Origin of the sequence: Pseudomonas chlororaphis subsp. piscium (genome assembly GCF_003850345.1) — a bacterium.
GTDB classification, from domain to species: domain Bacteria; phylum Pseudomonadota; class Gammaproteobacteria; order Pseudomonadales; family Pseudomonadaceae; genus Aquipseudomonas; species Aquipseudomonas piscium.
In genome coordinates this window covers 3,998,592-4,113,934 of sequence record NZ_CP027707.1, presented here as the reverse complement: position 1 = coordinate 4,113,934, position 115,343 = coordinate 3,998,592, and the positions used below count along the sequence as shown (strand labels likewise).

57 protein-coding genes and 4 pseudogenes (2 of these 61 cut by a window edge) are annotated in these 115,343 nt (G+C 64.3%); 35 read left to right on the top strand and 26 right to left on the bottom strand.

All coding sequences use genetic code 11. The annotated features are described in order from the left end of the window. From C4K38_RS18705 to tssA, 16 genes and pseudogenes are all read right to left on the bottom strand, one after another. Positions 1-53, bottom strand: partial view of a hypothetical protein gene (locus C4K38_RS18705; RefSeq protein ID WP_124345300.1) — the beginning only. The gene continues 595 nt to the left of window position 1, outside the view; the window shows 53 of its 648 coding nt (coding positions 1-53); its start codon is at positions 51-53; the stop codon falls past the left edge of the window. A 559-nt stretch (positions 54-612) separates the two neighbouring features. After that, positions 613-1,036 (bottom strand): annotated as a pseudogene (locus C4K38_RS32930) (DUF4150 domain-containing protein); the annotation flags it as partial. Beyond that, positions 1,036-2,076: a hypothetical protein gene (locus C4K38_RS18695; RefSeq protein WP_124345299.1), complete on the bottom strand. Its 1,041-nt coding sequence runs from the start codon at positions 2,074-2,076 to the stop codon at positions 1,036-1,038. The pseudogene C4K38_RS32930 and the gene C4K38_RS18695, both read right to left, overlap by 1 nt. After that, positions 2,073-3,185: a DUF2169 family type VI secretion system accessory protein gene (locus C4K38_RS18690; protein ID WP_053279684.1), complete on the bottom strand. Its 1,113-nt coding sequence runs from the start codon at positions 3,183-3,185 to the stop codon at positions 2,073-2,075. The genes C4K38_RS18695 and C4K38_RS18690 overlap by 4 nt, the downstream gene beginning before the upstream one ends. A gap of 15 nt (positions 3,186-3,200) precedes the next feature. Beyond that, positions 3,201-3,650, bottom strand: a complete 450-nt coding sequence (locus tag C4K38_RS18685; protein WP_053279683.1) for a DUF6484 domain-containing protein — start codon at positions 3,648-3,650, stop codon at positions 3,201-3,203. Positions 3,651-3,666: 16 nt separating this feature from the next. After that, on the bottom strand, positions 3,667-5,892 hold the full coding sequence (locus tag C4K38_RS18680; protein WP_053279682.1) for a type VI secretion system Vgr family protein: 2,226 nt from the start codon (positions 5,890-5,892) through the stop codon (positions 3,667-3,669). A gap of 30 nt (positions 5,893-5,922) precedes the next feature. After that, positions 5,923-8,646, bottom strand: a complete 2,724-nt coding sequence (gene tssH / locus C4K38_RS18675) for a type VI secretion system ATPase TssH (protein ID WP_053279681.1) — start codon at positions 8,644-8,646, stop codon at positions 5,923-5,925. Continuing rightward, positions 8,639-9,673, bottom strand: coding sequence for a type VI secretion system baseplate subunit TssG (tssG, locus tag C4K38_RS18670; protein ID WP_053279680.1), 1,035 nt, complete (start codon positions 9,671-9,673; stop codon positions 8,639-8,641). The genes tssH and tssG overlap by 8 nt, the downstream gene beginning before the upstream one ends. Further along, the gene (gene tssF / locus C4K38_RS18665; RefSeq protein WP_053279679.1) at positions 9,655-11,514 is read right to left on the bottom strand and encodes a type VI secretion system baseplate subunit TssF; all 1,860 of its coding nucleotides are present in this window, start codon (positions 11,512-11,514) and stop codon (positions 9,655-9,657) included. The genes tssG and tssF overlap by 19 nt, the downstream gene beginning before the upstream one ends. Beyond that, positions 11,511-12,026, bottom strand: a complete 516-nt coding sequence (gene tssE, locus C4K38_RS18660) for a type VI secretion system baseplate subunit TssE (protein ID WP_053279678.1) — start codon at positions 12,024-12,026, stop codon at positions 11,511-11,513. The genes tssF and tssE overlap by 4 nt, the downstream gene beginning before the upstream one ends. A 150-nt stretch (positions 12,027-12,176) precedes the next feature. Beyond that, positions 12,177-12,617, bottom strand: coding sequence for a hypothetical protein (locus C4K38_RS18655; protein WP_025810255.1), 441 nt, complete (start codon positions 12,615-12,617; stop codon positions 12,177-12,179). After that, positions 12,614-13,045 carry a type VI secretion system amidase effector protein Tae4 gene (locus C4K38_RS18650; RefSeq protein ID WP_025810257.1) on the bottom strand — a complete coding sequence of 144 codons (432 nt, stop codon included), beginning with the start codon at positions 13,043-13,045 and terminating at the stop codon, positions 12,614-12,616. Before C4K38_RS18650 ends, C4K38_RS18655 begins: the two co-directional genes overlap by 4 nt. 74 nt (positions 13,046-13,119) lie before the next feature. Continuing rightward, positions 13,120-13,608: an Hcp family type VI secretion system effector gene (locus C4K38_RS18645; RefSeq protein ID WP_009044340.1), complete on the bottom strand. Its 489-nt coding sequence runs from the start codon at positions 13,606-13,608 to the stop codon at positions 13,120-13,122. A gap of 97 nt (positions 13,609-13,705) precedes the next feature. Beyond that, entirely contained in the window at positions 13,706-15,202 is a 1,497-nt protein-coding gene (tssC, locus tag C4K38_RS18640; protein ID WP_025810259.1) for a type VI secretion system contractile sheath large subunit, read from the bottom strand. A 15-nt stretch (positions 15,203-15,217) separates the two neighbouring features. After that, complete coding sequence (tssB, locus tag C4K38_RS18635) at positions 15,218-15,733, bottom strand: type VI secretion system contractile sheath small subunit (protein WP_009049566.1); 516 nt, start codon at positions 15,731-15,733, stop codon at positions 15,218-15,220. A 55-nt stretch (positions 15,734-15,788) separates the two neighbouring features. After that, positions 15,789-16,814: a type VI secretion system protein TssA gene (gene tssA / locus C4K38_RS18630; protein ID WP_053279677.1), complete on the bottom strand. Its 1,026-nt coding sequence runs from the start codon at positions 16,812-16,814 to the stop codon at positions 15,789-15,791. A gap of 381 nt (positions 16,815-17,195) precedes the next feature. Here tssA and tagH point away from each other — a divergent pair, with 381 nt between their 5' ends. From tagH to tagQ, 12 genes are all read left to right on the top strand, one after another. Further along, the gene (gene tagH / locus C4K38_RS18625) at positions 17,196-18,593 is read left to right on the top strand and encodes a type VI secretion system-associated FHA domain protein TagH (RefSeq protein WP_053279676.1); all 1,398 of its coding nucleotides are present in this window, start codon (positions 17,196-17,198) and stop codon (positions 18,591-18,593) included. 110 nt (positions 18,594-18,703) lie between these two features. Then, on the top strand, positions 18,704-19,171 hold the full coding sequence (tssJ, locus tag C4K38_RS18620) for a type VI secretion system lipoprotein TssJ (protein WP_053279675.1): 468 nt from the start codon (positions 18,704-18,706) through the stop codon (positions 19,169-19,171). 20 nt (positions 19,172-19,191) lie between these two features. Then, a complete protein-coding gene (tssK, locus tag C4K38_RS18615; RefSeq protein ID WP_053279674.1) occupies positions 19,192-20,526 on the top strand; it encodes a type VI secretion system baseplate subunit TssK in 1,335 nt (444 codons plus the stop codon). Between the two features lie 6 nt (positions 20,527-20,532). Then, complete coding sequence (locus C4K38_RS18610; protein ID WP_053279673.1) at positions 20,533-21,900, top strand: DotU family type VI secretion system protein; 1,368 nt, start codon at positions 20,533-20,535, stop codon at positions 21,898-21,900. Beyond that, positions 21,897-25,409 carry a type VI secretion system membrane subunit TssM gene (gene tssM / locus C4K38_RS18605; RefSeq protein WP_053279672.1) on the top strand — a complete coding sequence of 1,171 codons (3,513 nt, stop codon included), beginning with the start codon at positions 21,897-21,899 and terminating at the stop codon, positions 25,407-25,409. Before C4K38_RS18610 ends, tssM begins: the two co-directional genes overlap by 4 nt. Beyond that, the gene (gene tagF / locus C4K38_RS18600) at positions 25,406-26,098 is read left to right on the top strand and encodes a type VI secretion system-associated protein TagF (RefSeq protein WP_053279671.1); all 693 of its coding nucleotides are present in this window, start codon (positions 25,406-25,408) and stop codon (positions 26,096-26,098) included. The genes tssM and tagF overlap by 4 nt, the downstream gene beginning before the upstream one ends. A 60-nt stretch (positions 26,099-26,158) precedes the next feature. Further along, positions 26,159-26,884: a PP2C family protein-serine/threonine phosphatase gene (locus C4K38_RS18595; protein ID WP_053279670.1), complete on the top strand. Its 726-nt coding sequence runs from the start codon at positions 26,159-26,161 to the stop codon at positions 26,882-26,884. Positions 26,885-26,918: 34 nt separating this feature from the next. Further along, positions 26,919-29,963, top strand: a complete 3,045-nt coding sequence (locus C4K38_RS18590) for a serine/threonine-protein kinase (RefSeq protein WP_172833196.1) — start codon at positions 26,919-26,921, stop codon at positions 29,961-29,963. Further along, positions 29,963-30,679, top strand: a complete 717-nt coding sequence (locus C4K38_RS18585; protein ID WP_053279669.1) for an ABC transporter ATP-binding protein — start codon at positions 29,963-29,965, stop codon at positions 30,677-30,679. The genes C4K38_RS18590 and C4K38_RS18585 overlap by 1 nt, the downstream gene beginning before the upstream one ends. After that, positions 30,679-31,866 (top strand): ABC transporter permease, encoded by a 1,188-nt coding sequence (locus tag C4K38_RS18580; RefSeq protein ID WP_053279668.1) that lies wholly within the window; start codon positions 30,679-30,681, stop codon positions 31,864-31,866. The genes C4K38_RS18585 and C4K38_RS18580 overlap by 1 nt, the downstream gene beginning before the upstream one ends. A 91-nt stretch (positions 31,867-31,957) precedes the next feature. Further along, positions 31,958-33,622, top strand: a complete 1,665-nt coding sequence (locus C4K38_RS18575; RefSeq protein ID WP_053279667.1) for a formylglycine-generating enzyme family protein — start codon at positions 31,958-31,960, stop codon at positions 33,620-33,622. A 144-nt stretch (positions 33,623-33,766) separates the two neighbouring features. Beyond that, positions 33,767-34,708: a type VI secretion system-associated lipoprotein TagQ gene (gene tagQ / locus C4K38_RS18570; protein ID WP_053279699.1), complete on the top strand. Its 942-nt coding sequence runs from the start codon at positions 33,767-33,769 to the stop codon at positions 34,706-34,708. Between the two features lie 95 nt (positions 34,709-34,803). On the opposite strand, the gene C4K38_RS18565 is transcribed toward tagQ, so the two are convergent. Next, entirely contained in the window at positions 34,804-36,237 is a 1,434-nt protein-coding gene (locus C4K38_RS18565; protein WP_053279666.1) for an aminotransferase-like domain-containing protein, read from the bottom strand. A gap of 159 nt (positions 36,238-36,396) precedes the next feature. Here C4K38_RS18565 and C4K38_RS18560 point away from each other — a divergent pair, with 159 nt between their 5' ends. The 9 genes and pseudogenes from C4K38_RS18560 (at position 36,397) to C4K38_RS18520 (ending at position 45,940) form a co-directional block, all read left to right on the top strand. Continuing rightward, a complete protein-coding gene (locus C4K38_RS18560; protein WP_124345339.1) occupies positions 36,397-37,290 on the top strand; it encodes a DMT family transporter in 894 nt (297 codons plus the stop codon). Positions 37,291-37,293: 3 nt separating this feature from the next. Continuing rightward, a pseudogene (locus tag C4K38_RS18555) lies at positions 37,294-37,557 on the top strand (M67 family metallopeptidase); the annotation flags it as partial. Continuing rightward, a pseudogene (locus C4K38_RS18550) lies at positions 37,554-37,943 on the top strand (substrate binding domain-containing protein); the annotation flags it as partial. The pseudogenes C4K38_RS18555 and C4K38_RS18550, both read left to right, overlap by 4 nt. 440 nt (positions 37,944-38,383) lie before the next feature. After that, complete coding sequence (locus tag C4K38_RS18545) at positions 38,384-39,811, top strand: 4-hydroxyphenylacetate 3-hydroxylase N-terminal domain-containing protein (protein ID WP_053279664.1); 1,428 nt, start codon at positions 38,384-38,386, stop codon at positions 39,809-39,811. Between the two features lie 111 nt (positions 39,812-39,922). Then, on the top strand, positions 39,923-41,143 hold the full coding sequence (locus C4K38_RS18540) for a M24 family metallopeptidase (protein WP_053279663.1): 1,221 nt from the start codon (positions 39,923-39,925) through the stop codon (positions 41,141-41,143). 20 nt (positions 41,144-41,163) lie between these two features. Further along, positions 41,164-42,195, top strand: a complete 1,032-nt coding sequence (locus C4K38_RS18535) for a pyridoxal-phosphate dependent enzyme (protein ID WP_053279662.1) — start codon at positions 41,164-41,166, stop codon at positions 42,193-42,195. Positions 42,196-42,250: 55 nt separating this feature from the next. Continuing rightward, positions 42,251-42,757, top strand: a complete 507-nt coding sequence (locus C4K38_RS18530; RefSeq protein WP_053279661.1) for a flavin reductase — start codon at positions 42,251-42,253, stop codon at positions 42,755-42,757. Positions 42,758-42,819: 62 nt separating this feature from the next. Next, a complete protein-coding gene (asnB, locus tag C4K38_RS18525; RefSeq protein WP_053279660.1) occupies positions 42,820-44,676 on the top strand; it encodes an asparagine synthase (glutamine-hydrolyzing) in 1,857 nt (618 codons plus the stop codon). A gap of 82 nt (positions 44,677-44,758) precedes the next feature. Further along, entirely contained in the window at positions 44,759-45,940 is a 1,182-nt protein-coding gene (locus tag C4K38_RS18520; protein WP_053279659.1) for an MFS transporter, read from the top strand. A gap of 149 nt (positions 45,941-46,089) precedes the next feature. Here C4K38_RS18520 and C4K38_RS32735 read toward each other — a convergent pair whose 3' ends face one another. Further along, the gene (locus C4K38_RS32735) at positions 46,090-46,218 is read right to left on the bottom strand and encodes a hypothetical protein (protein ID WP_269458472.1); all 129 of its coding nucleotides are present in this window, start codon (positions 46,216-46,218) and stop codon (positions 46,090-46,092) included. 27 nt (positions 46,219-46,245) lie between these two features. Between C4K38_RS32735 and C4K38_RS18515 the strand changes: the two genes are divergently transcribed. The 4 genes from C4K38_RS18515 (at position 46,246) to C4K38_RS18500 (ending at position 52,179) form a co-directional block, all read left to right on the top strand. Beyond that, positions 46,246-48,021 carry a type I secretion system permease/ATPase gene (locus C4K38_RS18515; RefSeq protein ID WP_053279658.1) on the top strand — a complete coding sequence of 592 codons (1,776 nt, stop codon included), beginning with the start codon at positions 46,246-46,248 and terminating at the stop codon, positions 48,019-48,021. After that, positions 48,014-49,327 carry an HlyD family type I secretion periplasmic adaptor subunit gene (locus C4K38_RS18510; RefSeq protein ID WP_053279657.1) on the top strand — a complete coding sequence of 438 codons (1,314 nt, stop codon included), beginning with the start codon at positions 48,014-48,016 and terminating at the stop codon, positions 49,325-49,327. The genes C4K38_RS18515 and C4K38_RS18510 overlap by 8 nt, the downstream gene beginning before the upstream one ends. 38 nt (positions 49,328-49,365) lie before the next feature. Beyond that, on the top strand, positions 49,366-50,727 hold the full coding sequence (locus tag C4K38_RS18505) for a TolC family outer membrane protein (protein ID WP_053279656.1): 1,362 nt from the start codon (positions 49,366-49,368) through the stop codon (positions 50,725-50,727). Positions 50,728-51,462: 735 nt separating this feature from the next. Further along, positions 51,463-52,179 carry a response regulator transcription factor gene (locus C4K38_RS18500; protein WP_053279655.1) on the top strand — a complete coding sequence of 239 codons (717 nt, stop codon included), beginning with the start codon at positions 51,463-51,465 and terminating at the stop codon, positions 52,177-52,179. 244 nt (positions 52,180-52,423) lie between these two features. Here the strand turns inward: C4K38_RS18500 and C4K38_RS18495 are convergent, their stop codons facing one another. From C4K38_RS18495 to C4K38_RS18480, 4 genes and pseudogenes are all read right to left on the bottom strand, one after another. After that, positions 52,424-60,763, bottom strand: a complete 8,340-nt coding sequence (locus tag C4K38_RS18495) for a T1SS-143 repeat domain-containing protein (protein WP_081001536.1) — start codon at positions 60,761-60,763, stop codon at positions 52,424-52,426. Positions 60,764-61,074: 311 nt separating this feature from the next. Then, the gene (locus tag C4K38_RS18490; RefSeq protein WP_053279654.1) at positions 61,075-65,667 is read right to left on the bottom strand and encodes a T1SS-143 repeat domain-containing protein; all 4,593 of its coding nucleotides are present in this window, start codon (positions 65,665-65,667) and stop codon (positions 61,075-61,077) included. 307 nt (positions 65,668-65,974) lie between these two features. Then, the gene (locus C4K38_RS18485; protein ID WP_053279653.1) at positions 65,975-68,761 is read right to left on the bottom strand and encodes a DUF5801 repeats-in-toxin domain-containing protein; all 2,787 of its coding nucleotides are present in this window, start codon (positions 68,759-68,761) and stop codon (positions 65,975-65,977) included. 334 nt (positions 68,762-69,095) lie between these two features. Continuing rightward, positions 69,096-69,519 (bottom strand): annotated as a pseudogene (locus tag C4K38_RS18480) (VOC family protein). 151 nt (positions 69,520-69,670) lie between these two features. Between C4K38_RS18480 and C4K38_RS18475 the strand changes: the two are divergent. The 3 genes from C4K38_RS18475 to C4K38_RS18465 all read left to right on the top strand — a co-directional run bounded on the left by C4K38_RS18475 (position 69,671) and on the right by C4K38_RS18465 (position 72,758). Next, a complete protein-coding gene (locus C4K38_RS18475; protein WP_053279652.1) occupies positions 69,671-70,696 on the top strand; it encodes a fimbrial protein in 1,026 nt (341 codons plus the stop codon). Between the two features lie 267 nt (positions 70,697-70,963). Next, on the top strand, positions 70,964-71,737 hold the full coding sequence (locus C4K38_RS18470; protein WP_462687214.1) for a fimbrial biogenesis chaperone: 774 nt from the start codon (positions 70,964-70,966) through the stop codon (positions 71,735-71,737). A gap of 19 nt (positions 71,738-71,756) precedes the next feature. After that, positions 71,757-72,758, top strand: a complete 1,002-nt coding sequence (locus C4K38_RS18465) for a fimbrial protein (protein ID WP_053279696.1) — start codon at positions 71,757-71,759, stop codon at positions 72,756-72,758. A 162-nt stretch (positions 72,759-72,920) separates the two neighbouring features. Here the strand turns inward: C4K38_RS18465 and adeC are convergent, their stop codons facing one another. Together adeC and C4K38_RS18455 are read right to left on the bottom strand one after the other, a co-directional pair. Continuing rightward, on the bottom strand, positions 72,921-74,354 hold the full coding sequence (adeC, locus tag C4K38_RS18460; RefSeq protein WP_053279651.1) for an AdeC/AdeK/OprM family multidrug efflux complex outer membrane factor: 1,434 nt from the start codon (positions 74,352-74,354) through the stop codon (positions 72,921-72,923). A 70-nt stretch (positions 74,355-74,424) separates the two neighbouring features. Further along, positions 74,425-75,231, bottom strand: coding sequence for a helix-turn-helix transcriptional regulator (locus C4K38_RS18455; RefSeq protein WP_053279650.1), 807 nt, complete (start codon positions 75,229-75,231; stop codon positions 74,425-74,427). Positions 75,232-75,926: 695 nt separating this feature from the next. On the opposite strand from C4K38_RS18455, the gene C4K38_RS18450 reads away from it, so the two are divergent. The 6 genes from C4K38_RS18450 to C4K38_RS18425 all read left to right on the top strand — a co-directional run bounded on the left by C4K38_RS18450 (position 75,927) and on the right by C4K38_RS18425 (position 111,821). Further along, the gene (locus C4K38_RS18450; protein WP_053279649.1) at positions 75,927-82,346 is read left to right on the top strand and encodes a non-ribosomal peptide synthetase; all 6,420 of its coding nucleotides are present in this window, start codon (positions 75,927-75,929) and stop codon (positions 82,344-82,346) included. A gap of 347 nt (positions 82,347-82,693) precedes the next feature. After that, on the top strand, positions 82,694-95,779 hold the full coding sequence (locus C4K38_RS18445; protein ID WP_053279648.1) for a non-ribosomal peptide synthetase: 13,086 nt from the start codon (positions 82,694-82,696) through the stop codon (positions 95,777-95,779). After that, positions 95,776-107,370, top strand: coding sequence for a non-ribosomal peptide synthetase (locus C4K38_RS18440; protein ID WP_053279647.1), 11,595 nt, complete (start codon positions 95,776-95,778; stop codon positions 107,368-107,370). The genes C4K38_RS18445 and C4K38_RS18440 overlap by 4 nt, the downstream gene beginning before the upstream one ends. Positions 107,371-107,550: 180 nt before the next feature. Further along, on the top strand, positions 107,551-108,699 hold the full coding sequence (gene macA, locus C4K38_RS18435; RefSeq protein WP_053279646.1) for a macrolide transporter subunit MacA: 1,149 nt from the start codon (positions 107,551-107,553) through the stop codon (positions 108,697-108,699). 2 nt (positions 108,700-108,701) lie between these two features. Next, the gene (locus C4K38_RS18430; RefSeq protein WP_053279645.1) at positions 108,702-110,672 is read left to right on the top strand and encodes a MacB family efflux pump subunit; all 1,971 of its coding nucleotides are present in this window, start codon (positions 108,702-108,704) and stop codon (positions 110,670-110,672) included. Positions 110,673-110,828: 156 nt separating this feature from the next. After that, positions 110,829-111,821, top strand: a complete 993-nt coding sequence (locus C4K38_RS18425; protein ID WP_053279644.1) for an acyltransferase family protein — start codon at positions 110,829-110,831, stop codon at positions 111,819-111,821. A gap of 130 nt (positions 111,822-111,951) precedes the next feature. On the opposite strand, the gene C4K38_RS18420 is transcribed toward C4K38_RS18425, so the two are convergent. Together C4K38_RS18420 and C4K38_RS18415 are read right to left on the bottom strand one after the other, a co-directional pair. Next, a complete protein-coding gene (locus C4K38_RS18420) occupies positions 111,952-112,686 on the bottom strand; it encodes a helix-turn-helix transcriptional regulator (RefSeq protein WP_053279695.1) in 735 nt (244 codons plus the stop codon). Positions 112,687-113,071: 385 nt separating this feature from the next. Beyond that, on the bottom strand, positions 113,072-114,811 hold the full coding sequence (locus C4K38_RS18415; protein ID WP_053279643.1) for a dipeptidase: 1,740 nt from the start codon (positions 114,809-114,811) through the stop codon (positions 113,072-113,074). A 377-nt stretch (positions 114,812-115,188) separates the two neighbouring features. Here C4K38_RS18415 and C4K38_RS18410 point away from each other — a divergent pair, with 377 nt between their 5' ends. Further along, positions 115,189-115,343: the beginning of a GlxA family transcriptional regulator gene (locus C4K38_RS18410; RefSeq protein ID WP_053279642.1), read on the top strand. Its footprint extends 862 nt past the window's final position; the window shows 155 of its 1,017 coding nt (coding positions 1-155); its start codon is at positions 115,189-115,191; the stop codon falls past the right edge of the window.

Genomic DNA, 115,343 nt, shown 5'->3' with positions numbered 1-115,343 from the left:
GCGGGCACGTTGATGAGGTCAGTCGGGATGTATTCTGGTAGTTTATAAGTCATTTTTCACACCTCAGTCTCTCCAAGGACTCGTTGTCCTGATGATTTTCACATACCTTGATTTTGTGACAATTTGGTGCCCCATTCTTTCCACAGTTAACCCATCTAATTAGGCGTGCACAGTCCGCACAGCAGGGACGAGATACATTAATCAACAACACCCCCTCGGGATTGCTTCCGGATTTTTTAAACCATGCCTCAATTATTTTGGCTTCTGCGTGCCCCTGCACCGGACGAGGGGGTTTGTCGTTGTATACGAAAGGTTCCCCATCCCCACATCGCCTGACATTACTGGCTTGACCTCGTTTTATTCCTTTCGCATAGTTTGCATATTTTCCACCCCATTTTGCTTTTCTCGACGCAATAACTTTGCTAGCACTTACTCCACTGTGCCCTTTATTGCTTTCCTGAATGTCAGCAACAGCCAAGGTGGAAGGCTTGCCTGGACCATCTCCTACATGTATTAAGTTTATGGACTTTGGAAGGTTGTTATGCTCATCTGACATGTTTTTTTGAAGTTCTTTGCAGTTCGGATCGTTTTTGGGTACTACCATGCCGTCCGAATACGACGTGGGCGGAGTATTACCAGGATTCGAACCATGATTGTGTGTGGTCAGATCCATGTTCCGCACAACATTTTTTCCTTCGAACTTCACATCCATCGACCAGGAAGTAAAGTAAACCCTTCCCTTAATTTTGTTAGTGATGACCCCCTTCTTCGGCGCATTGCCAGCCTCATCCCCGTAACTGGTCTTGAAGTAACTCTTGTCCTTAAGCATCACCTCTTTTCCGGTAATTTTTACTGTACGCGTGCCATTGGTGGTGTCCTTCGCCATACCCGTATTGGGGTAGGGAATGGGCACCCCTGTCGGAGTCGGCGGCGCCTGAGGCGGGGTAAAGCAGACATCGGGGAAACAGGCGATGGATTTCCCTGCCGCCGCCTTGCAGGAGACTTCCATATTGTTGGCGTAGACCTCATTCGCCATCACGCAACCCTCACAGTCTGATAACTGAGCAGCGCGGCGGCGCGTTGCCCGGCGTCGTTGCCGAGGTGGCAGAAGATATTCGGGCCTTCGCCATAGCCCTTGCGGCTGGCGGCCAGGGCCACGGCGAGCATGGCCGGGCCGATGGCGGCGCCGACTTCGCCGATGCAGTCGGCGGGGTGCCAGAGGTGGAAGAATTCCTTGCGCACCCGCAGGGTGCGGCTCAGGGCCAGGGAGGCTTCCTTGAAGTAGTACTGCTCGCCGGAGATGTCGGTGAGCCGATAATCCATCAGCTCCAGCCCGCAGCCGGCTTCGCTCAGGGCTGCGCGCACGGCCTGGGTCAGACCTTCGGCGCGCAGAGGAATGTCTTCGGCCTCCACCGTAGCCTTCTCCACGCCGAACCCCAGGCCGATGCAGGCCAATTGCGGCTCTTCGCTGGCAACAGGGGCGGCCAGCACCACGGCGGCGGCGCCTTCGCCGGGGATAAAGCCGTTGGAGTTCTGGCTGGTGAGCAGGCGTTCGCGCTCTTCGAAGGCGGCCAGGGTCGGGCCGCTGAGGAAGGAGTCGACGCCGGCGATCAGCACGTGGCGATGGCCTTGCTCATAAATCAGTTTGCGCGCATTGAGCAGGGCGACTGCGCCGCTGACCCGGCCACGGGCAATGACATTGGAGCTGCCATGAAAACGCACGCCCAGTTCACGCTCAATGTCGTGCAGCAGGCTGAGGTCCAGGCCGTCGAGACGGCCGGGGCGGTCGGCCTCCGCCACCCCGAGCAGCAGCGGGGTTTTCTCCGGGTCGAGGCCCGACGTGTTTTGCATCGCCTCGGCGATGGCGCGGGCGGCCATTTTGATCAGCTTGCTGCGCCCGCGCCAGGGCTGTTCCAGGGGCACGCTGGCAGCGATCAGCCATTCGCCGCCGCGGTCGATAAAGCGGGTCTCCTGGAAGTTATCGATAGCGCAACGGATCGCCGCGCAGCTCGCGGGGGCGCTGAGGCCGACGGCGCTGACCATGCCGGAGCCGATGATGCAGAGTGCGGCCATCAGTGGGGCTCCTCGGGCGCGTGTTTGGCTTTAACCAGTGCCGACAGCGATGGGTAGTAATCCTTGCCCAGTTCGCGGGCGCGCCACCAGCCCGTGGACATGCTGCCCACCAGCACCTGGGCGATTTCGAACAGGTTGCGCTTGAGCGGGCGACTGGTGCGCCAGGTGATCTCGACGCGTTGCGTGTCGGTGTCGATCAGCAGGGTGTCGATCACCGCCTGCACGGTTTCATGGCCGCCTTTTTTCAGAAAGAAGGTCACCGGCACCTCCATTTCGGGGATGCGAAAGCCCGCGCGCTCCTGGGGCGTGAGGTTGAGCAACAGCACATCCTCGCCACCGCGCAGGTAGTGGGTCTGCTGATCGCCGGGGGCCGCCTGAAAGTAGCGGTGGTCGAAATCCGCCGGCAGAAAGGGAAAACAGTCGGCCAGCCAGGCATCGTCGTAGGTGCCGGCGAAGCGGGCGCGTTGCGGCCAGCCACGGCCGATGGGGCCGAGGGCCATGGGGCGGAAGTCGCCGGAGGGACTGTCGATCGGTTTGCCCAACTCCTCGGTGCTCGGCATCGGCATGCCGACGATGTCGGCACTGTCGGCGCTGCGCGGGTACCAGCCGCACCCGATCGGATTGTCCAGGTAGCAGTGACGCAATTGGGGGTCGTTGGCGATCGGATGGCTGCCGCCAAACGCCCGGGCGTAGGAGATGTCCTGCTCGGTAAACGGCTGCGGCAAGCCGGGAGAAACGCCCAACAGCCCCGATTGCCATTGCCGTGGACCGAGGACGGAAAAAGCCTTGCTCATCCGCCCGACGCGAATGCCCGCGGTCAGCTGCGTCACGGGGCGCCCGCCTGGCGCGTAGGCCTTGCCGCGTATCAAGACATCGCAGCATGGCTTGACCGGGGCGAAGTCCATTTCCTGCAGCGGGGCGCTGAGGCCGGGCTCGCCGAGGAAGGTGTCGGCCATCAGTAGCGGTTGCTGGGTCTCGGCGAGGCTGGCCGCGCGGCCGTCCAGGGGCAGGTTGAACGTGCCTTTGGCCACCACCACCAGGGATTCGCGGCCATCGGGCGCCAGGCCCTGGGTATAGGCCGCAAGCAGTTTGCTGGCGTTGAGCAGTTCCATGTGCCGGATACCCGTCTAGTTGATCTGCACCGAACCGCCCTTGATGCGGTTGACCCCGCTGGAGCGGCTGGACAGGTAGGCGCCCTGGATGATCACCTTGCCCGCGCGGGTCAGGGTGATGCTGGCCTTGCCGCAACGCAGCACGATTTCCCGCTCGGCGGTGAACTCCAGGCGTTCGCCATCCAGGTGGGCAATGGCGGGGACGGTCGTTTCAGGGAGACGCTGAATGCGGCCGATCACCAGCGGCAGGCTCGGGTCGCCGGCTTCGAACATCAGTGCGACCTGGGCGCCGATGTCGTCGCGACTGAGCTCGGTGGTGGTGCGGGCGGCGATGCCGGTTTCGCTGGGGCAGCCGGGAAATGCCACCACCGGCGCGCCGGCCTGGGGAACGTCCAGCAGAATGCCGATGACCACGCCATCCAAGCGCGCGGGGATTTTGACGGGGAGGTGCTGTTTGACGCTCATGGTCTGTGCTCCATGCTCAGTTCTGCAGAATCTTCTGGCCTTTGACCACAACGTTCCTGTTGGCCTTGATGTTGATGGCGCCGGAGCCGTCGATGGTGATGTCCTTGCCGCGAATCATGATGGTGCCGTCCTTCTTCATGGTGATGCTGGCCGCGCCCGTGGTCAGGGTGATGGAGTCGCCGGCGGTGAGGGAGAAGTTCTTGCCGACGTCCAGGCTGTCGTTCTGCTGGATGTTGGTGGTGCGGTTCTGGTTAACGTCGCGGGATTCGTTCTGGCCGATCTGGGTACTCTGGTTGCCGTTGATCTCGATACCTTCGTTGCCCTTGACCGATTCGTTGCGGTTGCCGGTGATGTCGATGGTCTCGTTGCCGCCCACGTCTTCGGTGCGGTTGCTGACGATGGTGATGGTTTCGTTGGCACCGACCTTTTCCGTGCGATCCGCGCCTATGGTGATGCGCTCGTTGTTGCCCACGTCCTCGGTGCGATTGGCGCCGATGGTGATTTTCTCGTCGCTGCCGACATCCTCGGTACGGTTCACGCCGATGGAGATGGTCTCGTTATTGCCGACCTTTTCCTTGCGATCCACCCCGATGGTGATGGTTTCGTTGTTATCGACGGTTTCGGTGCGGTCGTGTTTGACGTGCACGGTCTCGTCGTTGTCGATGGTCTTGCTGCGGTCGTGGCCGACCCAGTGGGTCTCGTCGTTTTCGACCTCGATGTCCTGGTTCTTCTCGGCGTGGATGAACAACTGCTCCGCGCCTTTCTTGTCTTCCATGCGGATTTCATTGAAGTTGGCCGGCGAGCCCTCCTTGCTCGAGCGGCTTTTCACCCCGCTCTGGGTGGCATTGGCCGGCAGCTCGTAGGGCACGGTCTGTTCGGCGTTATAGACGCGGCCGGTGATGATCGGGCGATCAGGGTCGCCTTCGAGGAAACCGACTATCACTTCCTGGCCGATCCGCGGGATCTGCACCGACCCCCAGTTCTTGCCGGCCCAGGCCTGTGACACGCGCATCCAGCAGGAGCTGTTTTCGTTGGATTGGTCGTGGCGATCCCAATAGAAATGCACCTTGACCCGGCCATACTGGTCGGTCCAGATCTCCTCGCCAGCGGGGCCTACCACCCTGGCGGTCTGCGGCCCGCGGACAATGGGCAGGGGGGTCAGGGGCAGGGGGCGGAAGGCCTGGCTGGCGTCCATGCAGTCCAGCTCGCTGATGAACTGCTCGGCCAGGTCCAGTTGCCCGCTTTCATACAGCTCCTGGCGGATCTGGTAGCGTGCGACCACCACCAGGTATTCGCGATTCTGGTCGGCGCGCTCGTAGCCGGTCAGCTTGAACAGATGCCCGCAGCCCAGGCCACGCGCACGACCGCGCAACTGCACGCGCTCGAACTGGCTGTGAATGGCCTGGATACGGGTGCGTGCGTAATGCTCGCCATCCTTGCTCTGTACGTATTCGCCCGGGTAGTCGTAGAGCGGATGGTCGCCGTTGCTGTGGCTGCGCGACACGCTGGAGCGCACTTCGAGGCTGGCGCCGGGGCGCTGGAAGTCGTAGTCGTTCAACGCCAGCGAGCCAGGCTGGACTTCCCGCGCCAGTTGCCAGTCGTAGAAGTGGTCGCGCTCGCGCATCTGCTGATCGGGCGGGTAGAAGGGCACCGAGGCGTAGTTGGCCACCGTCGAGTGGGCGCCGTAGGCGTCGGCCAGCACCAGGATATGACGCGCTTTCTCATGGCGGAAGTAGTAGTAGATGCCTTCCTGCTCCATCAGCCGGCTGATGAAGTCGAAGCTGGTCTCGCGGTATTGCACGCAGTATTCCCACTCGCGGTAGCTGCCGCTCAGGCTGTCTTCGAAATCGGAGAAACCGAGGTCGCGGAACACCTGCTTGATGATGTCCGGCACTGTCTTGTTCTGGAAAATCCGGCAGTCCGAAGTCCGTGTGAGCAGCCAGAACCAGGGCCGCAGGCTGACCCGATAGCCGGCGAACTGGCCGTGGCCGGTCAGTTGCCGGCAGCCGCAGGCAATGCCGTGAAAGTAGCGTTTGCCGCCGTCGTGCAGCTCCAGGGTCAGGCCCATCGGTTTGCCCAGCAACTGGTCGAACTTGATCGCCCGGTCTTCGGAGGTGAGGTCCAGTTCGTAATGGAACAACCGCCCCAGCTCCTCGCTGCCTTCCATGCCCTGCAACAGCAGGACCTCGCCGCCGAGGGGGCTGTCGACCTGCACCAGGCGGGTGCTTTGCGTGATTGCCATAAACGGCTTCCTCTGGCTCGCGTTCGGGCGTCAGTCGGTCGTCTCGGAACTCTGCGGGTCGAATAGGTAATGCAGCGCATTGTCCCGCTGGCTGATGCGCACGCCCGCCAGCGGCTTGCCCTCGAGCATGCGGGTGAGAAATTCCCGGCTCATGTCCGGCAACAGGGTATTGGTCAGGATGGCGTCGATCATCCGTCCGCCGCTCTCGATCTCGGTGCAGCGCGAGACGATCAGGTCGACCACGCTGTCGTCGTAGGCGAAGGGCACCTTGTGTCCGCTTTCCACGCGCTTCTTGATCCGTTCCAGTTGCAGGCGGGTGATGGCCTTGAGCATCTCGTCGCTCAGCGGGTAGTAGGGGACGGTCACCAGGCGCCCGAGCAGGGCCGGCGGGAAGACCTCGAGCAATGGCTCGCGCAAAGCCTTGGCGATGGCATCGGGATCGGGCAGCCGTTGCGGGTTGCGGCACAGGCTGGCGATCATTTCGGTGCCGGCATTGGTGGTGAGCAGGATCAGGCAGTTCTTGAAATCGATCAGGCGGCCTTCGCCGTCCTCCATTACCCCCTTGTCGAACACCTGGAAGAAGATCTCGTGCACGTCCGGGTGGGCCTTTTCCACCTCGTCCAGTAACACCACGCTGTAGGGTTTGCGCCGCACCGCCTCGGTCAGCACGCCGCCTTCGCCGTAGCCGACATAGCCGGGCGGGGCACCCTTGAGGGTGGAGACGGTGTGCGCCTCCTGGAACTCGCTCATGTTGATGGTGATGATGTTCTGCTCGCCGCCGTACAGGGCCTCGGCCAGGGCCAGGGCGGTTTCGGTCTTGCCCACGCCCGAGGTGCCGGCGAGGAGGAATACGCCAATCGGTTTGCTGGGGTTGTCCAGCCCGGCGCGGGAGGTCTGGATGCGCTTGGCGATCATCGCCAGGGCATGGTCCTGGCCGATGATGCGTTTTTTCATGTGCTCGTCGAGCCTGAGCACAGTGTCGATTTCGTTGCGCGCCATGCGCCCGACCGGGATGCCGGTCCAGTCGGCGACCACCGCGGCGACCGCCTGGTAATCCACGGTGGGCAGAATCAACGGGCTTTCGCCCTGCAAGGTCGCCAGGCGGCTCTGCAGGTCATGGAGCTTGTCGCGCAATGCGGTGCGTTCGGCTGCATCCAGGCGCGGCGATGGCGCATCGGCTTCGCTAGCGCTGTCATCCAGCGGTTCGGCGGCGGCGCGCAGGGTGGCGCGGGTCGCCAGCAGTTCATCGACCAGGGCTTTCTCTTCGCTCCAGCGACTCTCCAGGGTCGCCAGGCGTTGGCGTTCCTCGCCGAGGGCCGCCTCGACATCCTGTTGGCGGGTACCGATGGCAATGCCAATCGCCAGCTCGCGGCCGATGATCACCTGTTCGGTGCTCAGCGCCTCGATGCGTCGGCGGCTGTCGTCCACCTCCGCCGGTACCGCATGCAGGCTGATGGCGACCCGCGCGCAGGCGGTGTCGAGCAGGCTCACCGACTTGTCCGGCAGCTGCCGGGCCGGAATATAACGGTGCGACAGCTTGACCGCGGCCTCCAGCGCCTCGTCGAGGATCTGCACCTTGTGGTGCTGCTCCATGGTCGAGGCGACGCCGCGCATCATCAGGATCGCCTTGGCCTCGGACGGCTCGTCGACCTGCACCACCTGGAAGCGCCGGGTCAGGGCGGGGTCCTTCTCGATGTGCTTTTTGTATTCGGCCCAGGTGGTTGCCGCCACCGTGCGCAGGGTGCCACGGGCCAAGGCCGGCTTGAGCAGGTTGGCGGCATCGCCGGTACCGGCCGCGCCGCCGGCGCCGACCAGGGTATGGGCCTCGTCGATAAACAGGATGATCGGCCTGGGCGAGGCCTGCACATCCTCGATGACCTGGCGCAGGCGCTGTTCAAACTCGCCCTTCATGCTCGCGCCGGCTTGCAACAGGCCGACGTCCAGGCTGCGCAGTTCGACGTCCTTGAGGCTCGGCGGCACGTCGCCGGCGACGATACGCAGGGCGAAGCCCTCGACCACCGCGGTCTTGCCGACCCCGGCCTCGCCGGTGAGGATGGGGTTGTTCTGCCGGCGGCGCATCAGGATGTCGACCAGTTGGCGAATCTCCTCGTCGCGCCCGACTATGGGGTCGAGCTTGCCGCTGCGGGCCTGTTCGGTGAGGTCCACAGTAAAGCGCTTGAGCGCCTCCTGCTTGCCCAGCGCGCTGGGCGCCATGGCGCCGCTCGCTTCGCCCGGCGTGGCGGCAGCGTTGAAACCGTCGCTGGCGGCCAGGCCGTTTTCCGGCGAGTCGCCGAGGTATTCGTCGAAGCGCTCGATCAGGTGCTCCACCTTGATCTTGTCGAACTCGCGGGAGATGGCCGAGAGCGCGTGGCGCAGGCTCGGTGTCTTGAGCATGCCGACGACCAGGTAGGCGCTGCGCACCTGGCTCTCGCCGAACAGCAGACTGCCATAGACCCAGCCGCGCTCCGCGGCTTCCTCGACCTGCAAGGACAGGTCGGTGATCGAGGTCGAGCCGCGCGGCAGGCGGTCCAGGGCGTCGGTGATATCCCTGGACAGGCGCGCCGGGTCGAGGCTGAACTGGCGGACCAGGCGGTGCAAGTCGCTGTCCTGCAATTGCAGGAGCTGATGCAGCCAATGCACCAGTTCCACATAGGGGTTGCCGCGCAGTTTGCAGAACACGGTGGCGGCTTCGATGGCCTTGTAGGCCGGGCTGTTCAACTTGCCGAACAGCGCGACGCGGCTGATCTCACTCATGATCGCAACTCCTTGAAGGGGGGGTATGGCTGGCGTATTCGCGGGCCAGCAGCAGGTCGCCGGCATCTGTCGACGGGCTGCCGAGCCAGGTGTCGAAGCCCAGGCGGGTCTGGCCGTCAAGATCGATGCGCGGCACTTCCTGGTGCCGCAGCAGCAGATTGACTTCCCAATCCAGCTCCTCGCCCTGGTACTCGGCGACCCAGGCGGCCAGTTCGCCGAAGCTTTCCTGGCCGGGCAGCAGGCGTCGGTATTGCTCCAGGCTCAAAGGCCCCAGGCGGATGCGGAATTTATGCTGGCGATCCCAGACGTGGGTGCCCAGGCTCAGGTCGCTGCCGAGCGAGCAGAGCGCCACGCCCAGCTGGCTGCGCTGCGGCAACTCCAGCCACTGGCCGATGTATTCCTCGATGCTCACCGGCACGCCGAAGTAGTCTTCCAGGATGGCGCGCAAGCCGTCCGGGTAGCGGGTCTGCGCCGCCAGGTGGCCGGTGAAGTGGTAACGCGCCGAGTCGGCGATCGGGCCCTGGCCGAGCAGGCTGGTCATGCCCCGTCCGGACAGCGCGGCCAGGCGCATCGACCAGTAGTCGTGGTCGGGGCGGTCATGGCTGACGGTTGGCCGGGCCTCGGCCCAGGCGCGGTAGAACAGGCACAGCAAGCGGTGATTGAACACGTCGAGAAAGCGCGTGAAGGTGGCGTCGTCGTTGTTGCGCTGACGATCGCGGGCGTATTCGGTCAGGTGTAGCGGCAGCGGGCCGTTGGGCCCGGTCATGCCGAAGAAGAACTGCTCGATGCGCGGCGCGGCGCCCTCGGGGTCGGTCTCGATGCTGGCCAGGGTCGAGGGGGCGAAGCCGCAGTCGGGTTTCTGCCCCAGGCGCAGCGGGTCGTCGTGCAAGCGCAGGGAATGGCCGATGCGCGGCCGGTCGCTGGCCTCGCACTCGATGCGCCGCAGCGCCTGGAAGAAGTCGTAGGCCCAGGGCTCGTCGGCCATCCGGGCGATGCTGTGCAGCGGTTTCAGAGGTTCGGTCGACATCCGGGGTGCGCCTGCCATCGCATGATTTCGCCGCGCTCGGTGGTGCGCAGTACGGTTTCGGTGAAGCTGTTGATCGACACGTAACGGGCCAGGAAGCGCTCGAACACCGCGCCCAGCAGGTACACGCCGGTGCCGCGGAAGGCGTTTTCGTCGAACTCCAGGCTGATCTCCAGGCCACGGCCAAAAACGATCGGTCCCGGCATCGGCAACCTGCGGGTGCAGGGCGTGCTGCGCACCTGGCGCAGGCCCTCGATCTGCAACTGCAGCGCCGCATCGCCGGGATCGCCGTACAGGCGCAGCAACTCCCGTAGCGCCGCGGCACCCTGGCCCTGTTCGCTCAGCGACAGGTAGTTCAGCGATAGCTGGCTGATCAGCCGCCAGGCGCTGGCATCGTGGGCGCGGCTCGGCCGCGGCCGGCTTGGCCCGGCCAGGCAGCGCACGGCCAGCACCGGGGCGCTGTCTTCCAGGGTGAAATCGCTTTTGCCGGTACCCACCGGCATCAGCAGCGGCAGGTCGCGGTTGGTGCACAGGGCGCTGAGACCGAGCTGGCGCAAGTCGTGGCGGTAGGGCGCCTGGTTGACATCCACCAGCGAGACGAAGGTTTCGCTGCCGATATAGGTCGAGCGTGGCCCGCGGCGTCGTTGCTGGCTGGACAAGCGCCGCTGTTCGCGGCGGACGATGTAGTAGGCCTGCTCGCGGCCATAACGCAGCGGATCGCGGATCGCATAGAACGGCTGGAACGGCTGCTCGGGGCCGCTGCCATGGCCGGTGACCTGGGTCAGGGAATGAATCTCGAAATCCAGCGGCCGGGTGCGGTCGGCGATCACCTGGTGCTCATGCACCCGCTCGCTCAGGTGAATGCGATCGGTGCGGCGTGGAAACAGGTTCACCGCCGGGGTGCAGAAGGGCGCGAATTGGGCCGCCGACACCGTGCCTTCCAGGGTGCTGTCGAGACGATCGAACAGCACCACCAACTCCAGTTCCTGGCCGCTGCAGCGCTGCACACCGGCGCTCAGCCCGGTGAAGTCGACGAACAGGAAGCGGTTGGGCAGGGCGAAATACTCCTGCAGCAGGCGATACCCCTGGAAGGCCCGGGGCACCACCGGCAGCACCGCGTCCTGATCGTCGAAGCCGCGCGCTTTGAGGCTCTCCAGAGGCAGGCGCTCGGCCCAGTCGCCGTCGAGGCTCTTGATAAACACAGCGCAGGCGTTGCCGAGCAGTTGCTCGTACAGACGGAAAGGTTGCTCGTCGGCGCCGTTGAGGTAGAGCGGCAGGCTGTCCAGCGCCAGGGCGTTGAACGGCAACCCGGCGCCGCAGCGCAGGCGCAGGCGCAGCCCGGCCTTGGCCTTGGGTTCGCTGGCGGCCAGCCGGCCGAGGGTCGCCGCCGGGTTGCCGAAGTATTCGGCATGGCTGATCTGCAACGGCCACAGCGTCACCGCATGGGCGCTACGGTATTCGCAGGCGGTCTGCTCGCCATGGCCCAGTTGGCCGCGCAGGGCGGCGTGGCGTTCGACCCTGAAGCCGCTGGTCAGTGAGCCCTCGTTGGGGTCGGCGACCAGCTGTACCACCACCACCGAAGGGGTTGGCGCCAGGTAATGGGGGTAGGCGACTTCCAGCAGATTGTGGGTAAAGGTCGGGTATTCGGCGTCCAGCTTCAGGTGGACCCGCGCGCTCAGGTAGGCGAAGCCCTCCAGCAGACGCTCGACATAGGGGTCGGCGCATTCGATGTCGGACAGGGTCAGGCGGCTGGCAATCTTGGGGAATTCCTGGGCGAACTCGGCGGCGCTCTCGCGGATATGCTGCAGCTCCTGGTTGTAATACTCGAGCATGCGCGGGTTCATCGGCGTCTCCTGACGGGCTCGGCCGGCGTCACCTTGACGTGTCCGGTTTCCAGGTCGAGGGCGGTGCTGAGCAGCAAGCGCAGGGGCACCGGCTCGGCCCACAGATCGCCCTCGATCTCGAAGCTCAGGGCGTTGTGGCTCATGTCATTGCCGTCGAGTTGTGCGCGCACCTTCAGCGAGCCTTTGAGGATGCGCGGTTCGAACGCGGCGATGGTGTCGCTGAACAAGGCTTCGATGGCCTGTACATCGACACTCGAGGCGGTGTGTCCGGCCAGGGGCGGCAGGCCGAAATTCAGCACCGAGCTGCCCGCTGGCATCTGCGCGGCCTGCTCCGGATCGAACAGCACGCAGGTATTGAACAGCCAGGCCAGATCGCGCAGCACCGAAGCTTTGAGCTGGTTCATCGACATGACGCGGCGCTCGGCGGCTTCTTTCGGGTTGTGCGGATCGTCGTCGGTCAGGCGATCGAGCAACGAGGGTTGCAGACGTTCTTGCAGGGTCAGTTCGGCCATCTTCAGTTATTCCTGTCGGCGCAGCCGAGGCTGCGCAGCTGATCCCGCAGGGCCCAGAGGGCGCCGCCCAACTTACCTGCACGCACCGGCTGCTCGGCGTTCATCGCGGTCTCCTTATTCGCAGGCTTCGAACCGAGCCCTTGCGTGCGTTCAAACGTCGGGTTCGAACAAGCCGATAAACACTTTCTCATCCCACTGGAATGGCGGGCAGGCGGCCACCCGGCTCACCGCCGACGAGGCTTCCAGACCCTTCCCGGTGCTGCGTATCGCCTGGATCTCGGTGCGGCAATCCCGACTGGGCGAGGGCATGGGCTCGCTGCTTTCCACCAGGATCACCTGGCGTGCACCCACCTGCTTGGTGCGCAGCGCGCCGCTGGCATCCCGATGGAACTGGCAAGGCCATTTCAGGCTCAGGTCGATGCCAGGTTGCTCCGGAACCAGCAAGCGACAGTTGCCATTGCGCTCTTCCAGCAGCAGATCCTGGGCAAGGAAGCGCGCCTGGGTGGGGTTATCGACCGGGTTCTGCGCACAGGCCGGAAAGATCAGGCACGACAAGCCCGCGGCGACAAGGCGAAGCAGGTGTCGACTCATGACAGCTCCCAGAACCACACCTGGGCGGAATGGTTGGCCGGGTCGTCGTAGGTCTTGGTGAAACCGCGGCTCCACAGGTCGATATGGTCGCCGGCCGCGCGAGTCTCGCCACTGCGGGTAAAGCAATCCTTGAAAAAAATGATGCCGCTCTTCTCCGTGAGCTGCAGCTTGGCCTTGGCGGCGTCGGTGAAGATGCTCGGCCGGCCCAGATGCTGTCGCCACAGCCAGTTCGCTAGCGACTCGGCACCGCGGGCGTGGCCGTGGCTGCAGCGCGGTTCGGAATAGGTGTGGGCATCCACCTGGATGCTTCGCTCGGCGTTGAGCGTAATGCTCATGCGGATCGCGCATTGATTTTCCCAACCGCCATCGCAAGGCTGGCTTTCAGTCGGATAGTTGTTCCACAGATTGATGAATGCGGGTCTGGCCATTATCGAACCTCCTGTTGCGCCCTGGCCTTACTACAAGACGAGCACCCTGCGCCGTGGCAGCAGGGTGGCTGTCGTCACACCTTGACGTTCTGGCGGATATTCCAGCCGTACTTGACCGGGCCGCCGTCCTTGGAGCCGTCCTGTTTCTGCGGCTGGTAGTCGACCAGCACCTGGCCGAAATTCAGCGCGATGTTTTCGGTCAGGCGATCCGCGCCGCCGCTGCCGCCGGTGCCGATCGAGGACACCAGGACCTCCTTTAGGGTGATGGTCAGGTACTCGACCGGATCGTCGCCGCCGGCCTTGCGCACCGTCAGCTTGGCCTCGTCGTAATGCTTGCCGCTGGAGCAGGCCATCATCAGGTTGGGGGAGGATTTGTCCACCCACTTGGTCAACGTCAGGTCATGGATATTGACCTTGCCGGCACCGCCGCCACCGCCCACATGCATGTTGCCGGACTGGGCCATGGCCCAGCTCCAGGAGAGCACGTCGATCTCCTCCTTGTGGTTCTTGTCCTGGGACTCGCCCTTGACGTCGCCGATCTTGATAAACATATCAACAGCCATCATGCCTCCTTGAGTGGTCTACACCACTGTGCTCCAGCGATTGGCCACGCTGTGTTGCAGTGCACCCGCCACCACGGCGGGTGCCACCTGGGATGGATCAAACCGCCTTGGCGGATGGAAGCTTGGATACCAGCCGTAGCGATACCGTGAGCCCTTCGAGCTGGTAGTGCGGGCGCAGGTAGAACTTCGAGCTGTAGTAACCGGGATTGCCCTCGATTTCCTCGACCACCACCTCCGCCGCGGCCAAGGGATGCTGCGCCTTGGTGGTTTCGGTGGAGTGGGCCGGGTCGCCGTCCACGTAATTGAGAATCCAGTTCTGCAGCCAGCGCTGCATGTCGTCCTTTTCCTTGAACGAGCCGATCTTGTCGCGAACGATGCACTTCAGGTAATGGGCGAAGCGGCAGGTGGCGAACAGGTAGGGTAGGCGTGCCGCCAGGTTGGCGTTGGCGGTGGCGTCGGGGTCGTCATACTCGGCCGGTTTCTGCAGCGATTGCGCGCCGATGAAGGCGGCGAGGTCGGTGTTCTTCTTGTGCAGCAGCGGCATGAAACCGTTCTTTGCCAGCTCCGCCTCGCGCCGGTCGGCGATGGCGATTTCGGTCGGGCACTTCATGTCCACGCCACCGTCGTCGGTGGGGAAGGTGTGCGTCGGCAGGTTCGGCACCTCGCCGCCGGACTCCACGCCGCGAATCCGCGAGCACCAGCCATAGAGCTTGAACGAGCGGTTGATGTTCACCGCCATGGCATAGGCCGAGTTGGCCCAGGTGTACTTGGAGCTGTCGGCGCCGGTGGCTTCCTCTTCGAAGGCGAAGGCATCCACCGGGTCGGTCTTGGCGCCGTAGGGCAGGCGGGCGAGGAAACGCGGCATGGTCAGGCCGATGTAGCGCGAATCCTCGGAATCGCGCAGCGAACGCCAGGCAGCGTATTCCGGCGTGGTGAAGATCTTGGTCAGGTCGCGCGGGTTGGACAGCTCCTGCCAGGAGCCCATGCCCATCACCGTCGGCGAGGCAGCACTAATGAAAGGCGCATGCATCGCCGCGCAGACCTTGGCCATCTCGCCGAGCAGCTCGACGTCCGGCGACGACTGGTCGAAGTAGTAATCGCCCACCAGGCAGCCGAACGGCTCGCCGCCGAACTGGCCGTATTCCTCTTCGTACATTTTCTTGAAGATCGGGCTCTGGTCCCAGGCGGTGCCCTTGAACTTCTTCAGGGTCTTGTGCAGGTCGCCCTTGGCGATGCTCATCACGCGGATCTTCAGCTGATCGTCGGTTTCGGTGTTGTTGACCAGGTAGTGCAGGCCGCGCCAGGCGCTTTCCAGTTGCTGGAAATCGGCGTGATGCATGATCAGGTTGACCTGCGCGGTGAGCTTGGCATCGATCGCGGCGATGATCGATTCGATGGATTTGATCGCGTCGTTGGAGATCAGCTCGGTCTTGCTCAGGGCCTGTTCGGCCAGGGTGCGCACGGCGCTTTCCACCGCCTCGCGGGCGTGCTCGGTCTTGGGTTTGAACTCTTGCAGGAGCAGGGCGGCGAAGTCGCTCGGTTGTCCGGTCGCGGCGCCTTCCTGGGCCTGCTGGTCTTTCATCAATTCGGCCATGGTCTGCGTCCTCTGTCAGGCTTGCGGCTCGGGTTCGGTCGGTTTCGGCGCACTGGCCAAGGCCTGCAACAGCGCCGGGTCCTTGATCGCCTTCATGATCATGTCCTCGGCGCCGGTCTTGCCGTCCATGTAGGTCAGCAGATTGGCCAGCTGGGTGCGGGCTTCGAGCAGTTGGTTGAGGGCATCGACCTTGCGCGCCACCGCGGCCGGGCTGAAGTCGTCCATGCTCTCGAACGTGATGTCCAGGCTCAGGTTGCCTTCACCGGTCAGGGCATTGGGCACGTTGAACGCCACCCGCGGTTTCATCGCCTTGAGCCGCGAGTCGAAGTTGTCGACATCGATCTCCAGGAACTTGCGGTCGGCCACCGCCGGCAGCGGCTCGGCGGGCTTGCCGACAAGGTCGGCCATCACCCCCATGACGAAGGGCAACTGCACCTTCTTCTCCGCACCGTAAAGCTCTACGTCGTACTCGATCTGCACCCGGGGAGCACGGTTACGGGCGATGAATTTCTGGCTGCTGGTGTTAGCCATTTTTCCTCCTGCGCTGCCTATGCGGCTGTGTTGGATTGGCGTCGGTTAAGCGTTTTCACTCGGACTGTTCACCTTCAGGCCCGCGCAATTTTTCGAACTGGGAAAAGCCATCCGGAATCAGGTTGCTCACGATGGTGGCGAAATCCGCGCTGACCAGGCTCTTGGCGCGGCTCAAGAGCACGGGCACCGGGCTTGAGGGCTCGTGCCTGGTGTAGTAACCGAGGATGCGGTCGAGGCTGCGCAGCACATCGTCACGGTTGCCGATCTCGCCCGCGAGGCGTGGCGGGGCGGCGGGGGCCGTGGACATGGCGGCATCGATACCCGCGCCGGCCTCCGCGACTGGGCTGGAACCCCCCGGCTGAGGGGCGTGCTCTGCGATGATTTGCACGGCATGCCGAAGCAGTTGCTTGATCGTGCCCAGGTCCGCGCCGCGGTTGGAGCCGACCCGTTCGTTGACCTCACTCTCTATGGTCAACAGCGTGCCATGGGCATCGTTCAGGGCGGCGCGGCAGGCCTCGAGCTGCTCGCCCGCGCAGTCCTGAAAGGCCGCGCCGAGCTGGTCCGAGCTGAGGCTTTCACTGGCGAAGCGCTGCAGGCCCGCGGCATTCAGCGCGGCCCGCAGGCCGACGCTGCCAAAGGCCCGCGAGCTGAGCAGCGGCATGCCCCAGAGCAGGTGGATGACTGGCTCGGCGTTGAGGCCGGCGAGGGCGTTGATCCGGAAAGTGGGGTCATTGTCATCCTCTGCATCCAGCCTGGGATGCAGATCGTCCCAATACTGCGCGAGCAGCTGCTGGATCAGCTGCAACCCTTGCACCAGGCCGGGCAAGCCTTGCAGGGCAATGGCGCTTTGCAGGAAGTAGTTGGCGATGCGCAGGTCTTTGCTGCGCTTGAACAGCTCGACGCAGAGGTCGCGCACCTGGCGCCATTCCGGCGGTGTGGCGGGTAGCACGGCATCGCCCATCTGCCGTTCGGGTTGGCCTTGCGCCGCGCGTTCAAGCTCGAGAAATGCGGCGTCGTACTCAAGGTCGCCGCCACAGGGGGAGTCAGGGGAAATGGTTTCCAACAAGCGCTGTACATCCATCACGGACGTGATCTCCATATCGGCCCGGCAATCGGCGCCCGGTCAGGGCGAGCGCACGAAAAAGTCCCTTTCCTGCGGATGCGTGTTCTATCCAGAGCACTTTCTGGTCATTTCTGAATTCAATAATTGAACTGAAGTTTTAGCCCAGTTCAATTGTTGTCAAGAAACTCTCCGACCAATGGGATGAATCCAGTGATGTTTGAAGATAGGTGGTCGGCGGTGGTTTTTTTAGTTTCTTTTGTTATAGGGATTATTTGAAAAAAGAGAATATAAGCGCAGGAACTTTGACGACACCGAAAACTTTTAGGGGGCTATACTCGGTTTGCACTCGCTGGCATACCCGAGTTGTTGTTATTGAGCAATACCGTACAAGGAGTTCTAATGCCGCTGCGTTTGACAATCACCAGTTATCACAAGCTGACTCCCGGCCAACGCGCGGAGTTCGAGCTTGATCGCGGTGAGCTGAAAATCGGCCGCAACCCCGAGAACGACTGGATACTTCCAGACCCGGAGCGCCTGGTGTCCGGCCAGCATTGCGTCATTCAGCTGCGTGACGGCACCTACTACCTGACCGATACCAGCACCAACGGCGTGCATCTGGTGAATGCCGGCGTGCGCATGCATCGCGGCAACAGCGAGCCCTTACGGGACGGCGAACTGCTGCGCGTCGGCGAGTACGACATTCTGGTGCAGATCAACGGCGCCCCACAGATCATCAATGGCACCCCCGGGATGAACGATCCCTTTACCGGCTTCGATGCGCTGATGCAGCGCCAGGCGCCTGGCGAGATTCCCGGCGCGGCTACGGCGCCCCCCGGCAGGGTACAGATCCAGGCGGGCGGTTCGCCCCTGGACACCAAGCCCGACCTGTTCGATTTTCTCGCGTCCCCGGCGGTGCCCCCACCGGCCCTGGCCGACCACGTGCCGCCCGAACGCCATGACTTTCGCCCGCCTGAGCCGCAGCGGCCCAGCGCCCCCCAGGCCAGCGAAACCGGTACGGCAGCAGCGATTCCGGCGGATTGGGACCCCTTCGCCGAACTGGGCGCGGGCCCGGCGCCGGTGGCGCCGCCCATTGCGCAAGCCCCTCCGCAACCATTGCCAGCGGCACAGGAGAGCATGGCCGGCAGCGCACCCGACCCGGCCGTGCCACGGGCCGCGGTTGCGGCTCCAGCACCTGCCACCGGGAGCAGCGACGAGGTGCTGGAAGCCTTTCTCAGGGGCGCGGGGCTCGAGCAATTGCGCATCGACAGGGGCGAAACCCGCGCTCAAATGGAGGCCGTTGGCCGCAGCTACCGGCATATGGTCGAGGGGTTGATCGAGGTGCTGCGCGCCCGGGCCAGCCTCAAGGGTGAGTTCCGCATGGCCCAGACCATGATCCGCCCGGTGGAGAACAACCCCCTCAAATTCGCCCCCAATGTCGATGAGGCGCTGCTGTTATTACTGCGTTCCGGCAACCAGGCCTTCATGCCGGCCGACCAGGCGATCAAGGAAAGCTTCGACGACCTGAAAGCGCATCAACTGGCCGTCATGGCGGGCGTGCAAGCCTCGATCAAACACCTGCTCAAGCGTTTTCAGCCAGCGGTGCTGGAAGCACGTCTAAGTCAGCCTTCGGGGATTGGCGCTTTGCTACCGGGCAGGCGTCAAGCGCAATACTGGGAGTTGTTCACGGAACTCTATGCAAACATTTCCAGAGAGGCTGAAGATGATTTCGAGGATTTGTTCGGGCGCGAATTCAGTCGTGCTTATGAAGAACAAAGTTCCAAGTTATGCAAAGGCTAAGTGCCATCACTTAGTTGGATAAAGGCTAATGGCTATTAAATAGTGAGTTGATCTTGTTTGGCTATCGGTAGTTTCGATTTGGAATAATAAATGTCAGTGAGGACGACGAAATGCCAAAGTTCTTGTTGTTCGCAACAGTACTACTGCTGACTGCCTGCACTTCGAGTCCGCCGCCCCTTACTCCTACTGTCGTTGTCATGCATATCCAGGCTGCTGCCGATCTGAATCTTTCGGCGGGCGGCCAGGCGACGCCTGTGCGGGTGCGCTTGTATGAATTGAAGAGCGGTGCGGTCTTCAGTCGCGCCGACTATTTCTCCCTGGTGAATGCCACCAGCGCGACCTTGTCCACGGACCTGGTGGCGCAGGACGAATTGCTGATCCAGCCGGGTCAACAACTGACCCTGGAGCGCAAGCTCGACGAGCAGAGCCGTTTGCTCGGCCTGGTGGTGTCCTACCGCGAACTGGACAGCGCCGTGTGGCGCCAGATGGTCAGTATCCCGAGCAATGAAACCACGCCATTGACGGTTTCCCTGACGGCCAGGGCGATCAACGCGGCAGCCACGAAACCCGCGAATTAATTCTGTCGAGGAAGCCGTCCATGTCCTGGAATAACCGTGTGGTGTGGTCCGAAGGAATGTTTCTGCGGCCGCAGCATCTCCAGCAGCATGATCGCTACATGGAAGCCCTGATCGATGGCCGTTGCCGCCCGTTGAGCGCGGGGGGCTGGGGGTTCTCCGAGCTGCGCATCGACGAGTCCCTGCTCAGCCAGGGCAAGGTGGCGATTGTCAGCGCGCGTGGGGTGCTACCCGATGGCACGCCTTTCGACATTCCCGGCGACGATCTGCCGCCGCCGCCACTGAACGTGAACGACAACCTGCGCGATGCGCAGGTCTTTCTGGGCTTGCCGCTCAAGCGTGCCGGCAGCCGCGACACCGTGGGGGAGGGCGAGGCACCGGGCGGCGCGCGTTATATCAGCCAGGTGCGGGAAGTGCGCGATGACAACGCCGCCTTCGAGAGCCGGGCGTCACTGGCGATCGGCGGCAAAGCCCTGCGCCTGCTGACCGAGCGCGACGGCCTCGGCGAATATGCCTGCCTCGGTGTGATCCGGATCCTGGAAAAACGCGCGGACAACGCCGTGCAAGTCGACGAGGACTATATTCCGCCGCTGCTCGATGTGGCCGCCTCCAGCGTGCTGGCGGCCTTTCGCCAAGAGTTGCAAGGGCTGTTGCACCAGCGCGGCGAGGCCCTGGCAGGCAGGGTGGTGGCCTCGGGGGCCGGCGGCGCTTCGGAGATCGCCGACTTTCTACTGCTGCAACTGGTCAATCGCGCCGAGCCCTTGCTCAGCCACCTGGCCCGGTTGAGCCCCTTGCATCCGCAGGACTTCTACCGCGAAGCGGTCTGCCTGGCAGGGGAGTTCGCCACCTTTTCCGCGGCCGGGCGTCGCCCCAGCGACTACCCGGCCTATGCCCACGACGACCTGGCGAGCAGCTTCGCCCCGGTGATGCATGACCTGCGGCAAGCCTTGTCGATGGTCATCGATACCCGCGCCACGCCGATTCCCATCGTCGAGAAGTCCTACGGCGTGCATGTGGCGATGCTGGCCGACAAGAGCCTGCTGGAAATGGCCAGCTTCATCCTGGTGGTACGGGCCGACGTGCCGGCCGAGACCCTGCGCACCCATTTCCCCCAGCAGGCCAAGATCGGCTCGGTGGAACACATCCGCGACCTGGTCAATCTGCAGTTGCCAGGCATCGCCTTGCTGTCCATGCCCGTGGCGCCGCGGCAGATTCCCTATCACGCAGGTTCGAGCTATTTCGAACTGGACCGTGGCAGCGAGCACTGGAAGCAGTTGACCCATTCAGGTGGTTTCGCCTTTCACATCGCCGGCCAGTTCCCGGGCCTGAACCTGGCCTTCTGGGCCATCCGAGGATAGTTCGCCATGCACCCGATCGATGATCCCTTCGGCAGCTCTGGCATAGGCGGCACTTCAGGCGGCGCCTCGCCGGGCGGCAACGACCATACCCTGATCATGCCGCGGCCCGGCGGGCGCCCCGTCGATGCCTCCGCGCCAAGGAAGGATGGCGCCAGCGCCGCCGATCCGCACATTGCGATGCCGGGCGCGCCGGTGGCGAGCAGCCTGGCCCAGGGCCTCAACCCGCTGGAACGGGCGGCCGGCCCGATATTGGCGTTGCTGACCCGCTTGCGCAGCACCCTGGCGCACCCACAACCGGCCAGCCTGCGCGCCCAGTTGCTGGCTTACCTGCGCCAGTTCGAGGAGCAGGCGCGCGCCGCCGGCGTCGCCCAGGACGAGGTGATGCTCAGCCGTTATGTGCTCTGTACCGCGCTGGACGAGGCGGTCCTCAGCACTCCCTGGGGCAGTACCAGCGACTGGGGCAAGCAGAGCCTGCTGATCACCCTGCACAACGAAGCCTGGGGCGGCGAAAAAGTCTTCCAGCTGCTCGAGCACTGTCTGCAGAACCCCCAGCAGCGCCTGCACATTCTCGAGCTGCTGTACCTCTGTATCTGCCTGGGCTTCGAGGGCCGTTACCGGGTCATGAATGACGGCCGCAGCCAACTGGAGGCCTTGCGCGAACGCACCAGCGCGACCATTCGCAGCGTGCGCGGCGAATTCGAGCGCGAGCTGTCGCCGCATTGGCGGGGGCTCAGCGTGGCGCGCGATCGCTTGTCGCAATTCCTGCCGCCCTGGGTCGGCGTGGCCATCTGCCTGGCCCTGCTGTTGCTGCTGCTGTTCGGCTTGCGCCTGAAGCTGGCGGCCGACGCCGAGCCGGTGTTTCGCAATATCCACGCCCTGGGCGAGATCCCGGTGCAAACCATCGACCGTCCGCCGCAGCAGCCCAGGCTGATCGAACGCCCACGCCTGGCGCGCTTCCTCGCCGAAGACATCAAGGCCCAGCGCGTTGCCGTGGAGGATGCGCTGGATCGCTCGGTGGTGACCATCCGTGGCGACGAGTTGTTCGCCTCGGGCAGCGCGAGCATTTCCGAACAGTTGCAGCCCTTGCTGCTACGGGTCGCCGATGCCTTGCGCCAGATCAAGGGCACGGTGCAGGTCACCGGGCACAGCGATAACCGCCCGATCGCCACCTTGCGCTACCCCTCGAACTGGAAGCTGTCGCAGGACCGGGCGCAGCAAGTGATGGAGATCCTCGCCGCCCGCAGCGGGCAACCCGAGCGTTTCACCGCCGAAGGGCGCAGCGACGCCGAACCTGTGGCCTCGAATGACAGCCCCGCCGGGCGCGCCAAGAACAGGCGCGTGGAGATTACGGTACTCGCGGAGGGTAACCAGTGAAGACCTTTTTCAATTTCCTGGTGCGCTGGGTGGTGCCGCTGCTCGGCCTGCTGGCCCTGAGCCTGGTGATCTGGTTCCTCGGCCCGCTGATCGTCGTCGCCGGCCATGAACCCTTGGCGTCGGCGGCCGTACGCTGGGCGCTGATCGCTCTGTTGTTCCTGGCCTGGATAGGTGTGCGCGTATTGCGCATCGTCCAGGCCCGGCGCAACGCCGCCAAGGTCATGCAGGGCCTGGCCGCGGTGGCGCCGGATGCGGCCAGCGTCGCCACCGCCGAAGAGCTGGCGGCCCTCAAGCAACGCATGGACGAAGCGCTGCAATTGCTCAAGCGCAGCAAGCTTGGCGGTAACGAGCGGCGGACCCTGTACGAACTGCCCTGGTACGTGATCATCGGCCCGCCGGGCTCGGGCAAGACCACCGCGCTGGTCAACTCCGGGCTGCACTTTCCGTTGGCCGAACAGATGGGCGGCGGGGCGATCCGCGGCGTCGGCGGTACGCGCAACTGCGACTGGTGGTTCACCGACGAAGCGGTGCTGCTGGACACCGCCGGGCGCTACACCACCCAGGACAGCCATGCGGCGGTGGACAAGGCGGCCTGGCTGGGCTTTCTCGACCTGCTGAAGAACCAGCGCAAGCGCCGGCCGATCGATGGCGTCTTCGTCGCCATCAGCCTGTCCGACCTGCTGTTGGGCAGCGAGGCCGAGCGCAGCGCCCATGCCCGTGCCATCCGCACGCGGGTGCAGGAGTTGTACAGCCAGCTCGGTGTGCGTTTCCCGATCTACGTGATGCTCACCAAGTTCGACCTGGTGCCGGGGTTCATGGAGTTCTTCGACGCGCTGAGCAAGGAAGAACGGGCCCAGGTCTGGGGCGTCACCTTCGCCCTGGACGATGGCAAGAGCCCCCAAGGCCCGCTGGCCCGTTTCGACGAGGAATTCACCGCCCTCGAGGCGCGTCTTACCGAACGTTTGGTGGAACGCCTGCAACAGGAGCGCGACCCCAGCCGACGCGATCTGATCTACGGCTTCATCCAGCAGTTCGCGGCGTTGCGTCACAACCTGTCGTCCTTCCTCGAGGGGGTGTTCAAGCCCAATCCCTATGAAGAGCGTGCGCTGTTGCGCGGGCTTTACTTCACCAGCGGCACCCAGGAAGGCAGCCCCATCGACCGCCTGATCGGCAGCATGGCGCAAAGCATGAACCTGGATCGCCAGCACCTGGCGCGCCAGACCGGAACAGGTCGCAGCTACTTCATCACCCGCCTGTTCCGCGATGTCGCTTTCGGCGAGCGCGGCCTGGTCGGCAGTAACCCCAAGGTCGAGCGCCGGCATCGCTGGATCAACCGTGGGGTACTCGCCGCCAGTGCCGTGGTATTGCTTGCGGTGACGGCCATCTGGGTCACCAGCTACCGCGCCAATCAGGCTTATATCGCCGAGGTGGATTCTCGCCTGGCGCCACTCAAGGGGCAGGTCGAATCCCTCAGCCCGGCGCAGCGCGAGGTAATCGCCGTGCTGCCGCTGTTCAACGCCATTCGCCATGTCGCCGACAATTCGCTGTCCTGGGCCGAAGGCTATGGCCTGTACCAGGGCGACATGCTCGCCGCTGAAGCCGCCAGTGTGTACCGCAAGCTGCTGATCGCGGTGCTGGCGCCGCGTCTGCTGACACGCATCGAGGAACAGTTGCGCAGCGGCGGCAACACGGAGTTTCTCTACGAAGGTCTCAAGGCCTACCTGATGCTGGCCAGCGCCGAGCACTATGACGCCGATGCCATCAAAACCTGGATCAACCTCGACTGGGACCACAGCCTGCCGCGCGACCTGGCCCCGGAACAGCGGCTGGCCCTGGCGGAGCATCTCAATGCGCTGTTCGCCCACAAGCCGCCACCGGCAAGGCTGGATGAAGCACTGCTCGCCGACCTGCGTCGGCAGTTGCAGCAGATGTCCGTGGCGCAGCGGGTCTACAACCGGGTGAAACGCCAGAAACTGCCCGAGGGCATCGCGGATTTCCGCCTCAGCGAAGCGGCCGGGCGCGATGCCGCCCTGGTGTTCACGCGCAAGAGCGGCAAGCCGCTGAACGATCCGTTGTCCGGTTTCTATACCTACCGCGGCTACCGTCAGGCGTTCATGGTCGCCAGCCTCAGCCAGTCCGGCGCCCTGGCCGAGGAACAATGGGTACTCGGCCGGCCACTGAACGACAACCAGGATGTCGCCAGCCTGGCCCTGGAGGTGCGTGCCCTGTACTTCCAGGATTTCCTCAACCAATGGGAAACCCTGCTCGGCGATCTCGACTTCGTCGCGATCAACAGCATCGCCCAGGCCGCCGATGTGCTGCGGGTGCTCTCCGGGCCAAACTCGCCACTGAAGAAACTGCTCGATGCGGTGGCCAGGGAAACCAACCTGCAACAAGAGGATCGCCTGCTGGCCGAGAAGCTCAAGGCCGCCGACGGCACAGTGGACAAACTCAAGCAGCAGCTTGGCTCGCTGGTCGGCCAGGCGGCCGAGGAAGATTCGCCGGCAGCCTCGCAGGTCGATCCCATCAGCGCGCGTTTCGCCGAGCTCAATAGCCTGGTGGCCACCCAGGGGGATGGGCCAGCGCCGATCGACGATCTGCTGGCCCAGCTCAATGAACTCTATGTGCAGGCCAGCGCCATGAGCGGCGCCAGCGGCGAGGCCTTGCTGGGCGAGGCGAAGAACCAGGCGGTGGCCACGGCATCGCGGGTCAAGCTTGGCGCCGAACGCCAGCCGCCACTGGTACAGAAGCTGGTCAACTCGGTGGTCAGCGCCACCACCGGCAGCATGATGGGCAGCATCCGCACCCAGTTGAACGCGGCCTGGGTCAGCGAGGTGGTGAATGTCTACCGCCAGTCCCTGGCCGGCCGTTACCCCTTGGTCAACTCCAGTTCGCGGGAGGCCACCCTGGAGGACTTCGGCAACTTCTTCGGCGTGGGCGGGGTGATGGACAACTACTTTCGCAAGTACCTGCAACCCTACGTCAACACCTCGACCAGCAACTGGCGCTGGCAGCCGGGCGCCGCGGAAAAGCTCGGCATAGGCCCGGGCGTGCTGCAAACCTTCCAACGCGCCGCGGCCATTCGCGATGCCTACTTCCGCTCTGGAGGCACTCAGCCGACGGTGCGCTTCGAACTCAAGCCCGTGGCCATGGACGCCTCCATCAGCCAGTTCCTGCTCGATCTGGACGGCCAGCAGCTCAGCTACGACCATGGCCCCAGCCGGCCGATGGCGATGCAATGGCCCAGCCCCAACAGCCTGGGGGTGGTGCGCCTGTCCGTTACGCCGCCCACCAGCACCGGGCGTTCGGGGCTGACCCTGGAGGGGCCCTGGGCCTGGTTTCGCTTGCTGGAACAGTCCGACCTGACCCAGGGCAACGCCCCGGACCGCTTCACCCTGCGCATGCGCGTCGACACTGCGAGTATCTCCTGCGAACTGCGCGCCAGCAGCGCGTTCAACCCGTTCAAGGGCCGGCTGGTGTCCGGCTTCAGCTTGCCGGAGCGCTTGTGAGCAGCCCGGGTTTCTACGGCAAGCTGGCCGGCCGCGGGGATTTCATCCACCGCGGCCTGTCGCCGACCTTTATCGAGCGCTGGGACGCCTGGCTCTCCGCCGGCATGGCCACCAGCCAGGCGCAACTGGGGGCGGATTGGCTGGATGCCTACCTGGTCAGCCCGCTGTGGCGCTTTGCCGTGGCGCCGGGCCTGCTCGGCAGTGAGGCGGCGGTGGGGGTGATGATGCCCAGCGTCGACCGGGTCGGGCGCTACTTCCCGCTGACCATCGCGCTGCTGCTGGAGGCCGAGACCGATCTGGGCGCGCTGGTGGCCGGCCCGGATGACTGGTTCGAGGCCGCCGAGGCCCTGTTGCTCTCGACCCTGGAGCCTGAGGCCGACGTCGAAGCCTTCGAGGCCGCGGTGCCGGCCCTCGGTAGCCCGGTCTGTAGCGCGCCGGCGCTGGGCAGGCAGGCGCTGGAAGGGCAGATGCGCTTCGTCGCCACTACGGCGGCGGCGCGCGGGGCGGTGCTGATGCAGCACGCCTGCGAGGGCGCGAGCCTCTGGTGGGGCAAGGGTTCCGGACGGGTCGCCGCGGGCCTGCTGCGCTGCCAGGGGTTGCCGGCGGCGCAGGATTTCAGCGGTTTTCTGCTGGGCGAGGGCGGCTGCGCGTCGCTTGCGCACACCCTGCAGTTCGATTTCGGGAGCTGATTTTGGGAACTGATTTCAAGAACTGATTTTGGGAATTTGGGCCATTTCGGGAGCCAGGGCATGTCGTCAGCCGTAACGCGTTACGAATCCGCCAGCCACAGCCATGTCGGCATGGTGCGTCAGGTCAACGAGGACGCCTGCCTGGATGCCGTGCAAGCCGGCCTCTGGGTGGTGGCCGACGGCATGGGTGGGTATGCGGCGGGCGATTTCGTCAGCAGCCTGATCGTCGATACGCTGCGCGCCATCCCGCCCGAGCCCTCCTTGCCGGCCTATGTCCAGGCGTTGCGGGCGGGGCTGGAGCAGGCCAACGCGGCGGTTCGCCAGGAAACCGCACAGCGCGGCGTTGGCATCATGGGCAGCACCCTGGTGCTGCTGGCCGCCCGAGGCGACAGCGCCACCTGCCTGTGGGCCGGCGACAGCCGCCTGTATCGCCTGCGCGAGGGCCAGCTGGAGGTCATCAGCCATGACCACAGTTATGTCCAGGAGTTGCTGGACAGCAGGCTGCTCAGCGAGGACGAGGCGCGGGAGCACCCCATGGCCAACATCGTCACCCGCGCCGTGGGCACCCAGGACTGGCTGGAACTCTCGGCCGTGGACCTGGAGGTGCGTCCCGGCGACAGCTTCCTGCTGTGCAGCGACGGGCTGACCAAGACCGTCGAGGACCATGAACTGCGCGAGGTGCTGGGCAACGCGAGCCCCTATGAGGTGGTCCGTAGCCTGGTGCACCTGGGGCTGACCCGGGGCGCTCCCGACAACATCACGGCGGTAGTCGTCAATGCCCATTGAAAACTCATCGGCTGAAGAACGCTCGGGCCTGGACATGGAGATTCCTGGCTATGGGATCGAGCGCGAGCTGGGCGAGGGCGCCATGGCCACCGTCTACCTGGCGACCCAGCGCTCGCTGGAGCGCAAGGTGGCGCTCAAGGTCATGGCCGCCGCGCTGGCCGCCGACCGCAGCTTCTGCGAGCGCTTCCTGCGCGAGGGCAAGACCCTGGCGCGGCTCTCCCACCCGCACACAGTGACCATCTACGATATCGGCAATGTCGGCCACTTCTATTACATGGCCATGGAGTACCTGCCCAACGGCACCCTGAAGGAGCGGATCGCCGAGGGGCTCAGCCCGCAGCAGGGCCTGGTCTACCTGCGCCAGATCGCCCTGGCCCTGGGTTATGCCCATGCCCAGGGGCTGGTGCACCGGGACGTCAAGCCGGCCAATATCCTGTTCCGCGCCAACGGTTCGGCGGTGCTCTCGGACTTCGGCATCGCCAAGTCCCTGGAGGACCACACCCAGTTCACCCAGGCCGGTTTCGCCGTGGGCACGCCCAGCTATATGAGCCCCGAACAGGCTCGCGGCCAGCAGATCGACGGTCGCACCGATCTCTATGCCCTGGGGGTGGTGCTCTACGAGATACTCACCGGCAAGCTGCCCTATACCGGCAACGACTCGCTGTCCACGGCCCTGGCCCACTTGACCGAGCCGCTACCCGAACTGCCCATCACCCACGGCCGTTACCAGGGGATTCTGCGCAAGCTGCTGGCCAAGGATCCGGCCGAGCGCTTTGCCGATGCCGATGCCCTGATCGCCGCGCTGGACCATCTGTCGCCCGCCGGGCCGGTCGATACCGAGGCGACGCAGATCCGCCCGCTGCCGTTGCCGCCCGCCGCGACGGCCGCCGGCCAATCCGGGACAACCGACCTGGGCGGGCTGACGCCGGTTTCCCTCGACATGCCGCCGCTCGCCGCGCCGGAGCCCAAGCCCGAACCGGCCGCAAGCCTCGGCGTCAAGTCGCCGGCGGGGTCGCGCAGGCCGTCGTTGGCGCTGCTCGGTGTGGCCGTGGCCGGCGCACTGGCCCTGGCTGGCGGGGGCTACTGGTGGCTGCGCTCGGCGCCGCCGACGGAGTCGCAAAACGGCCAGGTCGAGGCCAAAAAAACGCCGGCTGGCGCGGTGCGGGACTCGCCCGCCAAGGCGGCCAGCGCAGCGCAACCGCCGCTGGCGACCAACGCCGATGGCGGCGACCGTCCGCTGTTGATGCCTGGCAAGAAAACCCTGTTCCAACGGGTGTTGAGCAAGCCCGGCGCACAGGTGTCCGGCCAGCCCGGGGCGGCGGCCAGCGGTGCGGCGCTGCCGGCGTTCTCGGTGCTGTATGTCTATCAGCGCAAGACAGTGGCGGGTGGCAGCTGGCTGGAGGTCGGCGCCGCCAGCGATGGCCAGCGCGATGGCTGGTTGCCGGCCGAGCAGGTCAGCGACTGGAAACAGAGCCTGGTGCTGAAGTTCACCGAGCGCTCCGGTCGTTCGCCGGTCATGTTCCTGCGCGAGGCGAGCAGCCTCGAACGGTTTCTGGCGGACACGGCCCAGGCCCGTACAGCACTGCTCAAGGCCCAGAACGAAGGCAGTGTGGACCCGCAGATCGTCGCGCTGGAGCCTGCGGCCAGCGCTATTCCCCAGGACCAGTTCTACCTGCTGCCGATTTTCGAGGCCCGGGAGAGCTTCGATGCCAACGGCCAGCCGGTGCAACTGCTCAACGTGGCCTCCATCGACCCCGGCGACACGGCCCCGGGCAAGGCCGAGGGGGCGGCCAAGGCCAGTGGCGACGCCTTCCGCACGGCGATAGTGCTGGTGGTCGATACCTCGGTATCGATGCAGCCCTACATCGACCGGGTACGCAAGGTGGTGCAGGCATTGCACCAGCAGATCGCCAGCCGTGGCGACCTGGACAGCGTCAGCTTCGGCCTGGTGGGGTTTCGCAGTAATGTCGAGAAGACCCCGGGCCTGGAATATGTGGCGCGCCCCCTGGTGAGCCTGGAGGAGGGCCGCGATCCGCAGCGTTTCCTCGAGCTGGCTGGCCAGGTCAAGGCCGCCCAGGTGTCAAGCCATGCCTTCAATGAGGATGCCTTCGCCGGTGTGATGGAGGCGGTCGAAGGCATGGACTGGAGTCCCTATGCCGGGCGGCTGATCCTGCTGGTCACCGACGCTGGCGCCCTGCGCAAGAACGATCCGCTGGGGCGAACCCAGATGAACGAAGCCGAGGTGCGCGAAGCCGCTCTCAGCAAACAGATCAAGATCTATGCGCTGCACTTGCGCACCGAGGCAGGCCGGAAAAACCATGACTTCGCCGAGCAGCAGTACCGCAGCCTGACGGCCGACGCCAACCCGCAGATCGGCGATCTCTACATTCCGGTGGCTGGCGGCGATGTCGGTCGCTTCGGCGACACCGTCACCGAGATCGGCTCGGCATTCGCCGAACAGGTGCATCAGGCGCGCAACAACCAGATGCCGAACCTGGCGCCGCCACAGGGGGCGCCGAGCATTGCGAGCAAGGCCACGGCCATCGGCTACGCCATGCAGATGGACTTTCTCGGCCGCCGGTCAGCCGTCCGTGCACCGCAGCTGATCACCGCCTGGACCTCCGACCACGACCTGACCAACCCCTCGCTGCCGGCCTTCCAGGTCTGCGTGCTGCTGACCAAGCTGCAGCTCAACGACCTGCAGCAGTCGCTGAAACTGATCGTCGACGCGGCCCGCCGTACCCAGACCTCGCCCAAGGATTTCTTCCAGGAGATTGCCAGCGCCAGCGCCCACATGAGCCGCGATCCGACGCGGTTGAAGCAGGGCGGCAACCTGGTCGAAGACGGCATCCTCGGCGAGTACCTGGAGGGCCTGCCGTATCGCAGCAAATCGCTGACCATGACCCAGGACCTCTGGCTGTCCCTGAGCGTGGCCGAGCAGCAGGACTTCATCGACGAGCTGGAGTCGAAGATCCGCCTGTACGAGACCTTCCACAACGACATTGCCAACTGGGTCCGCTTCGGCGAGGCCCAGCCGGGCGATGCGCTGTATCGCGTGCCCCTGGCGACGCTGCCCTGATGCTCAAGCTCAGGGATATCCGCAAGACCCGCGGCGAGGGGCCACAGCGCTACAGCCTGGTGGTGCCCCAGCTCGACCTGCGGCCGGGCCAGCGCCTGGCCCTGGTGGGCCCCAGCGGCAGCGGCAAGAGCACCCTGCTGGACCTGCTGGCCCTGGTGCTGTCCCCGGACCCGGGCGGGGTCTTCGAATGCAGCGCCGACGGCCCTACGCTGGATGTCGCCGGGCTCTGGCGCAGTGGCCGCCAGGATGTGCTGGCCGGGCTGCGCAGCCGGGTCATGGGCTATGTGCTGCAGACGGGCGGGTTGCTGGGTTTTCTCGATGTGCAGCGCAACATCGGCTTGTCGCGCTCGCTGCTCGGCCTGCCGGCCGATGCCACGGTCAGGCGCCTGGCCGAGCAGCTGGAAATCGCCGACCAACTGCACAAGCTGCCGGCGGCACTGTCCGTGGGCCAGCGCCAGCGGGTCAGCATCGCCCGGGCCCTGGCCCATGGGCCGAGCATCGTGCTGGCGGACGAGCCCACCGCCTCGCTGGACCCGCTGAACGCCGAACGGGTCATGCAACTGCTGGTGGCCCAGGCCGAGGAGCGCGGCGTGTGCATCCTGGTTGCCACCCATGACGAGGCGCTGGCCCGGCGCGCCGGGCTGCAGCTGCATCCCTTGCAGGTGCAGCGCGGCGCGGATGGCGGGGTCACGTCGACGCTGGCGGGAGGTGGCTGATGCGGCTTGCCCTGATGGCCCTGCTGGCCTGGCACGACTACCGCGCCGAGGTGCGCCTGTCGGCTTGCGCGGTCCTGGCCCTGGTCGCCGTGCTCGCGCCCTTGCTGGTGTTGTTCGGCCTCAAGTTCGGCCTAGTCAGCACCCTGACCGAACGCCTGGAGCGCGACCCCGCGGTGCGGGAAGTGGTGCCCATGGGCGGCGGGCGCTTCAGCGCCCAGGCCATCGCTGAACTGGCCAGTCGTCCCGAAGTGGCCTTCGTCGTGCCGCGTACTCGACAGATCGCCGCGACCGCCGACCTTTACCCGGACTCGGCCGCTCAGGCCCTGACGGTAGAGATGATCCCCACCGCCGCGGGTGACCCGCTGGTGGCGCCCGCGCTGCTGCCCCAGGCGCCGGACCAGGTACTGCTCAGCCAGCGGGCGGCGGAGAAACTCGGCGTCCAGGGCGGCGACGTGCTGAGCGCCGCGTTCGGCCGTCAGGTAGCCGGGCGCCAGGAATACCAGCGCACCCGCCTGCGGGTGCAGGGGGTCTTGCCACTCGCGGCCTTCCAGCGCGATGCGCTGTTCGCGCCCCTGGCCCTGCTGGAAGCCGCCGAAGACTACCGCGACGGCCTGGCCTGGCCTGGGCATGAGCCACAAGTGAACACGGCGCGGGTGTATCCGGGGTTCCGTCTCTACGCCACGGACCTGGACGGCGTGGAGCGCCTGCGCCGGTATTTCGCCAAGCGCGGGCTTGAGGTCGCGACCCAGGCCGACGCCATCGCCCAGGTGCGCTCCCTCAGCCGCAACCTGACCCTGGTGTTCTGGATCATCGCCAGCCTGGCGCTGGCCGGGGCCTTCGCGGCGATGACCGCCAGCGCCCTGGCCGCCGTCGAGCGCAAGCGCAGGGCCTTGTCGGTGTTGCGCCTGCTGGGTTTTTCCACCGCCGCCCTGGTCGCCTTCGTGGTGCTGCAGGCGCTGTACACCGGGGTGTTCGGCCTGCTGCTGGCCTGGGGCTTGTACGGTATGGCCGAAACCGGGTTGAACCGGCTGTTCGCACCGGCGGCGGGGGAGTTCGCCTGCCGGTTGCTGCCGAGCCACTACCTACTGGCCCTGCTGCTGACGTTGCTCTGCTGCCTGCTGGCGGCGGCCTCCGGTGGTTGGCGCGCGGCGCGGATCGAAGCATCGGAAGGACTGCGCGATGTGTAGCTGGCTGAGGGTTCTGGTCCGGCTGAGGGTTTTAGTTTGGCTGAAGGCTCTCGTCTGGCTGAAGGCTCCAGTCTGGCTGAAGGCTCTCGTCATGCTGGCGCTGGCCGGCACAGTACAGGCGGAGAGCGCCCCTGCGGATAATCCGAAACCGCTGCCCGATGACCTCAGCCTGCCGCTGCCCTGCGACGGTGAATTGGTGTTCCGCCACGTCTATGTCCTCGCCAAGGGCAGCCTGGACGACCGTGAGGTCAATCTCGGCTACCCCTTCAGCGATGACGATCCGGGCTACCGGCAATCCTTCATCTCCGGTTATCGGCGCGACTACATCAACGGTCAGTTCGCCCTCGACGACCTGCCGGCCGACTGGCAAGCCAGAATCGCCCCGGCGCTGCCCAAGAGCGGGGCCGACAGCCTGCTCAAGCCCATGTTCTATTTCGTCGGCAAATACGAGGTCACCGAGCGCCAATACGCCCTGGTCATGGCCCAGGAGGCGGCCTTGGCGGGGCAGGGCGAGGCACCGGCCTGCGCGCCCATGAGCGACATGGCTGCGCGCTTGCCCAAGGTCAAGCTGTCGCGCCTGGAGGCTGAGCGCTTTACCGCGGTGTACAGCGCCTGGTTGCTCAAGTACCACCGCGACCGGTTGCCGGTCAGTGGCCGCGGCAAGGCGGTCGAGGACGGCGGGATGGGCTTCGTCCGCCTGCCGACCGAAGTGGAGTGGGAATTCGCCGCCCGCGGTGGCCAGGCGGTCAGCCGCCAGGCGTTGGAGGCGCGGTTGTTTCCGCGCAAGGTGCAAGGCAGCGACAGCGATGGCCCGCTAGGGGACTGGGCGGTGTTCAGCCAGGTCGCCGGGGGCACCGGGCAGGGCGCGCGGCTGTTGCCGGTCGGGCTGAAAAACCCCAATCCATTGGGGCTGTTCGATGTGATCGGCAATGCCGCGGAGATGGTCCAGGAGTCCTTCCAACTGGTCCACGCCGGTCGCCGCCAGGGTAGTTACGGCGGCTTCGTGGTCAAGGGCGGCAACTACCTGGAAGGCGAGCTGACGCTGTTCACCGGCATGCGTCGGGAATACCCGCTGTTCGCCGCCGACGGCAGCGAACAGCGCAACGCCACTACCGGTTTCCGGGTGGCCCTGGGCGCGTTGTCGGCACCGCGCTCACGCTACGAGGAGCTGTTCGAACAGTGGCGCAAGGAGGGCCGCCTGGCGGGCCTGACCGATGAAATCGACGCCGCCGAAGATCCGACCCAATTGCTCGATAGTCTCATCGCCAGCAGCACCGACCCGAACCTGCAGGCTCGCCTGGCGCGGGTGAACGAAGAGCTCAAGCGCAATGTGTCGCTGATCGCCCGGCAGCGCGAGGAGGCCGCGGGCAACCTGATCCAGTCGGCGGCCCTGGTGGCCGAGACCGTCAACAACTACAACATTCGCCTGACCAACCTGCAGAAGAATCGCGATCAAGCGCGGGCAGCCCAGGACGAAGCCGCCGCCAAGCTCTATGAAACGGGCATCGCCAATGGGCGCAGTGCGCTCGATGGCGCCCTGGCGATCTACATCGACAACCTGGCGACCGGAACGCGCTACACCGACGAGGTGATCCAGACGCAGTTCCAGCGGACCCGGGAAGAGCTCAATCACAAACCGGTGCTGGGCAAAAGCCTGGTCGCCCGTGCCACGCTTTTCGTCAGGCATGTGGGGCAGTTTCGCCAGCAGCGCCGGGCAGACCCGGAGACGATCCTGAAGGAGCTGCTCGCACCCTGAGCAGGGTGTCGAAACGGCCGTCAGTGGCGGCGAAGACCAGCTAGGCTGGATGTAGCGTCAGCTGACTTTGGTCACGTCGGACGGAGCCCGCTCCGCGCAGAAGCCGAAACGGAATTGACCCACACAAAAAGGAGAGACATGACCATGGATACTTCACACAAGAACTGCGTTTCGATCCTGGTTCGTACCCTGCCGGTGCCTACCCTGGTCTGCTGCGCACTGCTGCTGGGCGGATGCGCGGGCTTCGGGGCTCCAAGCTCGAAGGTCGCGGCCCAAACCAAGGTCGAGTACTACCCGCAATGCTATGAGCCGGTCAGCCAACTGCGCAGTTCCGACAAGTCGATGACCAAGTCGGTGGCCACCGGCGCGGTTGCCGGTGGCCTGCTCGGCGGCCTGACCGGGGCCCTGGTCGGCAATAGCAGCGATGCCGGCCGCAATGCACTGATAGGCGCTGCCGCCGGGGCTTTGGTCGGCGGCGCGACTGGCTACTACAGCGAACGCCAGAAGCAGATCAGCGACGACCGTGCGCGCATTGCTTCCTACGCCAGCGACATCGACCACAGTACCGGCGAAATCGACCGCAGCATCAGCTACACCAGTACCGCGCAGAACTGCTACCAGCGTGAATTCACCTCACTGCTCAATGCGCGCAAGACGAAGAAAATCAGTGACAGCGAAGGGCGCCTGCGTCTGGCCGAGATCGTCAGCGGCCTGAAGGAAACCAACGAGCTGATGGCCGCCGCGGATGGGCGTGCCGGCGAGAGCATCGATGTCTACACCCAAGCCTATGAGAAAGACCTGCAGACGGTCGGTGTGCAACGTCAGGACGTCGCTCAGGTGGCCGCCGTGAAGCCACCGGCCGCCACCGATAAGAAGGCGTCGACCAACAAGAAGGCCAGCGCCAAGCCGGCGACGAAGGCGAATGTGCCCAAAGAAGCCGTCACCACCGAGCGCACCTTGCAGCAAGCCTCGGCCAAGCGCGCGGAAGGCCAGAAAGTCGCCGCTCGTGGCCAGACCATGGTCAACGACGTGTGCAGCAACCCCGACATGGGTGACTGGGCACCGCCTGCTTGCTCGAAAGCCTGATGGGAGAAAGGGGAGCGGGAAGGTCCTGCCTATGTTCATCACCAGCAGGTATTTGTCTCGTCACGTTGATCGCCCGGTTGGAACCAGGCATCACCCTATAGGAGCATTGGCGACTCTTGATTGACTCCGTGTCGCAGCACCTGGGCGAGCATCGCGAACCCATCATGTAGGGCCTGATCACCGCCAGAGGCGTTACTGACGCTCGCGCGGACGAATTGTGGAACTGTGCCTTTACCGATGCTGAATGCATCGGCGATCGAGATCAGGTGATTGCGCTGGCGTAGCGAGTGCTCGATTTCCGATGCGCGCCAGGGAGCCGGTACCTCGATCCAGAAATGTGGGCTGTATTGATGGGTTCTGTAGGTCAGTCCATGCAACAGTTTTTCGACCGCCTGCTTACGGCGCTCTATTTCCGCTATCTGCTGATGCAGCAGTGAGCGTGCAGTGCCATCTTCAATCCAGAGACAGGCGATCTCATGGGGCAGTGGCGAGGCCATCCAGCAGGTGTTGCGGATCGCTGCGGCGTGGCGCCCTACCAGTGCTTGCGGTACATGGACATATCCTGCCCGAAGTCCCGCGGCTACTCCTTTGCTCAAGCTGCTAATGATGATTCCACGCTCAGGTGCGTACATGCTGATTGGCATTGGCCTGTCCTGCATCAGTACGCCATGGGTTTCGTCTTCGATGATCAGCACATTGTGTTCGCGGCATATCTGCGCAATTTCTTTACGGCGCTCGGAGCTGATAATTGCTGTGGTCGGATTCTGTATCGTCGGTGTGCAGTACAAAGCGGAGACTCGATTGATGCCGCAAATCTCAGCAAGCGATGCAGGGATCAACCCTTCCTCATCCATTTCTACACCCAGGACCTTGATACCCAGAAATCGAGCGACGCTGATGAGGCCCGGATAGGTGAGGTGTTCTGTGACCAGAGTGTCTCCAGCACGCAACATCGCAATGAGGACGGTCAGCAGGCCGTGCTGGCTGCCATTAACGCAGAGGATCTGCTCGGCCGATGACCTGAAGTCGCCATGCGCCAGCCATTGGGCACCCGCTTGTCGGTGGCGCTGAATACCCATATCTGGCGTGTAGAGCATCAATTCTTGCAGTCGTTCTACATCTCCTGACAGATCCGTCATCGTGCGCGCCAGCAGCGTGGCTTCCATACCGGGGATGTGCATGTTGCGACTCATATCGTGGCATTCATCCGCTGCCTCGATGAAATTGCGGAAGCCGGCATCGCGAGGGCGTTCCTGCTCGCGTGCACGAACAAAGGTGCCGTCACCCACCCGCGCCATGACCAGCCCCATGCGCTCCAATTCTGAATAGGCCCGACTGACTGTTCCGGCAGTAACGCCAATCTTATCGGCAAGGATGCGATGTGGCGGAAGCTTGAGGCCTTGTCCAATTGCGCCGTTATTGATGGCTTGCTCTATGCCCTGAGCAAGCCGCATGTACTTAGGCCCTGGACCCTCTTGTAGGGCATTCTTGAAGATTGAATCGGTGTCAATAACGGGTTTGACAGACATATTTTCCTCAAATTAACCTGATATTGAATCAATATATTGAGTTGATAAGATCATTCTTATAAATGAATCGGATCAATCTTAAAGAATTTACCTTAAGAGCCAAATAAAAACATGTCAATCAGCATGGAAGTGCAGGATCAGCCTGCAGCAGGGAGATGGATGGCGGGCTTGGTGACCACGTTGCTCTTTCTGGTGGTCTGTCTCAGTTGGGGGACTACATGGCTTGGCATCAAGATAGCGGTGGAGAGCGTGCCACCACTGACATCTGCAGGTTTGCGTTTTTTGATCGCCTTTCCGCTGTTCCTGGGGTTTGCGTTGATACGGCGCGAGTCGATATTTTTCCCCCGCAAGAACTTCGGTTTTTTCATCTTCGTCACCCTGTGCTACTTCAGCGTGCCGTATTACCTGCTGAACTACGGCGAGCAGTATGTTGCTTCCGGGCTGACGGCACTTTTGTTCAGTAGCATGCCGGTCTTCATCCTGATCTTCTCGTCCATCTTCCTGAGAGAAAAGATATTTTTTTCGCAAGTTGTCGGCATAGCCATTGGCTTCGGCAGCCTGTTCATGATTATCAAGACACAGGGGCTGCATCTCGATTACTCGGAGCTTTTCGGAGTGATCGCTATTCTAATCGCGGCTGTGATGCACGCCCTCTGCTATGTCATTACCAAGCAGAGAGGAGCCGAGATAGGGGTTATCACATTCAATACGCTGCCGATCGGCATTGCCGGGCTGGGATTGTTCATGACTGGCTTGGCGCTGGAACATCCCGACCTTGCCAGTGTGACGCAGCGTTCCTGGCTGGCATTGACCTATCTCGGTTTGGTGGCTTCCGTGGGCGGCTTCATTGTCTATTTTTTCCTGCTCAAGCGCTTGAGCCCGGTCATTCTGTCGTTCGTGTTCATCATCTTCCCAGTATTCGCCGTCCTTATCGGCGCTTGGTACGAAGGCACGCCAATCTCTCGACAATTGATCCTCTATTCGATGTTGCTGCTAGCGGGCTTTGCTATCACCAAATTGCCGGTAGAACGACTTCTTGGATGGGGCAGATAACCAATGGGCATTCTGAATGCAGACAATCTCAAGATGATTTATCAGCATGCCAACCGAGCTTACCCAGACGAGTGCTGTGGGTTTGTTCTCGCCGATGGCGCTGTCCATGAAGGTACGAACATTCAAGATGAGCTCCACGCGAGCAGTCCTGAACGGTATTCACGTCATGCTGCCAATGGTTACACCTTCTCGATACCAGACTCCGTCTTTTTGAATGCAAGTTTTCGCACTGATAACCCGGTGGTGATCATCTACCACTCCCATCCAAGCGCGGCACCCCGCTCAGGCCCGAGGAGCTGCAAGGCCACGACTGCCTGCCTTACGGCCACGGGCGCCAGGTGCAGTGGCGTTTCGAAGGGCAGGGCAACAAGCCCTTGCTGGTCAACGTCACCGGGAGGATGCGGGTCAACAACGGCGAATTGCTCAAGGACGCGGCCATCGCCGGCATGGGCATCACTTACCTGCCGACCTTCATCGTCGAGGCAGCACTCAAGGATGGGCGGCTGGCGTCGGTGCTGGACGGCTTCCACCCCGAGCCCCTGGCCTTGTCGGCGGTCTACCCGCAGCACCGCCAGGGATCGCGACCGGTGCAGGTGTTCATCGAGTTCCTGCGCGAACAGTTGAATCGCGGCGTGGTGCCGGGAGCGCGATGAGGCGTAGGAGAATGCAGTGCCTCATGACCATCCGGGTAAGCCACCGGTCCACGATTTGAACCGGCTCACGTTCAGCTCATGCCGAATAGCCCGCAGCCCCCAGGCGCTCCTGCAACTGCACAAGGAATCGTTGCCCGGCAGGCGCGATTATTTCAGCAATGACGGGGCGCCTTGTACTAACGTGTTCGGGGTTTCCTTTGCCGAAAACTGAAGCAGAGCTGTTGTTATTACACACTGAGCTGAAATGCCAAAAATCCGCTATTTGATATTTTTTGCTCATCTGGTGAATGAGTATTTTCCTATTCAGATCAAGTAGTTAAAAAATATCTCCAGGCCTTGATTAGGCCAGGATTCAAAAAAAATTGGTCTCAAGTGCTTTACAAAACATTTTGCACTCCGTAACTTTCGCCGGATTGAGTGTGATCTGACAAGGAATAGTCATGATGAAAGCAAGGGATATGTATCTCCAGCGTTTGTCTGTGCCCCGTAATATTTGGCTGAATGGCAGAAAAGTCGATGAAGTCCTCTCTGAGCCTGCCTTCCATGGCGCAATTGAAAATACGCTGTCTTATTATGACCTACTGGAAGAGTCAGATTTAAACTTCGACTACCAAGGTCGTCCAGCCGCAATAAGCCTGATGATTCCCAAGAATACCAATGATCTTGCGCGTAAGCGTAGTGCCTATAAAAAGATCGCTGATAGTTCATTTGGCATGTTGGGCAGAACGCCAGATTTCATTAATGCCGGCTTGAGCGCCATGCGCGCCCATAGCGCCTTTTTCGGGCGCGATGAGCATGCCGATTACACGGCCAATATCATCGATTTTTATGACCGGTGCGCCAGGGAACATCTGTTCGTGGGGCACGGTGCGATTAACCCGCAGATTGATCGGTCCAAGCCCATGGGGCTTCAATCCAACCTCTATGCCGGCGTCAAATGCATGAACGTCTCTGAGCAAGGGATTGAGGTCAGCGGGGCCAAAATGATCGTGACCCTTGCCCCCATTGCTGATCAGTTGCTGATTTTCAATATGCCTGGGTTGACGGAGCACGATGCAGATTACGCACTGGCGTTCACGGTGCCGACTCATGCTCAAGGCTTGAAAATCATCTGTCGCAAGAGCCTGGTGCATACCGAGGGCTCGGAGTTCGACTACCCGTTGTCGAGCAAGATGGATGAAATAGATGCCTACCTGGTTTTCGACCAGGTCCATATTCCCTGGTCCGACGTCTTTATCTTTCGCGATATCGCCAAATCCAACCAGTTCTACGATGTGACACGCACCCGCCATCATACAGGGCACCAGGGCGTGGTCAGGGGCTTGGCCAAGGCCGAGCTGCTGATAGGCGTGGCCGATAGTCTTGCACGCAACCTTGGGCTTTCCTCCTACATCAATGTCCAGGAGCAATTGGGGGAGTTGACGACTGCGTATGAGTTGATCCGTGGCACCGTGATGCTCGCTGAACTCGAAGCCCAAGTGGACGCCGAAGGCGTATGCAATCCGAGTATTCATGCGATCCAGGCTATTCGCTGCCATTTCCCCAAGTGGTACCAGCAGATGCTGCAGACTGTGCAGTCTCTGGCGGCGGGCTCAATGCTGGCGGTGCCTCACGGCGATGACTTCCATAACGAGAATGAAGGTTGTCTTCAGCAAGCTTTGCAAAACCCATTCTTGTCGCCGATGGACAGAGCCAAGTTGTTGAACTTGGCCTGGGATGTCAGCGGCGATGGTTTTGGTCAGCGGCAAATGATTTATGAGACTTACCATGCCGGCGACCCCATGCGAATTGCCGCGGCGCACTATAACAACTACAACAAGCAAACGATGTCGGATTCGGTGGCGCGTGCGCTGAAAAGCCATAACTAGTTTTGGCCTGTAAGCAATCAGCGGGCATTCACGAATACTCTGCCTTTGCAGTTTGAATTCTGTCCTGCCTGACAGTGGCGTGATAGTTGAAGATAAAGGAACTTATTGTCCATGATTTATAATCTTGGCAGGCTTTCCAGTGTCATGGATTCGCAAGGCCTCGACATGTTGTTAGTGTCTACTCGGGAGAATATTAATTATTTCACCGGTATTCGGCCTGTGGTCAAGGAGTTGAATCCTTATTATGGCGAGTGCTATGTGCTTATTTGTCGGCAGCAGCCAGATATTGTGCATTTCGTTCACTCGTGTGGCGAATGCGATCAACTGACCGAATCGCAAACCCCGATAGGCCTTGTTCATACTTACGGCACCTTCTATCGAGAGTTGCCCAATCAGAGCTTATTGCGTGACGACGAAGTGGCCATTCATCGCTGGACCAGTAACTCTGCACGGCATTTGAATGCCCAGCAGGCACTTTTGACCCTGCTTCAAGAACTGGGCGTCACCCCTTCGACGAGAATCGGTTGTGACGAGGATGGTGTTTCCCATGCTGCGCTGGCGTCGATGCAGGCGCAGTTCGGCGAAGCCTCCATCATCCTGGCGTCTGCCCTGATCCGGCAGATACGCCGGGTCAAGACCCCCTACGAAATCGAAATGCTGACCCTTGCCGCCCGTTGCAACGAGTCGGCGATCAAGTGCGTGGCTGAAGCAGTGCAGGTGGGGATCAGTGAACTGCAAATCGGCGAGATCTTCGAGTCTGCGGTGGTCCGCCTCGGCGGACGCCCTGAGCTGACGATGATCAAGATCGGACGGGCCGCCGTCGGTGGCCAGCGCCGACAGCGGGCAGACATTACCTTGCAGCACGGCGATTTGCTCTGGTTCGACTCCAATACCCGTTACCAGGGCTTCTGGGCGGACCTGGCGCGGGTCTATGCCTTTGGTGACGTCGACCCGGCAACGGCGCAGCGCTATGCAGCGCTGCGCGAAGGCATGTTGCATGCGGCACGCTCGATCCGGCCCGGGATGTCCGGCAAGGACGTCTTCCACCTGACGATGGACTGTGTGCGAAGCAACGGCTTCCCTGAATACCGGCGCCATCACGTCGGCCATGGCATTGGCCACGAGGCCTACGAACGGCCGATCCTGATGCCAGGCGAAGATGCCCTGGTCGAGCAGGGCATGGTGATTTCCATAGAAACGCCTTACTACGAATTCGGTCTGGGGGCATTGCATCTCGAGGATCCGCTGGTCATCGGTCCTGAGCACAACACATTTCTGACCATGGATCCGTGCCCCGAGCTTGGGGTTATCGCTACGTCATCGTTTCGATAGGAAATGAAGGGAGTCGCCTTGTGAAAAGCATATTAGAAACCATTGGATCCTGTCCCATCGTCGAGCTTTCCCACTCGCTGGTACCCAGCGGCAAGAAGCTCTACCTGAAGCTGGAACAGTTCAATCCCAACCACAGCATCAAGGACCGGACGGCCCTGGGGCTGGTGCTCGCCGCCCTGAAGTCTGGCCATCTGGCGCCTGGCGGCACCGTGATCGAATCCACCTCCGGCAACCTCGGCAAATCTCTGGCCATGATCGGCGCGGCGATGGGCTTGAAGGTGATCGTCGTGGTCGATCCGAAGGTGAGTTCGACCGCGGTCAATTGGTACAAGGCCTACGGCGCTCAGGTGGACATGGTGAATACCCCGGACGGGCAGGGCGGCTACCAGCGGGCGCGGATTGAAAGGGTCCAGCAACTGCTGCACGAGCATCCCGGGGCTTATTGGCCGAATCAATATGACAATCCGCAGAACCCGGCCTATCACGACGAAGTCACGGCCAAGGAATTTGCCAGGCTCGATTACGACGTGCTGGTGGGCTGCGTCAGCACCGGCGGGCATCTTTCCGGTATCGCCAGGGGAATCAAGCGCGATCGTCCGCAGGTCAAGGTACTGGCGTGCGATGTGCTGGGGTCTGCCGCCCTGGGCGGGGCATTCTCGCCGTATCTGCTCAACGGCGTCGGCCTGGCCTGGCGCTCGGCCAATACCCACCTGGATTGCTTCGACTACCACAGCCTGATCGATGATCACCATGCGATTTCGATGTGCCGGATCCTGGCCCGTGAAAGCGGCTTGCTGCTGGGAGGGTCGGCGGGGCTGGTGGCCTATGGCGCGCTGCAATGCCTGTATGGCTCCTCGGCGAAGAGTGTCCTTGCGATCATGCCCGACAGCGGCACCAACTACCTGGATACGCTCTACGACGACCGCTGGCTGGAGCAGAAAAACATCCATCTCTATGGGGTCGAGGCGCTACGCCAGGACCTGCAGGCCAACGAGTTCAAGCGATCCCGGTCGGGAAGGGATCTCGAGTCCGTGCCCTCGTTGAGCTATTGAGCGGCGACACTTTCCTTTTCCAAGCGTTTGTACTGTCCATCCATGAGGATGCCGCATGTTTGACTTCACTCAGACCGAAGCCGTACCCAAGCAGGATTATCACGACGGTATGGCCAGGCTCGCGGCCGGCGTCTGCATCATTGCCACTCACGTGGACGGCCACCCCGAAGGCATGACTGCCACCTCCGTCTGCAGCGTATCGGATGTGCCGCCGACGTTGCTGGTTTGCCTCAATCAGCTGTCGAGTACGTTCCAGGCTTGCCTGAAGAGCGAAATATTAAGCGTCAACGTGCTTTCGCCCCACGCCACGCAACTGTGCGAAACCTTCGCCAAGCCGCGCAGCACGGTGGAGAAGTTTGCGTTTGGCCAATGGCATACCGGGACCACGGGCGCGCCCTTGCTCACCGATGCCCTGGTGATTTTCGATTGCCGGATTGTCAGTACTCACCGGGTGCACTCCCATGGCGTGCTGTTCTGCGAACCCGTGAGTGTGCAGGTCGGCAGCGCCCACGAAGGGCTGGGCTACTTCAATCGGCGCCTCATTCGCATGGCGGCGCATTGAGTCGTCCGTACTTTCAGTTGTTCGATGCTTGACGAGTTCCCATTACATCAGGAGATAACAAAATGTGCGGAATGGCGGGTTGGCTTTCTTACTCAAGGGATCTGAGGCTGCACCGGGATACCGTTCAACAAATGACCGATACCATGGCCCTGCGCGGCCCCGATGGTGAAGGCGTGTGGATCGACGGCCCGATTGCCCTGGGGCATCGGCGCTTGTCCGTGATCGACCTGGAAGGTGGCCGGCAACCCATGGCCGCCAACCAGCCGGGTAGCACCAACGATGTCGCGGTCATCAGTTATGTTGGCGAGGTCTACAACTTCCGCGAGTTGCGCGCCGAGCTGGTGGCCAAGGGGCATACCTTCAAGACCAACAGCGATACCGAAGTGGTCTTGCGGGCCTATGTCGAATGGGGCGAGCAGTTTGCCGAACGCCTGAATGGCATGTACGGCTTTGCCTTGTGGGATATCCGCAAACAGGAACTGCTGCTGGTCCGCGACCGGATGGGCGTCAAGCCGCTGTTCTACTTCCCCACCGCCGATGGCGTGATCTTCGGTTCCGAGCCCAAGGCAATCCTGGCCAACGCCCTGGTGCCGCGGCGAATCCAGGCCGATGGCATGCGTGAGTTGCTGGAGCTGGTCAAGACGCCGGGGCAGGCGATCTTCGCCGGTATGAAAGAAGTGCTGCCCGGTGAGATCGTCAGGGTCAACCGGGATGGCATCCGTACCCGCCGTTACTGGCAACTCGAGGCGCGCGAACACGGTGATTCGCTGCAACAGACCATTCAACACACCCGCGACTTGCTGGAAGACATCGTCGACCGACAGATGATCACCGACGTGCCCCTGTGCGTGTTGCTGTCGGGCGGCTTGGACTCCTCGACTATTACTTCCCTGGCTTCGAAGAAACTGCTGGCCCAAGGCAAGGAGAACGTTCGTACCTTCTCCCTCGACTTCAAGGACCACGGCGAGGAGTTCGTCAGCGATGGCTTCCGCCTGACGCCTGATACACCCTTCGTCTGGGACCTGGTCAAGTGGGTGGACTCCAATCACGGCCAGATCGTGCTCGACAGCCGTGAGCTGGCCGATCCGGCACTGCGCGCAACCGTGGTCCGCGCCCTTGACCTGCCGCCGGCCTATTGGGGGGATCTGTATCCTTCGCTGTATCGGCTCTTCCAGGAGGTGCGCAAGCAGTCCACGGTGGCGCTCTCGGGCGAAGCGGCCGACGAAGTGTTCGGCGGATACCGCTGGTTCCATGACCCGGCCGCGATTCCCGCTGACACCTTCCCATGGATGACCACGGCCACGGTGAAACTGTTCGATGGCAAGAATCTGTTCGACCAGGGGTTGCTGGCCAAGCTGGACATGCCAACTTTTGTCAGCGACAGCTACCGCCAAGCGCTGGATGCGGTTCCGGAACTACCGGGAGAGGACGCCACCAACCGTCGCATGCGCCAGATCACCCACATCCACTTGACGCGTTATGTGCAATCCCTGCTGGACCGCAAGGATCGCATGAGCATGGCGGTGGGGCTGGAATTGCGGGTACCGTTCTGCGATCACCGGCTGGTGGAGTACGCTTTCAATATTCCTTGGGAAATGAAAACCTTCGACGGTCGGGAGAAGAGCATTCTGCGTGCCGCCGCCCGAGATCTGCTGCCGGACTCCATCGTGCAGCGCATCAAGAACCCTTACCCGGCCACCCAGGACCCGGCCTATGAAAAAGAGCTGCGTTCGGCCATGTCTGCGATCGTTGCGGATTCAAACGCGCCGGTGCGCCAGTTGCTGGATCTGGACCGAGTCAAGGACACCCTGGGCAGGGAGGCGGGTAAAGTCTCTCCGCTACATGAACGCATGGGCATGGAACGGGTAGTGGGCATGAACAGCTGGCTGGCCGAGTATGATGTGGCGGTTGATATCTAGCGTATAAGGTGCCGACCCCATCGGCACAGGTACGCTGATGGGGTCAGGGTGACTCAGTTGTAATCAGGGATGGACATTACCGATGGTCAACTCAGCCTTGCGGATCTGGTGTGCGGTCAGTGTGTTGTGCGTGGCTTCATTCACGATGGTGACCTGCGAGTTTGCTCCCATTGGTTTGTTGTCGCAGATCTCCAATGACCTGGAGCAGTCTCCCTCGACCGTCGGTCTGACGGTGACCTTGTATGCCTGGATCGGCGCCGCCAGCGGGTTGTTGTCGAACTGGCTGAACCGCTGGATTTCCCGTAAGGCCTTGTTGATCGCACTGATGCTGATCCTGGCCGTGTCAAACGGCCTGGCGGCGTTATCTCCCGAGTTCTCGACACTGCTCGGTGCCCGTGCGGTGGGCGCGGTTGCCCATGGCGTGTTCTGGGCCATCGTGGCCGCCACCGCGGCGCATATTGTCCCGGTACAACGAATAGGTCTGGCCACCTCGATCGTTCTGGGAGGCATCACCATTGCCACGGTCATGGGGGTTCCCTTGATCAACCTGGTGGGTCAATACGATGGCTGGCGCACGGCATTCATGTGCCTGGCCCTGATGTGTGTCGCCAGTGCCGGGGCGATAGCCCTGGTGCTGCCGACGATGAATATTCAATCCCTGGACAAAGGCATCGGCTTTGCCGTGGTGCTGCGGCGCAAGGATCTGTTGATCACTTACGTCATCACCGGCCTGACGGCGGCCGCTCATTTTGGCGCATACACGTTCGTCGAACCCTTTATTGGCCAGGTACCGGGTATTACCGCCTATCTGATTGCCGTCCTGCTGTTTGCCTTTGGCGCTGCGGGATTCCTGGGCAACCTGCTGAGTGCGCTGTTTATCGATCGCTACTTGAAAACCTTCATTCTGCTGGCGTTGATTGCAATGGCCTTGGCCTTGGTGACCCTGGGGATTTACGGTCCGTTACTGGGGATCACGCCTGTCGTTGCCTTGCTGGTGGTCTGGGGTGTGGCCATTTCTGCGTTGTTCACCGGCCTGCAAACCTGGGTCTTGAGGATTGCCGGCGACCACACCGTGCCGGCGACCGCGATCCACACGGCCGTGCTCAACAGTGCCATCGGGCTGGGTGTGATTGTGGGTGGCGCAGCACTGAATGTGTCTGGGTTCAAGGGGGCGATGTTGTCGGCCAGCGTGGTGATTGTGCCGGCCATCGCGCTGATGATTGTGGCCAACCTTCGCGCTCGCACAGAGCCCGTCTTCTCCTAGACCCTCGCGCGCTGCGCCCAGCAGCGCCGTCTCGACCTGTGCCTGTCCTCAACGGGCCGATCGGATCCATATCCTGACGTTGCCAGGTAACCCTGCGGCGGACCCATCCCGGCAGCCCGCGATAGCGGCAAAAACCCGTCCTGGAGCGCTCAGGCCTTGAAGTCGCGGGAGTTTTGCGCGCTCTTCAGCGCCGGGCCGTTACCGGCGCCATGCCAGTTGCCCGAGGCGAACCGGCCAATGGCTGCGCGCAGCTGTTCGGCATGATCTAAGCTCCACAAAGGCTGGCCTTTCGAGCAGAGGTTTCAATGCAAAGCACACCTGAAAACAGTCTGAAAAATGCGTTGAAGGTCTGTAGAGACAGCTTTGTTTTCGTCGGCTTTTTCAGTTTCTTCATCAATGCGCTGATGCTGGTCCCGACCTTCTACATGCTTCAGGTGTATGGGCGGGTGATGACCAGCGGCAGTCTCACCACCCTGGCCATGTTGACGTTGATCATGATCGGGCTGGTGATCACCCTCGGCTCCCTGGAATGGATTCGCTCGCGCATCATGGTCCGGGTCAGTACCCGGCTGGATGTGCTGCTCAGTCGCCAGGTCTACAAGGCCAGTTTCAAACGGGCTTTGGACAGTGGCGGCATGGATGCCTCGGCCCAGTCGCTCAACGACCTGACGGGGTTGCGACAGTTTCTTTCCAGCAGCGGTCTGTTCGCCTTTTTCGACGCGCCCTGGTTGCCGATCTATATCGCGGTGATGTTCCTGTTCCACCCCTGGTTCGGCTGGGTCGCGACGGGCAGCGCGCTGTTGTTGATAGTGCTCGCCTTCGTCAATGAGAAGCTGACGGGGCCGGTACTGGCCCAGGCCAACAGGGAGCATATCGGCGCGACCCTCTATACCACCAAGAACCTGCGCAACGCCGAAGTCATCGAGTCCATGGGCATGCTGGAAACCCTGATGGATCGTTGGGGCCGTCGGCAGAGAAACGTCTTGCTGCTGCAGTCCCTGGCAAGCGACAGGGGAGGCCTTGTCACGACGCTTTCGCGGACTTTTCGCCTGCTGGTGCAATCGCTGGTGCTGGGCCTGGGGGCGTACCTGGCGGTGGACCATCAGGTGGGAGCCGGCCTGGTGTTCGCCGGGGCCGTGCTGCTGGGGCGGGCACTGGCCCCCATCGACCTGATGATCGGCAGCTGGAAGGGCTTTATCGCGGCCCGTTCGCAGTACAACCGCCTGAACGACATCCTCGGCAAACAACAGGCGCAACCCGAGCGTCTGTCCTTGCCCGCGCCCGAGGGCAACGTGCAGGTCGAGAATCTGATTGTCGCGGCGCCTGGCTCGAAAAACCCGATCCTCAAGAACATCAGCTTCAGCGTACCGGCCGGTTGCGTGGTGGGCATCATAGGTCCGAGCGCCTCGGGCAAGTCGACCCTGGCCAGGGCGCTGATCGGCGTCTGGCCGCCACAGCATGGGGTGGTCCGGCTGGATGGCGCGGACATCAGCACCTGGGACAAGCATGAGCTTGGCCCGCACATCGGTTATTTGCCCCAGGACATCGAACTGTTCGAGGGCAGCGTCGGCGAGAACATTGCCCGCTTCGCCGAGATCGATTCGGCGAAGGTCATCCAGGCCGCCAGGACCGCTGGCGTCCACGAAATGATTCTGCTGTTGCCCGATGGCTACGACACCGTCATCGGCAGCGAGGGCGTCATGCTGTCGGCGGGGCAGCGCCAGCGCATCGGGCTGGCCCGCGCACTGTACGGCAACCCGCGGCTGATCATTCTCGACGAGCCCAATTCCAACCTCGACGAAGTTGGCGATCGTGCCCTGGCGGCCGCCATCCAGCAGATCAAGCACACCGGCGCGACCCTGTTCGTGATTACCCACCGCACCAACATCGTGTCGCAACTCGACCGGCTGCTGGTGATGAAAGCCGGGGTCGTCGGCCTCTATGGGCCGCGCGAGGAAATACTGGCCGAACTCAGCGGGCAGCAACCGCCGGTACCGAAACACGCCGGGCCCGTACCGGTGGCTACCAACGTGGCGTCGATCGATGCCCGCAAGGACGATGGCGGTGAATCCTATGCCTAATCGTCAAATCGAAAGCTTCTCCGACCTGCCGGTGTCCGATCGCAAGGTCCACCGCCTGGGCATCGGCATCGTCGGCTTGACCTTCGGCCTGTTCGGCACCTGGGCGGCGCTCGCGCCCCTGGACGGCGCCGCCTACGCGCCGGGGGTGGTCACCGTGCAGACTTACCGCAAGACGGTCCAGCACCTTGAAGGCGGCATCGTCAAATCGGTCTTGGCCCATGATGGCGATATCGTCAAACGTGATGATCCGCTGATCATCCTTGAAGATGCCCAACTGCGCTCCGAATACGAGGCGACCCAAAGCCTGCTGATCGCGGCCAGGGCCATGGAGTCAAGGCTGATTGCCGAGCGCGATGGGTCGCCGGCGATCGACTTCGGGCCGATGAGCGACCCTGTCAGTGTGCGGGGAGAGGAAGCGCGCCAGGGCGAGACCCAGGTATTCAACGCTCGGCGGGGCTCGCGGCTGGGCCAGATAGCCGTGCTGCGCGAGCGCATCGGCCAATTGCACCAACAGATCAAGGGCCTGGAGTCGATGATCGCGGTCAAGGTGCGCCTTGAGCAATCCTACAGCGGTGAAATCGGCGAATTGTCCGAGCTGCTCAAGCAAGGGTTCGTCGACAAGCAACGCCTGCTGGAGCAGGACCGCAAGCTGGGGATGCTCAGGTCGGAGGTGGCCGATCACCGATCCGCCATCGACAAGACCCGTCTGCAGATCAACGAAACCCAGCTGCAGATCCTCCAGGTCGACAAGGATTTCAATTCAGACGTGGCCAAGCAGCTGGCCGAGGTGCAGACCAAGATCTACGACCTGCAAGAGAAGAACTCGGCCCTGGAAGACCGCCTCAGCCGCATTGTCATCCGCGCCCCCGACGCCGGCATGGTGATTGGCATGACGGTGCACACCATCGGCGGTGTCGTGCGTTCGGCGACGCCCTTGCTGGACATCGTGCCATCGGTTTCCGAACTGGTCATCGAGGCCCAGGTGGCGCCGGTGGACATCGATCGCATCGGCATCGGCAAGCGCGCCGATATCCGTTTCGGCGCGTTCAAGAGCTCGACCACGCCGGTGATCGAAGGCGAGGTCAGTAGCGTCTCGGCCGACCGGCTGACCAACGAAAAGACCGGGACCGCCTATTACCTGGCGCGGGTCCGGGTCACCGAGAACGGTGCGCGCACCTTGGGTGAGCGCAAGTTGTTGCCGGGGATGCCGGCGGACGTGTTGATCATCACCGGGCAACGCACGCTGTTGCAGTACTTGATGCAGCCGGCCCGGGATGTGATGTCTCAATCAATGATCGAGGAGTGACCGTGGGAGAGTCGTCAGTTCTGCTAGGGAGTGCATTCATGCTGGCAGCGGGGGCCGTCTTGGCGCAAACCGCTGCAGTAACGTCAACCGGGGTCAATGCCTCGACCTATTCCACCGACCTCATGCAGCTGTATCGCGAGGCGCGGCTGGAAGATCCACAGGTCCTGGCCTCCTATGCGCAAGCGCAGGCGGGCAAGGAACATCAACGCGAGGCGCTGGGGGCGCTGCTGCCGCAACTGTCGCTGAATGCCGGGGCGAACCGGATCCACCAGGAAAACGACCTGATACAGGAACGCAGTTTCGATAGCGAAAGCTACAGCCTGGTGCTGCGTCAGTACCTCTACAACAAGGCCGCGTGGGAGAACTACCAGAAGTTCAAGAGCCTGGCCAAGCAGTCCGAGTCGCAAGCGCTGGACGCCCAGGCCGAGGCCACGGTGGAACTGGCGCGGCGCTACTTCACCGCGCTGGCGGCCGAGGATGAGCTGGAGCTGGTGAGGGCGGAGCGTCGAACCACGCAAAAGAGCCTGGACCGGGTCAATGCGTTGTACGAAAAGCAGCTGGCGATGATTACCGACCAGCTCGACCTCAAGGCCCGGGTGGACCTGCTCGCGGCCCAGGAGCTGGATGCCCGCAACCAGGCCAGCATCAGCCGCGAGGCGCTGGCGGAGCTGGTCGGTCGGCCGGTCAAGGAGAAGCTCAACCGGATTCGCAATGACGCGCAACTGCGGGTTTCGGCGCAGAGCCTGGAGTCCTGGGTGCGCGAGGGCATGGAGCTGAACCCGACGCTCAAGGCCAGCGAGAGCGGCGCCGAAGCCGCGAACGCAGCGTTGCGCAGCGGCAAGGGTGGGCATTACCCGACGGTGAGCCTGAACCTCAGCGCGCAACAGACCAACGAGGGCTACAACAATACCCTGGCGCCACGCACCGACAGTTACGTCGCCGGCATCGGCGTTCAGGTGCCGCTGTACAGCGGCGGTTCGACCTCGGCGCGGGTCCGTGGGCTCTACCAGGACCAGCTGGTCGCCGAGCAGGAGCTGGAAGCGATCCGGAGGCGGGTGGTCAAGGAGATCACCAGCGCCTACCTGACCGCCAATTCGAACGGCGAAAAGATCGACGCCAGCCGTTCGGCCCTGGCCTCGGCCCAGCTGTCCAGGGTGGCGGCGGAGAAGGGGCTGAGCTACGGCATGGTCAATGCCGTCGACGTACTGACCAGCGTACGCAACGAGTTCCGCGCCCGGCGCGACCTGCTCAAGACGCAATACGAGTTCCTCAGCAATGTCTTCACCCTCAATCGCTGGGCGGGAAAACCACCGGTCGAAAGTGTCGAGAATGTGAATACCTGGCTGAGTCCCGGTAGCGCCGGCCAGGCCATGGGCGTTGGGACCGAGGACCTGGAGTAAAGGCCGACTGGCCATTCGACTGTTGCGCTCTACAGCCCCGGAGCCGGAGAAATCCGGACTCGCCAGGGGCTGGTTGCGTCTGGCCCAACGGAAAAAAGAGCGTGCGTCGGCGCCCCTGCCGTACCTCGAAAATCATTCTTTGGTTCATCCATCCGGTTTGCCACGCCGCCGAGACATTTCTGTCCCGGCAGGCGAATCGCTTGTGCGGGGGATTGACGTTGAACCGGCGATTCATGGCGCTGCCGGCTTCGTCGACAAATTGACGCTTTCATTGCTCGCATCGTTGTCCGCGCGCCATTCGTCCGTTAATTGACGAGCCTGGTTGGATCCGATTCTGCCCGCAGGTCGCCCGTGGCGAGCCTAAGAGCTTGATTTGCGGGGGGCAGGGCACCCTTGGGGAACATCGGCCCGGCGACCCGCACCAGGCCTGGGTCGAAGACCGACGGATGGGTTGGCAGGCATTGCAGCGGGCTGGCCTAGACTCAGTTGAGGGCTCGCGGACGCCCTGCGGTACGTGCAAACTATTGATAGTTATTCTTATTCATGCCGTTTCGATAGTGTTGCCCGGCTTTGGGAAACCTCCGCAACTTCTGCCTGTACCGCGGGTCGCCAAGACCCGGGCGGGCACTTTCAGAGCCTGTCGGCGCTCGCATCCATCCTTCAAGAGTGAGTGGCCGATCAAGGAAGGCCAACGCGTATGAAGGTCATCGTTTTTCAAGGGGAGGCAGGAAGATCATGCCAGACCATACAAAAACGATACGCGTGATGTTGATCGATTGCCGTCCCCTCGTGCTCATGGGGCTTCACGATTTGATCAATGCGAGGAAGCCCCGGATGGAGGTGAGCGGCCAGGCCACCACCTACACCAATGCGCTGGACCTTGCCGATCAGTTGCGCCCCAATGTGATTTTCTTCAGTTTTTTTCCGGATGCGTTGAACCCGTTGGAGGTCGTCGCAGGGCTCACCCGCAGCCCGGAAATGAAGCTGCTGGTGCTCAAGGGCCTGTACGAATCCGTCCCGGTTGCCCAGGCGATCGAGGCGGGCGCGCGCGGTATCGTGCTGGCGGAAGACCCGACGGAGTCGATCGTCCGGGCCATCATCAAGGTCCACCATTATGACGTCGGGCTGGACCGAGCCTGGTCCGGTGGGCTTTCCGGCTATGCCGCGAGCAGGCATGTGCCCTTGCGATGCAACCTGGAGCAGGCGAAGCAGGCGCGGCTGACGCTGCGCGAGCGGGAACTGATTCGCGCCATAGTCGGTGACCCGTCCGCCAAATACATGAGCATCGCCGAGCACCTGGGCATCAGTGAACACACCGTGCACAACCACCTCAGCAACATCTATCAGAAGCTCAACCTGATCAACCGCATCGACCTGCTGATGTATGCGCTCAAGCACGGGCTCACCGACAACGAAGAGCCGCCCGACTCCACCTGGGTGGAACTGGAATGAGGTGATCAAGACAAGGCAGCCCTGTTGTTGTCCTTGTCGGTGGCCAGGGTGTCCGGGTCGAGGGTGATGCCGTGCTCATTGTTTCCTGCCCCCCATGAATGCGTAGGTATGTCGCCGTGCTCTGTGAGCTTTGGGCTGCCTGGGCATTCGCCGCGGATGCGACCGGGGAATTTCGGACTGGGATGGCAAAAAAAGCGAGGGTGGTTTCCAGGCCACCCTCGCTTTTGTTCGCATGCGCGAGGTTTTAGACGCTGCCCATTACGATATCGGTATTAAGCAGATCGACCCCGACCAGGGTAATGGTCGTGATCTGTCCGCCGGTCTCGGTCACCGTCACGACGCTGTCGGCGCCGGCGTTGTTGATCGACTGCACAGTGGCGCCCGGGTCACCAATAAGCACCACCGCATCGCGCTGGCCTGCTCCCGCGTCGAAGCCTGTGACCTGGTACTGGTTCTCGGTGGCTGACAGGTCGATGTTGAAGGCATCCCGCTCACCCGTGGTGCCCACCAACCTGAAGTCGAACAGGGCGTCGGTCGTGTCGTTGGCGAACAGGTTGGCGTCGAACGCGCTGGTTGCCGTATCGCCATCCTTGTCCGTCACTGTCGCGTTGAACGCCAGCTTGACGTCGCTGGCCAGGCTCTCGGTCTCGTGGGTGAACAGGATCGTCGGGATCTTGATATCGCCCCGGGCCATCGTCAGCTGAACGGCATCGATCAAGGATGTGGCCGACTTCTCGACGGTGAAGGACACCTGCCCACCGGCCTCCGGAGTCAGGGTGTTGACCTCGATCAGGTTGGAGAAGGTGCCATCCTCGTAGAAGACCCTGTAGTACAGGTCCTCGGTTGCCGTGTTGTAGCCGCCCACGGAGTTGTCGATGAAGACCTTCATGCTCGTCAGCAGGCTTTCCGGGTTGACGACGAAGCTTTCATCGGCCGCGCCGATCGCCGCCAGGTTGTCTCCCTGGAGCAGGTTGTTGGCGATGCCGATACCGGCCGTGCTGACGTTCAAGGCCGCCGAGCCGATGAACGACGGCAGGGGGTTGGTCTGCAACTGCGCTTCGGTAGGGTCGGGCGCCCCGACCCCGATGCCGGTCAGGATGCTGTTCGCGCCGCTTGGCGGAGCCAGCGGGTTGGCGCCGAAGAACACGATGTGTTCGCTACCTATGGTCAGGGTGCGCACCGGGTCCGGGCCACCGGCATCCAGCGCGCCGTCGGCGCTGCTGAGGACGATGGTCGAACGGAAGCCTTCGTCCAGGTCCAGGGCATAGGTGCCGTTGGCGTAGGCGCTCAGGGTGTAGTGCACGGTGGTGTTCGCCGTTGCCGCGTTGTTGTCGAAGTCACCGGTCAAGGTTCCCGCGAACTGGTACGCGCCATTGGCGTCCGGTGACGGCGACTGCTCGACGAGCGTGCCGGTTCCGGTGGTGGTCGTGTCGTCCGGCCGGACCAGGGTGAACTGGCCGTTCACCAGCGAAATGTCCAGGCCGGCCGCGTTCAGCCCGTCGGCGCCAGGCCCCAGGTTCCAGTAGCCTTGTTGCGCATGGACGGTCCCGGTGCCGATCAGGTTGCCGAAGGCGAGGGTCGGCGTATCGTCATCGACGGTGATCACCAGCTTGTTGGCGGCGGCGGTCACTGTGTCACCGTCCTTGTCGGTGGCCTGCAGCAGGGTACCCAGGTTGAGGGTGAGGTCGTTCTCGTCGTTGCCCGCCGCGTGATCCAGGTGCTGGAGCAGGGTGAAGGTGTAGGCACCCGCTACCGTGAGGCTGAGGGTGAACACGTCAGTCGCGCCGGCCTTGGCGGTCAGGGTGTTGCCCAGGACGCTGTAGGCCAGCGCCACCCCACCGGAACTCAGCGCTGGCAAGCCGCTGGTGTTGCTCGACAAGCTATAGGTCAGCGGTACGTCGGCCCCGGACTGGAAGATCCCGGTGACGCTGCCGCTGGCGACAGTCGCCTCACCCGCCACATCCCCGACACCACCGGCGATGCCATTGGCCAGGCCGTCTTCATCGACGGTGCCGGTCACGGGAGCGCCGGTTGCCGTTGGCGTGTCGTCATCGACGGTAATCACCAGTTTCTCGGCCGCGGCCGTCACTGTGTCGCCGTCCTTGTCGGTGGCCTTCAGCAAGGTACCCAGATTGAGGGTGATGTCGTTTTCGTTATTGCCTGCAGGGTGATCCAGAGGTTTGAGCAGGGTGAAGCTGTAGGCACCCGCCGCACTGAGGCTGAAGGTGAATACATCGGTCGCACCGGCCTTGGCGGTCAGGGTATCGCCCAGGACGCTGTAGACCAGTGCCACCCCACCGGAGCTCAGGGCCGGCAGGCCGCTGGTATCGCTCGACAAGCTATAGGTCAGCGGTACATCGGCACCGGATTGGAAGATGCCGGTGACGCTGCCGCTGGCGGTTGTCGCCTCACCCGCCACATCCCCGACACCTCCGGCAATACCGTTGGCCAGGCCGTCTTCATCGACGGTGCCGGTCACGGCGGTCCCGGTTGCGGTTGGTGTGTCGTCATCGACGGTAATCACCAGTTTCTCGGCCGCGGCCGTCACCGTATCGCCATCCTTGTCGGTGGCCTTCAGCAAGCTACCCAGGTTGAGGGTGATGTCGTTTTCATTATTGCCGGCTGGATGATCCAGAGGCTGGAGCAGGGTGAAGCTGTAGGCACCCGCGGCGCTAAGGCTGAAGGTGAAGACATCGACTGCGCCGGCCTTGGCGGTCAGGGTATCGCCCAGGACGCTGTAGACCAGCGCCACTCCGCCCGAACTCAGGGCTGGCAGGCCGCTGGTGTCGCTCGACAGGGCATAGCTCAGCGGTACGTCGGCCCCCGACTGGAAGATACCGGTGACGCTGCCACTGGCCACGGTGGCTTCACCCGCCACGTCGCCCACACCACCCGCGATACCGTTGGCCAAACCGTCTTCGTCGACGGTGCCGGTCACCGCGGTTCCGTTGGCGGTTGGCGTGTCGTCATCGACGGTGATCACCAGTTTCTCGGCGGCGGCCGTCACCGTATCGCCATCCTTGTCAGTGGCTTTCAGCAAGCTACCCAGATTGATAGTGATGTCGTTTTCGTCATTGTCGGCTGCGTGATCCAGTGGACGGAGCAGGGTGAAGTTGTAGGCACCCGCGGCGCTAAGGCTGAAGGTGAACACATCGACGGCGCCCGCCTTGGCGGTCAGAGTGTCGCCCGCGACGCTGTAGACCAGTGCCACCCCACCGGAACTCAGGGCCGGCAAGCCACTGGTATCGCTCGACAAGCTATAAGTCAGCGGTACATCGGCACCCGACTGGAAGATACCGGTGACACTGCCGCTGGCCGTGGTCGCCTCGCCGGGTACATCGCCAATACCACCGGCAATGCCATTGATCACCCCGTCTTCATCGACGGTGCCGGTCACGGCGGTTCCGTTGGCGGTTGGCGTGTCGTCATCGACGGTGATCACCAGTTTCTCGGCTGCGGCTGTCACCGTGTCGCCATCCTTGTCGGTGGCCTTCAGCAAGCTACCCAGGTTAATGGTGATGTCGTTTTCATCGTTGCCCGCTGGGTGATCCAGCGGCTGGAGCAAGGTAAAGCTGTAGGCACCGGCTGCGCTAAGGCTGAAGGTGAATACGTCAGTTGCACCGGCTTTAGCCGTGAGGGTGTCACCCGCGACGCTGTACACCAGTGCCACTCCACCCGAACTCAGGGCTGGCAAGCCACTGGTGTCGCTCGACAAGGCATAACTCAGCGGCACATCGGCCCCGGACTGGAAGATCCCGGTGACGCTGCCACTGGCCGTAGTCGCTTCGCCAGCCACGTCGCCCACACCACCGGCGATGCCATTAGCCAGACCGTCTTCATCGACAGTTCCGGCCTCGGCGGCTCCGGCTGCTGTTGGCGTATCGTCATCGACGGTGATCGCCAGTTTCTCGGCCGCAGCCGTCACTGTGTCGCCATCCTTATCCGTGGCCTTCAGCAAGGTGCCCAGGTTAATGGTGATGTCGTTTTCGTCGTTACCTGCTGGATGGTCCAGCGGTTGGAGCAGGGTGAAGCTGTAGGCACCCGCGGCGCTAAGGCTGAAGGTGAACACATCGACTGCGCCAGCCTTGGCTGTGAGCGTGTCGCCCGCGACGCTGTACACCAGCGCCACCCCACCCGAACTCAGGGCTGGCAGACCGCTGGTATCGCTCGACAGGGCATAGGTCAGCGGTATGTCGGCACCGGACTGGAAGATGCCCGTGACGCTGCCGCTGGCCGTAGTTGCCTCACCGGCCACGTCGCCTACACCACCAGCGATACCATTGGCCAAACCGTCTTCGTCGACGGTTCCGGCCTCGGCGGTTCCAGCCGCCGTTGGCGTATCGTCATCGACGGTGATCACCAGTTTTTCGGCCGCAGCCGTCACTGTGTCGCCATCCTTATCGGTGGCTTTCAGCAAGGTGCCCAGGTTGATGGTGATGTCGTTTTCGTCATTACCGGCTGGATGGTCCAGAGGCTGCAACAGGGTAAAGCTGTAGGCACCCGCGGCACTGAGGCTGAAGGTGAACACATCGACCGCGCCAGCCTTGGCTGTGAGGGTGTCGCCCGCGACGCTGTACACCAGTGCCACCCCAGCCGAACTCAGGGCTGGCAAGCCACTGGTATCGCTCGACAGGGCATAACTCAGCGGTACGTCGGCACCGGATTGGAAGATGCCCGTGACGCTGCCGTTGGCAGTAGTCGCCTCACCCGCCACATCCCCGACGCCACCGGCAATACCGTTGGCCAATCCGTCTTCATCGACGGTGCCAGTCGCAGCGGTTCCATTCGCGGTGGGCGTGTCGTCATCGACGGTGATCACCAGTTTCTCGGCGGCAGCGGTCACCGTATCGCCGTCCTTGTCGGTGGCCTTCAGCAAGGTGCCCAGGTTAATGGTGATGTCGTTTTCATCGTTGCCCGCTGGGTGATCCAGGGGCTGGAGCAGGGTAAAGCTGTAGGCACCCGCGGCGCTGAGGCTGAAGGTGAATACATCGACTGCGCCAGCCTTGGCTGTGAGGGTGTCACCCGCGACGCTGTACACCAGTGCCACCCCACCCGAACTCAGGGCTGGCAGACCGCTGGTATCGCTCGACAGGGCATAGCTCAGCGGTACGTCGGCCCCGGATTGGAAGATGCCGGTGACGCTGCCGCTGGCGACGGTGGCTTCGCCGGCCACGTCGCCGACACCGCCGGCAATGCCATTGGCCAATCCGTCTTCGTCGACGGTGCCGGCCTCGGCGGTGCCATTCGCGGTTGGGGTATCGTCATCGACGGTAATCACCAGTTTCTCGGCGGCGGCCGTCACCGTATCGCCATCCTTGTCGGTGGCCTTCAGCAAGGTGCCCAGGTTGAGGGTGATGTCGTTTTCATCGTTGCCCGCTGGATGGTCCAGCGGTTGCAGCAAGGTGAAGCTGTAGGCACCCGCGGCGCTGAGGCTGAAGGTGAATACATCGGTCGCACCGGCCTTGGCCGTCAGGGTGTCACCCAGGACGCTATACACCAGCGCGACCCCACCGGAGCTCAGGGCTGGTAAGCCGCTGGTGTCGCTCGACAAGGAGTAGCTCAGTGGCACGTCGGCCCCAGACTGGAAGATGCCCGTCACGCTGCCGCTGGCCGTGGTGGCTTCGCCGGCCACATCGCCCACACCGCCGGCAATACCGTTGGCCAGGCCGTCTTCATCGACGGTGCCGGCCTCGGCGGTTCCGACTGCCGTTGGCGTGTCGTCATCGACGGTAATCACCAGTTTCTCGGCGGCAGCCGTCACTGTGTCGCCGTCTTTGTCGGTGGCCTTCAGCAAGGTACCCAGGTTAATGGTGATGTCGTTTTCATCGTTGCCCGCTGGATGGTCCAGCGGTTGCAGCAAGGTGAAGCTGTAGGCACCCGCGGCACTAAGGCTGAAGGTGAACACGTCGACTGCACCCGCCTTGGCGGTCAGGGTGTCACCCGCGACGCTGTACACCAGCGCCACCCCGCCCGAACTCAGGGCTGGCAGGCCGCTGGTATCGCTCGACAGGGCATAGCTCAGTGGCACGTCGGCGCCCGACTGGAAGATGCCTGTCACGTTGCCGCTGGCCGTCGTTGCTTCGCCAGCTACGTCGCCCACACCGCCGGCAATACCGTTGGCCAGACCGTCTTCATCGACGGTTCCGGCCTCGGCAGTCCCGGTTGCCGTTGGCGTATCGTCATCGACGGTAATCACCAGTTTCTCGGCGGCGGCCGTTACCGTGTCACCGTCTTTGTCGGTGGTCTTCAGCAAGGTACCCAGGTTAATGGTGATGTCGTTTTCATCGTTGCCCGCTGGATGATCCAGTGGCTGCAGCAGGGTGAAGCTGTAGGCACCCGCCGCACTGAGGCTGAAGGTGAATACATCAATTGCACCGGCTTTAGCCGTGAGGGTGTCGCCGGCAACGCTATACACCAGCGCCACTCCGCCCGAACTCAATGCCGGCAGGCCGCTGGTATCGCTCGACAGGGCATAACTCAGCGGTATATCGGCACCGGACTGGAAGATCCCGGTCACGCTGCCGCTGGCTACAGTAGCTTCGCCGGCCACATCGCCGACGCCACCGGCAATACCGTTGGCCAATCCGTCTTCGTCGACGGTGCCGGCCGCAGCGGTGCCATTCGCGGTTGGGGTATCGTCATCGACGGTAATCACCAGCTTCTCGGCGGCAGCCGTTACCGTGTCGCCATCCTTATCCGTGGCTTTCAGCAAGCTACCCAGATTGATGGTGATGTCGTTTTCATCGTTACCGGCGGGATGATCCAGAGGCTGCAGCAGGGTAAAGCTATAGGCACCCGCCGCGCTGAGGCTGAAGGTGAACACATCGACTGCGCCGGCCTTGGCGGTCAGGGTGTCGCCGACAACGCTGTACACCAGTGCCACTCCGCCTGAACTCAAGGCCGGCAGGCCACTGGTATCGCTCGACAAGCTAAAGCTCAGCGGCACATCGACGCCGGACTGGAAGATCCCGGTGACGCTGCCGCTGGCGTTGGTGGCCTCGCCAGGCACGTCGCCGACACCGCCGGCAATGCCATTGGCCAGGCCGTCCTCATCGACGGTACCGGCCGCAGGGGTACCGGCCGCTGCCGGTCCATCGTCCTCGAAGATCATCTTCGAGCCGATTTCGCTGGTGCTGGTAGAGGCTTGGCGCAGGGTGAAACCACCGATATCGAAATCGGCGTGGTTATCGCCCTTGGCGTCGACGGCTGCCCCGTTCTCGACCAGCACGCGGTTGTGGTCCGCGGTGGTGGTGTATTCGATCTGGTAGCCGGCCTTGACGCCGGTGACGGTTGCAACCCCGCCAGAGAAGCTGATGGCAATGCTCGGATCATTCACCGAGCCGTCGGAATTCTCGATCACCAGCCCGGTGCTTTTATCGAAGACGCGGACATTGGTGATGGCCACCGAGGCATCGTTCGCATAACCGTTGATGAAGTTCACGCCGGTTTCAGCCGCGGTGCTGTATGCGCTGATTTTTACCATCGCACTCTTGCCGCCTTGCAGCTGCACGACATCGAAACTGGCCGACTTCGTATTAAAGACATTGGTGAAGTCGATGTTGGCTTCCACATCCGCTTCGTTCTGGTCCAGGTTGGGCACGGTCACGTTCTGCCGGGCGCCGGTGACGAACGAAATACGAATGCCTTCCTGTTCCACGATCATCTGATTGTTGGTGCCCAGGGTGGTCGGGCCACCGCCCTGGCTGGTGTTGATCGTGTCGCCAGTGTTTATGTTCGCGCCGCTGGACTGGTCCGCCGGGTCTTTACCGGTGGCGATCAGCGTCGGATTGGTGATCCGCAACACACCGCCGTCATTGATCACAGTCGGGTTCGCCGCCGTGAACATCAGGAACAGGTTCTGCCCGGAAGGCGCATTGGTCAGGCTGAATCCCGCGTCCTGGACGGCGCTGACGAACACCTTGTTCAGCAGGTTGAGGGCATCGTCCGGGTTGCTGGCATCCGGGTGCTTGAGCGGTTGGTATTCCACGGTCCAGAGCTTGCCGCCGGATACCGGCGATCCGGTTTCTTCGATATAACCGGCGAACACGATCGCGCCGGCGGGGCCTCCGGCCCGGCCCAGCAGGATGTTGTTGTTCGTATCCGTGTAGAGAAGGATGCTGGTGCCATCGAGGGTATCCAGCCCGCTGTCCAGGCCATTGAGTGGCGCGCCGAGGCTGTCGGTGAACTTGATATCGATGATGTCCGCGCCGGGCGCCGGGTTGAGGGTGAAGGCATTGCTGCCGGTGTTGCCCACGGCACCGGTGTAGCCACTCAAGGCTGCATCCGTTGCGGTACTCGCGCCAAGGGCGGTCAAGCGGGTGGCGAAGGCCGAGGGCAGGGCGGCCAGCAGAATGTCATTGTCGTCGGCGTCTCCCGCAGGGGCTGGGGTGGCGGTGGCGTTCTGCAACCCGGTGGTTTCGTCCAGGGTCACGCTCGCACCGTTCACCAGGATGGACGAAGCGCTGCTCACCTGGGCAGTGCTGACGGCCAGCGTGTTGTCGCTGGGGGAGACGGGGTATAGGGCGGTACTGGTGTCAGCGGTCAGGTCGTTCGTGGGGGATGGGGTTTTTTTAGAAATAGTCATGACGTTCTCCTGGGCCATTCCAGTCGTTGAGGCCGCACCCGGGCCCTCTGTTGGCAGATACGACAACTATGGAGATGCGTCGCAGATTGCGCATTGGCCGATACTCCCAGGCAGGATGGGAGTTTCAGCCTATTCAGGAAGGGAAGCGGGACGGGGCGCAGCAGCGATCGCAAAAAAGGACCTCGGGGGTCCTTTTTTGCGTTAGCCCGCGAGGGCGGCAAAAGGCCGTTGTAGAGCTGTTCTCATATTGGCGCGCAAAAAAACGAGGGTGGTTTCCAGGCCACCCTCGCATGGGTTTGACGCGCCAGGTTTCAGACGCTGCTCAGGACAATATCGGTATTGAGCAGGTCGACCCCGACCAGGGTGATGGTCGTCAATTGTCCGCCGGTCTCGGCCACCGTCACGATACTGTCGGCGCCGGCGTTGTTGATCGACTGCACGGTGGCGCCCGGGTCACCAATAAGCACCACCGCATCGCGCTGGCCCGGGCCGGCATCGAAGCCGGTGACCTGGTACTGGTTCTCGGTGGCTGACAGGTCGATGTTGAAGGCGTCCCGCTCACCCGTGGTGCCCACCAGCCTGAAGTCGAACAGCGCGTCGGCCGGGTCGTTGGCGAACAGGTTGGCGTCGAACGCGCTGGTTGCCGTATCACCATCCTTGTCCGTCACCGTCGCGTTGAACGCCAGCTGGATATCGCTGGCCAGGCTCTGGGTCTCGTGAATGAACTCGATGGTCGGGACCTTGATCGTGCCCTTGCCCATGGTGAGCTGGACGGCGTCGATCAGGTGGCTGCCATCCCACTGGACGGTGAAGGAGGTCTGGCCTCCCGCTTCCGCGTGCAGGTCGGCGGCCTGCACCTTGATGGGCGCGCCCGAGGTCGTGCCGTCGTCGTAGTAGGCCGTGTAGTACAGCTCTTCCGTGGCCGGGTTGTAGCCCTGCACCGAGTTGTCGATATAGACCTTCATGGCCGTCAACAGCGTTTCGGGGTTGACCACGAAACTCTCGTCGCCGGCATTGATACCCGCCGTGTTGTTGCCCTCCAGGTTGTTGTTGGCGATGCCGATGCCGGAGGTGCTGACGTTCATGGCCGCGGTGCCGATGAACGACGGCAGGGGGTTGGTCTGCAACTGGGCTTCGGTAGGGTCGGGCGCTCCGAGCCCGATACCGGTCAGGATGCTGTTCGCGCCGGTTTGTGGGGCCAGCGGATTGGCGCCGAAGAACACCACATGCTCGCTGCCTATGGTCAGCGTGCGTACCGGGTCCGGACCACCGGCATCCAGCGAGCCGTCGGCACTGCTGAGGACCACGACCGAACGGAAGCCTTCCTCCAGGTCCAGGGCATAGGTGCCGTTGGCGTTGGCGGTCAGGGTGTAGTGGATGGTGGTATTCGCCGTGGCCGCATTGTTGTCGAAGTCACCGGTCAGGGTTCCCGCGAACTGGTAGGCGCCGTTGCCATCTGGTGAAGGCGACTGCTCGACCAGCGTGCCAGTGCCGGTGGTGGTGGTGTTGTCCGGCCGGACCAGGGTGAACTGGCCGTTCACCAGCGAGATGTCCAGGCCGGCCGCATTCAACCCGTCGGCGCCAGACCCGATGTCCCAGTAGCCTTGTTGCGCCAGCTGGGTCCCGGTGCCGATCAGGTTGCCGAAGGCGAGGGTCGGGGTGTCGTCATCGACGGTGATCACCAGCTTGTCGGCCGCGGCGGTCACTGTGTCGCCGTCCTTGTCGGTGGCTTGCAGCAGCGATCCCAGGTTGAGGGTGATGTCGTTCTCGTCGTTACCCGCCGCGTGATCCAGGTGCTGGAGCAGGGTGAAGGCATAGGCCCCCACGGCATTGAGGCTGAAGGTGAACACATTGACCACGCCAGCCTTGGCCGTCAGGGTGTCACCCGCAACGCTGTAGGCCAGCGCCACCCCGCCCGAACTCAGGGCTGGCAGGCCACTGGTATCGCTCGACAGGGCATAGCTCAGTGGCACATCGGCACCGGACTGGAAGATCCCGGTGACGCTGCCGCTGGCGACGGTGGCTTGGCCAGCCACGTCGCCCACACCGCCGGCAATGCCATTGGCCAGGCCATCTTCGTCGACGGTGCCGGTCACCGCGGTTCCGTTGGCGGTTGGCGTATCGTCATCGACGGTAATCACCAGTTTCTCGGCCGCGGCGGTCACTGTGTCGCCATCCTTATCCGTGGCCCGTAGCAAGGTGCCCAGGTTGAGGGTGATGTCGTTTTCGTTATTGCCTGCGGGGTGATCCAGAGGCTTGAGCAGGGCGAAGTTGTAGGCACCCGCGGCGCTGAGGCTGAAGGTGAACACATCGACTGCGCCAGCCTTGGCGGTGAGGGTATCCCCCAGGACGCTATAGACCAGCGCCACACCGCCGGAACTCAGGGCCGGTAGGCCGCTGGTATCGCTCGACAAGGAAAAATTCAGCAGTCCATCGGCCCCGGACTGGAAGATCCCCGTCACGCTGCCACTGGCGGTAGTCACCTCGCCAGCCACATCACCGACCCCGCCAGCGATGCCATTGGCCAGGCCGTCCTCGTCGACGGTGCCGGTCACGGCGGTGCCGGTTGCGGTTGGCGTGTCGTCATCGACGGTGATCACCAGCTTCTCGGGTGCAGCCGTTACCGTGTCGCCATCCTTGTCGGTGGCCCGCAGCAACGAGCCCAGATTAAGGGTGATGTCGTTCTCGTTATTGCCGGCGGCGTGGTCCAGCGGCTTGAGTAGGGTGAAGCTGTAGGCACCCGCCGCACTGAGGCTGAAGGTGAGCACATCGACTGCACCCGCCTTGGCGGTGAGGGTATCACCGGCGACGCTATACACCAGCGCCACGCCGCCCGAGCTCAGGGCTGGCAGGCCGCTGGTGTCACTCAGCAGGGTATAACTCAGCGGCACGTCGGCACCGGACTGGAAGATCCCGGTCACGCTGCCACTGGCGGTAGTCGCTTCACCTGCCACATCACCGACACCACCGGCGATACCATTGGCCAGGCCGTCTTCGTCGACGGTGCCGGTCACGGCGGTTCCGGTTGCGGTTGGCGTGTCGTCATCGACGGTAATCACCAGTTTCTCGGCGGCAGCCGTCACTGTGTCACCGTCCTTGTCGGTGGCCTGCAGCAGGCTACCCAGGTTGAGGGTGATGTCGTTCTCGTCATTGCCGGCTGGATGGTCCAGCGGTTGCAACAGGGTGAAGCTGTAGGCCCCCGCGGCGCTGAGGCTGAAGGTGAACACATCGACGGCGCCCGCCTTGGCGGTGAGGGTGTCGCCGGCGACGCTGTACACCAGTGCCACTCCGCCGGAGCTCAATGCCGGCAGGCCGCTGGTATCGCTCGACAAGGCATAGGTCAGCGGCACATCGACGCCGGACTGGAAGATCCCGGTGACGCTGCCGCTGGCGTTGGTGGCCTGACCCGCCACATCACCGACACCACCGGCGATGCCATTGGCCAGGCCGTCTTCATCGACGGTACCGGCCACGGCGGTTCCGGCCGCTGCCGGTCCATCGTCCTCGAAGATCATCTTCGAGCCGATTTCGGCGGTCGTGGTGGAGGCCTGGCGCAGGACGAAGCCACCGATGTCGAAGTCGGCGTGGTTATTGCCCTTGGCGTCAAGGGCCGCGCCGTTCTCGATCAGGACGCGGTTGTGGTCCGCGGTGGTGGTGTATTCGATCTTGTAGCCGGCTATGACGCCGGTGACGGTGGCCACGCCGCCAGCAAAGTTGATGGCAATGTTCGGATCATTCGCCGATCCGTTGGAGTTTTCGATCACCAGCCCGGTGGCGTTGTCGATCACGCGAACACTGGTGATAGCCACCGATGCATCGTTCGCATAGCCGTTGACGAAATTCACACCGGTTTCAGCCGCGGTGTTGAAGGCACTGATTTTTACCACCGCACTCTTGCCGCCTTGCAGCTGCACGATATCGAAATTGGCCGTCTTCGCATTAAAGACCGCGGTGTAGTCGATATTGGCTTCGACGTCGGCTTCGTTCTGATCCAGGTTGGGAATGGTCACGTCCTGCCGGGCGCCGGTGACGAAGGTAAAACGAATGCCTTCCTGTTCCGTGATCATCTGGTTGTTGGTGCCGAAGGTGGTCGGGCCACCTGCCTGGCTGGTATTGATCGTGTCGCCAGTGTTTATATTCGCGCCGCTCGACTGGTCTGCCGGGTCTTTACCGGTAGCGATGATCGTCGGGTCACTGATCCGCAGGACGCCACCGTCGTCGACCACCGTCGGGTTGGCCGTGGTGAACATCAGGAACAGGTTCTGTCCGGAAGGCGCATCGGCCAGGCTGAACTTCAGGTCCTGGCTGGCGCCGACGAACACCTTGTTCAGCAGGTTGAGGGCATCGTCCGGGTTACTGGCATCCGGGTGTTTGAGCGGTTGGTATTCCACAGTCCAGATCTTGCCACCGGATACCGGCGATCCGGTTTCTTCAATGTAACCCGCGAACACGATCGCACCGGCAGGGCCTCCGGCCCGGCCCAGAACGATGTTGTTATTGTCCGTGTCGGTATAGAGCAGGATGCTGGTGCCATCGAGGGTATCCAGGCCGCTGTCCAGGCCATTGAGCGGCGCGCCCAGGCTGTCGGTGAACTTGATATCGGTGATGTCCGCGCCGGGCGCCGGGTTGAGGGTGAAGGCATTGCTGCCGGTGTTGCCCACGGCACCGGTGTAGCCACTCAAGGCTGCATCCGTTGCGGTACTCGCGCCAAGGGCGGTCAAGCGGGTGGCGAAGGCCGAGGGCAGGGCGGCCAGCAGAATGTCATTGTCGTCGGCGTCTCCCGCAGGGGCTGGCGTGGCGGTGGCGTTCTGCAGCCCGGTGGTTTCGTCCAGCGCAACGTTGACGCCGGTCGCTACCACGAGTGGGTCGTTCGTGAGGAGTGTGTTTTCTTGCAGGGTGGTCATGACATTCTCCAGGGCAGTTCCAGTCGTTGGGGCCGCACCCTGGCCCTCTGCTGGCAGATGCCTCAACTATGGTGATGCGTCGGAGAATGCGCATTGGCCGATACTCCCAGGCTGCCTGGGAGTTTCAGCCTACTGGGGAGTGGGAACGGGATGAGGCGAAGGCGCCGGCCCGTTGCGTGCTCTTCACGCCTGGTGCTGCTTGAACGTTCGGCGCAACGAGCATTGCAGCTACACCCCCTATGGCTGCTGCAAAAAAAAGCGAGGGCGGTTTCCAGGCCACCCTCGCATGGGGTTGACGCGCAATGTTTCAGACGCTGGCCAGGACGATATCGGTATTGAGCAGATCGACCCCGAGCAGGGTGATGCTCGTCAGCTGTCCGCCGGTCTCGGCAATCGTCACGATGCTGTCGGCGCCGGCATTGTCGATCGACTGCACGACGGCGCCCGCATCACCAACGAGCACCACCGCGTCCCGCTGGCCTGCGCCCGCATCGAAGCCGCTGACCTGGTACTGGTTCTCGGCGACCGACAGGTCGATGTTGAAGGCATCCCGTTCACCCGTGGTGCCCACCAGCCTGAAGTCGAAGGCCTGGTCGCTCGGGTCGTTGGCGAACAGGTTGGCGTCGAACGCGCTGGTTGCCGTATCCCCATCCTGGTCCGTGGTCGTGGCGTTGAACGCCAGCTGGATATCGCTGGCCAGGCTCTGGATCTCCTTGATGAACTGGATCACCGGGATCTTGACCGTGCCCAGGCCCATCGTCAGTTGGACCGCGTCGATCAGGTGGCTGCCATCCCACTGGACGGTGAAGGATTTCTGGTTTCCGGCTTCCGCGTGCAGGTCGGCGGCCTGCACCTTGATGGGGGCGCCCGAGGTTGTGCCGTTGTCGAAGTAGATCGTGTAGTACAGCTCTTCCGTGGCCGGGTTGTAGCCTTGCACCGAGTTGTCGATGAAGATCTTCATGCTCGTCAACAAGGTCTCTGGGTTGATCACGAAGCTCTCGTCACCGGCATTGATGCCGGCGGTGGTATTGCCCTCCAGGTTGTTGTTGGCAATACCGATGCCCGAGGTGCTGACGTTCATGGCCGCCGAGCCGATGAACGACGGCAGCGGGTTGGTCTGCAGTTGCGCTTCGGTAGGGTCGGGCGCGCCGAGCCCGATACCGGTCAGGATGCTGTTCGCGCCGGTTTGCGGTGCCAGCGGATTGGCGGCGAAGAACACCACGTCTTCGCTGCCGATCAGCAGCGTGCGCACCGGGTCCGGACCACCGGCAGCCAGCGAGCCGTCGGCACTGCTGAGGACGATGGTCGAACGGAAACCTTCCTCCATGTCCAGGGCATAGGTGCCATTGGTGTAGGCGCTCAGGGTGTAGTGAACGGTGGTCTCCGCGGTGGCTGCGTTGTTGTCGAAATCACCGGTCAGGGTCCCGGCGAACTGGTAGGCACCATTGCCATCGGGTGAAGGCGACTGCTCGACCAGCGTACCGGTGCCGGTGGTGGTCGTGTTATCCGGCCGGACCAGGGTGAACTGGTTGTTCAGCAACGAAATGTCCAGGCCGGTTACCCCCAGCCCGTCGGCTCCGGCCGCCATGTTCCAGTAGCCTTGTTGCGCCAGGTCGGTCCCGGTGCCGATCAGGTTGCCGAAGGCGAGGGTCGGTCCATCGTCCTCGAAGATCATGTGCGAGCCGATTTCGGCGGTCGTGGTGGAGGCTTGGCGCAGGGTGAGGCCACCGATGTCGAAATCGGCGTGGGTATTGCCCTTGGCGTCCAGGGCCGCGCCGTTCTCGACCAGTACGCGGTTATGGTCCGCGGTGGTGGTGTAGTCGATCTGGTAGCCAGCCTTGACGCCGGTGACGGTGGCCACGCCGCCATCAAAGCTGATGACGATGCTCGGATCATTCGCCGAGCCATCCGAGTTTTCGATCACCAGCCCGGTGCTTATGTTGATGACACGGACATTGGTGATGGCCACTGACGTATCGTTCGCATAGCCATTGACGAAACTCGCGCCACTTTCAACCGCGGTGTTGAAGGCACTGATTTTTACCACGGCACTCTTGCCGCCTTGCAACTGCACGATATCGAAATTGGCCGCCTTGGCATTAAACATCGCGGTGAAGTCGATGTTGGCTTCGAGATCGGCTTCGTTCTGGTCCAGGTTGGGAATGGTCACGTCCTGCCGGGCGCCGGTGACGAAGGTAAAACGGATGCCTTCCTGTTCCGTGATCATCTGGCTGTTGGTGCCGAAGGTGGTTGGGCCACCCGCCTGGCTGGTGTTGATGGTGTCACCAGTGTTGATGCTGGCGCCCGATGACTGGTCAGCGGGGTCCTTGCCGGTGGCGATGATTGTGGGGTCGGTGATCCGCAAGACTCCGCCGTCATCAACCACCGTCGGGTTGGCTTTGGTGAACATCAGGAATAGGTTCTGCCCGGAAGGCGCATTGGCCAGGCTGAACGTCAGGTCCTGGCTGGCGCCGATGAATACTTTATTCAGCAGGTTGAGGGCATCGTCCGGATTGCTCGCGTCCGGATGCTTGAGCGGCTGGTATTCCAGGGTCCAGATCTTGCCGCCCGACAGCGGCGACCCGGTTTCTTCGATATAGGCCGCGAACACGATCGCACCGTCAGGGCCTCCGGCGCGGCCCAGCAGGATGTTGTTGTTGCTATCGGTATAGAGAAGGATGCTGGTGCCATCGAGGGTGTCCAGGCCGCTGTCCAGGCCGTTGAGCGGCGCGCCCAGGCTGTCGGTGAAGCTGACATCGACATTGATCGCGCCGGGCGCCAGGTTGAGGGTGAAGGCATTGTTGCCGGTGTCGCCCACGGCGCCGGTATAACCGCTCAGGGCTGCATCCGTTGCGGTACCCGCGCCAAGGGCGGTCAGCCGGGTGGCGAAGGCCGAGGGCAGGGCGGTCAGCAGGATGTCATTGTCGTCGGCATCCCCCGCAGGGTCTGGCGTGGCGGTGGCGTTCTGCAACCCGGCGGTTTCGTCCAGGGCAACGTTGACCCCGGTCGCTACCACGAGCGGAGCGCCAACCGCCAGGATGGTGCTGAGGGTCAGGTCGTTCGTGAGTGAGGTGTTTTCTTGAAGGGTGGTCATGACATGCTCCTAGGCAGTTCTAGTTGGTGGGGGCCGGACCATGGCCCTTTGCTGGCAGATGTCACAACTATGGGGATGCGTCGCAGGCAGCACATTGGCCGATACTCCTAGGCCGTCTGGGAGTTTCAGCCTATGCGGCAGGGGAAATGGGGGAGCGTTGGCGCCTGTTGCCTTGGTGAGTGAGGGCATGCCGCCCCAGGCTTCAGCCGCCATTGCGTCGAGCTGAATCCGCGTCCGTCCAGGCGGTTGGGGGCGGGGCTGCTTGCATGCCTCTGGCCCGGGTCATGGGGAAGGCGAGTGTCTAGGGGAGCCACTGACAGGGGCGCCCTGTCCCTTATCGGTCCTCGGCGAATGCTTCCTCGATAAAGGCCTCCAGCTCCGTCTCTTCAAGCAGCTCGATGGAGAAATGCCCGAAGCGTTTCGGCAACCAGAGGATGCGGGTCCCGCTGGGCGACTGGAGATTGTCGCGCGACAGGGGTTTGCCGTTCTCGTCTTCCGGCTGCACACCGGCGGCCAGCAACTCGTCGTAGGCGGCCTCGATGTCCGGCGTGCAATAGCAGTGACGGTAGATCGTGCCTTCGCCGTTGGCGTCCATCAGCGCCTTGAGATTGCCGCTGAAGGGTTGCACCCGCATCAGGCGCTCCGTGCCGAACCTGACGATCGCATAACGCATATGCAAACCGTTGCGCTGCCAAATACGCACAGGCTTGCCCGAGGTCTTCGACGAGCACATCCACGTGGCTGAACGTCAATTTCAAGGTTTCTTTGCTGACGGAAAAAGCAGCAGGTTTTTTTGAGATTTATCTGATTCATCCCTTGTAGCTGCCCCACATAGAATGCCGCCCTCACGCCGATTCCCGGCCAGGGAAGTTGCAACGCCAATCTGAACTCAGTTCGAGGAGAAACGTTTTGAAAACGCTACGACAGGTGGGGCTGCTTGCACTGAGCCTGGGATGCATCATGGGCACTTCCGCCTATGCAGCGGATTATTGCGGCACGCCTAATTCTGGCACACCGAACAACCCATCGATCATCGCCAGTCTTCCCGCCATTACCACCTTGAAGTACGTCCCCATTGGCGGGGTAATGGCGTCGTACGAAGTTGCAGTCGGGCGCAGTTCTGGAGGATGGTCATGGTGCGACAAGTCTCAATGGGGATTGACCGAAGTTGTCACCAGCCTTGCATCAAGAGGCAGTCCAGGGCTTTACGACTCTGGTGTGCCTGGGGTCGGCATCCGCATTGGACATCTTGCCAGCCTTAACTGGTACACCCCCAGTTATCCACCTTTTACCTATACCGGGATAAGTTCGATCACCATCTTTTTTTTCGATAGATTGAGAATAGAGTTTGTGCGTACGGACATAGGGGTTGGAAAGGGCGATATGCCTTCCTTCAACTACAAGACCAGCTTTTTTATCGACACCAGCTACACCACTCCGAGGCGAGCGGTTTATGCCATCGAAGGATCAGGCCTTAAAACCAAGTTTGAACATAATGCGTTCTTCACGACTTGCTACACCCCCAAGAGCAGTACCGAGGTCAATATGGGGCGTCCTGCGGCAGAGCAGGTAAAGCGCGGCTCGGTCCAGGACTTTCCAATCGCTCTGGATGTCGTTTGCAACGGCCTCAACCCCACGGTCAAGCCACCGGTGAAGGTCTATTTCGAGGGCAACTCCGTTCGCGATGGCTTGTTGAATCTGAACGGTGTCGGCCAGACTGGTGTCGCCAAAGGTGTTGCCATTTCGCTGTCCAGCGACAAGAACGTGGCACTGCCATTCAGCAAAGCCAAGGCGGTGGCCCTGGATTGGCAATCCAGCGGCCCCGGCACCGAGATGTACCGCTTTGCCGCAAAGGCGCGCTATGTCACCACGGGCGCGGAAGTCGCCGCCGGCAAGGCCGATGCAACGCTGACCTATGTACTGGAATACAACTGAGCGCGTTTCCCGCCTCGGGACGCATAAAGAAGCCACTCGCCAGAGTGGCTTTTTTATACCCGGGATTGTTGCCCGCAGTGGCAGTCTTGCTGTGGGACAGCCTCGCAATAGCCTCTCCTTACGAAAAAGGCAGCAAGTGCTGCACCGGGTTTGGGAATTCTCTGATTCATCTCTTGCAACTGTCTCGCATAGAGTACTGCCCTCACGCGAACTCCCACCAAGAGGAGCTGCACCGCCAATCTGAGTTCGGACCGAGGGAAAAACGTTTTGAACAGGTACTCTAGCCCCGACCTACCGCGCTTGGTCTCAGGAAGCGCACTTTCACTGATCATTGGGCTCGCCTTCGCCTGGCAGTCTGAAGCCGCCAGGGCGGATCTCTCCTTCGACGGGAAGAACCGTTTCATCATGACCGGCCAGCGGATGGCCGTAACCCTGGTCAACGAAGGCAAGACGGCCGCCTTGGCGGAAGTCTCGCTGAATTGGGGGGAGCCTGACTCTGGGCAGAGCCAGCCACTGCCCCTGGCGATCTCCAAGCCCTTGCTGCAGATTTCCCCCGGAAAGAGAGCTGTCGTGGAAGTGTTCTACCAGGGGAAAGGCCTGCCGACTGACCGCGAATCCTATCTTCTGCTGAGTGTACTGGACGTGCCTCCGGCCGCTAAGACGCCGCACTCCATAAGCGTCGCGTTGCGGCACCGTTTCAAGCTGCTCTACCGTCCAACGCTGGAGAGCACCCTGGACGAAGCCATGGCCGGATTGTCATGGGCCGTGCAGAAAGAAACCGCAGGCAGTCTCATTGCTGACAACCCTTCCCCCTACTACCTGACCCTCAGCAATATCGAAACCATGGGCGCGAACGGCCAGCCCTGCGGCCAACCGATCGAGCACCTGATGCTCCCGCCGTTCTCGACACAGCCCGTCGACATACCAGCCTGCCAGTCCGCCAGTCTGCGTTACCAGATCATCAGCGATGCAGGCAACCTGCGGCCCTATGGGGCGACGCTATCCGCCGACAAAAAAAGCCACGGTTCGGCTCAACTCTGAAGTCAATGGAAGAGACATGATGAAGAAAATTTACCAGCTGGTTTGCCTGAGCCTGCTATTGGTGCTTGCTCAGAAGAGCTATGCCCTGGCCTGTAAGAAAGATGGCACTCAAGCCGCCGATGTGATCATGATCAACACCACCATCGCGGTGCCCAACAACCTGCCAAAGGACACCGTGCTCTGGCGCTCCGATAACTACAGCATCAGCATGACTTGCTGGCAGGACAATGGAGGGTATGGCGCCGAATACGTTTACTTTTATTTGAGCCCTCGCGACCAAGGCCTTACCCAGTTGGGGCCTGATCTGGAGGTGGGCATCCATCTCAATGGAACCGACCTGCGTTGCACTCAATTGGCCGGGTGCCGAGTGCAACTGCCAATCAAATTCGATGGTTGTTACGTTACAGGTGGTTGCAAGAACAAGGCTCAGACCTTCCCCTTGAACTTCAACTTTTTCCTCTCCAAAAGGAGTCGGCCCAGCCCAGGCAAGGAAGGAACCCTGACCACAGCCCCAACCTACCCCGCGTTCCAGCTGGATGGAGTAGGCGGCATGAACAACGCCCCTGATAGCAACTTTGTCATGGTGCTGACTGGATTGAACCGCTTACGCTATATCGCTTGCTCTTCAGTCCTGAGCATCTCCCCCAAGACCGTTGATTTCGGCACTATCGCTTCCGCCTCGGCGCAAACCGACAAGGTGATCAAGGAAGTTCCGCTCAGCATCACGTCCACCAAGAACTGCAATAGCGCGTACGGGCTGAACGCGGTCCTCACACCGGTCGCGGCGACAGTAACCGGCGGCTACACCCTTGTGCCGAACAACAATTCCTCGGTGGGCATCAGCCTGCTCAAACAACCGTCCCGCACTGCCATTCCCTTCAACAAGGAGTTCACCCTGGTGGAATCCGGCCGTGACCAGATGGTGGTGAAGAACTTCCTGGCTCAGCTGAAATGGCGGACCAACAAGGCGATTCTCGGGAAATTCAACGCCACCGCCACGATCGATGTTTTCTATAAATAGAACCGTCCAACCTCGGGCACTCGAACGTCAATTGATGGTTTGAAGCAGTAGAGCCGGTGAGGTCGATCCCATACAGGCTGGAAGCATTCATGGCTGGGATCGGGGCTTCCAAAAGAAAGCCTGACACGCGCCATTTTTATACCTGGCCTGCACGCTGCTTTGTCAGGGCGTGCGCTGGGCCAATGCCGGGTTCGGCTCCTCCTTCCAGGACCCGCCCAGCGCCGTGTACAGGTTGACCTCGGCGATCAGCTGCGCCAGCCGGTCGTTGATCAGCCCCTGTTGCGCGCTGAACAGCGAGCGTTGCGCGTCGAGGAACACCAGGTTGCTGTCCACGCCGGTGCGGTAGCGGTGTTCCGCCATCCGGTAATAGTCCTGGGTGGCTTCCACCAGGCTGCGCTGGGCGTCGAGCTGATCGCTGTAGGTCTGGCGCGCGGCGAGGCCGTCGGCGACTTCCTGGAAGGCGGTCTGGATCGACTTTTCGTACTGCGCGACGCTGATGTCCTTCTGCAGCTTCGCGTAGTCGAGGCTGGCCCGCAGGCTGCCGGCATTGAAGATCGGCAGGTTGATCTGCGGCTGGAAGGCCCAGCTGCCGGAGCCGCCCTTGAACAGCCCGGCCAGTTCCAGGCTGGAGGTGCCGGCGTTGGCCGTCAGGCTGACGCTGGGGAAGAAGGCGGCGCGGGCCGCGCCGATATTGGCATTGGCGGCCTTGAGCTGGTATTCGGCCTGGAGGATGTCGGGACGGCGTTGCAGCAGGTCCGAGGGCAACCCGGCCGGAACCTGGGCGATCAGGTCGCTGGCCAGCGGCCTCGCCGGCAGCGAATCGGCGACCTGGGTGCCCACCAGCAGGGTCAGGTTATTGAGGTCCTGGGCCACCTGGCGCTGGTAGCGGGCCAGGTTGGCGCGGGCGGTTTCGACGCTGGTCCGGGCCTGGCTCACATCCAGGGCCGAGACCTTGCCCGCGTCGGCACTGCGGGTGGTCAGGCGTAGGCTTTCTTCGTCGGCGACCAGGGTCTTGGCGGTCAGCGCCAGCAGTTCCTGGTCGGCGCGCCAGGTCAGGTAGGCGCTGGCGACGTTCGCCACCAGGCTGAGCCGGGCGCTGCGCCGGGCTTGCTCGGTGGCCAGGTAGCTCATCAGGGTCTGTTCGGTGAGGCTGCGCACCCGGCCGAAGAAGTCCAGTTCATAGGCGCTGACCCCCAGGGTGACCGAATAGGACGACTTGATCAGCGACTTGCCGGTGCCGGTCACGTCCCCCGGCACGCGCTGGCGTGAGCCGGCGCCGGTGGCGGACACCGCGGGAAACAGGTCGGCGCGCTGGATCCGGTACTGGGCCTGGAAGGCTTCCACATTCAAGGCCGCGACCCGCAGGTCGCGGTTGTTGACCAGGGCGCTGCGGATCAGCGTCTGCAGCTCAGGGTCATGGAACAGGCTGTGCCAGTCCGCTCCTTGTTCTGCAAATGCCGTGGCTTGAGTGGCATAAGCCGGGCCCTGCGGGTACTGGGAGCCAACCGGCGCCGCGGGCTGCCGGTAGTCCGGTATCAGCGAGCAACCGCCCAGTACCAATGCAAGGCTCACCAGGGACAGCGGGGACTTACTCATTGAACAGCCTCATCTACAAAAGCCGCGGCGGCGTCGCCCCGGGCGGGTTGAAAAGCGGGCAGGGCGCCGCTCAGGCGCCGACCATCCATTTCGCCAGGCCGTGCCGGCCGCTGACCCCGAGCTTGGCGGCGGCGCGCTTGAGGTAGGTTTCCACCGAGCTGTTCTTGACGCTCAGCCGCTCGGCCATTTCCGGCACCGTGCCGCCGGTCAGCAGGCCCAGGCAGACCTCTTTCTCCCGCGCCGACAAGGTGATGTCGCCCAGGCACAGCCGCTCGTTGAATTCCCGTTGCAGCGGCGATTGCTCGACCGCCGCCAGCGGGCTGCCGGGCGCGAGGCCGAGGTTTTTCTGGCAGGCCTGGCGGTTGATCTGGGCATGGCGCTCCACCAGCGGCAGCAGGGTTTGCGAGAGGCTCTTGAGAAACGACAGCTCGGCCAGGGAAAACAGCCGTTGCGCAGGGGGGCGCAGGAAGGTGATGACACAGCGGCGATTGGCTTTGCGTGACACCAGATGGCACTGGTGGGAGAGGTAACGCGGGTGTTTGCTGGAGGTCTGGGCGTTCATCTGGATCAGCAGCGAGTCGTTCATCTCGATCATCTTTTCCAGCAGCGGATGATCGTCCTGGTACTGCGAGGGCTGGGTCGGCGGCAGTGCCTCCTCGAGCCCGGCACTGCCCAGCGGCTTGATCTCGAGAATGCTCGCCTGGCGCTCGTCGAGGGACCATTGGGCGAGTTCGACCCGCTGCACAGGCACCAGCTTGTCCACCAGGTGCAGCATCTTCGCCGCAAACAGCCCATGGCCGGTGCTGGAAATCAGCTCCCCCAATTCGTTGTAGAAATGCGCACTGTCTATGTTGCGAATACTGCTGGTCAGACTCATATCCCTATCATCCCTGATGTAGACAGATCGTCGAACGGTTGGCGTCGGCGGCCACCACCCGTCCTTGCAACGAATGTCCGTGGCCGAGATTTTTCATTTAATCCCGCGGGTTTACCCAGCGTCTGTAGCTGAAAGCGGGGACACAAGCTGCCATAAAGTCCGCGTTGTTAATTTGACGAATTTCGCCCAAAAGGGCGGTTTTGCCAGAGGCGCGGATGATCGGGTTTTTAAGATAGTTCTTTGATATTCATAAGATTTATCTGATATGGCGGTACTTTTTACCCTGGGCGCCGTCCGGAACCTGTGGTGGATGTCCTACACGCTTTTAAGCCTTTGAATCGAGAATTATTAGCTAGTACGTGCGCGCAGACCGGTCCCCGGGCTGGCGAGAAGTCAATTTTCGACTACCCATTCATCCCGGCCCGAGCCGCTCGGTCGCGGGCTGGGCTGTCCGGGTTTCAGGTGACAGACAGGTCGCCAGGGCGCTGGTTAAATCCGTGGAGCCTGCGATACCAGGCGCTGCCGGGCTCTGCTCAGGGCATGGCTCAAGGCATGGTTCAAGGTATGCACACTTCACATGAGAAGGATCTTATGAAGCTTTTTTCCGTAGCCGCCCCAGGTGCGTTTGTCGCGATCGAGAACCCTTGCCGCCAGCCCGGACGTGCTATGGCTGCGTGTGCCCGGGAGGGCCGGCCATGACCCCGTCCAAGCTTGAGTCACAAGCCTTTGCCCTGACCGCCGCCCAGCGCGATATCTGGCTCGACCAGCTGAGCCGGGGCGATTCGCCGCTGTACAACATCGGCGGTTACGTCGAGCTCGTCGGGCCTTTCAGCGCCGAGCTGATACAGCAGGCCATCGAGCTGCTGGTGCGCAAGCACGATGCCCTGCGCACCGTGCTGCTGCCCGACACCGGTAGCGACGGCCTGCCTTTGCAGCGCTTCGCCCAGAGCATGCCGGTCGAGGTGCCGCTGGAGGACCTGAGCGCCCACCCCGAGCCGCTGGCGGCCGCCCAGGCCTTGATCCGGCAGAGGATGGAGCAGCCGTACCCCTTCGATGGCGGCCCGCTGTTCCGGTTTTTCCTGGTGCGCCTGGATGCTCGCCATCACCTGCTGGGCACCCAGGCCCACCACCTGATTCTCGACGGCTGGGGTTTTGGCCAGATGCTGCAATCCCTGGGCGGGATCTACAGCGCGCTGCAGACCGGGCGCCGCCCAGAACTGTCGGCGCCGTCCTATGTCGAGTTCATTCGCGACGATGCGCGCTACCACGATTCGCCGCGTTACCTGCGCGACCGGGCGTACTGGCAGGACAAGTACCGCACGTTGCCCGAACCGCTGCTGATGCCGCGGTATCGCGAGCGCTTCGCCAGGGAGGCCGCGGCTGCCGGCGACACCCCGAGCAACAATCTGCTGCAGCCATTCCCCACGCATTTGCACGAGCGCATGAAGCAGTGGGCGAAAACCTGCCAGGCCTCGGCCTTCCACGTGCTGCTGGCGGCCCTGTACGTCTATTTCACCCGCACCTTGCAGCGCGACGAGTGGGTGGTGGGGTTGCCGATTCTCAACCGTTCCAATGCCCGCTTCAAAAACACCCTGGGGCTGTTCACCCAGGTCAGCGCGGTGCGTTTCAGCTTCAGCCAGGACCTGCCGTTCGGCGAGCTGGTGCGGGCGGTGCGCGATGTGCTCAAGCAGGATTTCCGCCACCAGCGCTTCCCGTTGAGCGAGATGAACCGCTCCCTCGGCCTGCTGCGCGAGGACCGTGGGCAGCTGTTCGACCTGTCGCTGTCCTACGAACAGGACGACCACGATTACCGCTACGGCGAGGCGCTGGGGCATTCGGTCAAGGTCTGCAACGGGCACGAGCCGCTGCCCCTGGCCATCCACCTGCGCAGCAACAGCTACAACGACAAGGCGTGGATGCATTACCTCTACAACGAGGCGTATTTCCAGGGCGGGGAAATCGAGGCCCTGGCCGAGCGGCTGGTGCATGTGCTGGAGCAGGGGCTGGCCGACACCCGCCTGCCGATCGCCGAGTTCTCGCTGCTCAGCGCCCGCGACACGGCCCAACTGCAAGAGTGGAACGCCAGCGGCCGGGCGCCGGCCTGCACCCAGCCGTTGCACGCCCGCATCGAAGCCCAGGCGCAAGCGCGGCCACAGGCATTGGCGGCGGTCTGCCTGGGGCAGTCGCTGACCTATGCCGAGTTGAACCGACGGGCCAACGCTTTGGCACATCACCTGCGGTCGCTGGGTGTGCAGCCCGATGACCGGGTGGCCGTCGTCGCCCGCCGTGGCCTCGACACCCTGGTCGGGCTGCTGGCGATCCTCAAGGCCGGGGCCGCCTATGTGCCGATCGATCCGGCCCATCCCGCCGAACGCCTGAACTATCTGCTGGAGGACAGCGCGCCGCTGGCGGTGCTGACCCAGGCTGAGTTGCTGGCGCGCCTGCCGACCCTGAGCGTGCCAGTGATCGATCTTGGCTCGGACGACTGGCGAGAACAGCCGCAGACCAATCCGCAGGTCCCCGGGCTGACCCCGGCGCACCTGGCCTACGTGATCTACACCTCAGGTTCCACCGGTTTGCCCAAAGGGGTGATGGTCGAGCACCGGACCCTGGCCAACCTGGTGGACTGGCACTGTTCGGCCTTCGACCTGGGGCCGGGCGGCCAGACCAGCAGCCTCGCCGGTTTCGGTTTCGACGCCATGGCCTGGGAAGTCTGGCCGGCCCTGTGCAGCGGCGCGACCCTGCACCTGCCGCCGGCCCACGACGGCAATGAAGACATCGAGGCGCTGCTCGACTGGTGGCGCGCCCAGCCGCTGGATGTGAGCTTTTTGCCGACCCCGGTGGCCGAGTACGCCTTCAACCAGCGCCGGGGCCATCCGACCCTGCGCACCTTGCTGATTGGCGGCGACCGCCTGCGCCAGTTCGCCGAGGATCCCGGGTTTGCCGTGATCAACAACTACGGCCCCACCGAAGCCACGGTGGTCGCCACCTCCGGGCGGGTCGTGGTCGGCCAGGGCCTGCATATCGGCCGCCCCATCGACCACACCCGGGTCTATCTGCTGGACGAGCAGCGGCGCCCGGTGCCGGTGGGCGTGGCGGGGGAGCTGTATGTGGCCGGCGCCGGGGTGGCGCGGGGGTACCTGAACCGTCCCGAACTGACCGCCGAACGTTTCCTCAATGATCCCTTCAGTGATGAGCCGGTCATTGAAGGGCAGCGCGCGCGCATGTACCGCACCGGCGACCTGGCGCGCTGGCTGGCGGACGGCACGCTCGAGTACCTGGGGCGCAACGACGATCAGGTGAAGATCCGCGGCATGCGCATCGAGCTGGGGGAGATCGAAAGCGCCCTGGCCGCTGTGAGCGGCGTGCAAGAGGCGGTGGTCCAGGCTCGTGACGGGCGCCTGCTGGCGTATTTCACTGAACAGGCACAGCCGCTGGAGATCAACCAGCTGCATGCCCAGCTGCAAAGCCATTTGCCGGACTACATGCTGCCCTTGGCCTATGTGCGGCTGGCGGCGCTGCCGCTGACCGCCAATGGCAAGCTCGACCGCCGGGCCTTGCCGGTGCCGGGGCAGGAGGCCTTTATCAGCCGTGGCTACGAGGCGCCCCAGGGCGCGGTGGAAACCCGGCTGGCCGCGATCTGGGCCGGGCTGCTGCAAGTCGAGCGGGTCGGGCGCCAGGATCATTTCTTCGAGCTGGGCGGGCATTCGCTGCTGGCAGTGACGATGGTGGAGCGCATGCGTCAGGCCGGGTTGCAGGCCGATGTGCGGGTGCTGTTCGACCAGCCGACCCTGGCCAGCCTGGCGGCGGCGGTGGGCGACACCCGGGAGGTCGAGGTGCCGGCCAACCGCGTTGTCCCGGACTGCCTGCGCATCACCCCGGACATGCTGGTGCTGGCGCAGCTGGACCCGGCGAGCATCGAGCGCATTGTCGCCACGGTGCCCGGCGGCGTGGCTAATGTGCAGGAGATCTACCCCCTGGCGCCGTTGCAGGAAGGGCTGCTCTATCACCATATGACCGAGGTGCGCGATCCCTACCAGCAGCATGCAATGTTCGCCTTCGACAGCCTGCAGCGCCTGGATGCCTTTGCCCAGGCCCTGCAACAGGTGATCGCGCGGCACGACATCCTGCGCACCAGCCTGGTCTGGGACGGGCTGGAGCAACCCATGCAGGTGGTCTGGCGCCAGGCCCGGCTGCAACTCGAGGAAGTGCTGCCGGACCCGGAGGGCGGCGATATCGCCGAGCAGTTGCGCGAGCGCCTGGACCCAGGCCTGCGTCCGCTGGACCTGGGCCGGGCGCCGATGATGGCGCTGGCCTACAGCGAAGATCCGCGGAACCGGCGCTGGGTCGGCATGCTGCGTTTCCATCATCTGGTCAACGACGCCACCTCCACCGGCGTGCTGCTGGAGGAAATCCACGCCCATCTGCAGGGGCGGGCCGAGCAGTTGCCGGAGGCGGTGCCCTATCGCCGTTATGTGGCGCAGACCCGCCTGGGCAGCCACCACGAGGAACACCAAGCCTTCTTCCGCGAGTGGCTGGCGGACGTCGACGAGCCGAGCCTGGCTTTCGGCCGGCTGGAGCGCACGACCGTCGGTGACGCGCATGAAAAAGTCGAATGCCAGTTGACTCCAACCCTGGCCCGGAATCTGCGCAGCCAGGCCCGGGCCCAGGGGGTGAGCGCGGCGAGTGTCTTCCACCTGGCCTGGGCCCTGGTCCTGGGGCGCCTGTGCGGGCGCGAGGATGTGGTGTTCGGCACCGTGCTGCTGGGGCGCCTGCAGGCCGGCGCCGGGGCGGATCGGGCCCTGGGCATGTTTATCAATACCTTGCCGCTGCGCCTCGACCTGGCCGGGCAGACGGCGGCGGATGCCGTTCGCGAAACCCACAGGCGCTTGAGCGCCTTGCTCGCCCACGAACACGCGCCACTGGCGCTGGCTCAGCGCTGCAGTGGCGTGGCCGCGCCGACGCCGCTGTTCAACAGCTTGCTCAATTACCGTCATGCGCAGGCTGCGGATGGGCAGGACGTACTACGCGATTTGCCAGGCATCCAGCTGCTCGGCAGCGAAGACATCCTCAGCTACCCCCTGATGCTGTCGGTGGACGACCTGGACGAAGGGTTCAACCTGAGCGCCATGGCGCCCCGCAGCCTGGGGCCGCAGCGTCTGCTGGACGTCCTGCAAACCGTGCTCGACGGCCTGGTGCAGGCCCTGGAGCAATCGCCACAGACCGTGCTGCGCCAGCTGCCGGTATTGCCGCCGGCCCAGTTGCACCAGCTGCTGGTGGAACTCAATGCCACCGAGGTCGATTACCCTCGCGAGCAGACTTTGCACGGGCTGTTCGAGGCGCAAGTGCGGCGCACGCCGGACGCCATAGCCTTGCAGGCCGGCGAACAACAATTGACCTATGCCCAGCTCAACCAGCGCGCCAATCAGCTGGCCCATCACCTGCGCGAACGCGGCGTGCAGCCCGATACCCGGGTCGGCATCTGCGTCGAGCGCAGCCTGGAGCTGGTGATCGGCCTGCTGGGGATCCTCAAGGCCGGCGGCGCCTATGTGCCGCTGGACCCGGGTTATCCGCAGGAACGCATCCACTACATGCTGCAGGACAGCGCGCCGCTGGCGGTGCTGGTGCACGGCGCGACCCGCGAGCTGCTGGCCGAATCGCCGGCCAGGCTGATCGACTTCGACCGCTGCGACTGGCAACAGCAACCCGCGGACGACCCGCTGGTCCCTGGACTGAATGTCACGCACCTGGCCTATGTGATCTACACCTCGGGCTCCACCGGCCTGCCCAAGGGCGTGATGATCGAGCACCGCGGCCTCGGCAACCTGATGCACTGGGGCTCGCAGATCTGCCCGGATGCGCAGCAGGGGGCGTTGTTGCAGCGCGCGCCATTCAGCTTCGACGGTTCGGTCTGGGAGCTGTTCTGGCCTTTGACCAATGGCATGCGCCTGGTGCTGGCGCGGCCCGAGGGCCACCGCGAGCCGGCGTATCTGGCGCAGACCATCCGCGAGCAGGGCATTACGGTGATCAAGTTCGTCCCGGCGCTGCTCCAGCAGTTCCTCGAACTCGACGAGGTCAGCCAGTGCAGCAGCCTGACCGACGTATTCAGCGGTGGTGGCGAACTCACCGCGGCCATCGCCCGGCGCTTCCAGCAGCTGTTGCCACAGGCCCGGCTGCACAACGTCTATGGCCCCACCGAAGCCACGGTGGACAGCACCGCCTGGACCCTCGAACCCGGGGCGCCGGTGCCGGATATCCAGTTGCCGATCGGCCGGCCCATCGGCAACACCCGCCTGTACGTGCTGGACGATCACGACCGGCCGGTGCCTATGGGCGTCAGCGGCCACCTGCATATCGGCGGGGTGGGAGTGGCCCGGGGTTACCTGGGGCTGCCGCAGCTGCAGGCCGAGCGTTTTATCGACAGCCCCTTCGTTACCGGCGACCGCCTGTATCGCAGCGGCGACCTGGTGCGCTACCGCGCGGACTGCTGCCTGGAATTCCTCGGGCGCAACGACTTCCAGGTCAAGCTGCGGGGCCTGCGGGTCGAGCTGGGGGAGATCGAGGCGCGCCTGGCCAGCCATTCGGCGCTGCGCGAAGTGGTGGTGCTGATGCGCGACGAGCGCCTGGTGGCCTATTTCACCCTGCGCGACGCCGCGACGGCGCCGGGCATCGAAGGCCTGCGCGGGCATCTGCTGGCCCAGGTGCCGGAGTACATGGTGCCCTCGGCCTTTGTCCAGCTCGACAACCTGCCGTTGAGCCCCAACGGCAAGCTGGACCGCAAGGCCCTGCCGGCACCGGGGCAGGACGCGGTGCTCAGTCGCAGCTTCGAGGCGCCCCAGGGCGAGGTTGAAACCGCCCTGGCGCAGATCTGGGCCGAGGTGCTGAAGATCGAGCGGGTGGGGCGCCATGACCACTTCTTCGAGCTGGGCGGGCATTCGTTGCTGGCGGTCAGCCTGGTGGCGCGCATGCGCCAGGCCGGCCTCAACGCCGATGCCCGGGTGCTGTTCAGCCAGCCGACCCTGGCGGAGCTGGCGGCCAAGACCGTCGGCCATGTGCAGCGGCTGGCCATTCCGGCCACCACCATCCCGACCCTCAACCGCAAGCGCCGTCTCTGACGGCGAAACATTTCCTCACACAGCTACCCCTACCAGAACGCGGCGGCCCAAGGGCCGCCGCTGTTGCTTGTGGCCCGCGCGGGGCCGCGGCCTCGGGCCTTGTCCCGGCTTCCCGTGTCAGACAGCCCCGAGCGGATGTTTTAGCTTTCCAGGCCTGCGGCACAGCTCCGTCGGGCTCGCTGCCCCTATCACTTTTGAACATGCCGGCAGAGCCGTCACAGCGCTGGATCCTGGCTTGGGTCGGGCGCCGGGCGCTGGAGGTAGCTGGCCGTCGTGCGGGCATCAGGTTGCAGCTGAAACCGGATTTTCTCATCAACCGTTTGCGAATTTGAAAGCAGGTCACTTACATGCAGTTCAGCGAATTGATGGCAATTATTTCCACCCAGCCGATCCGTCTCCAACAGGAAGAAGGCGACCTAGTCGTGCTGGGTGACGATGAGGGGCTGGACGACGCGCTGTGGGACAGCCTGGTCAAGCACAAGTCCCGGCTGCTGGACCTGGTGGCCCGCCATGACGGCGACTGGCTGAGCCCGGCCTACCGCATCACCCCGGACATGCTGCCGCTGGTCAAGCTCGACCAGCCGGCCATCGAGCTCATAGTCGCCAGCGTGCCGGGCGGCGCGGCCAACGTGCAGGACATCTACCCGCTGGCGCCCCTGCAGGAAGGCATGCTCTACCACCACCTGTCGGCCCGGCAGGGCGACCCCTATGTGCTGCACGCGCAGTTCGCCTTCGCCAGCCGCGAGCGCCTGAACGCCTTTGCCGAGGCCCTGCAATGGGTGATCGAACGCCATGACATCCTGCGCACCGCGATGTTCTGGGAGCGCCTGGACGAGCCGGTGCAGGTGGTCTGGCGCCAGGCCCGGCTGGACTGCGAAGAACTGAGCTTGAAGACCGCCGACGGCGACGTGCTGGAGCAATTGCTGGCGCGCTTCGATGCCCGCTACTATCGCCTCGACCTGCGCCAGGCGCCGCTGTTGCGCCTGGTCTTCGCCGAAGACCCGCACCAGCAGCGGGTGGTCGGCATGCTGCTGTTTCATCACACGGTCATGGACCATACCGCGCTGGACCTGGTGCGTGAGGAAATCCAGGCGCACCTGCTCGGCCAATGCGAACAGGTGGCGCCGGCGGTGCCGTTTCGCGATTACCTGGCGCAGGCGCGGCTGGGGGCGGACGAGCAGGCGCACGAGGCGTTCTTCCGCCAGATGCTCGGCGATATCGACGAGCCGACCCTGCCGTTTGGCCTGCGGGATGTGCAGGGCGACGGCCGCGGCATCGAGGAGCTGCGCATCGGCCTCGACGACGGGTTGAGCCTGCGCCTGCGCGGCCAGTCCCGGCAGTTGGGGGTGAGCGCCGCGAGCCTGATGCACCTGGCGCTGGCCCTGGTCCTGGGCAAGGCCTCGGGGCGCCGCGCGGTGGTGTTCGGCACCGTGCTGCTGGGCCGCATGGACGCCGGCGAAGGGGCCGAGCGCGCCCTGGGCATGTTCATCAATACCTTGCCGCTGCGGGTGGATGTCGACGGGCAAAGCGTGCGCGCCGCGGTGCAGGCCACCCACCAGCGCCTGACCGCGCTGCTCGGGCATGAACAGGCCTCGCTGGCCCTGGCCCAGCGTTGCAGCGCGGTGAGCGCGCCGACGCCGTTGTTCAGCGCCATGCTCAACTACCGGCACAGCGCCGCCGGCGACGCCGCGGCGGTGATCGATATCGCCGAGGGCATCCAGGTGCTGGGCGCCGAGGAGCGCACCAACTACCCGCTGACGGTCAACGTCGACGACCTGGGAGAAGGTTTCCGCCTGACCTTGATGGTCGCCGCCGAGATTGGCGCCGCGCGCCTGGGCGGCTACCTGCAAACGGCCCTGGAAAGCCTGGTCGCGGCCCTGGAACACAATCCGGACACGCAGCTGCAAAACCTGGACATTCTGCCGGCGGCCGAACGCCAGCAACTGCTGTTCGGCCAGAACCCGCTGCGGCAATTCGCCGACGGTGCCTTGATCCACCAGCAGGTGGAGGCCCAGGCCGCGGCCCAACCCGACGCCACGGCGTTGATCCATGAGGGGCGGCAGTTGAGCTACGGCGAGCTGAACCGCCGCGCCAACCAGCTGGCGCACCGCCTGCTGGCCCTGGGCGTGCGCCCGGACGATCGGGTGGCGATCTGTGTCGAGCGCGGCCTGGAGATGATCGTCGGCCTGCTGGGCATCCTCAAGGCGGGCGCCGGTTATGTGCCCATCGACCCGGCCTATCCCCAGGAGCGCATCGCCTACACCCTGCGCGACAGCGAACCGCTGGCGCTGCTGGCCCAGGCCGGCACCCGGCAGTTGCTGGGCGAACTGGCGGTGCCGCTGCTCGACCTCGACGACCCAGAGCTGGATCGGCAGCCCTCGGACAACCCCCAGGTACCGGAGCTGAGCAGCTCGAACCTGGCCTATGTGATCTACACCTCCGGCTCCACCGGCCTGCCCAAGGGCGTGATGATCGAGCACCGTAACGTGGCGCGGCTGTTCTCGGCGACCCAGGACGGGTTCGCCTTCAACCGCCAGGACGTGTGGGCGCTGTTCCATTCCTTCGCCTTCGACTTCTCGGTCTGGGAAATCTGGGGCGCGCTGATCCACGGCGGCCAGTTGCTGGTGGTGCCGCAGCTGGTCAGCCGCTCGCCGGACGATTGTTATGCACTGCTGTGCGAAGCCTCGGTAAGCATTCTCAACCAGACCCCGAGCGCCTTCCGCCAGTTGATCGCGGCCCAGGAACGCAACCCGCTCAAGCACTCCCTGCGCCAGGTGATCTTCGGTGGCGAAGCCCTGGAGCCGGGCATTCTCAAGCCTTGGTATGGCCGGGTGGAAAACGCCGGCACGCAGCTGGTGAACATGTACGGCATCACCGAAACCACGGTGCACGTGACCTACCGCGCCCTGCAGGCGGCGGATGCCCAGCGCCTGGGGGCCAGCCCGATTGGCGGGGCGATTCCCGACCTGCAACTGTATGTGCTGGATGAGCGACGCGAGCCGGTGCCGGTGGGGGTGGTGGGCGAGCTGTATGTCGGCGGCGCCGGGGTGGCGCGGGGTTACCTGAACCGCGAGGCGTTGACCGCCGAGCGCTTTATTGACGATCCGTTCCGCGCGGACAGCGGGCAGCGCCTGTACAAGACCGGCGACCTGGCGCGCTGGAACGCTCAGGGCGAACTGGAGTACCTGGGGCGTAATGACGATCAGGTGAAGATCCGCGGGTTCCGTATCGAACTGGGGGAAATCGAGGCGCGGCTGGCGGCCTGCGCCGGCGTACGCGAGGCGGTGGTGATCGCCCGCGAGGACGAGCCCGGCGATAAGCGCCTGGTGGCTTACCTGATCGCTACTGAAGGAGTCGAACTGGATGCCGCGGCGCTGCGTGATCAGTTGCTGCTGTCCCTGGCCGACTACATGGTGCCGAGCGCCTTCGTGCAACTCGACGCCTTGCCGCTGACCACCAACGGCAAGCTCGACCGCAAGGCCCTGCCGGCGCCGGACAGCACGGCCCTGGCCCGTCGTGGTTTCGAGGCGCCGCAAGGCGAGGTGGAACAGCGCATCGCGGCGATCTGGCAGGAGCTGCTCAAGGTCGAGCGGGTCGGCCGTCATGACAACTTCTTCGAACTGGGCGGGCATTCGCTGCTGGCGGTGAAGCTGATCGAGCGCATGCGCCAGCTGGAACTGGGCGCCGATGTGCGGGTGTTGTTCGGCCAGCCGACCCTGGCGGCCCTGGCCGCCGCGGTAGGCGGTGGCCGGGAGATCCAGGTGCCGGCCAACCGCATCGGCGCCGACTGCAGTCGCATCACCCCGGACCTGCTGCCCCTGGCTGACCTCGACCAGGCCGCCATCGACCAGCTCGTCGCCGGCATCCCCGGCGGCGTTGGCAATGTGCAGGACATCTACGGCCTGGCGCCGTTGCAGGCGGGCATCCTCTATCACCATCTGGCGAGCGAGGAAGGCGACCCCTATGTGCTGCAGGTGCAATGCGCCTTCAGCGGCCGACCCCAGGTCGAGGCCTTCGTCGGCGCGCTGGACAGCGTGATCGAGCGCCATGACATCCTGCGCAGCAGCGTGCACTGGCAAGGCCTCGCCGAACCTGTGCAAGTGGTCTGGCGCCAGGCGCCGCTGGTGGTCGAACAGCTGGAACCCGAGGCGGGCGGCGATGTGCTGCACCAGTTGCAGCAGCGCTTCGACCCGCGGCATTACCGGCTGGACCTGAACCGCGCCGCGCTGATGCGCTTTGCCTACGCCCGGGACGAGCAGAACCAGCGCTGGCTGGGCATCCTGCTGCTGCACCATATCCTCCTGGACCACACCGCGCTGGCCGGGCTGGTGGCGGAAATGAGTGCCAGCCTCAGCGGCCACGCCCAGCCCCTGGGCGAGGCCGTGCAGTACCGCAACTACGTGGCCCAGGCCCGGCTCGGGGTCAGTGAGGAGGAACACGAAGCCTTTTTCCGCGAGATGCTCGGCGACATCGACGAGCCGACCCTGGCCTTCGGCCTGGGGGACGTCAACCGTGACGGCAGTGGCGTGGAAGAGACGCGCCTGCCCCTGGACGCAGCTTTGGCTCGGCGCCTGCGCGAACAAGCGCGTCAGCTCGGGGTCAGCGCCGCCAGCCTGGTGCACCTGGCCTGGGCCCAGGTGCTGGGCCAGGTCTCGGGCCGCGACGATGTGGTGTTCGGCACCGTGCTGCTCGGGCGGATGCAGGGTGGCGAGGGCGCCGACCGCGCCCTGGGCATGTTTATCAATACCTTGCCGCTGCGGGTCAGCCTCGGCGCCGTGGGCGTGCGCGATGCGCTGCGCGCCACCCACGGCCGGCTCTCGCAGTTGCTCGGGCATGAACACGCGTCCTTGTCCCTGGCCCAGCGCTGCAGCAGCGTGCCGGCGTCGCTGCCGCTGTTCAGCAGCCTGCTCAACTACCGCCACAGCGCCGCCGAACAAGTGGCCGCGGTGGACGGCGCGGCCTGGGACGGCATCCAGATTCTCAGTTCGCAAGAGCGCAGCAACTACCCGCTGGTGCTGAATGTCGATGACCGTGGCGAAGCCTTCGAGCTGGTGGTGCAGACCCTGGCCGAGGTCGGTGGCCAGCGGGTCGCCGGTTATATGCAGACTGCCTTGCAGGGCCTGGTGGAGGCCCTGGAGCAGGCGCCGGCCCGGCCTTTGCGCGAGCTGAGCATCCTGCCGGCGGAAGAGCGCCAGTGCCTGCTGGTGACCTTCAATGCCACCCAGCGCGACTATCCCCACACCCAGACTCTGCACGCCTTGTTCGAGGCCCAGGCGCGGCTGCATCCGCAGGCCACGGCGGCGGTGCAGGGCGGGCAAAGCCTGAGCTACGACGCCTTGAACCGCCGCGCCAACCAGCTGGCCCACCACCTGATCGGCCTCGGAGTGAATCCGGGGGACAGCGTGGCGATCCTGCTGGAGCGTTCCCTGGACCTGCTGGCCAGCCAGTTGGCGGTGAGCAAGTGCGCGGCGGTCTATGTGCCGCTGGACATCAACGCGCCGGCCGAGCGCCAGGCCTTCATGCTCGAAGACAGCGCCGCGCGGGTGCTGCTCAGCGACAGTCGCCAGGCAACTGCTCACAGCGTCGTCCGGGTCGATCTGGATCGCCTGACCCTCGATGGCTTGCCGGAGCACGACCCGGAGCTGGCGCAGTCCTCCGAGGCAGTGGCGTACATCATGTACACCTCCGGCTCCACGGGTACGCCCAAGGGCGTGCTGGTGCCGCACCGGGCGATCCCCCGGCTGGTGATCAACAACGGTTATGCCGATTTCAACCGCGACGACCGAGTGGCCTTCGCCTCGAACCCGGCGTTCGACGCCAGCACCCTGGAGGTCTGGGCGCCCTTGCTCAACGGCGGCTGCGTGGTGGTGGTCGAGCAGGACGTGCTGCTGTCCCGCGAGGCCTTCGGCCAGCTGTTGCAGGCACAGCAGGTCAGTGTGTTGTGGCTGACCACCGGGCTGTTCCATCAGTACGCCGATGGCTTGATGCCGGCGTTCAGTCGCCTGCGTTACCTGATCGTCGGCGGCGACGTGCTCGACCCGGCGGTGATCGGCCGGGTCCTGCGCCAGGGTGCGCCGCGGCACCTGCTCAACGGCTACGGCCCGACCGAGGCCACCACCTTCTCCACCAGCTTCGAGATCACTGAGGTGGGCGAGGGCGGCATTCCCATCGGTCGGCCGATCGGCAACAGCCGGGCCTATGTGCTCGATGCCCGGCAGCGCCCGCTGCCCATTGGTGCGGTAGGCGAGCTGTATATCGGCGGCGCCGGGGTGGCCAAGGGGTACCTGAACCAGCCAGAACTGACCGCCCAAGCATTTATTGCAGATCCTTTCAGCGAGCAACCCCAGGCCCTGCTGTACCGCACCGGCGACCTGGCCTCCTGGCGCGCCGACGGCACCCTGCTGTACCAGGGCCGCAACGACCAGCAGGTGAAGCTGCGCGGCTTCCGTATCGAGCTGGGCGAAATCGAGACCCGGCTGGCGGCCTGCCCGGGCGTCCAGGACGCGGTGGTGCTGGCCCGCGAGGATGAGCCCGGCGACAAGCGCCTGGTGGCTTATTTCACCGCCGCGGCCGATGCGCCAGCGCCGCAGCTCGACAGCCTGCGCGCCCAGCTGCAAGGCCAGCTGCCCGATTACATGGTGCCGTCGGCCTATGTCCGGCTCGACCGCCTGCCGCTGACCGCCAACGGCAAGCTGGACCGCAAGGCCTTGCCGGTACCGGATCAGGCGGCCTTGCTCAGCCGTGGTTTCGAGGCGCCCCAGGGGGAGGTGGAAATCGCCCTGGCGCACATCTGGAGCGAGCTGCTCAAGGTCGAGCAGGTCGGCCGCCACGATCATTTCTTCGAGCTGGGCGGGCATTCGCTGCTGGCGGTGAGCCTGATCGAGCGCATGCGCCAGATCGGCCTGAGCGCCGATGTACGTGCCCTGTTCAGCCAGCCAAGCCTGGCGGCCCTGGCCGCGGCGGTGGGCAGTGGCCGGGAAATCCAGGTGCCGGCCAACCGCATCCCCGCAGGCTGCCAGCACATCACCCCGGAGCTGTTGCCGTTGGTGGAGCTGGAGCAGGCCGAGATCGAGCGGATAGTCGCCCAGGTGCCCGGCGGCGCGGCCAATGTGCAGGACATCTACCCCCTGGCGCCATTGCAGGAAGGCATTCTTTATCATCACCTGAGTGCCGAGCAGGGCGACCCCTACCTCCTGCAATCGCGCATGGCCTTCGACAGCCTGGAACGTTTGCAGGCCTTTGCCGGCGCCTTGCAGCAGGTGATCGAACGCCACGACATCCTCCGTACCGCTGTGCTCTGGGAGGGCCTGAAACAACCAGTGCAGGTGGTGTGGCGCAAGGCCGAGCTGCCCTTGCAACAAGTGCCCCTGGATGCGGCCGGCGGCGAGGTGCTGGAGCAGTTGCACGCTTGCTTCGATGCCCGCCACTACCGCCTCGACCTGACCCAGGCGCCGCTGCTGCGCATGGTCTATGCCCAGGACCCGGCCCGGCAGCGGGTGGTGGCGATCCTGCTGTTCCATCACCTGGCCCTGGACCATACGGCGATGGCCGTGGTCGGCGAGGAGATGCGCGCTTTCATGTTCGGCGAGGCCGACCGCCTGGGCATGCCTGTGCCTTATCGCAACTACGTGGCCCAGGCGCGCCTGGGGGCGGCGGAGCAGGAGCACGAAGCCTTCTTCCGCGACATGCTCGGCGATATCGACGAGCCGACCCTGCCGTTCGGTTTGCAGGATGTGCAGGGCGACGGCCGTGATATCGAAGAGGCCGAGCAGGCCCTGGACACCGCCCTGAGCCTGCGCCTGCGGGCCCTGGCCCGGCGCCTGGGGGTGAGCGCGGCAAGCCTGATGCACCTGGCCTGGGCCCAGGTGCTGGGCCAGGTGTCGAACCGTCGGGATGTGGTGTTCGGCACCGTGCTGATGGGCCGCATGCAAGGCGGCGAGGGCGCCGACCGCGCCCTGGGGATGTTTATCAATACCTTGCCGCTGCGGGTCGATCGCGGCCTGGGGGTACAGGCCGCGGTCAAGGCCACCCACGCCCGGCTGACCGCGCTGCTGGGGCACGAACATGCGTCCCTGGCCCTGGCCCAGCGTTGCAGTGGCGTGGCCGCCGGAGCGCCGCTGTTCAGCGCCTTGCTCAACTATCGCCACAGCGCGCCGCAGGAGATGGCCCGATCCGGCCAGGGCATCTGGCAGGGCGTCGAACTGCTCGGCGGCGAAGAGCGCAGCAACTACCCGCTGACCTTGAGCGTCGACGACCTGGGCGAGGGTTTCGGCCTGAATGTGCTGACGCTGTCGAGCATCGGTGCGCAGCGCATCGGCCAGTACATGCAGCAGGCCCTGGAGCAGTTGGCCCAGGCCCTGGAGCAGGACCCCGAGCTGGTGCTGCAACGCCTGCCGATCCTGCCGCAGGCGGAGTGGCAACGCCTGCTGTCGAGCTTCAACGCCAGCGCCGCGAACTACCCGCGCGGGCAGACCGTCCACGGCCTGTTCGAAGCCCGGGCCGCACGCACCCCGGACACCTTCGCGCTGCTGCAGGGCGAGCAGCGCCTGACCTACCGCCAGCTCAACCAGCACGCCAACCAGCTAGCCTGGCACCTGCTGGCCCAGGGCGTGCAGCCGGATGATCGGGTAGCGATCTGTGTGCGCCGCGGCCCGCAGATGCTGATCGGCCTGCTGGCAATTCTCAAGGCCGGGGCCGGCTATGTGCCGATCGATCCGGCCTACCCGGCGGAGCGCATCGCCTACCTGTTGCGGGACAGCGCGCCGGTGGCGGTGCTGGCGCAACAGCAGACTCGCGCGCTGCTGGGGGACAGCCTGCCAGTGATCGATCTGGCGGCCACCGACTGGCAATACCGCCCGGTGACCAATCCCGGCCCGGCGCTGACCGCGGCGCACCTGGCCTATGTGATCTACACCTCCGGCTCCACCGGCTTGCCCAAGGGCGTGATGGTCGAACACCAGACCCTGGAAAACCTGGTGCACTGGCATTGCGCGGCCTTCGACCTGAAACCGGGCAGCCACACCTCCAGCGTCGCCGGTTTCGGTTTCGACGCCATGGCCTGGGAGGTCTGGCCGGCCCTGTGCGGCGGCGCGACCCTGCACCTGCCGCCGGCCGAGGTCGGCAACGAACACATCGACGAACTGCTGCACTGGTGGCGCGAGCAACCGCTGGACGTCAGCTTCCTGCCGACCCCGGTGGCCGAGTACGCCTTCAGCCAGGACCTGGAACATCCGACCCTGCACACGCTGCTGATCGGCGGCGACCGCTTGCGCCACTTCAGCCGCAACCAGCGCTTCCAGGTGATCAACAACTACGGGCCGACCGAGGCCACGGTGGTCGCCACCTCCGGCAGGATCGAGGCCGGGCAGCCGCTGCATATCGGCAAGCCCATGGCCAATGCGCGCATCTACCTGCTGGACGAGCAGTTGCAACCGGTGCCGGTCGGCGTGGCGGGCGAGCTGTATGTGGGCGGCGCCGGCGTGGCCCGGGGCTACCTGAACCGGGCGCAACTGACCGCCGAGCGTTTCCTCGACGACCCGTTCAGCGCCGATTCTGTTAACGGCGGCCCTGCAGCACGGATGTACCGCACCGGCGACCTGGCGCGCTGGCTGGCCGACGGCAACATCGAGTACCTGGGGCGCAACGACGATCAGGTCAAGGTGCGGGGCATGCGCATCGAACTGGGGGAAATCGAAGCCGCCCTGGCCCGTCACGAGGCGCTGCGCGAATGCGTGGTGCTGGTGCGCGACGGGCGCCTGGTGGCCTGGTTCAGCGAGCACCGGCCGCTGGATATCGAGGAGCTGCGCACGCATCTGCAAGGACGTTTGCCCGACTACATGCTGCCCGCGGCTTATGTGCGCCTGGACAGCCTGCCGCTGACCGCCAACGGCAAGCTGGACCGCAAGGCGCTGCCGGAGCCGGATCAGGCGGCCTTGCTCAGCCGCGAGTACGAGGCTCCCGAGGGCGAAGTCGAGGTGACCCTGGCCGGGATCTGGGCCGAGGTGCTCAAGGTCGAGCGGGTCGGCCGCCACGATCATTTCTTCGAGTTGGGCGGCCATTCGCTGCTGGCGGTGAGCCTGATCGAGCGCATGCGCCAGCTGGGCCTGAGCGCCGACGTGCGCATCCTGTTCAGCCAGCCGACCCTGGCGGCGCTGGCCGCGGCGGTCGGCAGCGGCCGGGAGGTCGAGGTGCCGGCCAACCTGATTCCCGCGGGCTGCCAGCACATCACCCCGGACCTGTTGCCGTTGGTGGAACTGCAGCAGGCCGAGATCGACCGTATCGTCGCCCAGGTCTCCGGCGGCGCGGCCAATGTGCAGGACATTTACCCCCTGGCGCCGTTGCAGGAGGGCATTCTTTATCACCACATCATGGCGGAGCAGGGCGACCCCTACCTGCTGCAATCGTGCATGGCCTTCGACAGCCTGGAGCGTTTGCAGGCCTTCGCCGGTGCCTTGCGCCAGGTGATCGAGCGCCACGACATCTTGCGTACCGCGGTGCTCTGGGAGGGGCTGAAACAGCCGGTGCAAGTGGTCTGGCGCGAGGCGCCGCTGGTGCTGCGCGAGGTGGCCTGCGACACGGCCGCCGGCGAGGTGCTGGCCCAGTTGCTGCAGCGTTTCGATGCCCGGCGTTACCGCCTGGAGCTGACCCAGGCGCCACTGATCCAGCTGATGTACGCCGCCGACCCGGCGCGCCAGCGCGTGGTGGCGGTGTTGCTGTTCCACCACCTGGCCATGGACCACAGCGCCCTGGACGTGGTGCGCCACGAACTCCAGGCCTTGCTGCTGGACCAGGCGCAGGGCCTGGGACCGGCGGTGCCGTTTCGCAACTATGTGGCCCAGGCACGCCTGGGCACCGGCGAGCAGGAACATGAAGCCTTCTTCCGCGAGATGCTCGGCGATATCGACGAGCCAACCCTGGCTTTCGGCTTGCAGGATGTGCAGGGCGATGGGCACGGGATCGAGGAACGGCAACTGCGCCTGCCGGCGTCCCTCGACCAGGGCCTGAGAAGCCAGGCGCGGCGCTTGGGGGTCAGTGCCGCCAGCCTGTTCCACCTGGCCTGGGCCCAGGTGCTGGCCGCCGCCTCGGGCAAGCGCAGTGTGGTGTTCGGTACCGTGCTGGTAGGCAGGATGCAGGGCGGCGCCGGCGCCGACCGGGCGCTGGGGGTGTTTATCAATACCCTGCCGTTGCGGGTCGATATCGACGAGCAGGATGTGCGTGCCGGCGTGCGCGCCACCCATGCCCGGTTGACGGCGTTGCTGGGGCACGAACACGCGTCCCTGGCCCTGGCGCAACGTTGCAGTGGCGTCGCGGCCGGCACGCCGCTGTTCAGCGCCATGCTCAACTACCGCCATAGCCTTACCCCGCGCCAAGAGCTGCAACACGCCTGGCAGGGGATCGAAACCCTGGCCAGCGACGAGCGCACCAACTATCCGCTGACCCTCAATGTCGACGACCTGGGCGATGGCTACCACCTCACCGCGCTGGTTGCCGCCGGAGTGGGGGTGCAACGGGTTTGCGACTTTATGCAGACCACGCTGCAGGGGCTGGTGGACGCCCTGGAACAGTCGCCGCAAACCGCCCTGGACCGCCTGCCGGTGATCACCGCCGAGGAACGCCGGCAACTGCTGGTGGAGTTCAACGATACCGAGGTGCCTTACGACCTTGAGCAGAGCATTCATGGGCTGTTCGAGGCCCAGGTCCAGCGCACGCCCGAGGCGCTGGCGGTCAAGGCCGGCGAGCAATCGCTGACCTATCGCGAGCTCAACGAGCGGGCCAACCAGCTGGCGCATTACCTGCGCGAGCAGGGCGTGGGCCCGGATTCGCGGGTGGCGATCTGCGTCGAACGCGGGCTGGAAATGGTGGTGGGCCTGCTGGCGATCCTCAAGGCCGGCAGCGGTTATGTGCCGCTGGATCCGTCGTACCCGCTGGAGCGGATCGCCTACATGCTGGAAGACAGCGCGCCGGTGGTGGTGCTGGCCCAGGAAGTGACTCGTGGCTTGCTCGGTGAGGTGCCGGTGATCGATCTGGACCGGCCTGTGTGGCTGGATCAGCCGCTCAGTAATCCGTTTATTGCCGAGCTGACTCCACGGCATCTGGTCTATGTGATCTACACCTCGGGTTCCACCGGCAAGCCCAAGGGCGTGATCAACGAGCACCGTGCGGTGGTCAACCGCCTGCTGTGGATGCAGGACCAATATCGCCTGTCCGCCGACGATGCGGTGCTGCAGAAAACCCCGTTCAGCTTCGACGTGTCGGTTTGGGAATTTTTCTGGCCATTGATGACCGGCGCACGGCTGGTGATGGCCCGTCCTGAGGGTCATAAAGACCCAGCCTACCTGTGCGAAGTGATCCAGGCCGAACGCATCAGCACCTTGCACTTCGTACCCTCGATGCTCGACGTGTTCCTGGCCCATGGCGATACCGCTCGCTGCACTGGACTGCGGCGCGTGCTGTGCAGCGGCGAGGCGCTGCCGGGCAGTCTGGTGCGACGGTTCAAGGCGCAATTGCCGGGCAGCGAACTGCACAACCTTTACGGCCCGACCGAAGCGGCGGTGGACGTGACCGCCTGGAACTGCGCGGGTCCTGTGGCGCAGGTCCCGGACAATACGCCCATCGGCAAACCCATCGCCAACACCCGCCTGTACCTGCTGGATGAGCAACTGCAACCGGTGCCTTTGGGCGTTGTCGGCGAGTTGTATATCGGCGGTGTGCAGGTGGCGCGGGGGTATCTGCATCGCCCGGAACTGACCGCCGAACGTTTCCTAAAAGACCCGTTCAGCAGCACAGCCCAGGCCCGCATGTACCGCACCGGCGACCTCGGTCGCTACTTGGCGGACGGCACCATCGAGTACCTGGGGCGCAATGACGACCAGGTGAAGATCCGCGGCCTGCGCATCGAGCTGGGGGAAATCCAGGCGCGCCTGACCCAGTTCCCGGATGTGAAAGAGGCGGTGGTGCTGGCCCAGGAAGACGTGCCGGGGGACAAGCGCCTGGTGGCCTATTACACCACCGAGCTTTCCAGCGAACGGCTGGAGACCGAGGCACTGCGCAGCCACCTGTTGGAGCAACTGCCGGAATACATGGTGCCGGCGCTGTTCGTGCACCTGCCGGCCTTGCCCCTGAGCCCCAACGGCAAGCTCGATCGCAAGGCCTTGCCAGCCCCGGACCTGGAATCACTGCGGGTACGGGAATACGAGGCACCGATAGGCGACACCGAAATCCTCCTGGCACGGATCTGGGCCGAATTGCTGAACGTGGAACGGGTAGGGCGCCACGACCATTTCTTCGAACTGGGCGGGCATTCGCTGCTGGCCGTCAGCCTGATTGGTCGCTTGCGTCAGGAAGGCATGGAAGCCGATGTCAGGGCGCTGTTCGAACAGCCGACCCTGGCGGGCTACGCCGCAATTACCGAACGAATGGAGATCGTCCTGTGAGCATGATCGAAGTACTGGCGACACTGAAGGCCAAGGATATTCAACTGGCGCTCAAGGGTGATCAGCTTCTGGTGCAAGGCAACAAGCAGGCGCTGAGCGAGCCGGCGACCCTGGCCCTGTTGCGCGAGCACAAACCGGCGCTGATCGAGCTGATCCGCGCCGGGCGCTACGACGCCAGCACGGCCGGGCGGGTCGAGGTACCGGCCAACCTGATTGCGGCCGATGCCCAACGCATCACCCCGGCCCTGTTGCCCCTGGCCGAGCTGAGCCAGGAGGCGATCGACCGGATCGTCGCCAGCGTGCCCGGCGGCGCGGCCAATGTGCAGGACATCTACCCCCTGGCGCCGCTGCAGCAAGGCATCCTCTATCACCACGCCAGCGCTACCCAGGGCGACCTCTATGTGCTGCAGGCGCAGTTCGCCTTTGTCGGCCGCGAGCGCCTGGCGGCCTTTGTCCAGGCCTTGCAGGGGGTGATCGACCGGCACGACATCCTGCGCACCGCGGTGCACTGGGAAGGGCTGGAAGAGCCGGTGCAGGTGGTCTGGCGCCAGGCCACCCTGGAGCTGGAGGAAGTCGTGCTCGACCCGGCGGACGGCCCGGTCGTCGAGCAGCTGCGGGCGCGCTTCGACCCCCGGCATTACCGCCTGGACGTGACCCAGGCGCCGCTGCTGCGCCTGGTATACACCCGGGACGAAGCCGGGCAGCGCCTCGTCGCCAGCCTGCTGTTCCACCATATGGCCATGGACCACAGCGCCCTGGACGTGGTCCGCCACGAATTGCAGGCCTTCCTGCTGGACCAGGCGGACGGCCTGGGACCGGCGGTGCCGTTTCGCAACTATGTGGCCCAGGCACGCCTGGGCACCAGCGAGCAGGAGCATGAAGCCTTCTTCCGCGAGATGCTCGGCGACATCGACGAGCCGACCCTGCCGTTCGGCCTGCAGGATGTGCAGGGCGATGGCGCTGCTAGCGCCGAGTCCGGCCTGGGCATCGAGCCGGGCCTGAGCCAGCGCCTGCGCTTGCAGGCGCGGCAGGCGGGGGTGAGCGCCGCCAGCCTGTTCCATCTGGCCTGGGCCCAGGTGCTGGGCGCGCTGTCGGGCAAGCAGCAGGTGGTGTTCGGCACGGTGCTGATGGGCCGCATGCAGGGCGGCGGGGACAACGACCGGGCCCTGGGCATGTTCATCAATACCCTGCCGCTGCGGGTGGATGTGGGCCGCCAGCCGGTGCTGGCCGGGCTCAAGGCCACCCATGGGCGCCTGACTACCTTGCTGCGCCATGAACACGCGCCCCTGGCCCTGGCGCAACGGTGCAGCGGTGTGCTCGCGCCGACGCCGCTGTTCAGTGCCTTGCTCAATTATCGGCACAGCGCCGTGCCCAGCAGCGCCGAACCGAGCTCGGCCTGGCAGGGCATCAGCAACCTCAGCTCCCAGGAGCGCAGCAACTACCCGCTGACCCTGAGCGTCGACGACCTCGGCGAAGGTTTCAACCTGACCCTGCTGGCCTGCGCCGAGGTCGATGGCGCGCGTATCTGCGGTTACATGCACACAGCCCTGGAGCATCTGGTCCAGGCCCTGGAGCAGACCCCGCAGCAGGCGCTGGACCAGCTGTCGATCCTGGCCCTGGCCGAACGCGAGCAACTGCTGCGCGGCTTCAATGCCAACCGGGTGAGTTTCCCCCCGGCGCAGACCCTCCACCGGCGCATCGAAGCCCAGGCCGCGGCGACGCCCCAGGCCTTGGCGGCGGTCTGCCTGGGGCAGTCGCTGACCTACGCCGAACTGAACCAGCGGGCCAATGCCCTGGCCCACCACCTGAGTGCCCTGGGCGTGGGCCCGGACGAGCGGGTGGCCATAGTCGCCCGTCGCGGCCTGGACACCCTGGTCGGCTTGCTGGCGATCCTCAAGGCCGGCGGCGCCTATGTGCCGGTGGACCCGGCCCATCCCGCCGAGCGCCTGCGTTACCTGCTGGAGGACAGCGCGCCGCTGGCGGTGCTGACCCAGGGCGAGCTGCTGGCGCGCCTGCCGGCCCTGAGCGTGCCGCTGATCGACCTCGATGCCTTCGACTGGCTGGAGCAGCCCGAGACCAACCCCCAGGTGTCCGGGCTGACCCCGGCGCACCTGGCCTATGTGATCTATACCTCCGGCTCCACCGGCCTGCCCAAGGGGGTGATGGTCGAGCACCGCACCCTGGGCAACCTGGTGGATTGGCACTGCACGGCCTTCGACCTGTGCCAGGGCCGGCATACTTCAAGCCTGGCCGGCTTCGGATTCGATGCCATGGCCTGGGAGGTCTGGCCGGCGCTGTGCGTTGGCGCGACCCTGCACCTGCCGCCGCCGCATGACGGCAACGAGGATATCGACGGGCTGCTGCGCTGGTGGCTGGCCCAACCGCTGGACGTCAGCTTCCTGCCGACCCCGGTGGCCGAGTACGCCTTCAGCCAGAACCTGGAACACCCGACCCTGCGCAAGCTGCTGATCGGTGGCGACCGGCTGCGCCAGTTCGCTCGCACCCAGCGCTTCGAGGTGATCAACAACTACGGCCCGACCGAAGCCACGGTGGTCGCCACCTCCGGGCGGATCGAGGCCGGCCAGCCGCTGCATATCGGCAAGCCGGTGGCCAACGCCCAGGTCTACCTGCTGGACCCGCAACTGCGCCCGGTGCCGCTGGGCGTGGCGGGGGAGCTGTATGTGGCGGGCGCCGGGGTGGCGCGGGGTTACCTGAACCGTCCGGAACTGACTGCCGAGCGCTTCCTCGAAGACCCGTTCAATCCAGAGGCTGGTGCGCGCATGTACCGCACTGGCGACCTGGCGCGCTGGCTGGCCGACGGCACTCTCGAATACCTGGGGCGCAACGACGACCAGGTGAAGATCCGTGGCGTGCGCATCGAACTGGGGGAAATCGAAACCCGCCTCAACCAGTTGCCGGGCATCCAGGACGCAGTGTTGCTGGCCCGCGAGGACGAGCCCGGGCAGACCCGGCTGGTGGCCTATTTCACCGAGCAGGAACAGGTCGAACCGCTGGCAGTGGGCGAACTGCGGGCCTGCCTGCTGGCGCAGTTGCCCGACTACATGGTGCCGGTGGCCTATGTGAAGCTCGCCAGCCTGCCGCTAACCGCCAACGGCAAGCTGGACCGCAAGGCGTTGCCCAAGCCGGACATGGCCGCGGTCTTCTCCCGCGCCTACGAGGCCCCGCAAGGCGAACTGGAGCAGGCCCTGGCGCAGATCTGGGCCGATGTGCTGAAGCTCGAGCGGGTCGGGCGCCAGGATCATTTCTTCGAGCTGGGCGGCCACTCGCTGCTGGCGATGCGCATGGTCTCGCAGATCCGCCAGCGCCTGGGGGTGGACCTGGCCCTGGGCGAGCTGTTCGCCAACGCCGAACTGGCGGCCGTGGCCCGGGTCCTGGCCGAGGCCGGGCGCAGCACGCTGCCGGAGATCCTGCCGGTGCCGCGGGACGAGCCGCTGCCGTTGTCGTTCGCCCAGCAGCGCCTGTGGTTCCTGGCGCAGATGGAGGGCGCCAACGCCACCTACAACATTGCCCTGGGCCTGCGCCTGCAAGGGCGTCTCGACGTGGCGGCGCTGCAACGGGCGCTGGCGCGCATCGTCCAGCGCCATGAGAGCCTGCGCAGCCGCTTTGCCGTGTTCGACGACGAACCCCGGGTGCTGCTGGCCACCAGCGAACAGGCCTTCAGCCTGGGCACCGAGGACCTGCGCCAGCATCCCCAGGCGCAGCAGGCCTTGCAGACGCTGTCGCGGCGTGAAGCCAGCGAGCCCTTCGATCTGCAGCAGGGGCCGTTGTTGCGCGGACGGCTGCTGCTCATGGCCGACGACGAGCATGTGTTGCTGCTGACCCTGCATCACATCGTCACCGATGGCTGGTCCATGGGCGTGCTGACCCGCGAGCTGATGGCGCTGTACCAGGCCTTCAGCCGCGGCGAACAGGACCCGTTGCCGCCGCTGGCGGTGCAGTACGGCGACTTTGCCGTCTGGCAGCGGCGCTGGCTGGGCGGCGAGCTGCTGCAACGCCAGGGCGCCTGGTGGCAGCAGGCCCTGGGCGGCGCCCCGGCCTTGCTGATGCTGCCCACCGACCGGCCGCGCCCGCTGCAGCAGGACTATGCCGGCCAGCGGCTCGAGGTGCGGCTGGACGAATCGCTGAGCGCCGGGCTCAAGGCCTTGAGCCAGCGCCACGGCACCACGCTGTACATGACCCTGATGGCGGCCTGGGCCCAGTTGCTCGGCCGTCTGGCCGGGCAGGCCGAGGTGGTGATAGGCACGCCGGTGGCCAACCGCCGCTGCGTCGAGGTCGAAGGGCTGATCGGTTTGTTCGTCAACACCCTGGCGGTGCGCATCGACACCTCGGGCGCGCCGAGCACCGAGGCGCTGCTGGCCCGGGTCAAGGCCTGCACCCTGCAGGCCCAGGCCCACCAGGACCTGCCGTTCGAACAGGTGGTGGAACTGCTGCGGCCGGTGCGCAGCCTGTCCCACAGCCCGCTGTTCCAGACCCTGCTGAGCTGGGAAAACCACGACGGCCCCGAACTGGTCCTGGGCGACTTGCGCCTGCAAGGGCTGGCGCCGGTCAGCGAAGTGGCCAAGTTCGACCTGTCCCTGAGCCTGGGCGAGGTACGGGGGCGTATCGGCGGCTCGCTGGAATACGCCACGGCGCTGTTCGACGAAATCACGATGCAGCGTTATCTCGGTTACTTCATCCGGTTGTTGCAGGCCATGGTCGGCAACGATCAGGCGGTGCTGGAGCAGGCGGTCCTGCTGGATGACGAGGAGCGCCAGCGGCTGCTGGTGGCGTTCAACGATACCGAGGTGCCTTACGACCTTGAGCAGAGCATTCATGGGTTGTTCGAAGCCCAGGTCCAGCGCACGCCCGAGGCGCTGGCGGTCAAGGCAGGAGATCAATCGCTGACCTATCGTGCCCTCAATGAGCGGGCCAACCAGCTGGCGCATTACCTGCGCGAGCAGGGCGTGGGGCCGGACTCGCGGGTGGCGATCTGTGTCGAGCGTGGGCTGGAGATGGTGGTGGGCTTGCTGGCGATCCTCAAGGCGGGCGGCGGTTATGTACCGCTGGACCCGGCTTACCCGCTGGAGCGGATTGCCTACATGCTGGAGGACAGTGCGCCGGTGGTGGTGCTGGCCCAGGGGGCGACCCGCGATCTGCTGGGTGAGGTGCCAGTGATCGATCTGGATCAGCCGGTCTGGCTGGACCAACCGCTCGACAATCCCTTTATCGCCGAGCTGACTCCGCGGCATCTGGTCTACGTGATCTACACCTCGGGCTCCACCGGCAAACCGAAAGGCGTGATGAATGAACACAGCGCTGTGGTCAACCGCCTGTTGTGGATGCAGGACCAATACGGCTTGTCCGCCGATGATGCGGTGCTGCAAAAAACGCCGTTCAGTTTCGACGTATCGGTCTGGGAGTTTTTCTGGCCGTTGATGACCGGCGCACGGTTGGTGATGGCCCGTCCTGAGGGCCATAAAGACCCTGCCTACCTGTGCGAAGTGATCCAGGCCGAACGCATCACCACCTTGCACTTCGTACCCTCGATGCTCGACGTATTCCTCGCCCATGGCGACACCAGTCGCAGTGCCGGGCTGGTGCGAGTGCTGTGCAGTGGTGAGGCTTTGCCGGGCAGCCTGGTACGGCGTTTCAAGGCGCAGTTGCCGGGCAGTGAACTGCACAACCTCTACGGCCCGACTGAAGCCGCGGTGGACGTGACCGCCTGGAACTGTGGCGGGCCGCTGGACCCGACCCCGGACAACACGCCCATTGGCAAACCCATCGCCAACACCTGCATGTACCTGCTGGACGAACAGCTGCAACCGGTGCCGCTGGGCGTCGTCGGCGAGCTGTATATCGGTGGTGTGCAGGTGGCGCGGGGTTATCTGCATCGTCCCGAACTGACGGCCGAGCGTTTCCTCAAGGACCCGTTTAGCGCCGATTCTGTTAACGGCGGCCCCCAGGCCCGCATGTACCGCACCGGCGATGTCGGCCGTTATCTGCCGGACGGCACCATCGAGTACCTGGGCCGCAATGACGACCAGGTGAAGATCCGCGGCCTGCGCATCGAGCTGGGGGAAATCCAGGCGCGCCTGACCCAGTTCCCGGATGTGAAGGAGGCGGTGGTCCTGGCCCGCGAAGACGTGCCGGGGGACAAGCGTCTGGTGGCCTATTACACCACCGAGCTTTCCAGCGATCGCCTGGAAACCGAGGCACTGCGCAGCCATCTGCTGGAGCAGTTGCCGGAATACATGGTGCCGGCGCTGTTCGTGCACCTGGACAGCTTGCCCCTGAGCCCCAATGGCAAGCTCGATCGCAAGGCCCTGCCAGCCCCGGACCTGGAATCACTGCGGGTACGGGAATACGAAGCGCCGCAGGGCGACACCGAAATCCTCCTGGCGCAGATCTGGGCCGAGCTGTTGAATGTCGAGCGAGTAGGGCGCCACGACCATTTCTTCGAACTGGGCGGCCATTCGCTGCTGGCGGTGAACCTGATCGCGCGGATGCGCCGGGCCGGGCTGGCGGCGGATGTGCGGGTGCTGTTCGGCCAGCCGACCCTGGCCGCGCTGGCGGCAGCCGTGGGTGCTGGGCGGGAGGTCGCGGTGCCGGCCAATGCCATAGTCCCGGGCGGCGGGCGGATCACCCCGGCCATGCTGCCCCTGGCCAATCTGAGCCAGGAGGCGATCGAGCGCATCGTCGCCAGTGTTCCCGGCGGCCTGGCCAATGTGCAGGACATCTATGCCCTGGCACCGTTGCAGGCCGGCATCCTCTACCACCATATCGCCGCCAGCCAGGGCGACCCCTATGTGCTGCAGGCGCAGTTCGCCTTTGCCAGCCCGGAGCGCCTGGCGGCCTTTGTCCTGGCCTTGCAGGCGGTGATCGAGCGCCAGGATATCCTGCGCAGCTCGGTGCATTGGCAAGGCCTGGAGGAACCGGTGCAGGTGGTCTGGCGCCAGGCTCCGCTGGTCTGTGAAGCAGTGGCCGTGGACGGCGCGGAAGGCGATGTACTGGACCAGCTGCGGGCGCGCTTCGACCCGCGCCGGCATCGCCTGGACCTCGGCCAGGCGCCGCTGCTGCGCCTGGTGCATGCCCATGACCCGGTCAACGGGCGGGTGGTGGCGCTGTTGCTGTTCCATCACCTGGTGATGGACCACATCGCCCTGGAAGTGCTGCAACAGGAGATGCAGGCCTGGCTGCTGGGCGAGGGCGAACACTTGGCGGCGGCGGTGCCGTACCGCAACTACGTGGCCCAGACCCGCCTGGGCATCGGCGAGCAGGAACACGAAGCCTTCTTCCGCGCGCTGCTGGCGGACTTCGACGAGCCGACCCGGCCGTTCGCCCTGCCGGCCCGGGAGCAGGGCGGCGACACTGAAGAGGCGCGCCTGGCCCTCGATGCCGGCCTGAGCCGGCGCCTGCGGGCCCAGGCCCGGCAGTTGGGCATCAGCGCCGCGAGCCTGATGCACCTGGCCTGGGGGCAACTGCTGAGCCGGGTGTCCAACCAGCCATCGGTGGTGTTCGGCACCGTGCTGCTCGGGCGCATGCAGGGCGGCGAGGGCGCGGAGCGGGCGCTGGGGGTGTTCATCAATACCCTGCCGCTGCGGGTCGAGCTGGGCGGGCAGGCGGTGCGCAGCGCGGCGCTGGCCACCCATGAGCGCCTGACTCAATTGCTCAGCCACGAACATGCGCCCTTGGCCCTGGTGCAGCGTTGCAGCGCGGTGGCGCCGGCCACGCCCTTGTTCAGCACTTTGCTCAACTACCGTCACAGCGCCCCGGCGGCGCTCGATGCGAGCCCGGCGACGACGGCCTGGAAGGGCATGCAACTGCTCAAGGCCGAAGAGCGCACCAACTACCTGCTGACCCTGAGCGTCGATGACCTGGGCGAGGACTTCAGCCTGACCGCCCTGACCCTGCCGGGCATCGGTGCCCAGCGTATCTGCGGTTATATGCAGTGTGTCCTGGAAAACCTGGTGCAGGCCCTGGAGCAGGCGCCGCAGACGCCAGTCGAAGCCCTGGCGATTCTTTCCGATGAGGAGCGGCATCAGGTGCTGGAAGGCTTCAATGCCACGGCGCGGGAATTTCCCGAGGAACAGACGGTGGATCGGCTGTTCGAAGCCCAGGCCCAGGCCCACCCCGAGGCCACCGCCGCGGTGCATGGCCAGCAGTCGCTGAGCTATGGCGAGCTGAATGCGCGGGCCAACCGCCTGGCCCATTACCTGATGGGCCTGGGGGTGAAGCCGGGGGACAGCGTGGCTATCCTGCTGGAGCGTTCCCTGGACCTGCTGGTCAGCCAGCTGGCCATCAGCAAGTGCGCGGCCGTCTATGTGCCGCTGGACAGCCACGCGCCGGCCGAGCGCCAGGCCTTCATGCTGGAGGACAGCCAGGCGCTGTTGCTGTTGACCCGCAGCGGCGAGCTGCTGGCCCGCCCGGTACGCCGGGTCGAGCTGGACCGGCTGAATCTCGCCGACCAGCCGCAGCACAACCCGCAGCTGGCGCAGTCCGCCGAGGCGGTGGCGTACATCATGTACACCTCGGGTTCCACCGGCACCCCCAAGGGCGTGCTGGTGCCGCATCGTGGCATTACCCGGCTGGTGCTGAACAACGGCTATGCCGATTTCAACCCGCGGGACCGGGTGGCGTTCGCCTCCAACCCGGCGTTCGACGCCAGCACCATGGACGTCTGGGGCGCCTTGCTCAATGGCGGCCAGGTGCAGGTGATCGACCATTACACCCTGCTCGATCCCGAGCGCTTCGGCGCGGCGCTCAAGGCCGGCGCCAGCACTGTGCTGTTCGTCACCACGGCGCTGTTCAACCAGTATGTGCAGCTGATTCCCGATGCCCTCAAGGGCCTGCGCATTCTCCTGTGCGGCGGCGAGCGGGCCGACCCGGCGGCGTTCCGGCGCTTGCTGGCCCAGGCCCCGGCGTTGCGCCTGGTGCATTGCTACGGCCCCACCGAAACCACCACCTACGCCACCACGTATGAGGTCAAGGCGCTGGCGGCGGACGCGGAAAGCGTGCCCATTGGCCGGCCGATCTCCAATACCCGGGTGTATGTGCTCGACGCCCGGCAACAGCCGGTGCCGGTGGGCGTGGTGGGGGAGATCTACATTGGCGGCCATGGGGTGGCCAAGGGTTACCTGAACCGCGCGCAACTGAGTGCCGAGAAATTTCTCCCTGATCCTTTCAGCCCACAGCCGCAGCGCCTGATGTACCGCACCGGCGACCTCGGGCGCTGGAACGAGCAGGGCCTGCTGGAGTGCATCGGGCGCAACGACGACCAGGTGAAGATCCGCGGCTACCGCATCGAGCTGGGGGAAATCGAAGCGCGCCTGGCCACCTGCCCGGGCGTCAAGGAGGTGGTGGTACTGGCTCGCGAGGACGCGCCGGGGGACAAGCGCCTGGTGGCCTACTGCACCGCCCGGGCCGATGAGCCCGCGCTGGCCATCGAGCGGCTGCGGGGCTATCTGCGGGGCTATCTGCAAGACCAGTTGCCGGACTACATGGTGCCCTCGGCCTATGTGCTGCTGGAGCGACTGCCGCTGACCGCCAACGGCAAGGTGGATCGCAAGGCGCTGCCGGCGCCGCAACTGGAGGCTTTGCTGCAGGCTGAATACCAGGCGCCCGCCAGCGCGCTGGAACAGACCCTGGCCCAGGCCTGGGCCGAGGTGCTGAAGCTGGAACGGGTCGGGCGCCACGACAGTTTCTTCGAGCTGGGCGGGCACTCGTTGCTGGCGATCCGCCTGGTCACCCTGCTGCAACAGGCCGAGCTGCACATCACCTTGGCCGAGCTGTTCGAGCATGCCAGCGTCGCCGCCATCGCCGCCTTGCTCAGCCAGCGTGGGGGCGCCCCGCAACCGCAGCAGCAGACACTGATCCCGGTGCGTACCGGCGGCAGCCAGCCGCCGTTGTTCCTGGTCCATGAGTTCAGCGGCCTGGATCTGTACTTCCCGGCGCTGGGCAAGCATATCGCCGGCGACTTCCCGATCTACGGCTTGCCGGGCGTTGCGCTTGGGCAGCCACAGTTGCACACCATGCAGTGCCTGGCCACGCGCCTGGTGGGGATCATCCGCGAGGTGCAGGCTGAAGGGCCGTATCGCCTGGCGGGCTGGTCGTTCGGTGGGGTGCTGGCCTACGAGATCGCCCAGCAACTGATCGGCCAGGACCAGGTGGTGGAGTTCCTCGGCCTGATCGACAGCTACGTGCCGCGCCTGACCGACCAGGGCAAGGCGCCCTGGTCCGGCGACAACGCGCTGAAGCTGCACCTGCTGCTGCAATGCAGCCTGTACTGGAAGGCCCAGGGCGCGGCCGGTAGCGCGGCCCTGGCGAGCCTCGACCCGCTGCACCAGGCACTGGACGGGCTGGACTTCGCCACGTTGCTGCAACGCTGCCGCGACCAGCAGCTGCTGTACCCGGACATGGCCGCGGCGGCGGATGCCGACCTGCTGGGCTTCCTCGAACGCGAGGTGGGCCACGGCCATGCCCTGGCGCATTACAGCCTGTTCGCCCTGGACCTGCCGGTACACCTGTTCTGCGCCGAGGAGCGGCCGACCGAGCTGTCGCGGCGCAGCCAGCTGCTGGGTTGGGACCAGGTGCTGGCGGCGGATCGGCTGCGGGCGATTCCGGTGCCGGGGGATCACCAGAGCATGATGCAGGCGCCGCATATCCAGGTGCTCGGCCAGGCCATCAGCCAGGCCGTGCAGGCCTCGGCGGCGGAGCGCGCGGCAGCATCGCCAGCGCCGCTCTACCAGCCGTTGCTGAGGATCCAGAGCGGTCGCGCCGGGCAGGTGCCGATCTTCTGTGTGCCGGGGGCCGGCGACAGCGTCACCGGCTTTATCGGCCTGACCGAAGCCCTGGGCCCGGACTGGCCGATCCTCGGCCTGCAACCCCGGGGCCTGGAAGGCAACGCGGTGCCCCACAGCCGGGTCGAGAGCGCGGCCGCCCATTACCTGAACGCCCTGGAGCAACTGTACCCCGAGGGGCCGCTGCACCTGGTCGGGCATTCCTTCGGCGGCTGGGTGGTGTACGAAATGGCCACGCTGTTGCAGGCCAAGGGGCGTGAGGTGGCGTCCCTGACCCTGATCGACAGCGAGTCTCCCGGCGGCAACGGTGTGGTCGGCAAGGCCTACACCACCTCGGCGGCCTTGCAGCGCCTGATCGAGAGCCTGCAACTGGCCTCGGGCAAGTCCTTAGGCGTTGATCCGCGGGCGTTGGCCATGCAGGACGACACCAGCCAGCTGGAGCAGTTGCATGCCGGCATGGTTCGCGTCGGCCTGCTGTCGCCGCGCTCCACGCCCGAGACGATCCTGGGCACGGTCCGCACCTTCGCCAGCGCCCTGCGCACCCTCTATCGACCGCGCCGGCGCTACCAGGGCCGGGCGCGCCTGGTGCTGGCGGACGATCCGACCCTGGATGCCGCCGGCAACCAGCGGGAGCAGCGGGCGATGGCCGAAGGCTGGCGCCAGCAGGTGGGCGAACTGGAGGTCTGGCACGGCCCGGGCAACCATTTCAGCCTGCTCAAGGCGCCGAATGTGGCGCGCCTGGCGGCCTGGTGGCACGAGGGCTTGTCGCTGGCGACCGGGGAGCAGGTGTCATGAGGGGCGCGGGCCCGCCCGGGCAGCCGGGCAACGGGCTATGGATGGGTTCGGCCGCCGGCTCCACGGCCGGCTGAACCCGCTGGGTTTATCGGGAAGCACCGCTCATGACGGCAATAGGGTGCTTCGCACAGTGAGGCCCGGCAGCCGCCGGGTTCACCCTCAACGGATTTGTGGTCACCTATGGAAAAGTCGAAGTTTCGCAAAATCGCTATGGGGTTGGCGCTGGTCGTGGTGGCCGGTTTGATTTTCTACGCGGTGCGGGCACCGGCGGAGGCACCGCAGTACCTGACCGCCAAGGCCGAGCGTGGCGATATCGAGAACGCGGTGCTGGCCTCGGGTCTGCTCGAAGGCATCAAGCAGGTGGATGTCGGCGCCCAGGTGTCCGGGCAGTTGAAGTCGCTCAAGGTCAAGCTCGGCGACAAGGTGAAGAAGGGCCAGTGGCTGGCGGAAATCGACCCGCTGGTGCTGCAGAACACCTTGCGCCAGGCCCAGGTCGACGAGGAAAACCTGCAGGCGCAACGGCGCGCCACCATTGCCCAGCTCAAGGAAACCAAGTCGATCTACGAGCGCTACCTGGGCTTGCAGGAAGACGCGGCGATTTCCAAGCAGGAGTTCGAGACCGCCACGGCCAACTATGAGGTGCAGCGCGCCAACCTGTTGTCCCTGGATGCGCAGATCAAGAACGCGCATATCCAGATCGACACCGCCAAGGTCAACCTGGCCTATACGCGCATCGTCGCGCCCATCGACGGCGACGTGGTGGGCATCGTCACCCAGGAAGGCCAGACCGTGATCGCCAACCAGTTGGCGCCGGTGCTGCTCAAGCTGGCCGACCTCGACACCATGACCGTCAAGGCCCAGGTCTCGGAGGCCGACGTGATCCATATCAGCCCCGGCCAGGAGGTGTACTTCACCATTCTCGGCGAGGACCGGCGCTACTACGGCAAGCTGCGCGGAACCGAGCCTGCGCCGCAGAACTTCCTCGACACCCCGCCCGCCGGCACGCCGAAACAGACCACCGCGGTGTTCTACAACGCGCTGTTCGATGTGCCCAACCCCGATCATCGCCTGCGGATTTCCATGACCGCCCAGGTGCGCATCGTGCTCGACACCGCCAAGGATGTGCTGACGGTGCCGGTGGCCGCGCTGGGCCCGCGCAACAACGACGGCAGCTTCCCGGTGCGGGTTCTCGACGCCAAGGGGCAGGCCCAGCAGCGCAACGTGCAGACCGGCATCAACAACAACGTCAAGGTGCAGATCAAGGACGGCCTGGCCGAAGGCGAGCAGGTGGTGATCGGCGATCCGGTGCCGGCCGTGGCGGGGGCCTGACCATGACCCAGCCCCAGTTTCAACCCCTGTTGGAGCTCAAAGGCATCAGCCGCAGTTTCATGGCCGGCGAGCGCGAGTTCATGGCCCTCAAGCACATCGACCTGAGGATTAACGCCGGCGAGATGGTAGCGATCACCGGGGCCTCGGGCTCCGGCAAGTCGACCCTGATGAACATCCTCGGCTGCCTCGACTACGCCACCGGCGGCAGCTACCGGATCAACGGCCAGGAAACCCGCGACCTCGACGACCAGGCCCTGGCGGAGCTGCGCCGCGACTACTTCGGTTTCATCTTCCAGCGTTACCACCTGCTGCCGCACCTGAGCGCCATGCACAACGTCGAGATGCCGGCGATCTATGCCGGCACCGCCGAGGCCAAGCGCCACGGCCGGGCCCGCGAGTTGCTGGCGCGGCTGGGGCTGACCGGGCACCTGGGCCATCGGCCGAGCCAACTGTCCGGCGGCCAGCAGCAGCGGGTGAGTATCGCCCGGGCCTTGATGAACGGCGGCGAAGTGATACTCGCCGACGAACCCACCGGCGCCCTGGACACCGCCAGCGGCAAGGAGGTGATGAATATCCTGCTGGAGCTGCATGCCCTCGGGCACACGGTGATCATCGTCACCCACGACCCCAAGGTCGCGGCCAATGCCGAGCGGATCATCGAGGTGCGCGACGGCGAGATCCTCAGCGACCAGGCCAATGTCCGCGAGGGCGCCCAGGCACCCAGCGAGCCGCCGGTGGCCCTCAAGGGCAATGGCGCGCGGCGCCTGGTGGCCAGCCTGGGGCTGTTCCGCGAGGCCTTCAACATGGCCTGGGTGGCGCTGATTTCCCATCGCATGCGCACCTTGCTGACCATGCTCGGGATCGTCATCGGCATCACCTCGGTGGTGTCGATCTCGGCCATCGGCGAGGGCGCCAAGCGCTATGTGCTCAAGGACATCCAGGCCATCGGCAGCAACACCATCGATATCTATTCCGGCACCAGCTTCGGTGACAGCCGGGCGACGGCCATCGAGACCCTGGTGCCGGCCGACGTCGCGGCCCTCAACCAGCTGTATTACGTCGACAGCGCCACCCCGGTGGTGGGGCGCAACATGTTGCTGCGCTACCGCAATATCGACCTCGACGCCCAGGTCAACGGCGTCAGCGACCAGTACTTCCAGGTGCGCGGGCTGAAGCTGGCGGCCGGCATCGCCTTCAGCGAAAGCGACGCCCGGCGCCAGGCCCAGGTGGTGGTCATCGACCACAACACCCGCCATCGCCTGTTCGGCCCCGGGGAGGATCCCCTGGGCCAGGTGATCCTGGTGGGCAACCTGCCGTGCACCGTGATTGGCGTAACCGCCGAGAACAAGAACATGTTCGCCGCGAGCAAGGCGCTGAATGTCTGGGTGCCCTATGAAACCGCGGCCGGGCGCCTGCTGGGCCAGCGTTACCTGGACAGCATCACGGTGCGGATCAAGGACGGCCAGCCGAGCAAGGTGGTGGAAGACAACGTCACCAAGCTGATGCTGCAACGCCACGGCACCAAGGACTTCTTCACCAACAACCTGGACAGCATCATGCAGACGGTGCAGAAGACCAGCCGTTCCCTGGCGCTGCTGCTGTCGCTGATCGCGGTGATTTCCCTGGTGGTCGGTGGCATCGGTGTGATGAACATCATGCTGGTGTCGGTCACCGAGCGCACCCGCGAGATCGGCATCCGCATGGCGGTGGGCGCGCGCCAGTCGGACATCCGCCAGCAGTTCCTGGTGGAGGCGGTGATGGTCTGCCTGATCGGCGGGATGATCGGCATCACCCTGTCTTACGCCATCGGCTACCTGTTCTCGCTGTTCGTCAAGGAATGGGAAATGGTGTTTTCCATGGGCTCGATCGTCACCGCGTTCGCCTGCTCGACCCTGATCGGCATCGTCTTCGGCTTCGTACCGGCGCGCAACGCCGCGCGGCTGGACCCGATCGAAGCCCTGGCGCGGGACTGAAGTGCACAACCCGCCCAGGCCAAGCCTGGGCGGGCTGCCGGCAACCGAGCGAAAAAGGCTGTGGTTGCGCCCACGGAATATGGCAAAAGGCCTGTTTTCCCCACGCAAAGCAGCGTAGTTTACGCGTCACAATTACAAGGACGTTTGGGGTCGCGAGTGGGTGCGTATCGTCTGTTGTTGGCTGTCCTGGTGGCCGTTTCGCATATGGGCAAGACATTCATGGGGCTCAATCCCGGGGTGGTTGCCGTGATTTCCTTCCTGATCATCAGCGGTTTCGTGATGACCTCGCTGATCGAGCGCAGCTACAGGGCGCCGGAAAAAATCGGCCTGTTCTACCTGGACAGGGCCTTGCGGCTTTACCCGCAATTTCTGTTCTACTTCGCCGCCTCCTGCGCGGTGATCTATTTCCTGCTGCCCGGCACGCCGCAAGCCGCCGAGCTGACGCTGAGGAACATCGCCGCCAGCCTGCCCATCGTGCCCCTGGGTTTCTATATGTTCGGGGCGGCCGGCGTGGAGATCTTGCCGCCGGCCTGGTCGCTGGGGCTGGAGATGTGCTTCTACCTGGTGATCCCGTTCCTGATCCTCTACCGGGCGCGCGGCGTTACCTTTGCCCTGTCGGTGGCGGTCTTCCTCGCCGCGTGCCTGGGGTTCATCAACACCGACCTGTACGGCTACCGGCTACTGCCCGGCGTGCTGTTCATGTTCCTGTGCGGCAGCTACCTGTACCAGGCGCGGGCGAAGGGGTTGATGATCGCTGGCGGCAGCGCCGTGGCGGCGGCCTTGATCTTCGTGGCGATCATGGCCGGCTGGATAGAGCGCCGGCCGTTCAATGCCGAGGTGACCGCCGGCCTGGCGCTGGGCGTGCCGGCCGTGTACCTGCTGACGAAGCTCGGATTCCACCGGATCGACGAGTTCCTCGGGAACATCAGCTACGGCGTGTTCCTCAATCACTTTGTGGTGATGTACCTGCTGCGGGCGTTCTGGCCGGTGGCCTACGATGCGCCCATAGTGGCCAGCGTGCTGGCGCTGTCGCTGTTATTCAGCGGTGTTTCCTACTACTGCGTCGAGCGGCCGGCCTTGAAGCTGCGTCATGGGCTCCGGGCCGGCGCGAGGCATGGGGCGGCGCAGGGGCGGGAAGTGGCGGCTTGATGCCGCTGGCCTTCAGGGCTTGCCCCGCTCATGGACGACTGAGCGGGGCGTCTCCTTGTCGTTGCACCGGCTGCACCTGGGTTTCCCATTCATTTACCCAGTCCTGAACAGCCGGCTCAGGCCTGGAGGATCAGAGGCTGGTGCTCGGGCCTGGGGTGGCCGTGGCCTCGTCCGGGGAGTACATCCAGCGCAGCAGTGAGTGGCGCCCGCTGATCCCCATCTTGATCGCCGCCCGCTTGAGGTAGCTCTCGACCGTGTGCACCTTGAGTTTCAATTGCCCGGCCAGCTCGGGGGCGGTGCGCCCGGCGAGCAGGCCGACGCAGACCTGCATTTCCCGGTTCGATAGCTTCAGCCCCGATTGCCGCAGGCGCGCGGCGAAGCGCAGGCGCAGGGTTTCCAGGCCCTGGTGTTCCAGGCTGTCGGCGGCCTCGGGGTGGTCCCCTGGGGCGTTGTGCGGCTGCAGCGCCGCCAGGTGTTCCTCCACCATGGGCAGCAGCAGCGGGGAAAAGTCCCGCAGCAGGGTGCGTTCCTGGTGCGAAAAACTCTGTGACTGGCAGGAGCGGTATACCGAGATCACGTAGCGGTAATCGTCCTTGTGGCTGGTCAGGTGCAATTGCGCGGCGGTCTCGGCAGGGCGTGCCGTCGAATGCTCTCCGGACGGGGCGGGCGTGGAGTCGCTGTAGACCTCGTCGCGGGCGTTTCTGGGCTGCGATTGACCCTCTGAATACACACGCATCTGGGTGATATGCGTGGCGTCCACCGCCAGTTGGGTACGTATCAGATCATGCAGCATGCGCGGAAAACTGCGACTGCCAGTGCTGGCGATGACCTTGCCAATGTGTGGGAACAGTATTTGTGAGTTCATCATTTCATCCATGAGTTTCGTGTTGCACGACACTTGCCTTAGTAAGCGACGAGTGCGGCGAGACTATGTTTAGAGCCTTTCGCCGGATTCGCCGCCGCCTCGTATCCTAGTACAGGGTTCTGGTGGCGGTTTAATGAAATACGGCAAAAAGACGCAGGCAGAGCGTTTTCCTTACGCAATGCCGGCGTGGGTTGGCCAACCCTGGCCGCTTGCAACTGATTCTATCCTTTTGGATGGCGTCAATATGCCACTATCTGCCTGTCGACATGCCCAGAAACGACATGGCGTCTGGCCGGTCGTGCATCAGGGGGGACAGGACTCGAGCCCGACCTGGATCGGGATGAGCACCGCAGTGGACCCGCCAGGGCGGCGGGTCCGAAAGGGCTCAGAGTTTCGGCAACTGGCCGATGCGACCGAACATTTCAGTGACGATCTGCAGGTCCAGCTGGAACTGCTCGACGGTCTTGAACTCGTTGTCGTTGTGGCCGGTGTACTTGACCTCGGGACGGGCCAGGCCGAATTGCACGCCGTTGGGCAGCTCGTGCACCGAGGTGGCGCCGGCGGAGGTGCCGAACTCGTGCTTCATGCCCAGGTTTTCACTGGCCACCGCCAACAGCGCCTTGACCCATTCACCCTCGGGGTTGCGGTACATCGGCTCGGCGACCTTGTAGTCGAAGTTCACCGCGACCTGGTTCTTCTTGCTCCAGGCGGCCAGCTTGTCGGCGATCTGCTGTTGCAGCACCTCCGGGGTCTTGCCCTTGGGCACGCGCAGGTTGACCGCCAGCTTGAAGGCCTGTTCATCCTGGCCGACATAGGTCAGGGAGGTGGTCAGCGGGCCCATGAAGTCATCGGCGAAACCGACCCCCAGCTTGTTGCCCAGGTAGTCCAGGCCCCAGTTGTCGGCGGCGTAGCGGGCGGCGTCGGTGATCTGGTTGCGCTTGAGCGCGACCTTGCCGTCGAGGCTGTTGATGAAGTCGAGCATGCGCGCCACCGGGTTGACCCCGGACTCGGGCTCGGAGGAGTGGGCGGACACGCCGGTGACCGTCAGCTTGACGTCCTTGCCTACGACCTTGGCGGCCACGCTGAAGTCGCCGCCATGGGCCTTGGCGTATTCGCTGCCGGCTTTCTGCAGGCTGGCGGCCAGTTCGGCGGGCTTGTCGGTCACCAGGGTGGCCACCGAGGCGCCCGGGATCTGGTTGGTGGCCAGGCCGCCGGTCATCGAGACGATTTGTGCGCCTTTGCCCTCGGCGGTACGCCGCGGGAAGCTGGCCATCACGGTGCCGTAGCCTTTTTCGGCGATCACCACCGGGTAGCCGCCATCCAGCGCCAGGTTGTAGTTCGGCGTCGGGTTGTGTTCGAAGTAGTAGGGGATGGCGTCGCCGCTGGTTTCCTCGGTGGTGTCCACCAGCAGCTTGAAGTTGCGCGCCAGCGGCAGCTTCTCTTCCTTGATGATCTTCATCGCGTACAGGGCCACGACTATGCCGTTCTTGTCGTCCTCGGTGCCGCGGCCATACATGCGGTCGCCGACCAGGGTGACCTTGAACGGGTCGAGCTTGGTGCCGTCCTGCAGCACCCAGTTCTCCGGCGTCACCGGCACCACGTCGGCATGGGCGTGGATGCCCACCACTTCATTGCCGCTGCCTTCCAGGGAGATCTCGTAGACGCGGTTGTCGATGTTGCGGAAGTTCAGGTTGAAGGCCTTGGCCAGGGCCTGGATCTTGTCGGCGATCTTGATGAACTCGGGGTTCTCGTGCTGGGGCACGCCATCGACACGCACGGTGGGGATGGCCACCAGCTCGCGCAGGGTTTCGGTGGCGGCCTTGCCGTACTTCACCCGGGCATAGAGGCCCAGCAGGCGATGGATCTCGTTCTGCTGCTCGGCGGAAAGCGCCTTGTTGTCGAGGAAGGCGCTGATGGCCGGGCCGAGGTTGGCGTTCTTGGCCAGCTCGCTCTTGCCCAGGGTGCCGAGGAACTGGCGGAAGTCCTTGACCGATGCATCGGCGAAGCTCTTGAGGATCGCCGCGTTCTGCTGCGGGGTGATGTTGGCGTGGGCGGTCGTGGTGAAGGCTGACAGGCTGGCCAGCATCAGGGTGGCCGCGGCCAGTTGCTTGAGGGAAAAATCCATTGCGGGAGGCGTTCCTTGCAGATTGTTAGGAATTGTCTGATCAACCTTCCCAAGCTAACACCGTGAGGGATTGGTACGGGAGTCCCCGAAGTGGGATCTGTCGCACAGAAATGCAAAAGCGGCGCAGAAACGAAAAAGCTACCCGGCCTGAGACACGCAGCAGATCGGGGTTTTTAAGCAGAGGCGGGAGCCTGATCGTCGAGGGTTGGAAGCGGCAGCCTTGTCAGATATTTGTGCCCCTGTGGAACCTCGGAACAGTAGAATCCCGGTCGCCTGGTGGAGGCGCCTTCGACGGCCTGCAACCAAGGTTTTCTGTGGATGCCAGGATTCAACGTACACTGATATCTGCGTTCGGTAGGGTAAAGAGGCGAGGGCGTATGGCGGTTGAACGGCGGGATTTCAGTGGCTGCATGAAGGGCAAGAACCTGCGTTACCTGGAAGAGCTGCGGCGGGTGCCCGCGGCCCATACCCGGACAGGTTTCCTGCTGCTCGAACACTTCTCGTTGCCGGCCTTCACCCAGGCCCTGGATAC

What these genes read in the sequence shown, in the direction of transcription:
- C4K38_RS18690 (WP_053279684.1), bottom strand. Translation starts at nt 3,185, where the DNA reads ATGGAACTGCTCAACGCCAGCAAACTGCTTGCGGCCTATACCCAGGGC.
- C4K38_RS18685 (WP_053279683.1), bottom strand. Translation starts at nt 3,650, where the DNA reads ATGAGCGTCAAACAGCACCTCCCCGTCAAAATCCCCGCGCGCTTGGAT.
- C4K38_RS18680 (WP_053279682.1), bottom strand. Translation starts at nt 5,892, where the DNA reads ATGGCAATCACGCAAAGCACCCGCCTGGTGCAGGTCGACAGCCCCCTC.
- tssH (WP_053279681.1), bottom strand. Translation starts at nt 8,646, where the DNA reads ATGAGTGAGATCAGCCGCGTCGCGCTGTTCGGCAAGTTGAACAGCCCG.
- tssG (WP_053279680.1), bottom strand. Translation starts at nt 9,673, where the DNA reads ATGTCGACCGAACCTCTGAAACCGCTGCACAGCATCGCCCGGATGGCC.
- tssF (WP_053279679.1), bottom strand. Translation starts at nt 11,514, where the DNA reads ATGAACCCGCGCATGCTCGAGTATTACAACCAGGAGCTGCAGCATATC.
- tssE (WP_053279678.1), bottom strand. Translation starts at nt 12,026, where the DNA reads ATGGCCGAACTGACCCTGCAAGAACGTCTGCAACCCTCGTTGCTCGAT.
- C4K38_RS18655 (WP_025810255.1), bottom strand. Translation starts at nt 12,617, where the DNA reads ATGAGTCGACACCTGCTTCGCCTTGTCGCCGCGGGCTTGTCGTGCCTG.
- C4K38_RS18650 (WP_025810257.1), bottom strand. Translation starts at nt 13,045, where the DNA reads ATGGCCAGACCCGCATTCATCAATCTGTGGAACAACTATCCGACTGAA.
- C4K38_RS18645 (WP_009044340.1), bottom strand. Translation starts at nt 13,608, where the DNA reads ATGGCTGTTGATATGTTTATCAAGATCGGCGACGTCAAGGGCGAGTCC.
- tssC (WP_025810259.1), bottom strand. Translation starts at nt 15,202, where the DNA reads ATGGCCGAATTGATGAAAGACCAGCAGGCCCAGGAAGGCGCCGCGACC.
- tssB (WP_009049566.1), bottom strand. Translation starts at nt 15,733, where the DNA reads ATGGCTAACACCAGCAGCCAGAAATTCATCGCCCGTAACCGTGCTCCC.
- tssA (WP_053279677.1), bottom strand. Translation starts at nt 16,814, where the DNA reads ATGGATGTACAGCGCTTGTTGGAAACCATTTCCCCTGACTCCCCCTGT.
- tagH (WP_053279676.1), top strand. Translation starts at nt 17,196, where the DNA reads ATGCCGCTGCGTTTGACAATCACCAGTTATCACAAGCTGACTCCCGGC.
- tssJ (WP_053279675.1), top strand. Translation starts at nt 18,704, where the DNA reads ATGCCAAAGTTCTTGTTGTTCGCAACAGTACTACTGCTGACTGCCTGC.
- tssK (WP_053279674.1), top strand. Translation starts at nt 19,192, where the DNA reads ATGTCCTGGAATAACCGTGTGGTGTGGTCCGAAGGAATGTTTCTGCGG.
- C4K38_RS18610 (WP_053279673.1), top strand. Translation starts at nt 20,533, where the DNA reads ATGCACCCGATCGATGATCCCTTCGGCAGCTCTGGCATAGGCGGCACT.
- C4K38_RS18595 (WP_053279670.1), top strand. Translation starts at nt 26,159, where the DNA reads ATGTCGTCAGCCGTAACGCGTTACGAATCCGCCAGCCACAGCCATGTC.
- C4K38_RS18590 (WP_172833196.1), top strand. Translation starts at nt 26,919, where the DNA reads ATGGAGATTCCTGGCTATGGGATCGAGCGCGAGCTGGGCGAGGGCGCC.
- C4K38_RS18585 (WP_053279669.1), top strand. Translation starts at nt 29,963, where the DNA reads ATGCTCAAGCTCAGGGATATCCGCAAGACCCGCGGCGAGGGGCCACAG.
- C4K38_RS18580 (WP_053279668.1), top strand. Translation starts at nt 30,679, where the DNA reads ATGCGGCTTGCCCTGATGGCCCTGCTGGCCTGGCACGACTACCGCGCC.
- C4K38_RS18575 (WP_053279667.1), top strand. Translation starts at nt 31,958, where the DNA reads ATGCTGGCGCTGGCCGGCACAGTACAGGCGGAGAGCGCCCCTGCGGAT.
- tagQ (WP_053279699.1), top strand. Translation starts at nt 33,767, where the DNA reads ATGGATACTTCACACAAGAACTGCGTTTCGATCCTGGTTCGTACCCTG.
- C4K38_RS18565 (WP_053279666.1), bottom strand. Translation starts at nt 36,237, where the DNA reads ATGTCTGTCAAACCCGTTATTGACACCGATTCAATCTTCAAGAATGCC.
- C4K38_RS18560 (WP_124345339.1), top strand. Translation starts at nt 36,397, where the DNA reads ATGGCGGGCTTGGTGACCACGTTGCTCTTTCTGGTGGTCTGTCTCAGT.
- C4K38_RS18545 (WP_053279664.1), top strand. Translation starts at nt 38,384, where the DNA reads ATGATGAAAGCAAGGGATATGTATCTCCAGCGTTTGTCTGTGCCCCGT.
- C4K38_RS18540 (WP_053279663.1), top strand. Translation starts at nt 39,923, where the DNA reads ATGATTTATAATCTTGGCAGGCTTTCCAGTGTCATGGATTCGCAAGGC.
- C4K38_RS18530 (WP_053279661.1), top strand. Translation starts at nt 42,251, where the DNA reads ATGTTTGACTTCACTCAGACCGAAGCCGTACCCAAGCAGGATTATCAC.
- asnB (WP_053279660.1), top strand. Translation starts at nt 42,820, where the DNA reads ATGTGCGGAATGGCGGGTTGGCTTTCTTACTCAAGGGATCTGAGGCTG.
- C4K38_RS18520 (WP_053279659.1), top strand. Translation starts at nt 44,759, where the DNA reads ATGGTCAACTCAGCCTTGCGGATCTGGTGTGCGGTCAGTGTGTTGTGC.
- C4K38_RS18515 (WP_053279658.1), top strand. Translation starts at nt 46,246, where the DNA reads ATGCAAAGCACACCTGAAAACAGTCTGAAAAATGCGTTGAAGGTCTGT.
- C4K38_RS18510 (WP_053279657.1), top strand. Translation starts at nt 48,014, where the DNA reads ATGCCTAATCGTCAAATCGAAAGCTTCTCCGACCTGCCGGTGTCCGAT.
- C4K38_RS18505 (WP_053279656.1), top strand. Translation starts at nt 49,366, where the DNA reads ATGCTGGCAGCGGGGGCCGTCTTGGCGCAAACCGCTGCAGTAACGTCA.
- C4K38_RS18500 (WP_053279655.1), top strand. Translation starts at nt 51,463, where the DNA reads ATGCCAGACCATACAAAAACGATACGCGTGATGTTGATCGATTGCCGT.
- C4K38_RS18495 (WP_081001536.1), bottom strand. Translation starts at nt 60,763, where the DNA reads ATGACTATTTCTAAAAAAACCCCATCCCCCACGAACGACCTGACCGCT.
- C4K38_RS18490 (WP_053279654.1), bottom strand. Translation starts at nt 65,667, where the DNA reads ATGACCACCCTGCAAGAAAACACACTCCTCACGAACGACCCACTCGTG.
- C4K38_RS18485 (WP_053279653.1), bottom strand. Translation starts at nt 68,761, where the DNA reads ATGACCACCCTTCAAGAAAACACCTCACTCACGAACGACCTGACCCTC.
- C4K38_RS18465 (WP_053279696.1), top strand. Translation starts at nt 71,757, where the DNA reads ATGAAGAAAATTTACCAGCTGGTTTGCCTGAGCCTGCTATTGGTGCTT.
- adeC (WP_053279651.1), bottom strand. Translation starts at nt 74,354, where the DNA reads ATGAGTAAGTCCCCGCTGTCCCTGGTGAGCCTTGCATTGGTACTGGGC.
- C4K38_RS18455 (WP_053279650.1), bottom strand. Translation starts at nt 75,231, where the DNA reads ATGAGTCTGACCAGCAGTATTCGCAACATAGACAGTGCGCATTTCTAC.
- C4K38_RS18450 (WP_053279649.1), top strand. Translation starts at nt 75,927, where the DNA reads ATGACCCCGTCCAAGCTTGAGTCACAAGCCTTTGCCCTGACCGCCGCC.
- C4K38_RS18445 (WP_053279648.1), top strand. Translation starts at nt 82,694, where the DNA reads ATGCAGTTCAGCGAATTGATGGCAATTATTTCCACCCAGCCGATCCGT.
- macA (WP_053279646.1), top strand. Translation starts at nt 107,551, where the DNA reads ATGGAAAAGTCGAAGTTTCGCAAAATCGCTATGGGGTTGGCGCTGGTC.
- C4K38_RS18430 (WP_053279645.1), top strand. Translation starts at nt 108,702, where the DNA reads ATGACCCAGCCCCAGTTTCAACCCCTGTTGGAGCTCAAAGGCATCAGC.
- C4K38_RS18420 (WP_053279695.1), bottom strand. Translation starts at nt 112,686, where the DNA reads ATGAACTCACAAATACTGTTCCCACACATTGGCAAGGTCATCGCCAGC.
- C4K38_RS18415 (WP_053279643.1), bottom strand. Translation starts at nt 114,811, where the DNA reads ATGGATTTTTCCCTCAAGCAACTGGCCGCGGCCACCCTGATGCTGGCC.